Consider the following 112,160-nt stretch of genomic DNA (forward strand, 5'->3'; position numbering starts at 1 on the left):
CGGTGCCGGTGCGGATGCCGCGGCGGTCGACGAAGTCCACGGCCTTCTCGTAGTACTCCCGCTGCACCTCCAGCGCGGACGCCTCCCGGCCGCTGGCCAGGCGCACCTTGCGCCGCCCGGTGATGTCGTGGCTCACCTCGCGGATCGCCCGGATCGGGTTCTCCAGGGTGAGGTCGCGCATCACCGTGCCCGCCTCGATCATGCGCAGCACCAGGTCGGTGGCGCCGACCTTGAGCAGCATGGTCGTCTCGGACATGTTCGAGTCGCCCACGATGACGTGCAGGCGCCGGTAGCGCTCGGCGTCGGCGTGCGGCTCGTCGCGCGTGTTGATGATGGGCCGGGAGCGGGTGGTCGCCGAGGAGACGCCCTCCCAGATGTGCTCGGCCCGCTGACTGACGCAGTACACGGCACCGCGCGGCGTCTGCAGCACCTTTCCGGCGCCGCAGAGCAGCTGCCTGGTCACCAGGAACGGAATGAGGATGTCCGCGAGCCGCGAGAACTCCCCGTGCCGGGCCACGAGGTAATTCTCGTGACAGCCGTAGGAGTTGCCGGCGGAGTCGGTGTTGTTCTTGAAGAGGTAGACGTCGCCCGCGATTCCCTCCTCGTGCAGGCGTCGTTCGGCGTCCACCAGGAGTCCTTCGAGAATGCGCTCGCCCGCCTTGTCGTGGGTGACGAGTTCAGTCACGTTGTCACATTCGGGTGTCGCGTATTCCGGATGTGATCCCACGTCGAGATAGAGGCGGGCACCGTTGCGCAGAAAGACATTGCTGCTGCGGCCCCATGACACGACACGGCGGAAGAGGTACCGCGCCACCTCGTCAGGCGACAGGCGGCGCTGTCCCCTGAACGTGCACGTGACGCCGTACTCGTTCTCCAGCCCGAAAATGCGGCGGTCCATGACTGAACATTACGCCTGATGACCCGAACTGAAACGGGGTTCGACGGCACGGTTTGGATCATTTTCCGATGAAGCCGCAACCACCGCTCCCCGCGCGGGAGCTGCGAGGACCCGCCCGGTGCACGCCAGCACGAGCAGCGACACGCACCCCGCCGCCCCGGGCAGGGCGAAGCCCCACAAGGCCCCGCCGTGCTCCACGACGGGCCCCGCCAGGCCCGTGCCCACCGAGGCGCCCACGGTGAAGGTCGTCACCAGCCACGAGAACGCCTCCGTCACGGTGCCGCGCGGCGCGTGCACATCGACGAGGACGAACGCACAGGCGATGCAGGGCGCCAGGAAGACACCCGCGAGGACGGTGAGCAGCACCATCGCCACCGCACCCGGCATCAGCATCAGCGGCAGGTAACAGACCGCCAGCAGGGCCACCAGCACCCGCAGTCGCCGCGCCGGCTCACCACCCCACTGCCGCGCCCCGTAGACGGCTCCCCCCACCAGCGCGCCCAGCCCCAGGGCCGCCATCAGCCACCCGTAGACGGCGTCACCACCGTGTTCGTCGGCATACGGCACGGAGGCGACGGTGATGGACCCGAGCGCCATCCCGATGAACAGGAAGGCCCCCAGCAGCGCCAGCAGCCCGCCCGAACGCAGCGCACCGAGCCAGTGCGCCTCGCGCGGCGCCGACCGCCACGCGCGCGAGGGCGGCGACACGACCACGGACAGCGCGCCCAGCACCCCCACCGCGTTCAGCACGAGCAGCGCGGCCACCGGCGACCAGAGCGACACGCACACCGTCACGAGCAGCGGCCCGACGGTGAACATGACCTCCTGCGCCACGGCGTCCATCGCGTACGCCGTGTGCACCTGGTCCTCCTTGCCGAGCACACTGGGCCACAGCGCCCGCAGACCGCCCTCCAGCGGCGGTGTGAACAGCCCCGCGGCCCCGACCGCCGCGTACGCGAGCACGGCCGTCCCGGTACCGGCGAGGGCGAACACAGCCATGGCCAGCGCCGACAGCACCGCGGCCGGCAACTGCACCCGCGGCTGACCGTGCAGGTCCACGAGCCGCCCCAGCACCGGCTGCCCCACGGCGTTGGCGACGCCGTACACGGCGGCCAGCGCGCCCGCGAGGCTGTACGAGCCGCCCTCGGCCCGCACGAACAGCACGATCGCGATCGCCGCGGTGGCGTTGGGCAACCGTCCCACGAGCGTCCCGGCGAGCAGCCGTACGGCATGCCGCGCCCGGAGGATGTCCAGATACCCGGCGACCACGACGCACCCCCTTCTCTGGAACGACCCAAGACGTTGTACGTATAACTACCTGTGTCATACGTACCATGTCGCCTGTTCACGAGTCCAGACGAAAGCGCAGGCGAACGGTGGCACAAGGCAGCACCCGCCCCACGAGCCGGGACGTCGCCCAGGCCGCCGGCGTCTCCCAGGCGGCGGTCTCCCTGGTACTCGGCGACAAATGGCGCGGCCGCGTGTCGGAGCCCACGGCCCAACGCGTCCGCGAGGCCGCGCACGAGCTGGGCTACCGCCCCAACCTCGCCGCCCGCAACCTCCGCCTCGGCCGCACCCGCACCGTCCTGCTCGTCGTCCCCGCACTGACCACGGAATTCTTCGCGGAGGTCTACACGGGCGCCGCGCGCGTCGCCGCCGAGCACGGGTTCGGCGTGGTCCTCTACCCCTCACCCGAAGGCGTGGGCCCGGCCAGGGACCCCTTCGCCTCCGCACAGGCCGCCCTCGACGGCGTCATCGCCTCGTCCATGGCCGCCGACGCCCTCACGGCCATCCGGGGCGACCAGCTCCCCCTGGTCATGCTGGACAGCGACCCGGAGGGCAGCCTGGGCGCCGCGACGGTCAACCTGGACATCGCCGACGGCATCCGCCAGGTCACCGAACACCTGCTGACCCTGGGCCACCGCAGCTTCCTCCACCTCGCGGCGGACATCCCGTCCTGGACCTTCGAGGTACGCGCCCGCGAACTGGCCACCCGGCTGGCCGACGCCCCCGGCACCGACCTCCGCACCATCCGGGCCCCCATCTCCATCGAGGGCGCCCGCACGGCCACGCAAGCCGCCCTCGCCGCCCCGGGACCCCGGCCCACCGCACTCGTCTGCGACGACGACAAACTGGCCGCCGGCGCCTACAAAGCCATCCGCCGGGCCGGACTCCGCGTCCCCGACGACCTGTCCGTCACCGGCCTCGACGACCTCGGCCTCGCCACCGCCATCGACCCCGAACTGACCACCGTCCGGCTCGACGCCGAGGCCTTCGGCGAACGCGGCATGCGGGCCCTGCTGGCGGTACTCGACGGACAGCCCCCCGAGAAGGGGGACCTGCCGGTCGGCCTCGTGGTACGGGGATCCACAGCGCCGCCGCGCTGAGCCGCGCACAGGCGCAGGTGCTGCGGCGGCGGGCCCGCTCCTACTCCTCGTCTCCCTCGGCGTCCGACTCGTCCGCCCCGGACGTCTTGGTGGCATCGGCACCCGCACTCGCACCCGAGTCCAGGAGCCGCGACAGCTGACCGCCCACGATCCGCTTGAACTTCCGCTTCTGCGGACGCGTACGATCCAGCACCGCGACCTCCAGCCGCTCCGCCGGAATCTCCCGCTCACTGCCGTTCGTGTCCCGCGACAGCGCCTGCACCGCCAGCTTCAGCGCCTCGGCCAGCGTCATGCCGTCCCGGTGCCGCTGGTCCAGATACCCGCTGATCTGCTCCGCGTTGCCCCCCACCGCGACCGAGCCGTGCTCGTCCACGATCGAGCCGTCGTGCGGCAACCGGTAGATCTGATCACCATCAGCACTGTCGCCCACCTCGGCGACGACCAACTCCACCTCGTACGGCTTCTCGGCCTGGCTGGAGAAGATCGTGCCCAGCGTCTGGGCGTAGACGTTGGCCAGACCGCGCGCCGTCACGTCATCACGGTCGTAGGTGTAACCCCGCAGATCGGCGTAGCGCACCCCACCGATCCGCAGGTTCTCGTACTCGTTGTACTTGCCGGCGGCCGCGAAGCCGATCCGGTCGTAGATCTCGCTGAACTTGTGCAGCGCACGGGACGGGTTCTCGCCGACGAAGACGATGCCGTCGGTGTACTGCAGCACGACCAGGCTGCGACCACGCGCGATGCCCTTACGGGCGTACTCCGCCCGGTCCGCCATCGCCTGCTGAGGAGATACATAGAACGGCGTCGACACCGGTTATCCGTCCCTTTCTGTCGAAATCACTGGACCACCTGACAACACGACCACACCCGCTACAGCAGCGCGGCCCGCGGACCGTCCGGCTGCTCGAGCCGACGCTCCAGCACCGCGCGGGCCAGCTCCGCGGACTCGTCGTCGCCGAGCCGACGGAAGCCGTCCTCGGTGATCACAGTGATGATCGGGTAGATCCGGCGGGCGACATCGGGACCACCGGTCGCCGAGTCGTCGTCAGCCGCGTCGTACAGCGCCTGGACCACGAGCGTCGTGGCCTGCTCCTCGGTCAGTTCGTCATGGAAGAGCTTCTTCATCGCGCCACGCGCGAAGATCGACCCCGACCCGGTGGTCGCGTAGCTCCGCTCCTCCGACCGACCGCCCGTCACGTCGTACGAGAAGATGCGGCCCCTGCCCCGGTCCACGTCATACCCGGCGAACAGCGGCACCACGGCCAGACCCTGCATCGCCATGGCCAGGTTGGACCGGATCATGGTCGACAGGCGGTTCGCCTTGCCCTCCAGGGACAGCTGCGCACCCTCGACCTTCTCGAAGTGCTCCAGCTCGAGCTGGAACAGCTTCACCATCTCAACGGCCAGACCCGCCGTGCCGGCGATGCCCACCGCCGAGTACTCGTCGGCCGGGAAGACCTTCTCGATGTCCCGCTGCGCGATCATGTTGCCCATCGTCGCCCTCCGGTCACCCGCGAGAACGACACCACCGGGGAACGTGACCGCCACGATCGTGGTGCCGTGCGGTGCCTCGATGGCGCCCTGCACCGGCGGCAGCTGCCGGTTGCCCGGGAGCATCTCCGGCTGGTGCACACCGATGAAGTCCATGAAGGAAGAGGACCCGGGCGTCAGGAAGGCAGCTGGTAGACGCCCGGTGCTACGAGTGTTGGCTTCCACGCGATTCCCTCCACGTAAGCGGCAGCCCGCCTTATGGCATCGGGCCGGTCCTTGAACTGCCCCAGCGCAGCGTTGCAGCTGAAGCACAGTACGCCACGGACCCTACCCGTCTCGTGGCAGTGATCCACATGTGCGGCGGGAGCGGCAAGACATATACAGCAGACGCCGCCTTGACTTGCGATCAGGGCATCACGTTCCGCTTCGGTGATGCCGTACTGGCGCTTCAGGTGGCCTGCTCGGCCCTGCGCCGCCTTGCAGGACTTGCAGAGCGTCGCCAGACCATCAGAAGCTGTGCGATTCCGGGTCCACTCACTGTGTGGTTTGATCTCCCCGCACGTCCGGCAGAGCTTGTGCCCCTCGGGCACCTCCACTCGCGGGCGGACGTTGCGCCCCTTGGCCACCTGGCGTTCTTGGTGATAGGTCGCAGCGCACTCCCGACAGTAGGCCTGCAGCCCGTCACGCATCGCCTTGTTTCGTGCAAACGCTGCCCGCGGCTTGTGGTCCTTACACCGCGAGCAACGCCTACCAGTTCCTTCGATTGACAATCGAACCCCCCGCTGCAACCTTCATTTCGAAGGCTACTCGCCACCCTTTTGAACAAATGAGCGAACGAAATCCTCTGCGTTCTCCTCCAGGACATCGTCGATCTCGTCCAGGACGGAGTCCACGTCGTCGTTCAGCTTTTCCTGGCGTTCCTTGAGGTCCTCGGAGGCCTGCGCGTCCTGCGCCTGCTCCTCGACCTCCTCGGTGGACCGTGTGGCCTTCTGCTGTCCGCCGCCGGTGTCCTTGGTCGCCATAACCCTCACCCCGCTCGGTTCGCCCGACACAGTTGCTCGGTCAAGATCAGACCCTACAAGCCGGGTCCGACATCGGCCCCGCACTCTCCTCAACGTACGGGGGCCATCTCCATGATTCCCGGACCCGGGATTTTCCACCCTGTCCGGCCGTTTCCTCCCCGGTACCCGCTCGGTCCGCTCAGCCGCCGGACAGGACCCTGACCAGGTCTTCCGCGGTGCGGCAGCGGTCCAGGAGCTCCTTGACGTGATTACGCGTTCCGCGAAGCGGTTCCAGGGTTGGGACCCGCTGGAGCGAGTCCCGGCCCGGCAGATCGAAGATCACCGAGTCCCAGGAGGCCGCCGCGACGTCGTCCGCGTACTGCTCCAGACAGCGGCCGCGGAAGTACGCGCGGGTGTCCTCCGGCGGCTTCGTACGGGCGCGCTCGACCTCGTTCTCGTCCAGCAGCCGCTGGATGCGGCCGCGGTCCACCAGACGGTTGTACAGGCCCTTGTCGGGCCGTACGTCGGCGTACTGGAGGTCGACGAGGTGCAGCCGGGCGGCGTCCCAGTCGAGGTCGTCCCGGCGGCGGTAGCCCTCCATGAGCTCTCGCTTGGCGACCCAGTCCAGCTCGCCGGCGAGGCTCATCGGGTCGTTCTCGAGCCGGTTGAGGGTGTCCTCCCAGCGGCCGAGGACGTCCTTGGTCTGGTCGTCGGCGTCCGCGCCGTACCGTTCCTCGACGTATTTGCGGGCCAGCTCGTAGTACTCCATCTGGAGCTGTACGGCGGTCAGTGTGCGGCCGCTGCGCAGCGTGACCAGCTGCTTGAGGGTCGGGTCGTGCGAGACCTGGTGGAGGGTGCGCACGGGCTGGTCCACGGCCAGGTCGACGGCGATGAAGCCGTCCTCGATCATGGACAGGACCAGGGCCGTCGTCCCGAGCTTGAGGTAGGTCGAGATCTCGGACAGGTTCGCGTCGCCGATGATCACGTGCAGTCGGCGCCACTTCTCCGCGTCGGCGTGCGGTTCGTCGCGGGTGTTGATGATGGGCCGTTTCAGCGTCGTCTCCAGGCCCACCTCGACTTCGAAGTAGTCGGAGCGCTGGCTCAGCTGGAAGCCGTGTTCGTGTCCGTCCTGGCCGATGCCGACGCGGCCGGCGCCGGTGAAGACCTGGCGGGAGACGAAGAAGGGCGTCAGGTGGCGCACGATGTCCGAGAAGGCGGTCTCCCGCTTCATCAGGTAGTTCTCGTGTGTGCCGTAGGAGGCGCCCTTGTTGTCGGTGTTGTTCTTGTAGAGGTGGATGGGCTGGGCGCCGGGCAGCTGGGCGGCCCGCTCGGCGGCCTCGGCCATGATCCGTTCGCCGGCCTTGTCCCAGAGGACGGCGTCCCGCGGGTTGGTGACCTCGGGGGCGCTGTACTCGGGGTGGGCGTGGTCGACGTAGAGGCGTGCTCCGTTGGTGAGGATCACGTTGGCGAGGCCGATGTCCTCGTCGGTGAGCTGGCTGTTGTCGGCGGCCTCGCGGGCGAGGTCGAAGCCTCGCGCGTCCCGGAGCGGGTTCTCCTCCTCGAAGTCCCAGCGGGCCCGGCGGGCCCGGTGCATCGCCGCCGCGTAGGCGTTGACGATCTGGGACGAGGTGAGCATGGCATTGGCGTTCGGGTGGCCGGGGACGGAGATCCCGTACTCCGTCTCGATACCCATTACTCGCCGTACGGTCATGCGGCCCTCCTTGCCCGGCAGCGCCCGTCGTGGGCTCCGCTCAAGTACCGCTGGCGCTGCGATGCGTGTGCGGTGCCCGTCCCCGCACTGCGCGACTCGGCGGTAGGGAAGAGCCTAGAACGCCTTTGCGCTGGCGGGGAGATCATTTGCGTCATTGCCTTGCTCCAGCCGGGGCTCCGGAAAACAGTCGGCTGCGGGTACCCACTGAGGGCACCCGCAGCCGCCCCGCCTTTTACAGGTACTGACCGGTGTTCGCCACCGTGTCGATGGAGCGTCCGGTGTCCGCGCCCTGCTTTCCGGTGACGAGTGTACGGATGTACACGATCCGCTCGCCCTTCTTTCCGGAGATCCGGGCCCAGTCGTCCGGGTTGGTGGTGTTGGGCAGGTCCTCGTTCTCCTTGAACTCGTCCACGCAGGCCTGGAGGAGGTGGGAGACGCGAAGGCCCTTCTGGTTCGCTTCCAGGAAGTCCTTGATCGCCATCTTCTTGGCGCGGCCCACGATGTTCTCGATCATGGCACCGGAATTGAAGTCCTTGAAATAGAGGACTTCCTTGTCGCCATTGGCGTAGGTGACTTCCAGGAAGCGGTTTTCCTCGGATTCCGCGTACATCTGTTCCACCGCGGTCTGGATCATGCTCTGGACAGTGGCCGCCCTGTCCTTCTCGTGCTCGGTGAGGTCGTCCGCGTGGAGGGGGAGGCGTTCGGTGAGGTACTTGCCGAAGATGTCCTTGGCCGCCTCGGCGTCCGGACGTTCGATCTTGATCTTCACGTCGAGCCGGCCGGGCCGCAGGATCGCGGGGTCGATCATGTCCTCGCGGTTGGAGGCGCCGATGACGACCACGTTCTGGAGGCCTTCCACGCCGTCGATCTCGGCGAGCAGCTGCGGGACGATGGTGTTCTCCACGTCCGAGCTGACGCCGGAGCCGCGGGTGCGGAAGAGGGATTCCATCTCGTCGAAGAAGACGATGACGGGGGTGCCCTCGCTGGCCTTCTCCCGGGCCCGCTGGAAGACCAGGCGGATCTGCCGCTCGGTCTCGCCGACGTACTTGTTGAGCAGCTCGGGGCCCTTGATGTTGAGGAAGAAGCTCTTGCCGGCGGCCTGGCCGGTCACTTCGGCGACCTTCTTGGCCAGCGAGTTGGCGACGGCCTTGGCGATGAGCGTCTTGCCGCATCCGGGGGGCCCGTAGAGCAGGACGCCCTTGGGTGGACGCAGCTCGTGCTCCCGGAAGAGGTCGGGGTAGAGGTAGGGGAGCTCGACCGCGTCCCGGATGGCCTCGATCTGTCCGCCGAGGCCGCCGATCTGCTCGTAACCGATGTCGGGGACCTCTTCGAGGACGAGTTCCTCGACCTCGCTCTTGGGAACGACCTCGTAGACATAGCCGGAGCGGGGTTCGAGCAGGAGGGCGTCGCCGGGTCGGATGGTGAGGCCGCGCAGTGGTTCGGCGAGCCGTACCACCCGCTCCTCGTCGGTGTGCCCGAGCACCAGGGCGCGCTCGCCGTCCTCGAGGATCTCCTTGAGGGTGACGATGTCGCCGACGCTCTCGTACTCCATGGCCTCGACCACGTTGAGTGCTTCGTTGAGCATCATTTCCTGGCCGCGCCGGAGCTCGTCGAGCTCGACGCTCGGGCTGACGTTCACCCGGAGTTTGCGGCCGCCGGTGAAGATGTCGGCGGTGCCGTCCTCGTTGGCCTGCAGGAAGACGCCGAAGCCGGCCGGTGGCTGGGCCAGCCGGTCGACCTCCTCCTTGAGGGCCACGATCTGGTCGCGGGCCTCGCGGAGTGTGCCGGCGAGTCGCTCGTTCTGAGCGGACACGCCGGCCAGGTTGGTCTGCAGTTCGACGATCCGCTCTTCGAGAATTCTCGTGTGTCGCGGAGATTCGGCGAGCTTGCGTCGCAGGACGGCGATCTCCTGCTCAAGGTAGGCCACCTGCCCGGCCGGGTCCTCGGACCCGCGTCCCGGGCGGATGCCGCGGTTCATGTCGTCGTCGTGGGCTGCCACGGTCCTCACCTCCTCCATGGGGAGCTGGACGCTTCCAGACCCTACCTGGGTGGGTGTCGATTGAAACCCCTAGATCACAAAGACTGTCGGGGTGTGTCCGATCTTCACCCTTGCGCTCTCCCTCACGCCAGGGGAATACCCATCGAACGTGGATGGAACCCAGGCGGGGGTAGGGTCGAAGTGTTCAACACCCGTCAGAGCTGGCCGGATTCCCGGACGGCTCGGCGCAGGAAACGGCAGGAGACATGAGCGTGCAGCAGGAGGCCGGAGTCGGCGGCGAGGCTCTGGAGGTCTGGATCGACCAGGACCTGTGTACCGGCGACGGCATCTGCGCCCAGTACGCGCCGGAGGTGTTCGAGCTGGACATCGACGGTCTGGCCTACGTCAAGGGCGCGGACGACGAGCTTCTGCAGGCCCCGGGAGCGACAACACCCGTGCCGCTGCCGCTTCTCACGGACGTGGTCGACTCCGCGAAGGAGTGTCCGGGTGAGTGCATCCACGTGCGTCGTGTTTCGGACAGGGCCGAGGTCTACGGTCCGGACTCAGAGTGACCAAATTGTGACTTGGCGCATACGTTCCGTGACCGTTGCCTGTTGTGTCACAGCGTCTGGGGCGGGGTGGCCGGTCACACGGTGCGCGCTTGTGAGGGCGTGTCGCTGACGAACGCGCCGTTCTTCCACTGCCACTTCACGTGGTCCGTGACGTCGGGGCAGCAACTGGGCACGTCGGCCGTCGAGTAGCCGAGAAGCGTGGCGAGGACGACGCCGTCGCGCACCGAGAGTCCGGTGGCCGTGTGGCGGTCCTTCGGATCCACCAGGGTGGCCACGACGCGGGGCTTGCCGCCGTCGGCGTCCCGTGTGACGACGTACACCCCGTCGGGCGGCGTGCCCATGGGTGCGTCGCAGTGCACGGCGGCCACCGTTTCGGGCCGGCCGTCGCCGTCGAGGTCACCGGTCGCCTTCTTGCGCACCACGGTCTTGACCGGGCCGCACTCCAGGGGGAAGGCCACCGTCGCCGGGTCGGGCGGCGCGATGTGCTGGGCCGGCGCGCTCTTGGGTCCGGGGGCGGGGCTCTGGGCCGCCGTCGCGGCGTCGGGCTGGAGGACCGACGACAGGGCGACGACCGCGGCGACGGCCGTGGCGGTGGCGACCCAGTGGATCGGGCGGGTGTGCGTGTGCGAGAGGTCCGGAACGGCGGGGTGCTGCACGAGGAGTGTCTCCTGTGAGGGCTGTGCCGGTGGGGGTGGCCAGCATCGTGCCACACGTCACAGTGCGGGGGAACGGCGGGGTGGGTACTCGTTTCGATTCCCGCATCGCCGTCTGCGCCGCCGCCCGGATCGCCGCTCGTCCCGTCCGGTGGTGTCCGTCAACGCGACGACGCCGTGGTGGAGTTCCGGGCGCTGCCGGAACTCCACCACGGCGTCTGTACGTTGATCGCGGCACGGGGCCGCCTCAGCGGCCGGAGCCTCCGCCGGCGTTGGGGCCGTCGTAGTCCTCGCCGTAGGCGCCCTTGGCGGGGCGGCGGCGGCGCATGGGGGGCTCGACGCCGTCGGCGAGACGGCGGGCGGTGAGCAGGAAGCCGGTGTGGCCGATCATCCGGTGGTCGGGGCGGACGGCGAGGCCCTCGACGTGCCAGTTGCGGATCATCGACTCCCAGGAGGTCGGCTCGTTGAAGCAGCCGATCTCGCGGATGGACTCGACGGTGCGGGCGAGCTGGGTGGTGGTCGCGACGTAGCAGCACAGGATGCCGCCGGGCACGAGTGCCTTGGAGACGACCTCCAGACACTCCCAGGGGGCGAGCATGTCGAGGATGACGCGGTCGACGTCGGCGTCGGACAGGTTGTCCTGGAGGTCGCCGACGGTGAGCTGCCAGGCGGGGTGCGGGCCGCCGAAGTAGCGCTGCACGTTCTGCTGGGCGATCTCGGCGAAGTCCTCGCGGCGCTCGTAGGAGTGCAGCATGCCCTGGTCGCCGATGGCGCGCAGCAGGAAGCTGCTGAGGGAGCCGGAACCCACGCCGGCCTCCACGACGCGCGCGCCGGGGAAGATGTCGGCGAAGGCGAGGATCTGCCCCGCGTCCTTCGGGTAGACGACGGCTGCCCCGCGGGGCATGGACAGGACGTAGTCGGGGAGCAGGGGGCGCAGCGCGAGGTAGGCGACGTTCCCCGTGGTGCGGACAACGCTGCCCTCGGGAGCACCGATCAGTTCGTCGTGGGGGAAGGAACCCTTGTGGGTGTGGAAGTTCTTCCCGGCCTCGAGCGTGAACGTGTAGTGGCGGCCCTTGGGGTCGGTCAGCTGAACCTGGTCCCCGACCTTGAAGGGCCCGCGCCTGCGGGCGGCACCGGTCGGTTCGGACATGTGACCAGCCTACCGGCCCCGGGCGGGGCCGCCGACCACGCGGGCCGCTCCTGGGGGCGGCCGCGGCCTAGGAGGGGCGGGCCATGGCCTTGACGAAGGCGCGCTCCACGTCGGCCGCGGACAGGACGCCGTAGATCTCGCCGGTGTCCTCGACCACCAGGTATTCGGTCGCCGGGTTGGCGCGCAGGGCGTCGAGGAGTTCCTCGCCCGACAGTTCGGCGGAGACGCGCATGCCGTCGGTGAGGTCCTGGGCGAGGGTGCTGACCGGCACCCAGGGGCGACGGTGCTCGGGTACGCCGACGATGGCGGCCTCGCGGACCAGTGAGGCGGGCCTGCCGTCGGCGTCGACGACGACCAGGGCGCGGGCTCCGGAGGCGTTGGCGCGGCGCAGGGCCTCGGAGAGCGGGGTGTCGGCCGGGACGGGGACGGCACGCCGGGTGAGGGCGCGGGCGCGCAGCTCCGGGAGGTGTTCGCGCAGGCGGGCCATGCGCAGGCTGTTTCCGGCGCCGGTCCAGATGATCGCGGCGAGGATCGCGGCGAGCAGGGCGTCCATCACGGTGTCCATGCCGACGTCGTCCACGGAGTCGGAGCCGAGGACGCCGGACTGGGTGAGCAGGGGCAGTCCGATGAGGACGGAGAGGGCGAGGGCCCGGCCGACCCAGGCCGCGGCGATCGTGCCGTGCATGGGCTTGCCGGTGATCTTCCAGACGACGGCGCGGAGCATGCGGCCGCCGTCGAGGGGGAGGCCGGGCAGCAGGTTGAAGGCGGCCACGATGAGGTTGGAGATCATCAGGCCGGCCAGCAGCACGCCGGGTACGGTGCCGGGCTCGACGGGCAGCAGGGCGAGGTAGAAGACGCCGGAGAGGACGAGGGAGAGCAGGGGGCCGACGAAGGCCAGCACGAACTCGCGGCCGGGGGTCTCGGCCTCCTTCTCGATCTCGGAGACACCGCCGAAGAACTGGAGCTGGATGCGGCGCACCGGGAGCTTGAAGCGGAGAGCGGCGACGGTGTGGGCAAGCTCGTGGACGAGGACGGAGGCGTAGAAGGCGACGGCGAAGAAGAGGGAGACGAGGTAACGGGCGGCGCCCAGCTCGGGCAGCACGCGGTCGAGCTGGCCGCCGAACACCCAGGTGATCAGGGCGGCGACCAGGAACCAGCTGGGCGCGACGTACACGGGCACGCCGAAGGGCCGGCCCATCAGGAGTCCGCCTCCGGGTTCCGGCCGGCGCTGCGGCGGGCGCCCCGGTCCGCCCGCACCGTCGGTGTGGGCCTCGGTACGGTGCCGTGGGGCGCCGGTGGACGGGGCGGCCCCCGGGTCCGGGTTCGCGTCTGGGTTCGAGTCCGGGTCCGGCTTCGCAGTCGCGTCGCCCGGGGTGTTCGGGCGGGGATCCGGAGCCTCCGGTCCCGGCGTCGGGGAGCCCGACGACTCGGGGTGCGGCGTCTTCGGATCCGGTGTCGTCGGATCCGGTGTCGTCGGATCCGGTGTCTCGGAACCCGTGGGGTCCGCGGGGTCCGGCTGTGCGGGGTCGGGGGCCGGGGCCGTGGGATGCGCCTGGGGCCCGGCCGACTCGTCGTTGCCGGACCGCGGCTGCCCGCTCCCGCCGCTCACGTCCACGGTGTCCCCTCGTTCGAAGCGTCTCCCGCCTGCCGGACGGGAGGGTCTTCTGTCGATGGTATGCGTCCGTCCCCGCCCGTTCCGCCCCGGCACCCCTGTCCTTCCCTTCCGTCGCGGGGGTCACGACGTCGGACTGGGTCACTGTCAGTGGCGGGCCGTAAGGTCTGTGGGCATGGAGACGAGTATCGAGGATGTCGCGGACGGCGCCGGCGGACCCGCCCGACCGGCGGCGACGGTGGCGCAGGCGGACGCGGCGACGGCCACGACGGCGACGGCCACGGCCCCCTCCGCCGCGCCCGTGGCGACACCGCCCACCTCGCTCTCGCCCTCCAGGGCTGGTGACTTCATGCAGTGCCCGCTGCTGTACCGGTTCCGGGTCATCGACCGGCTGCCCGAGAAGCCCAGCGAGGCGGCGACCAGGGGCACTCTGGTGCACGCGGTGCTCGAGCGGCTCTTCGACGCCCCGGCGGCCGAGCGCACGGCACCGCGGGCGAAGTCGCTGGTCCCGGGCCAGTGGGACCGGCTGCGGGAGAGCAGGCCCGAGGTCGGCGAGCTGTTCGCGGACGATCCGGAGGGCGAGCGGCTGGCGCGGTGGCTCACCGAGGCGGAGCAGCTCGTCGAGCGGTGGTTCACCCTGGAGGACCCGAGCCGGCTGGAGCCCGCCGAGCGGGAGATGTTCGTCGAGGCCGAGCTGGAGTCGGGGCTGCGGCTGCGCGGCATCATCGACCGGGTCGACGTGGCTCCCACCGGCGAGGTGCGGATCGTCGACTACAAGACGGGCAAGGCGCCCCGGCCGCAGTACGCGGAGGGCGCGCTGTTCCAGATGAAGTTCTACGCCCTGGTGGTGTGGCGGCTGAGGAAGGTCGTCCCGCGCCGCCTTCAGCTGGTCTATCTCGGCAGCGGCGACGTGCTCACCTACGACCCCGTCCTGGCGGACCTGGAGCGGGTCGAGCGCAAGCTGCTGGCGCTGTGGGAGGCGATCCGGCTGGCGACCGAGACGGGTGACTGGCGGCCGCGGCCGACCAAGCTCTGCGGCTGGTGCGACCACCAGGCGCACTGTCCGGAGTTCGGTGGTACTCCCCCGCCCTATCCGCTCCAGGTGAGGGCGGCCGACTCCGGCGGCACCGAGCAGGGCAGAATGGGGCCGGACTAGCGAAGGAGACTTACGTGGCCATCCGCGTCCTACTGGTCGACGACCAGCCGCTGCTGCGCACAGGCTTCCGGATGATTCTGGAGGCGGAGCAGGACATCGCTGTCGTCGGCGAGGCCGGAGACGGCCTCCAGGCACTCGACCAGGTGCGGGCGCTCCAGCCCGATGTGGTGCTGATGGACATCCGCATGCCGCGGATGGACGGTGTGGAGTCGACCCGGCAGATCACCGGGCCCGATCGGGACGGCCCGGCGAAGGTGCTGGTCCTGACCACTTTCGACCTCGACGAGTACGTGGTGGAGGCGCTGAAGGCGGGCGCCAGCGGCTTCCTGCTCAAGGACGCCCCGGCCAACGAGTTGGTGCAGGCGATCCGCGTGGTGGCGAACGGCGAGGCGATGCTCGCGCCGAGCATCACCCGGCGGCTGCTCGACAAGTACGCCACGCATCTGCCGTCCGGCGACGAGCCGGTGCCGGACACCCTGCACACGCTGACGGACCGTGAGGTCGAGGTGCTCAAGCTGGTGGCCCGCGGGCTGTCCAACGCGGAGATCGCCGCCGACCTCTTCGTCAGCGAGACCACGGTCAAGACGCACGTGGGCCATGTGCTGACCAAGCTGGGCCTGCGGGACCGGGTACAGGCCGCGGTGTACGCGTACGAGAGCGGCCTGGTACGTCCCGGCGCGCAGTAGGCTGCTCGCCGCGGTGCCCGGCCGGCGCGCCGACGAACCCCGAAGGGCGCCCTCTTCCGATGGAGAAGAGGGCGCCCTTCGGGCTTGACCGGTGCGGGTGTCAGTCGCTCACGCCCCGGCCCAGCTCCCACAGCTGGATCGAGGAGGAAGAGTTGAGGAGGTAGGCCGTGCCCGTGACGTCGTCGCGGGTGGCGACGTACTGCTTGCCCTGCCACAGCGGGATCAGCGGCACGTCCTCGGCGGTGATGTCCTGGATGTCCGTGAGGATGTCCACCGCGGAGAGCCGGTCGGCCTCGGCGCGGGACTTGGGGATCAGGTCGTCGATGATCTTCGGGTTCGCGTACGGCGAGTTGAGGGTGTTCTTCTTGTCGAGGAACGGCGCGGTGAAGCTGTCTGCGTCCGGGAAGTCGGGGAACCAGCCCATGCCGTAGACGTCGTACTCGCCCTTGCGCTCGGCCAGGTTGAACGTCTTCCAGGGCGTGCCCTTGATGTCCACGTCGAACAGACCGCTGTCGTTCAGCTGCTTCTGGAGCTGCTCGAACTCCGGCTTGGTCGCGGAACCGTAGTGGTCCGTCGTGTAGTGCATCGTCAGCTTGATCGGCGTGGTGATGTCCGCGTCCTCCAGCATCTCCTTCGCCTTGTCGACGCTGGGGTCGCCGTACTTGTTGAAGAACGAGTTGGAGTGGCCGGTGATGCCGGCCGGAACCATCGAGTACAGCGGCTTGGCCTGCGAGCCGTACACGGCGGCGACGAGCTTGTCGCGGTTGATGAGCTGGGCCATCGCCTTGCGGACGGCCTTGTCCTTCACCGTCGGGGCGTCCGTCTTGAAGCCCAGGTAGCGGATCTCGAGGCCGGACACCTCGACCAGGTCGACTTCGCTGTCCGTGGCCTTGGAGAGCTGCTGGATCTGATCCGGAGTCATCGCGCGGGTCATCACGTCGATGTCGCCCTTTTCGATGGCTTTGCCCATCGCGTCGGCGTCGTCGAACGACACGATCTCGACCTTGTCGTTGTTCACCGTCAGACTCCCCTTGTAATTGGGGTTCTTGGTGAACACGGCCTTGGTCATCTCGTCGCCGTCGACCTCGGCCTTCATCGTGTACGGGCCGGAGCCGGACACCTCGAAGCCCTCGCGCACCTTGTCCTTGGCGTAGTCGTCCGGGTTGACGATGCCGGCGACCGGCGTCGTCAGCTTGAACGGGAAGGTGGCGTCCGCCGTGTTGAGGTGGAAGATGACCTCCCGGTCGCCCTTCGTCTCGATGGTGTCCACGGTGGAGAGCAGCGAGGCCACCTGTGTGTCGGCGTTGATTTTCACGGCCCGCTCGAAGGAGTACTTCACATCCTCCGCGGTGACGGGGTCGCCGTTGGCGAACTCCAGGCCGTCCCGCAGGGTGCAGGCGTAGCGCTCACTCCCGGTGTCGGTGAATCCGCACTTCTCGGCGGCCTCGGGCACGGGTTCACCGTCGCCGCGTGGCTGCACCATCAGGGTCTGCGAGGTCTGGCGCAGGATGTTCCAGGCGCCGACGTCGTAGGCGTACGCCGGGTCGAGGGGCGCGGGCGCCTCTTCCGTGGTGAACCGGTCCGTGGTGCCGACGACGATCGCGTCCCCGTCGCCGCTGCCGCTGTCGGACCCGCCGCAGGCGGCGAGCACCGGCGCGAGCAGGCCGACGACTGCCGGCAGCACCAAAGTCTTGCGGTTCATGCTCGAGTTTCTCCAGAGCTGTCGGTCCGTGTATCCGGCATGCAGGGGTGTCGCGGCGGATCACGGGGGTAGTGGCCGATGTTCTTGCGACGAGATTAGTCCGCGCCCGCACGGGCGCTCGCAGCCACCGGAGTTGAGTGCTCATCACGGAGCGAAACCGGGTGTGGACACACCGAAAACCCGACAGTGGAAGGATTAGTGCAGGGTCTCTCCAATCAGGACACAAGGACCCCTCGACAACGTTCGCCAAGCGGCGAGCAGCACACCTGTTCACCGCTGTCGACCCCTGGAAACGTGGGGAACATCACAGTTGGACTTCAGCCGCCCGTACCGGAATTCAGCCAGCCCGAGGCGGTGGAAATATCCCGTGGACACCCGTCGTGAGGCCTTGGGTGGCCCTTCTCGCAATTGCCGTCCCAACGCCGCCGCACGCTCGGTGAACGCCTAGCGCATTTGTGTCATCAGACCGCGCAGAAATGTCAGGTCGACCTCTTCGAGGGAGGCCACCACCGTGCGCCGGGCGGCCGCGGTGATGGGGGCGACCGAGGGCACCGCCACGACATGGCAGCCGGCGGACTCCGCGGCGGCCACCCCGGTCGCGGTGTCCTCGACGACGGCGCACCGGCCGGGATCCACTCCGAGTCCGGCCGCTGCGGCCAGGTACGGGTCGGGGTGGGGCTTGGTGCGGGGCACCTCGTCGCCGGCGACGGTGAGGGCGAAGTGCTGGGGGCCGAGCGAGGTGATCACGCGGTCGATGATGCGCCGGTGCGAGGCGGAGACCAGGGCCGTGGGGATCTCGTGTGCGGACAGCTCCGCGAGCAGCCGGGCGGCTCCCGGCATGAGCGGCAGGTCACGGCCGATGCGCTGCTCGAAGCCGTCGTTGAGCAGCACGCTGAGTTCGGCGAGCGTGATGTCGGCGCCGGTGGCCTCGATCAGGAAGCCCGCGCTGCGGGTCATGGGGCCGCCGACCACCACGTGGCGCCAGGAGTCGTCGAGGGTGCGGCCGAGGGAGGCGAAGACCTCCACCTCGACGTCCCACCAGAAGCCCTCCGTGTCCACCAGGGTGCCGTCCATGTCGAGGAGCACGGCCTGGAGGGCGGAGCCTTCGGCCGTACGGGTTCCGAGCGCGGGGACCGTACTGGTCATCCACGTACCTCCTTGAGGGACGATCAGGCCGGTTCCCACGAAGGGAACCGGCCTGCAGTGGACCGACAAGTCTACGTCGTGAGGGACGCGAACGCCTGGTGTGGCCAGTGGAGCGGGTACGCAGGGCCTAGCGGGCGTTGAAGTACTTCGCCTCCGGGTGGTGGATGACGATGGCGTCGGTGGACTGTTCGGGGTGGAGCTGGAACTCCTCCGACAGGTGGACGCCGATGCGCTCCGGCTCGAGCAGGGCGGCGATCTTCGCGCGGTCCTCCAGGTCGGGGCAGGCGCCGTAGCCGAGGGAGAAGCGGGCGCCCCGGTACTTCAGGGCGAACATGTCCTCCATCTGGGCCGGGTCCTCCCCCGCGAACCCGAGTTCGGAGCGCACGCGCGCGTGCCAGTACTCGGCGAGGGCCTCGGCCAGCTGCACGGACAGGCCGTGCAGTTCGAGGTAGTCCCGGTAGGCGTTGGCCTCGAACATCCGGGCCGTCTCCTCGCCGATCCGGGAGCCGACGGTGACGACCTGGAAGCCGACGACGTCGATCTCGCCGGACTCCTCCGGGCGGAAGAAGTCGGCCAGGCACAGGCGCCGGCCGCGTCGCTGGCGGGGGAAGGTGAACCGGGTGCGCTCGTTGCCGTCGTCGTCGAGGACGATCAGGTCGTCGTCCTTGGAGACGCAGGGGAAGTAGCCGTAGACCACGGCCGCCTCCAGCAGGTTGTCCGTCTGGAGCCGGTCGAGCAGGCCGCGCAGCCGCGGCCGGCCCTCGGACTCGACCAGTTCCTCGTAGGACGGCCCGTCGCCGGTGCGGGCCTGCTTGAGGCCCCACTGGCCCTTGAAGAGGGCGCCCTCGTCCAGCCAGGACGCGTACTCCTTGAGCTGGATGCCCTTGACGACGCGGGTGCCCCTGAAGGGCGGCTCGGGGAGGGGGTTGTCGGTGGCGACGTCGGAGCGGACGTGCCCCTCCTCGGGCCGCTCGTCGATCTCGACGGTGGCGGCCCGCACCCGGCGCTGCTTCAGCTCGGGCAGCTTCGCGCCGGGCACGCCCCGCTTGATGCCGATCAGGGCGTCCATGAGGCGCAGGCCCTCGAAGGCGTCGCGGGCGTAGCGGACCTCGCCGTCGTAGATCTCGTGCAGGTCCTGCTCGACGTAGGCCCTGGTGAGGGCCGCGCCGCCGAGGATGACGGGGTAGTCGGCGGCCAGCTTGCGCTGGTTGAGCTCCTCCAGGTTCTCCTTCATGATCAGGGTGGACTTGACCAGGAGGCCGGACATGCCGATGACGTCGGCCCGGTGCTCGTCGGCGGCCTCCAGGATCGCGGAGACCGGCTGCTTGATGCCGAGGTTGACGACGTTGTAGCCGTTGTTGGACAGGATGATGTCGACGAGGTTCTTGCCGATGTCGTGGACGTCGCCGCGGACGGTGGCGAGCACGATGGTGCCCTTGCCGTCGTCGTCGGTCTTCTCCATGTGCGGTTCCAGGTGGGCCACCGCGGTCTTCATGACCTCGGCGGACTGGAGCACGAACGGCAGCTGCATCTGGCCGGAGCCGAACAGTTCGCCGACGACCTTCATGCCGTCGAGCAGGGTCTCGTTGACGATGTCGAGGGCCGGTCGCTCCTGGAGGGCCTCGTCCAGGTCCTGCTCGAGGCCGTTCTTCTCGCCGTCGATGATGCGGCGCTTGAGCCGCTCGTCCAGGGGCAGGGCGGCCAGTTCCTCGGTCTTGGACGCCCGCAGCGACTTGGCGGTGGCGCCCTCGAAGAGGGCCATCAGCTTCTGCAGCGGGTCGTAGCCCTCACGGCGGCGGTCGTAGATCAGGTCGAGGGCGGTGGTGACCTGCTCGTCGTCGAAGCGGGCGATCGGCAGGATCTTGCTCGCGTGCACGATCGCCGAGTCCAGGCCGGCCTTGACGCACTCGTCCAGGAAGACGGAGTTCAGCAGGATGCGGGCGGCCGGGTTGAGGCCGAAGGAGATGTTCGACAGGCCCAGGGTGGTCTGCACGTCCGGGTGCCGCTTCTTCAGCTCGCGGATGCCCTCGATGGTGGCCACGCCGTCCCCGCGGGACTCCTCCTGGCCGGTGCAGATGGTGAAGGTCAGACAGTCGACGAGGATGTCCGACTCGTGGATGCCCCAGTTGCCGGTGAGGTCGTCGATCAGCCGTTCGGCGATCTCGACCTTCTTCTCGGCGGTGCGGGCCTGGCCCACCTCGTCGATGGTCAGCGCGATCAGCGCGGCGCCGTGCTCCCGCGCCAGCTTCGTGACGCGGGCGAACCGGGACTCGGGGCCGGCGCCGTCCTCGTAGTTCACCGAGTTGATCACGGCGCGGCCGCCGAGCTTCTCCAGGCCGGCCCGGATGACGTCGACCTCGGTGGAGTCCAGCACGATCGGCAGCGTCGAGGCGGTGGCGAAGCGTCCGGCCAGTTCCTCCATGTCGGCGACGCCGTCCCGGCCGACGTAGTCCACGCACAGGTCGAGCATGTGCGCGCCCTCGCGGATCTGGTCGCGGGCCATCTCCACGCAGTCGTCCCAGCGGGCGTCCAGCATGGCCTCGCGGAACTTCTTCGAGCCGTTGGCGTTGGTCCGCTCGCCGATGGCCAGGTAGGAGGTGTCCTGGCGGAAGGGCACGGTCTGGTACAGCGAGGCGGCGCCGGGCTCGGGCTGCGGCTGCCGCTCGGTGGGGGCGGTGCCCCGGACCCGCTCGACGACCTGGCGCAGGTGCTCGGGGGTGGTGCCGCAGCAGCCGCCGATCAGGGACAGGCCGTACTCGCGGACGAAGGTCTCCTGCGCGTCGGCCAGCTCGGGTGCGGTCAGCGGGTAGTGGGCGCCGTCCTTGCCGAGGACGGGCAGACCGGCGTTGGGCATGCAGGACAGCGGGACGCGGGAGTGGCGGGCGAGGTAGCGCAGGTGCTCGCTCATCTCGGCCGGGCCGGTGGCGCAGTTCAGGCCGATCATGTCGATGCCGAGCGGTTCCAGCGCGGTGAGCGCGGCGCCGATCTCCGAGCCCAGCAGCATGGTGCCGGTGGTCTCGACGGTGACGGAGACGACGACCGGCAGGTCCAGGCCCAGTGCCTCCAGGGCGCGCCGGGCGCCGAGCACGGAGGCCTTGGTCTGGAGCAGGTCCTGCGTGGTCTCCACCAGCAGCGCGTCGGCGCCGCCCGCGACCAGGCCCTCGGCGTTGCGCTGGTAGGCGTCGCGCAGGATGGTGTACGGGGCGTGACCGAGCGTGGGGAGTTTGGTGCCGGGGCCCATGGAGCCCAGCACCCAGCGCTGCCGGCCGTCCCGGGCGCCGAACTCGTCGGCGACCTCGCGGGCGACGCGTGCGCCGGCCTCGGACAGCTCGTGGACGCGCTCGGGGATGTCGTACTCGCCGAGGGCGGAGTGGTTGGCGCCGAAGGTGTTGGTCTCGACGCAGTCGACGCCGGCCGCGAAGTACTCCTCGTGCACCGAGCGGACGATGTCGGGGCGGGTCAGGTTCAGGACCTCGTTGCACCCCTCCAGCTGCTGGAAGTCCTCCAGCGTGGGGTTCTGCGCCTGGAGCATGGTGCCCATCGCGCCGTCGGCGACCACCACGCGGGTGGCGAGGGCCTCTCGGAGGGCGGACACACGGGTCCGGGTGTCGGCGGGCGGGGTGGATGGCGACGAGGCCATGAAAGGGCTCCCTAGGATGCGACGGCTGTCGGCTTTGCCTCTGCCCGGCACCGTCCGCTGTGGACGCCCCGGGGAGAACGCACGCCGCCAGGGTAGCCGGGACCGGGGGCCGATGGTCGGGGCGTCCACGAGACGGACGAGTATGGCGGGGCGAATACCCGCCGAACGGAGGAGCCCTCCCCTCCACCCGTGAGGGTGGCGTGCCTCGTTCCCGGCCCGCCCGCGGAGGGTGGCCGCGGTCACCGGGACTTGGCCGAAGTGCAACAGTTGCCCGCCGACCATTGGCGGGAGGTCGCCATGGACCGGTAGTGTTCGGCATTGCCGAACGACGTCAGCGACGCCGAGGTCGGCAGTCGAAGGGGACGGAGGCAGTACGTCGATGGCACGGAACATCCAGTCGCTCGAGCGGGCGGCAGCGATGCTGCGCCTGCTGGCGGGCGGCGAGCGGCGGCTCGGCCTGTCGGACATCGCCTCGTCGCTGGGTCTGGCCAAAGGCACCGCGCACGGCATCCTGCGCACCCTCCAGCACGAGGGCTTCGTCGAGCAGGACGACGCCTCCGGGCGCTACCAGCTGGGTGCGGAGCTGCTGCGTCTGGGCACGACGTACCTCGACGTGCACGAGCTGCGGGCACGCGCGCTGGTGTGGACGGACGACCTGGCCCGCTCCAGCGGGGAGAGCGTCCACCTCGGCGTCCTGCACCAGCAGGGCGTCCTGATCGTGCACCACGTCTTCCGGCCCGACGACAGCCGGCAGGTCCTGGAGATCGGTGCCATGCAGCCGCTGCACTCCACGGCGCTGGGCAAGGTGCTGTCGGCGTACGACCCGGTCGCGCACAGCGAGGCCGTGGAGGCCGACCGCAAGGCGTACACGGACCGGACCGTCTGCGAGCCGGACCGGTTCGAGCACATCCTGGACATCACGCGCGCGCGTGGGTACGCGGCCGACGTCGAGGAGACCTGGGAGGGCGTCGCCTCCATCGCCGCCCCCATCCACGACCGCAGACGCATGCCGGTCGGCGCGGTCGGCATCACCGGGGCCGTGGAGCGGCTGTGCCGGGACGGCGAGCTGCGGCCCGAGCTGGTCGCGGCGGTACGGGACTGCGCCCGCGCGGTGTCGCGGGACCTGGGCGCCGGACGGTTCTAGGGCACGCGGGTACGAGCGGGGTAGCCGAGGGCCGGGACGCCGAGCGCGTTCCGGCCCTCGGCGTTCTCCCGGCCGGGACGACCCGCGCACCGAAGATCGATAGCCCACGACGATCAATAACGATCGTGCTTTCGATAACACAGCTCTTGACGCACGCGTGACGTCGAACGAGACTCGCGTCCATCGGTCGGCATTGTCGAACACCTACCGGCAATACGCGTTAGAGTGTGACAGTGCCAAGGGCCGCCATCGCTCTCATACCGAGGGCGCCGGAACACCCGGAGGGACCCGGGGGTTCGGCTTCCCCTGGACGAAGGACAAAGGAGTCGCGGGTGTCCAGCTCCGACATCTTCATCGGCGAGACCATCGGTACCGCCCTGCTCATCCTGCTCGGCGGCGGCGTGTGTGCCGCCGTCACACTCAAGGCCTCCAAGGCGCGCAACGCCGGCTGGGTCGCCATCGCCCTCGGGTGGGGCTTCGCCGTCATGACGGCCGCGTACATATCGGGCCCGCTCTCCGGTGCCCACCTCAACCCGGCCGTGACGGTCGGCATCGCGATCAAGGACGGCGACTGGAACAACGTCCCGACCTATTTCGCGGGCCAGATACTCGGCGCCATGATCGGCGCGGTCCTGGTCTGGATCGCCTACTACGGCCAGTTCCAGGCGCACCTCACCGACCGCGAGATCGTCGGCGGTCCTGGCGCACAGGACACGACGGCCAAGTCCGTGGAGGCGCAGGAGAAGGGCGCCGGCCCCGTCCTGGGCGTCTTCTCCACCGGCCCCGAGATCCGGCACACGGTCCAGAACCTCGCCACCGAGATCATCGGCACCTTCGTCCTGCTGCTCGCGATCCTCACCCAGGGGCTGAACGACGAGGGCAACGGCCTCGGCGCCCTGGGCGCTCTGATCACCGGGTTCGTGGTGGTGTCCATCGGTCTGTCGCTCGGCGGTCCGACGGGGTACGCGATCAACCCGGTCCGCGACCTCGGCCCGCGCATCGTGCACGCCCTGCTGCCCCTGCCCAACAAGGGCGGTTCCGACTGGTCCTACGCCTGGATCCCGGTCGTCGGTCCGCTGATCGGCGGTGCGATCGCCGGAGGTGTCTACAACCTCGCGTTCGCCTGACCGGGCCTGCGCCCGGGTCATGATCGAGCCGCAGAACACGAGCCGTACGCACCGGCCCACCACACCAAGGAATCCCAGGAGCACACAGTGACCGACGCCCACACCACCGGCATCGCCTCCCACGGCCACGGGCCGTTCATCGCCGCGATCGACCAGGGCACGACCTCCTCTCGCTGCATCGTCTTCGACCGCGACGGGCGCATCGTCTCCGTCGACCAGAAGGAGCACGAGCAGATCTTCCCCAAGCCGGGCTGGGTCGAACACGACGCCACCGAGATCTGGACCAACGTCCAGGAGGTCGTCGCCGGAGCCGTCGAGAAGGCCGGCATCACCCGCGACGACATCAAGGCCATCGGCATCACCAACCAGCGCGAGACCACGCTGGTCTGGGACAAGAACACCGGTGAGCCCGTCCACAACGCCATCGTCTGGCAGGACACGCGCACCGACGCCCTGTGCCGCGAGCTCGGCCGCAACGTCGGCCAGGACCGCTTCCGCCGCGAGACCGGCCTTCCCCTCGCCTCCTACTTCGCCGGTCCCAAGGCCCGCTGGCTGCTCGACAACGTCGACGGTGTGCGCGAGCGCGCCGAGGCGGGCGACCTGCTCTTCGGCACCATGGACAGCTGGGTCATCTGGAACCTGACGGGCGGGGTGAACGGCGGCAAGCACGTCACCGACGTCACCAACGCCTCGCGCACCATGCTGATGAACCTGCACACCATGGCGTGGGACGAGAAGATCGCCGAGTCGATCGGCGTGCCGATGCAGATGCTCCCGGAGATCCGCTCCTCCGCCGAGGTGTACGGCGAGATCACGGGCGGCCGCCTCGGCGAGCTGCTCGGCGGCATCCCGGTCGCCTCCGCGCTCGGCGACCAGCAGGCGGCCCTGTTCGGCCAGACCTGCTTCTCCGAGGGCGAGACCAAGTCGACCTACGGCACCGGCACCTTCATGGTGATGAACACCGGTGACAAGCTGATCAACTCCTACTCGGGCCTGCTGACCACGGTCGGCTACAAGATCGGCGACCAGGACACGGTCTACGCCCTCGAGGGCTCGATCGCCGTCACCGGCTCGCTGGTGCAGTGGATGCGGGACCAGATGGGCCTGATCTCCACCGCCGCCGAGATCGAGACCCTCGCCCTGACGGTCGAGGACAACGGCGGCGCCTACTTCGTGCCGGCCTTCTCCGGCCTGTTCGCCCCGTACTGGCGCTCCGACGCCCGCGGTGTGATCGCCGGCCTGACCCGGTACGTCACCAAGGCGCACCTCGCGCGCGCCGTCCTGGAGGCCACCGCCTGGCAGACGCGGGAGATCGCGGACGCCATGACGAAGGACTCCGGCGTGGAGCTGACCGCCCTCAAGGTCGACGGCGGCATGACCTCCAACAACCTGCTGATGCAGACGCTCGCCGACTTCGTGGACGCCCCCGTGGTGCGCCCGATGGTCGCGGAGACCACCTGTCTCGGCGCCGCCTACGCCGCCGGCCTGGCCGTCGGCTTCTGGAACAGCACCGACGACCTGCGCGCCAACTGGCGGCGGGCCGCCGAGTGGACCCCCCGCATGGACGCGGACATCCGCGACCGTGAGTACAAGAGCTGGCTCAAGGCCGTCGAGCGGACCATGGGCTGGCTCGAGGACGAGGAGTAAGAACCACCATGACCACTCAGTCCACCCTGCAGTCCGTACCTGCCCTGGGTACGCACCCGGCCTCCGGCTCGAACCCGAGCCGGGCCGAGACCCGGGAGCAGCTCTCCAAGGCGTCGTACGACCTTCTCGTGATCGGCGGCGGCATCCTGGGCATCTCCACCGCCTGGCACGCCGCGCAGTCCGGCCTCAGGGTGGCCGTGGTCGACGCCGGCGACTTCGCCGGCGCCACCTCCTCCGCCTCCTCCAAGCTCCTCCACGGCGGGCTGCGCTACCTGCAGACCGGCGCGGTGAAGCTGGTGGCGGAGAACCACTTCGAGCGCCGTGCGGTCTCCCGCCAGGTGGCCCCCCACCTGGCGAACCCGCTCACCTTCTACCTCCCCGTGTACAAGGGCGGGCCGCACGGCGCGGCGAAGCTGGGGGCCGGTGTCTTCGCGTACTCGGCGCTCTCCGCCTTCGGCGACGGCGTCGGTCACCTGCTCTCCCCGGCCAAGGCCGCGCAGGACGTGCCGGAGCTGCGCACCGACAACCTCAAGGCCGTGGCCGTGTACGGCGACGACCAGATGAACGACGCCCGCATGGCCCTGATGACGGTGCGCGCGGCGGTCGACTCCGGTGCGGTCGTCCTCAACCACGCCGAGGTCACCGGCCTGCGCTTCACGAAGGGCCGGGTGACCGGTGCCGAACTGAAGGACCGGCTGAGCGGCGACGAGTTCGGGGTGAACGCCCGGCTGGTGCTCAACGCCACCGGTCCCTGGGTCGACCACCTGCGTCGCATGGAGAACCCGGACGCGGCTCCGTCCATCCGCCTGTCGAAGGGCGCGCACCTGGTGCTCAAGCGCACCGCGCCCTGGAAGGCGGCGCTGGCCACGCCGATCGACAAGTACCGGATCACCTTCGCCCTCCCCTGGGAGGACATGCTGCTGCTCGGCACGACCGACGAGGAGTTCGAGGGCGACCCCGCGGACGTCGCGGTGGGCGAGAAGGACATAGCGCAGATCCTCGACGAGGCCGCGTTCTCCATCCGCGACCAGCAGCTCGACCGGGACCTGATCACGTACTCCTTCGCGGGTCTGCGTGTGCTGCCGGGCGGCCCCGGTGACACCTCCAAGGCCAAGCGCGAGACGGTCGTCACCGAGGGCCGGGGCGGCATGCTCTCCGTCGCGGGCGGCAAGTGGACGACCTTCCGCCACATCGGCCGCACCGTCATGAAGAAGCTGGAGGCGCTGCCGGGCCACCCGCTGGGCGACGACTTCGAGCCGATCGCGTCGCTGCCGAAGAAGCTGCCGCTGCCCGGCGTCGCCAACCCGCGCGCGGTGGCCCACCGGCTGCTGGTGGACGGGCCGGCGCCCGGCCCGCGCATGGCGGCGGACACCGCCAGGCACCTGGCCACGCACTACGGCTCGCTGGCCTTCGACATCGCCCGGCTCGCGAACGAGAGCCCGGCACTGGCCCAGCGCGTCCACCCGGACGCCCCGGAGATCTGGGCGCAGGTCGTGTGGGCCAGGGACAACGAGTGGGCCGAGACGGCCGACGACGTGCTGCGCCGGCGTACGACGCTGACGATCCGCGGCCTGGCCACGGACGACGTCCGCGCGCAGGTCCAGGACGTGCTCGACAAGAAGTAGGCCCGGCCCGGCCCGGGCGGGCGGCGGCTCCACGCCGATGGAGCCGCCGCCCGCCGCGTGTGTTCGGTGTGGCGCGACCCGCATAATGTCGTGAGACATCGGATGTCTCGGCCGCGTCGTGAAGCACGGTCGCGTCGTGAAGCACGAGCGTTGTGAAGCACAGGGAGGTCGGCCGTGGCGGTCACCGACGAGGCGATCGAGAAGATCAAGGGCATGATCGTCTCCGGCGCGCTGCGGCCCGGCGACCGGCTGCCCAGGGAGAGCGAGCTCGCCGCCGGGCTCGGGCTCTCCCGCAACTCGCTGCGCGAGGCCGTGCGGGCCCTGTCGCTGATCCGGATCCTGGACGTGCGGCAGGGCGACGGCACGTACGTCACCAGTCTGGATCCGCAACTGCTCCTCGAGGCCATCGGCTTCGTCGTCGACTTCCACCGCGACGACACGGTGCTGGAGTTCCTGGCCGTGCGCCGCATCCTGGAGCCGGCGGCGACCGCGATGGCGGCCGCCCGGATCACCGACGCGGAACTGGACGCGCTGGAGACCGGGTTGGCGGTGCTCGGTGCCGAACCGTCGGTGGAGGAGCTGGTCGCGGGCGACCTGGAGTTCCACCGGGGCATCGTGGGGGCCGCGGGCAACTCGGTGCTCTGCTCGCTCCTGGACGGTCTGTCCGGTCCGACCACGCGGGCCCGGGTCTGGCGCGGGCTGACCCAGGAGGACGCGGTCGGCCGGACCCTGCGCGAGCACCGGGCGATCCTCGCCGCGCTGCGCGACCGGGACGCGGAGGCGGCGCGTTCCTGGGCGACGGTGCACATCGCGTCCGTGGAGCAGTGGCTGCGTTCCACCCTCTGATCCGGCCGCCGATCCGGCACCGGCGGCGGGTGTCCGGACGCCGGGGACGGGGCAGTGATCCGTGCATCCCCGTGCAAGGGGGCTGCGGGCGGCCCCTCGGCACGCCGTAAGGTTGGGGGGTACGCGAGGGCACGTCGGAAGGAGGCGCTGGGTGATCGAGCTCGAGGGGGTTCCCGAGCTGGTCGACCCGGTCATGGTGGCCGCGTTCGAGGGCTGGAACGATGCCGGTGACGCCGCCTCCACCGCGGTCGCGCATCTCGACAAGGAGTGGAAGGGCGAGGTGTTCGCGGCGCTGGACGCCGAGGACTACTACGACTTCCAGGTCAACCGTCCCACGGTGTTCATGGAGGACGGCGTCCGCAAGATCACCTGGCCGACGACCAGGCTGTCGGTGGTCCGGGTCGGCGGCGACAAACCGCGCGACCTCGTCCTCGTCCGTGGCATCGAACCGTCCATGCGCTGGCGCTCGTTCTGCAACGAGCTGCTCGGCTTCGCCCACGAGCTGGGGGTCGAGCTGGTGGTCGTCCTGGGCGCTCTGCTGGGCGACACTCCGCACACCCGTCCGGTCCCGATCAGCGGGACCACGTCGGACGCCGACCTGGCCCGGCGCATGGACCTGGAGGAGACCAAGTACGAGGGGCCCACGGGCATCGTCGGCATCCTCCAGGAGGCGTGCACGCACGCGGGCGTACCGGCCGTGTCCCTGTGGGCCGCGGTGCCGCACTACGTGTCGCAGCCGCCGAACCCGAAGGCCACGCTGGCCCTGCTGAACCGGCTGGAGGACCTGATCGGGGTGCGTGTCCCGCTGGGTGAGCTGCCCGAGGACGCGCGTGCCTGGCAGGTGGGGGTGGACCAGCTGGCCGCCGAGGACACCGAGGTCGCCGAGTACGTCCAGTCGCTGGAGGAGGCCCGGGACACCGCGGAGCTGCCGGAGGCCTCGGGAGAGGCGATCGCCCGCGAGTTCGAGCGGTATCTGCGGCGCCGGGACGGCTCCGGGCCGGGCGGACACGCCACGGCGGACGGCGGCGACGGGCCGTCCGGCACGCCGTTCCTGCGGGACAACCCGAGTGGCCGGACCCGCCCGCCGAGGCCGCCGAAGCCCAGCGGGGACGACGAGGAGTCGTCGGAGGACTGAACCAACGAGACAGGGGGCGCTTCCCGGCGGGAAGCGCCCCCTGTCTTCGTCTGCGCGCCCTCTTACAGCGCCACGCCCAGCAGCGCGTCCACCGTGCGGGAGACGACGCCCGGTGCGCCGATGTCCGTGCCGCCGCTCTCCTGCTGGCGTGCGGCCCAGCGGTCGACGGCGTCGAGTGCGGCCGGGGAGTCCAGGTCGTCGGCGAGGGCCTCGCGGATCTCCTCGACGAGCGCCTCGGCGGACGGGCCGTCGGGCCGGGAGACGGCGGCGCGCCAGCGCTCCAGCCGGGCGAGGGCGTCCTCAAGCACCTGGTCGGTCCACTCCCAGTCGGAGCGGTAGTGGTGGGCGAGCAGCGTGAGCCGGATGGCGGCCGGGTCGACACCCTCGCGGCGCAGCTGCGACACGAAGACCAGGTTGCCCTTGGACTTGGACATCTTCTCGCCGTCGAGACCGACCATGCCGGCGTGGACGTACGCCTTGGCCATGGGGAACTCGCCGGTGAGCGCCTGGGCGTGCGAGGCGCCCATCTCGTGGTGCGGGAAGGCGAGGTCGGAGCCGCCGCCCTGGACGTCGAAGCCCATGCCGAGGTGGTCGAGGGCGATGGCCACGCACTCGATGTGCCAGCCGGGGCGCCCGCGGCCGAGGGAGCCGCCGTCCCAGCTGGGTTCGCCCTCGCGGGCGGCCATCCACAGCATCGGGTCGAGGGGGTTCTTCTTGCCGGGCCTGTCGGGGTCGCCGCCCCGCTCGGCGGAGAGCAGCCGCATCGCCGTGGCGTCGAGGTGCGAGACGCCGCCGAAGTGGGGGTCCGCCTCGACGGAGAAGTAGGTGTCGCCCTCGAGTTCGTAGGCGGCGCCGGCGTCGCGCAGCCGCTCGACGAGCGGGACGATGCCGGGTATGGCCTCGACGGCGCCTATGTAGTGCCGCGGCGGCAGCATCCGCAGCGCCGTCATGTCCTCGCGGAAGAGGGCGGTCTCCTGCTCGGCCAGGGCGGTCCAGTCGACGCCGTCGCGCACGGCCCGCTCCAGGAGCGGGTCGTCGACGTCGGTGACGTTCTGGACGTAGTGGACCTGGCGCTTGGTGTCGAGCCACACGCGCTGCACGAGGTCGAACGCGTTGTAGGTCGCCGCGTGCCCCATATGGGTGGCGTCGTACGGCGTGATGCCGCAGACATAGATACGGGCGACGGGACCGGGGTCGAGGGAGACCGGGCCGCCGGTCGCGGTGTCGTGGATCCTCAGGTCGCGACCCTGACCAGGCAGGGCGGGGACCTCGGAAGCGGGCCAGGCATGCATGTCATGAGCCTAACCGGACGGATGTTCCGTACACGAACCGGACCGGGCCGGATGGCCGGTAAGGCGCTCTTGCGCGGAAGCGGCCCGCCGTGCTGATCGGAGGCGGGCCGGGCGGCGGGGCGGTTAGAGGGGCAGGGCGGTTAGAGGGGCGGCCAGGGAATGGCCGGCCACTCGCCGCTCGGTTCGGGGTGCTTCCCGGAGCTCAGCAGGGCGTCGACCCGCGCGCGCGTGGCGTCGAGTTCGGCGGGCGTGATGAGTGCGCCGAGCCGGACCGCCAGGGGCCCGCCGTCCTTCAGGGCCGTCCTGAGGGCGTCGAGGACCGCCAGGGCCTCCCCGGTGAGCGGGTCGCCCGCCCAGCCCCACAGGAGGGTGCGCAGCTTGTTCTCGGTGTTGAAGGTGACCCCGTGGTCGATGCCGTACAGGCGCTCCCCGTCCGCGGGCAGCAGGTGGCCGCCCTTGCGGTCGGCGTTGTTGATCACGGCGTCGAGGACGGCGAGCCGACGCAGCCGCTCGTCGTCGGCGTGCACGAGCAGGGCGGTGCGGCCCTCGCCCACCTCGGCGAGGGCGATCGCCTTCCAGCCGGCGCCCGGTTCCTCCTCGTCGACCAGGGCGAGCAGTTCCGTTTCCGGCACGGTCTCGATCCACAGCTGGACCATGCCCTCGCCGTACGGCCCGTCGCGCAGCACGGTGGGCGGGACCAGGCCCCAGCCGGTCGCCTCGGACACCTCGTAGGCGGCGACCTCGCGCTGGGCGAGGGTGCCGTCGGGGAAGTCCCACAGCGGCCGCTCCCCGGCGACCGGCTTGTAGACGCAGGCCGCCTCGCGCCCCTCGTGGGTCACCGTGCAGTACAGGGCCGCGTTGGACGCGTCACGGATGCGTCCGCGCACGCTCAGCTCGCCCAGTGCGAGCAACTCGGCCGCCGCCGCGTCGGTGGTCACGCTCCGCGGCGGTATCCGTTCTGGCGCGGACATACGTGTCCTTCCGGGTCGAGCGGGAGGCTGCACAGCGGGCACGGCGGCCGCCCGGCGTTGACGACGTCGAGGGCACGCTTGGCGAAGGCCCTGGCCTGCGCGCCGGTGAGGCGGACCCGCAGCATCGGGGGGCCGTTCTCCTCGTCCTGGAGGAGCTTCTCCTCGGCCTCCGCCAGGTCCTCCTCGGACTCGGCGTCCAGCTCGACGAGGGCCTGCGCCTCGACGATCATGCGCTGGTCCTCGCCGTCCCAGGCCAGCGCCATGGTGCCGACCCTGAACTCCTCCTCCACGGGGGTGTCCAGCGGCGCCGTGTCGGCGGGCCCGGTGGGTGCCGTGGCGGGGACGACGGTGCTGCCGCCGCTGCGCCGTACGACTTCGTCCAGAAGCTCGTCCATGCGCTCGGCGAGAGCGGCCACCTGGGTCTTCTCCAGGGCCACGCTGGTCACCCGGGAGCCTGCGGTGGCCTGGAGGAAGAACGTACGGCGCCCGGGAAGCCCGACCGTACCGGCCACAAAACGTTCCGGTTGGTCGTAGAGGAACACCTGACGGGACACGTCCTGTCTCCATGGAAGTCGGGGAAAGCGGAAGATCGGGATCGGGGGCACTGCCGCGACCGGTTCACCCTACTGCGGCGGACGATCACGGTGCGCCCGCACCACCCCCGACCGGCGCTTGGTCGGCGGGCGGCTCCTCCCGCGGGGCCAGGGACGCGAAGTCACCGGTGTCGCCGAGGCGGACGAGGAACGGGCGCAACCGGGTGTAACGGATCGCGGTGACGGAGCAGGGCTCGACGGAGACCCGCTGGAAGAGGTCGAGATGCAGGCCCAGTGCCTCGGCCACGAGGGACTTGATGATGTCGCCGTGGGAGCACATGAGGTAGACGGCGTCGGCCCCGTGGTCGCGCTCCACGCGCGCGTTCCACTCGCGTACCGCCTCGGCGGCGCGGGTCTGCATCGCGCGCATCGACTCGCCGCCGGGGAAGGCCGCGGCGGAGGGGTGCGCCTGCACCACCTCCATCAGGGGCTCGTCCTTGAGTTCGGCGAGCTTGCGGCCGGACCAGTCGCCGTAGTGGCACTCCCCGATCCGTTCGTCGGTGTGCGCCCGCAGCTCGGGCCGGGCGTCGAGCAGCGGCCGGAGGGTCTCCTGGCAGCGCTGCAGGGGGCTGGTGACGATCTCGGAGAGCGGTAGGCCGGCGAGCCGCCCGGGCAGCGCGGCGGCCTGTGCGGCGCCGCGCTCGTCGAGGGCGACGCCGGGCGTCCAGCCGGCGAGCAGCCCCTCGGTGTTGGCGGTGGAACGTCCGTGCCTAACCAGGATCAGCGTGGGCATGCGGCCAGGGTAGGCGTACGGCGCTGTGCGGGGGCGCCGAGGCGAGGGGAGAATGCGTTCGGTGATCGTCGACTGTGCCATCTACCGCGACGGGCACCGCACGGACGGGCCCGAGGACTTCTCCGACGCGCTCGACGAGGCGCGGGCGGCGGGCGGATTCGTCTGGATCGGGCTGCACGAGCCGGCCGAGGCCGAGTTCGAGCTGGTCAGCCAGGAGTTCGGGCTGCACCCGCTGGCGGTGGAGGACGCCCTCAAAGCGCACCAGCGGCCCAAGCTGGAGGTGTACGACGACTCGATCTTCGCCGTCCTCAAGCCGGTGGTGTACGAGCCGGACAGCGACGCCGTCTCCACCGGCGAACTCATGATCTTCCTCGGTGACGCGTTCGTGGTCGTCGTCCGGCACGGCGAGGGCTCACCGCTGAAGGCCGTACGACAGCGCCTGGAGCACGAGCCCGAACTGCTCGGCAAGGGTCCCACCGCCGTGCTGTACGCGATCGCGGACGCCACCGTCGACCACTACCTGGACGTGGCGGTCGAGCTCCAGACCGACCTGGAGGAGCTGGAGGCCGAGGTGTTCTCGCCGGACGGCGGCGGCACCCGGCACACCGCGTCCCGGATCTACACCTTCAAGCGGCAGGTGCTGGAGTTCCGCCGGGCGACCGGTCCACTGGCGCCGCCGCTGGCCCGGCTGGCCGGGACCGGGGGGTACGGCGGCGGAGTGCGGTTCGTGAACGACAGGGCGCGGCCGTTCTTCCGCGACGTGAGCGACCACCTCACACGCGTGAACGAGTCGGTGGAGGGCCTGGACCGGCTGGTCTCGGACATCCTGTCGGCGCATCTGGCGCAGACGAGCGTCCGGCAGAACGACGACATGCGGAAGATCTCCGCGTGGGCGGCCATGGCGGCCGTGCCCACGATGCTCGCGGGGATCTACGGCATGAACTTCGACCACATGCCGGAGCTGCACTGGCTGTGGGGCTACCCGGCGGTGATCGCGCTGATGGCCGTGCTGGAGGTGCTGCTGTTCCGGCAGTTCAAGCGCCGGGGCTGGCTGTAGGGGCCGGCGGCGGGGGCCTGGTGCGTCAGGCGATTTCGGGGGCCGCGGCTCCGGCTCCGCCGAGCGCGTCGCGCCGTTCGGGCGTCCGCAGCGTCACCATGCGACGCCAGCCCGCCAGCCGTTCCCCGGCGTACGTCGCGTGGATGCCCGCCGCGAGCAGCGCCGACCTGGCGCGCGACCAGCCGAGGAGACGCCCCATGCGGGCCATCACGGCGAGGCTGACGTCCCGGTGGACGCGGATCTCGGCGAGCGCGCACTCGCGCAGCGTCGCCCGGATGTACGGGCCGTGTCCTGCGTCGGCGTAGCGCAGCAGTTCCTCGTGGGAGTAGGCGAGGTGGTTGTCCTCGTCGGCGGAGATCATCCGGACCGCGCGGCCCAGGTCCGGATGGTCCGCGAAGTGCTTGAGGAGCATCGCCATCTGCTCGGCCGCGCGCTGCTCGGTGACCCTGCTGTGCGCGAGGTAGGTGATGACGTCCCGCACGGTGAGGGGCTGGTCGGCCTTGAGCTTCTCGTGGGCGAGGCCGATGCCGTGCCGCTCGAGGAGCATCGTGTAGTCGGTCTCGGCCGGCACCTCGACGGGTTCGAGGCCGCGCTTCTTGAGCAGGGCGTTGAAGATCCGGCCGTGCTTGTCCTCGTCCGCGCCGTGCCGGGTGATCTTGGGGGCGAGGGCGCGCTCGCTCTCGGGCACCAGCGCGGCGATGCGGGCGTTCTCCCAGCCGCCCTGGGACTCGCCGCTGGCCGCGATGGAGCAGAAGAGACGGAAGGACTCGTCGTCGTCGACGATCTCCTGGAAAAGGCTCTTGGCCGACAGCATCGGTGGCACCTCTCTGCCGCAGCGTGGTTCCGCGGGTTCCGCACACTCCGCAAAGGACGAGTCAAGTGCGGGAGAGGGGGCGGGGCAACAGGTGCGGCGGACAACTCCGCCAGAAGAAGGACGGCGGGAGCACCAGGAGGCGTAACCCCGCGCGCGTGGGCGCGTTGTTCCTCGTGACGGCCGTGGCGGGGAAGACCCCCGAGCCCCCACCACGGCCGCAGAAACTTCCCTGTGCCGTCGGCCGGGTCCCTAGCCCAGTCCGGCGCGTTCCAGGGCCTCGGTGCCGGCGCGGAGGGCGGCGAGTCGCTCGTCCAGGGTGAAGCCCGCGGGGGCGAGGGTCAGGGTGGTGACGCCGGCCGCGGCGTAGGCCTTCATCCGGTCCGCGACGCGGTCGACGGAGCCGAGCAGCGTCGTCTGGTCGATCAGCTCGTGCGGTACGGCATCGGCGGCGCCCTGCTTGTCGCCGGAGAGGTACTTGTCCTGGATCTCGGCGGCCTCGCGCTCGTAACCCATGCGCTGGGCGAGCTGGTTGTAGAAGTTCTGCTTGCGGCTGCCCATGCCGCCGACGTAGAGCGCGGTGTAGGGGCGGAAGGTGTCGGCGAGCGTGGTGACGTCCTTGTCGTCGCCCAGGGCGAGCGGCACGGTCGGGCAGATGTCGAACCCGTCGAGGGTCCTGCCGGCCTTCTTGCGCCCGGCGCGCAGGTGCTTGACGGCGGTCTCCTCCAGGTGGTCGGCGGAGGGGAAGATGAGCAGGGCGCCGTCGGCGATCTCGCCGGTCTGCTCCAGGTTCTTCGGGCCGATCGCCGCGATGTACAGCGGGATGTGCTCGCGCTGCGGGTGCACGGTCAGCTTGATCGGCTTGCCGGGGCCGCCGGGCAGCGGCAGCGTCCAGTGCTGCCCCTCGTAGGAGAGCCGTTCCCGGGTCATCGCCTTGCGGACGATCTCGACGTACTCGCGGGTGCGGGCGAGGGGCTTGTCGAACTTGACGCCGTACCAGCCCTCGGAGACCTGCGGTCCCGAGACGCCGAGGCCGAGGCGGAAGCGGCCCTGGGAGAGGGAGTCCAGGGTGGCGGCCGTCATCGCGGTCATCGCCGGCTGACGGGCCGGGATCTGGAAGATGGCCGAGCCGACGTCGATGCGTTCGGTCTGGGCGGCGACCCAGGTCAGCACGGTGGCCGCGTCCGACCCGTAGGCCTCGGCGGCCCAGCACACGGCGTATCCGAGCCGGTCGGCCTCCTGGGCCACGGCCAGATTGTCCGCGTCCATTCCGGCACCCCAGTAGCCGAGGTTGATACCGAGCTGCATGGCCGATTCCCCTTACCGATCAGTAACGTGGCTGGTGCCACGACCTTAGCGCGCGGAAATCGGTTGTCCACAGGCCCCCACAGCGCAAGCCGTGGCCAGTAATGTCGGCGTTCATGGAGCAGAGGCATCTCGGCCGCACGGGCCTGCGCGTGTCCCGCATCGGTCTTGGCACCCTGACCTGGGGCCGGGACACCGACGAGCATGACGCCGCGGACCTCTTGAAGACCTTCTGGGAAGCGGGCGGGACCCTCGTCGACACGGCGGACGTGTACGGCGACGGGGAGTCCGAGTATCTGCTCGGGCGGCTCATGGAGGGCCTGGTGCCGCGCCGGGACCTGGTGATCTCGACCAAGGCCGGCAGCGTGCCGGACCCCGACCGCCGCTTCGACGGGTCGCGGGCCCATCTGCTGTCCGCGCTGGACGCCTCCCTCGCCCGCCTGGGCACCGACCACGTCGACGTGTGGCACCTGCACGCCTTCGACCCCCACACGCCGCTGGAGGAGACGCTGCACGCCCTCGACGTGGCGGTGAGCAGCGGCCGGGCCCGTTACGCGGGGGTCTCCAACTTCTGCGGCTGGCAGCTGGCCAAGGCGGCGACCTGGCAGCTGGCGGCGCCGGGCGCCCGGAACCGGGTGGCGAGCACCCAGATGGAGTACTCGCTGCTCCAACGGGGTGTCGAGCGGGAGGTCCTGCCGGCCGCGCTGGACCTGGGTGTCGGTCTGCTGCCGTCCTCGCCGCTGGGCCGCGGGGTGCTCACGGGCAAGTACCGCAAGGACGCGACGCCGCCGGACTCGAGGGGCGCCTCGGACCATCTGGCGCCGTTCGTCGAGCCCTACCTCGACGAGACGGCCGGGCACATCGTGGACGCGGTCGCGACGGCGGCGGACGGGCTGGCGGTGACCCCGCTCCAGGTGGCCCTGGCCTGGGTCCGCGACCGGCCCGGGGTGGTCGCCCCGATCATCGGCCCGCGCAACGCGCAGCAGCTCACGGCGGCGTTGTCAGTGGAGACCCTTAGTCTTCCTGACGAGATCTGCCGGGCGCTCGACGATGTGTCGGCGCCCGTGCACCGCTATCCCGATCACGACTGGAGCACGCTGTGAGCACGGAGCCCGAGCCCGCCGCCGAGGACGCCACGGACACCGTGGACACCGGGCCGGAGCGCCCGGGCACGTCGGACACGTCCACACCGGACGTCGCCGTTCACCCGCACGAGTCCGCCGGGGGCGAGGCGGTCGCCGGGGAGCCGGGCGGTGAGGCCGGTGAGGCCGGGGCCGGGGCTGCCGCGCAGGTGTCCGAGGTCGAGGCCGAGCTGGCCGCCCAGCGGCTGGAGCGGGAGCGGATCGAGCGGCGCAAGGCCGAGAAGCAGGGGCCGGTCGAGGCCGGGGGCAAGCTCAGCGGCACGGCGGCCGATCTGCTCGCCGCGGTACGGGCCGTGGAGAGCGGCGAGAAGCCGGCGGCGGCGGTCTTCGGCGCCCCCGAGCCCGCGCGCCGGCCCGCCCCGGAGCCGGTACGACAGCCCCGGCCGGCGCCCGTCGTGCCGACGGCCACGCCCTCGGGCCCCGCGCCGGAGGCCGTGCAGACCGTGCGGCGCGTGCTGGCCGAGGGCGGCGCGCCCGAGACGCTCGCGCCGCAGACCGCCGCGCTCCTCGGCGAGGGCGCGGAGGACGCGTTGCGCGCGGACCCCTGGCAGCTGCTCCGGGTTAGCGGGGTGCGGCCGGAGCAGGCGGACGGGTTCGCCCGCGCGCTGCTCGGCGCGGAGTGCGGCCCGGACGACGAGCGTCGCGGCCGCGCCGTCACCGTGTGGCTTCTGGAGCAGGCGGCCCTGGCCGGGCACACCGCGCTGGAGCTGCCGCGGCTCACGGCCACGCTGGCGCAGCGGGGCGTGCCGGATCCCGAGGCCGCCGTGCAGAGCACGCTCGCCGAGGGCGAGGCGCTGGCCTTCCAGGACGCCCTGGAGGAGACCGGCGCCCGTCCGGAGAAGACGGCGGGCGCCGACGAGGGCACGGACGAGGAGGGCGAGCAGCGTCCGGTCCGGGTGCTGATCGGTCTGGAGCGGTATGCGCTCGCCGAGGAAAGCCTCGCCGACGGTCTGGCGCGGCTGGTCAACTCGGCACCGAAGCAGGACGGTTCCGCCGCGGACTGGGAGCAGGCCGCCGCCTCCGCACCGGGTTCCGCGGCCGACCTGATCCGTGCCGTCGCGGCCCACGGGCTGGTCCTGCACACCGGCGGCGAGGCGGCCCTGGCCGAGCCCGCCGCCCTGCTGCACGCCGCGCACGCCCTGGGGCTGCGTTGCTGGGCCGCCGCGCCCGGCCCGCTCGGCCGCGACCGCTTCGCCACCCTGCTGGGCGACGTCTCGCCCGAGCCGTCCCCCTCTGGGGCGACGGTTCCCGAGGGCTCCGTCCCGGGCACTCCCGCCGCCGTCACCGTGGCCGAGCTGCTGACGGGGGCCGAGGGGCCCGGACGGGACGCCGACGGTGCGCTGGACCTCGATCTGCTCGTCGTGCTCGACGCGCCGCAGCTCGACGTCGAGGCGGGCGCCCTGCTGGCGGAGTCGCTGCCCGACGGGGCCCGGCTGGTGCTGGCCGGGGACCCGGCGGTGCTCTGGTCCGTGGGCCCCGGCCGGGTCTTCGCGGATCTGCTGGCGGCGCGGGCCTGTCCCCAGATCGCCTCGCGGCGTCCGGACCCGGGCCCGCTCGGCGAACTGGTCTCCGGCGTCGGCATCGGCGAGCTGGGCCAGGTGGAGGCCCCCGGCAAGGAGGTCGTGATCGTGCCGGTGCGGGACCCGGGCGAGGCCGTGCACCGCACCGTCCAGCTCGTCGCGGACTCGGTGCCGCGCGCGATCGGCGTCCCCGCCGAGGAGACCCAGGTGATCACGCCGGGCCACGGCGGCGCCGCGGGCACGCGAGCACTCAACGCGGCACTCAAGGAACGCCTGAACCCTGGCCCCGGCCGCTTCGGCGGCTTCGACCCCGGCGACCGGGTCGTCCACTCCCCCGCGCCGGGCCGTACGCTGCCGGGCCTGGTGGTGGACGCCGACGCCGACGGCCTGCACCTGTCGTGCGCCGACGGGGCGGTGGTCGTCCCCAGGGACCAGGTGGAGCGGACCGTACGGCACGGATGGGCGCTCACCGCCCACCAGGCGCTGGGCGGCCGGTGGCCCGCGGTGGTCGTGGTCCTGCCCGGCGATGCCGCGCAGGCCCTCAGCCGCCCCTGGGTCTACACGGCCTTCGGCCGCGCCGCCCGGCATCTGTCCGTGGTCCACGGCGTCGAACAGGCACTCCCCCACGCCGTGGCCGAGACCCCGGCCAAGCCCCGGACAACCCGCCTACCAGCGCTGCTCGCACCCCACATCCCGGCAACGGACTGACCCCGGGCACCCGCGCCCCGCACCTGTCGCCCGGCCCGATCGTCCCGTGCGGCTCGACATGCCTGCCGGGCCACCACCCCCGAGCCGGGGCCGACGCCGAGGCCCTGGCCGGCCTTCTGCCGGCGCTGCTCGCACCGCAGGCCGCCCCGGCAGCCGGCTAACCTCGGGCACCCCCCGTCCCGTCGCCCGGCCCGGTCGCCCCGGGCAGACCCGGCGGGGCACCGCCCCACGCCGAGGCCGACGTCAAGGTCTTGGCCGACCGGCTGCCGGAACTGCTCGCACCGCAGGCCGCCCCGGTGACGGACTGACCCCAGGCGCCCTCGCCCGACCGCTCGGCCCGGCCATTCCCGGCGGACCCAGCACAGCACCGTCCCCCATGCCAAGGCCGAGGCCGACGTCAAGGCCTTCGCCGACCGGCTGCCGAAACTCCTCGCACCGCAGGCCGCCCCAGTGACGGACTGACCCCAGGCGCCCTCGCCCGACCGCTCGGCCCGGCCATTCCCGGCGGGCCCAGCACAGCACCGTCCCCCATGCCAAGGCCGAGGCCGACGTCAAGGTCTTCGCCGACCGGCTGCCGAAACTCCTCGCACCGCAGGCCGCCCAGGTGGACGGCAGAGCCCGGGCACCCCCGCCTGGCCGCCCTGTCGGCCGGCCCAGCCCGGTCGTCCCGGGCCGGGACGGCGGCTGCGGCGGTCGCCGGGGCATCCCCGGGAGCGCCGCTGTCATGCCTGGGCCCCACGTCCTGCCGGGCGACCGGCGGGACGTGGAGGGCCGCTGGTCAGCGATCCGCCTCCAGCCGTGTCGGCTCGCCGTCCGTGTCCAATTCCGTGTCCAGGTCCGTGTCGAGGTCCTCGTCCAGCTCAGCCATGTCGCCGTCGCTGCCCTCGTCGTCGTCATCGATGCCGTCGTCGAACTCCTCGTCGAAGACCGCGCTGACGTCGAAGCGGCAGACGACCCGCTGCGGGTCGACCTGTTCGAACGGGGCCTCCAGCCACTCGCCCGGGTCGGCGGTCTCGTCCGCGGCCGTCACCCAGAGCGTGGAGTCGCCCTCCTCCAGCCCGAACTCCTTGTGCCGGGAGGCGATCTCGTCCGGCTCGAACTCGCCGAAGAGGAGGCCGAGCGCGCCGTGCACCGTGCCCGAGGCCTCCGCGCCCGGCCCCTCCTCGTCCGCCTCCTCGACCCGCCGCGCCTGGGCCATCAGCCGCTGCGGTTCGGCCACCGCGTAGTCACGGCGGATCAGGACGCTCAGCGCGCTGGGCTCCTCGGGGCCCGTGTACGGCGGCAACGTGTCGTCGGCGCCGGGGATCTCGAAGGGAGTGACCTCGTCGTACCGGTCGTAGAGCAGTTCGTCGTACGCCTCCGCGGCCGCGGCCAGCTCGTTGAACGCGTCGTAGACGGCCGGGTCGTCCTCTCCCGACCGGCGTTCGACCGCGGCAAGGTGGCGGTCGAGCGCGGTCTTGACCGCCTCGGCGGCGGCGCGTACATCGGCAGCGGTGGGCTGCGCAGCATCAGACATAGTGCAGACGCTATCCGTACCGGGCCCCAGCCCGCACAATAGATTCGATGCCGGAATACGAATTTGTCGATGTGTACCTACCGCGCGGGGTCACCCGCAAGGAGGCGGCACGTCAGCTGACGGACCATGCCGAGTACGGACACTGGGAGTTGTACCGCCTGACCCTGCTGCGCGACGGCAGCCGCAAGGTGCGTCTGCGGCGGCGGATCATCCGCCAGGTGCGCGCCACCTGGTGAGCCGGTGATCGGGCCGGGGCGGGCACGGGAGACGGAAACGGAGCGGGCCCCGCCGGTGCGGAGCCCGCTGCGTGTCCCGGTCTGCCCGGCTCACGCCGAGGCGCGCGCCTTGCGGTAGAGCACCGTGCCCGCGAGCAGCGCGCCGGCGCCCACCGGCAGGGCGAGGCCCAGCGGCAGTTCGCTGCCGGTCTCGGCGAGCCGGGCGTCGCCACGGGGCTGGGCGACGGTCTGGGCGTCCGGCCGGTTGTCGGGCGAGGAGCCTTCCGGCGTCCCGCCGTCCGGGCCGTCCGGGGTCTCGGGGGTGCCGGGATTCCCCGGCGGCGTCTCGTGGTCGCCGGGCGGCGTGGAGTGATCCCCGCCGCCCCCGTTGCCGCAGCCGTTGCCGGTGGTCGGGTTGAGGGCACCGACGATGTCGACGCTGTTGCCGCAGACGTTCACCGGCACGTCGATCGGCACCTCGACGTGGTTGCCGGAGGCGACGCCCGGCGAGTCCGAGGCGTGACCGCCGGCGTGCGAGCCCCCGTGCGAGCCTCCCCGGCCGCCGGAGTCCCCGTATCCGCCGTGTCCGCCGTGTCCGCCGGAGGCACCGCCGCCCTGGTTGGCGCAGGCGTTGCCCATCGCCGGGTTGAGGATGCCGACGACGTCGACCGTGTTGCCGCAGACGTTCACCGGCACGTGGACCGGAGCCTGCACCGTGTTGCCGGACAGTACGCCGGGCGAACCCGAACTCGAGCCGTGCGCCCCCGAGTCGGCGTGGGCGGTACCGCCCGCGGCGGCGATCACGCCGGTGGCCGCCGCCATCGTCATCAGGCCCTTGCGGGTGACCTGTCGCATTTCCTGGATCCCTGCCTTGTCCTGGTCCCGTGGTACCGAGCATGCCGGGAATTCCGGCCTTGCCGTCGTTCCCCCGCCCCGAGGGTCCCTCGAAAGGCCGTCGGCCCCGGAGCGCATGGCGTGCGCTCCGGGGCCGGCGGACTCAGACCCTCATGGGGCGAGGCACAACGTCACTTGTTGACGCAGGCGTTGCCGAAGGCGGGGTTCAGCAGACCGATCACGGAGATCGTGTTGCCGCAGACGTTCACCGGCACGTGCACGGGAACCTGAACGACGTTGCCGGAAAGGACGCCGGGCGAGTGCACGGCGGCACCCTGTGCACCGGAGTCGGCGACGGCCATGCCCGCGCCCGCGAGAACCAGACCACCGGTGGCAGCCGCGGCGGCGACGACCTTCTTGAGCATTGTTCCTCCTAGTTGGCAAACGCGATCCCAAATTGCCGATCGCATCACCTGTAACGAGGAGGGAGTAATGAGGCTACGAGCTTATGAGCGCATTCACTCTTCCCGGCCCCCTTCCGCACGCGCGGTCGATTACCGTCGCGTGCGGAAGTCGCGTTTCTCCGGGGCGAATCAGGACGCGTCGATGAAACGGTCGAGCACCCGTACACCGAACCGCAGTCCGTCCACCGGCACCCGCTCGTCGACGCCGTGGAACATGCCCGCGAAGTCCAGCTCGGGCGGCAGCTTGAGCGGCGCGAAGCCGAAGCCCCGGATGCCCAGGTCGTCGAAGGACTTGGCGTCCGTGCCGCCGGAGAGCATGTACGGGATCGCCTTCGCGGCCGGGTCCTCGGCGACCAGGGCGGACTGCATCGCGTCGACCAGCGCGCCGTCGAAGGTGGTCTCGACGGCCTTGTCGGCGTGCACGTCCTCGCGCCGCACCTTCGGCCCCAGGATCCGGTCGAGGTCGGCGAGGAACTCCTCCTCGTGCCCGGGCAGGAAACGTCCGTCGACGTTCGCGGTGGCCTCGCCGGGGATCACGTTCACCTTGTAACCCGCGTTCAGCTGGGTCGGGTTGGCGGTGTTGCTCAGGGTGGCGCCGATGAGCTTGGCGATGCCGCCCAGCCTGGCGAGCGTCCCCTCCATGTTCTCCGGGTCCAGCTCGGTGCCGAGCGCGTCGCCCAGTTCGTCGAGGAAGGCCCGGGTGGTCTTGGTGACGCGGACGGGGAACTTGTGCCGGCCCAGGCGCGCGACGGCTTCCGACAGTTCGGTGATGGCGTTGTCGCGGTGGATCATCGAGCCGTGCCCGGCGGTACCGGCCACGGTCAGCTTCATCCAGTGCATGCCCTTCTCGGCCGTCTGGATCAGGTACAGGCGGCGCTGCTCGCTCACGGTGAAGGAGAAGCCGCCCACCTCGCTGATCGCCTCGGTGACGCCCTCGAAGAGGTCGGGATGGTTGTCGACCAGGTGACGGGCGCCGAACGTGCCGCCGGCCTCCTCGTCGGCGAGGAACGCCAGCACGATGTCCCGCGGCGGCCTGCGCCCGCTGCGCAGCCGGTCGCGGACGACCGCGAGGGTCATCGCGTCCATGTCCTTCATGTCGACCGCGCCGCGCCCCCACACGCACCCGTCGGCGATCTCCCCGGAGAAGGGGTGATGGGTCCAGTCGTCCGCGTTGGCCGGGACGACGTCGGTGTGGCCGTGGATGAGCAGCGCGGGCCGGGACGGGTCCTCGCCCTCGATCCGGGCCACCGTGGAGGCGCGTCCGGGGTGGGACTCGAAGATCTTCGGTTCGAGTCCCACCTCGGCGAGCTTCTCGGCGACGTACTCGGCGGCCTTGCGCTCGCCCGGCCCCGAGTGGTCGCCGTAGTTGCTGGTGTCGATCCGGATCAGCTCGCGGCAGAGGTCGACGACCTCGTCCTCGCCGGTGACGCTCCTGGCCGTGCCCGAGTCGCTCACGTGGTTCCTCCCGCTGTCACTGCTGGTGGGTCCCCCTCATACTCTCCCGCCCGGCGTCCGTCCCCAAGAAGGGGGTGATCGGCCACCCCGGAAAGCCTGGTAATGTTTACGTCGTCGCCGCGGGGAGAGACCCGCACGACACACACCTTGTCCGGGTGGCGGAATGGCAGACGCGCTAGCTTGAGGTGCTAGTGCCCTTTATCGGGCGTGGGGGTTCAAGTCCCCCCTCGGACACCAGTCGAGACCCCTGCCGAGCAGGGGTCTTCTGCTTTTCCCGAGACAGTTCGGCGAGCGGGCACAATGGCCGCCATGACGACGCGTTCCTGCCCCTGCGGACTGTCCGGCCCGTACGAGAAGTGCTGCGGCCGTTTCCACTCGGGGGCGGCCTCGGCGCCGAGTGCCGAGGCCCTGATGCGCTCGCGCTACAGCGCCTTCGTGCGCCTGGACGCGGGGTACCTGCTGCGGACCTGGCACCCCGGGACGCGACCCGCGCGCCTCGACCTCGACCCGGGCACGCGGTGGACCGGGCTTGAGATCCTGGGCGCGAGCGACGGGTCCGCCTTCCACTCCGCCGGGACCGTGACGTTCCGGGCGTCCTACCGGGGTGGCTCGCTGCACGAGCGGAGCCGGTTCGCGCGGGTGGACGGGGCGTGGGTGTACGTGGACGGGGACTTCCTCGACTGACGCTTCCCCGGCGCTCAGGGCGCCAGGATGTCCAGCTCCTGGAGTGCCCCCACGGTGATCTCCCGGGTCAGCTCCTCCGCGCGTTCGGCGTCCCGCGCGCGGACCGCCTCGGCCACCTGGACGTGCAGGGTGACGGCGGCCGGGTCGGGGTCCTCGAACATCACGTCGTGGTGCGTGCGGCCGGCCAGGACCTCGGCGACGACGCCGCCGAGCCGGGCGAACATCTCGTTGCCGGAGGCAGTCAGGATGACGCGGTGGAAGGCCACGTCGTGGAAGAGGTACTCCTCGAGCCGGTGACCGCGTGAGTTGGCGACCATGCCGAGCGCGCACTCGGTCAGCTCGGCGCACTGCTCCGCCGTGGCGAGGCGTGCCGCCAGGCCCGCCGCCACGGGTTCGATCGCCGATCTCAGCACGGTGAGGGAGCGCAGCTGCCGGGGGCGTTCGGTGCCGGCCAGGCGCCAGCGGATGACCTGCGGGTCGTAGACGTTCCACTCGCACTCGGGCAGGACGGTGACGCCGACGCGGCGGCGCGACTCGACGAGGTGCATGGACTCCAGCACCCGGACCGCCTCGCGCATCACGGAGCGCGACACCTCGAAACGCTGGGCGAGTTCGTCCGTGCGCAAAACGCTGCCCGCGGGGTATTCGCCCGCTGTGATGGCGGGGCCGAGGGTGTCAAGTACGCGGCCGTGCAGGCCCCGGCCCGGTGTGCTCATGCACTCAGCGTACGGGGCAGGTCACGGGAATAAAAAGTCAGACTTATATGTCACAGACTCTTGAAGTCGTCGTACCTAATGGGTTTCAGTTACGTCGACATCATGTGTCGACGAAGACAGCAGACAGCGAGAGTGCGATGCAGCGACTGCACACCCCCCACGTCGTCGTGGTCATGGGCGTAGCGGGCACCGGGAAGACCACCATCGGCCCCCTGCTCGCGGCCCGGCTCGGCGTTCCCTACGCCGAGGGCGACGACTTCCACCCACCGGCCAACGTCGCCAAGATGACGGCCGGCACCCCGCTCACCGACGAGGACCGCCGGCCCTGGCTGGACGCCATCGGCGGCTGGGCTCACGGGCGTGCCGGGCTGGGTGGGGTGGTGAGCAGTTCGGCACTGAAGCGGTCGTACCGCGACCGGCTGCGGGCCGCCGCTCCCGGTGTCGTCTTCGTGCATCTCACGGGCAGCCGTGAACTGATCGAGGACCGGATGTCGCACCGGAAGGGCCACTTCATGCCGACGGCCCTGCTGGACTCCCAGTTCGCCACGCTCCAGCCCCTCCAGCCGGACGAGGCGGGAGTCGCGGTGGACGTCGCCGGCACCCCCGAGGAGATCACCGAACGGGCGATGAACGCCCTGAAGGGTCTTCCCGAGCCGGTCCAGTAACCCCCTGCACCCTCCCCCGGGGTCGTGCCGCCTCCCGCGCGCACGGCCCCGATCTCCCCCGAATCCCCATCACCGCAAGGGAACCACCGTGACCAGACTCAGCGTCGAGATGCTGGCAGCGGACACCGTCGAGCCGATCACCTCGGCCGGTCATGCCCAGTTGGGCATCGCCGTGCTCCTGGGCATCGCCGTCATCGTCCTGCTGATCACCAAGTTCAAGCTGCATGCCTTCCTGTCGCTGACCATCGGGTCACTGGCGCTCGGCGCGTTCGCCGGGGCGCCGCTGGACAAGGTCATCACCAGCTTCACCGCCGGGCTCGGCTCCACCGTCGCGGGCGTCGGCGTCCTGATCGCCCTCGGCGCGATCCTCGGCAAGATGCTCGCCGACTCCGGCGGCGCCGACCAGATCGTGGACACCATCCTCGCCAAGGCGACCCCGCGTTCCATGCCGTGGACGATGGTGCTGATCGCCTCCGTCATCGGACTGCCGCTGTTCTTCGAGGTCGGCATCGTCCTGCTGATCCCGGTCGTGCTGATGGTCGCCAAGCGCGGCAACTACTCCCTGATGCGGATCGGCATCCCGGCGCTCGCCGGTCTGTCCGTGATGCACGGCCTGGTCCCGCCGCACCCCGGCCCGCTGGTCGCCATCGACGCGGTGGACGCCAACCTCGGCGTGACCCTCGCGCTGGGCGTGCTGATCGCCATCCCGACGGTGATCATCGCCGGTCCGCTGTTCTCGAAGTACGCGGCCCGCTGGGTGGACGTCCCGGCCCCCGACCGCATGACCCCGCAGCGCGCCTCCGAGGAGTTGGAGAAGCGTCCCGGCTTCGGTGCCACGCTGGCCACGATCCTGCTGCCGGTCGTGCTGATGCTGCTCAAGGCCCTCGTCGACATCATCATCGACGACCCCGAGAACGTGGTGCAGCGCACCTTCGACGTCATCGGCAACCCGCTGATCGCCCTGCTGGTCTCCGTGATCGTCGGCATCTTCACGCTGCTGCGGCCCGCCGGGTTCGGCAAGGACCGGCTGTCGGGCCTGGTGGAGAAGGGCCTCGCGCCCATCGCCGGCATCCTTCTGATCGTCGGCGCGGGCGGCGGCTTCAAGCAGACGCTGATCGACTCGGGCGTGGGCCAGATGATCCTGGAGATCTCCAAGGACTGGTCGATCCCGGCGCTGCTGCTGGCCTGGCTGATCGCGGTGGTGATCCGGCTGGCGACCGGTTCGGCGACCGTGGCGACCGTCTCGGCGGCCGGTCTGGTCGCGCCGCTCGCGGCCGACATGTCGACCACGCACGCCGCCCTGCTGGTCCTGGCCATCGGCGCGGGCTCGCTCTTCTTCAGCCACGTCAACGACGCCGGCTTCTGGCTGGTGAAGGAGTACTTCGGCCTGAACGTCGGTCAGACCATCAAGACCTGGTCCGTCATGGAGACGATCATCTCGGTGGTCGCCGGTGGCCTGGTCCTGCTGTTGTCCCTGGTCATATAGCCGCCCGGCCGGCGGGACACTACGGGACACAGAGGAGTACGACGATGACGGCTCACCCCCTCTTCGACATCGGCGGGCGCACCGCCCTGGTGACCGGTTCCAGCCGGGGCATCGGACTGGCCCTGGCCCGGGGCCTCGCGGAGGCCGGCTGCCGGGTGGTCCTGAACGGACGGGACGGCGACCGCCTCACCAAGGCCGCCGCCGACCTGCCCGGCGAGGTCCACACGGCGGTGTTCGACGTGACCGACGGTCCGTCCGTGGCGGCCGGGATCGCGGAGGTCGAGGAGCGGGTGGGTCCGCTCGACATCCTGGTCAACAACGCCGGCATGCAACTGCGAGCGCCCCTGCTGGAGTTCGCGGACGCCGACTGGCACCGCATCCTGGACACCAACCTCACCAGCGCCTTCCTGGTGGGCCGGGAGGCCGCGCGCCGGATGACGGAGCGCGGCCACGGCAAGATCGTCAACATCTGCTCGCTGCAGAGCGAGGTGGTCCGCCCGGGCATCGCGCCCTACGCGGCCACCAAGGGCGCGCTGAAGATGCTCACCAAGGGCATGTGCGCGGACTGGGGCCCGTACGGCGTCCAGGTCAACGGACTCGGTCCCGGCTACATCGAGACCGAGCTGACCCGGCCCCTCGTCGAGGACGAGGAGTTCAGCGGGTGGGTTCGCCGGCGCACTCCGGCGGGCCGCTGGGGCCGTACGGAGGACCTGGTGGGCGGGCTGCTGTTCCTCGCCTCGCCCGCCGCGGACTTCGTCGGCGGACAGATCCTGTACGTCGACGGCGGAATGACGAGCGTCCTGTGAGCGCCGGGGAGGCTTCCGCGCAGGCCTGTGTGATCCACGGCGCGGGCGATCTGCGGGTCGAGGACGTTCCCGTCCCCCTTCCGGGTCCGGGCCAGGCGCTGGTCGCCGTCCGCTACGGCGGCGTGTGCGGCTCCGACCTGCACTACTGGCGGCACGGCGGCGTCGGCGACTTCCACCTGAGGGAGCCGATGCTGCTCGGGCACGAGGTGGTCGGAACGGTCCTGGCGTACGGCTCTTTGAAGCCGGACCCGGACCGGCCGGACGCGGACCCGTCGGACACGGACCCGCCGGGCCCGGCCCCCGGTACGTTCGTCGCGGTGCACCCGGCGACCCCGTGCGGGGTGTGCCCGGAGTGCGTGGACGGGCGGCGCAACGTCTGCCGGGACACCCGATACCTGGGCAGCGCGGCCCGCTTTCCGCACGTCCAGGGCGGCTTCGCGGCGCGGATCGTGGTCCCCGCCGAACAGCTGCGCCCCCTCCCGGCCGGCCTCGAACCCCGCCGTGCCGCCCTCGCCGAACCCCTCTCCGTCGCCCTGCACGCCGTGCGCCGGGCCGGTGACCTGAGCGGCCGGCACGTGCTGGTCACCGGCGCCGGGCCGATCGGCTGCCTGGTGGTCGCGGCGGCGAAGGCGGCGGGCGCGGCGCACGTGACGGTGACGGACCTGCTGCCCGCGGCCCTGGAGTACGCGCGTGCCGCCGGCGCCGGCACCCTCGTACGGGCCGACGACCCGGCCGACTCCGGTTGGCCGGTGGAAGTGGACGCGGCGATCGAGGCGTCCGGGGTGGCCGCGGGTCTCGACACCTGTCTGCGCCTGGTCCGGCGCGGTGGCGTGGTCGTCCAGCTCGGCATGCTGCCGCCCGGGCAGAGCCCCTTCGCGGGGAACCTGGTGGTGAGCCGGGAGATCGAGCTGCGCGGGGCGTTCCGCTTCGACGGCGAGTTCGACGAGGCGCTGCGGCTGCTCGCGGCCGAGCCCGCGTTCGACGCGCTGGTCAGCGCGGTGGTGCCGGTGCGGGACGCGGAGTCGGCGTTCGAACTGGCCGCGGACCGCAGCCGCTCCTGCAAGGTGCTGCTGGACTTCGACGCGGAGCCCGCCGCCTGACCGTCACCGGGGGAGGCGGTCCGGGAGGGCGCTGTCGTCCGCGCCGCCCCGGACCCGCTCACACCACCTGCGTGCGCGCCCCCGTCCGGCTCAGGAGGACGCGGCCTTGTCCAGCTGGAACGCCTCGTTGCCCTGGCCGATACGGGCGTGCCGCTCGGGTGCGCGCGAGCGCAGGACGAGGCCCTGGACCACGCCGGCGACCGCGGCGAGGCCGATGATGCCGGGCAGCACCCAGCTCAGGGCGGAGCCGGGTCCCGCGCCGACGAGGACGTCGAAGTCCTTGACGGTGTAACCGGCGATCACCAGCAGGGCGACGCCCGCGACGGCGGAGGTGACCAGGCGCACGCCCTGGGCTCCCGCGGCGCCGCGCCGGACGAAGAAGGCGACGACGGAGAACGAGGCCGCGGCCATCAGCACGATCACGCCGAGGGCACCGATGTTGCCGCCCCAGGTGAACAGGTGCAGCACGGGCTGCGTCGGGTCGCCGTGCGGTTTGTCGTCGGCGACGGCGAACCCGACGACCACGACCGCGGACACGGCGGTCTGGAGCAGCGAACCGGTGCCCGGGGCTCCGCTGGACCCGCTGGTCCGTCCGAAGGCGGCGGGCAGAAGGCCCTCGCGTCCCATGGCGAAGGCGTACCGGGCGACGACGTTGTGGAAGCTGAGCAGGGCGGCGAACATGCCGGTGACGAACAGCACGTGCAGCACGTCGGTGAAGGTGCCGCCGAGCCGTGACTCGGTCAGGAAGAACAGCAGCCCGGCGCTCTGCTCCTGCGCGGTGCCGACGATCTGGTCCGGCCCGGTGGCCACGGTCAGGGCCCAGCTGCTGAGCGCGAAGAAGACCGCGACCCCGCCCACCGCCAGGAACATGACACGCGGGACGAGCACGTGCGGGCGGCTGGTCTCCTCGGCGTACACGGGCGCCTGTTCGAAGCCGAGGAAGGCGGCGATGCAGAAGCAGAGAGCGGTCCCGACCCCGGCACCGGTCAGCGTGTCCGGGTTGAAGGCGTGCAGCGACAGCCCCTGCGCCCCCGGGTCGGCGACGGCGGCGATGTCGAAGACGACCACCAGGACGACCTCGATGAGCAGCAGCACGCCCAGCACGCGCGCGTTGACGTCGATCTTCAGCCAGCCCAGCGCGCCGACCGCGAGCACGGCCAGCAGGGCCGGAATCCACCAGGCTACATCGAGGTCGGCGTAGGTGGACAGCAGCCCGGACACCTCGAAGCCGAAGATGCCGTAGATGCCGACCTGGAGGGCGTTGTAGGCGACCAGCGCGACCAGCGCGGCGCCCGCGCCCGCGGTGCCGCCCAGTCCGCGGGAGATGTACGCGTAGAAGGCGCCCGCGTTGTGGACGTGCCGGCTCATCTCGGCGTAGCCGACGCTGAACAGGATCAGCACCACACCGAGCACCACGAAGAGCAGGGGCTGCCCGACGATGCCCATGACCGCGAAGGTGGTGGGCATGACGCCCGCGACCACCATCAGCGGGGCGGTGGCGGCGAGCACGGACAGGAGCAGTCCTCCCGTGCCCAGCCGGTCGGCGCGCAGCGCGCGCTCCTCGCCCTTGAAGGTGCTGATGGCGCCACCGCTCGCGGATCTGCTCGTTTTCGAACTGCCCGTTGTCATCGCAGGACGTCCTTCTTTCCGTGTGCGTCGTGTCGTCGGGGCGGTCAGACCGTGCCGAGCGCGCCGGCGCGGGCGGCACGGAAGGCGGAGAACGGGTCGCGGTCCGGGTACGACCACGGGGCGGGCGTGGCATGCTCGCCGATGCGGTGGAAGAGGGCGGCGGCCTCGGCGCCGCGGCCCTCGCAGGACTTGGCGTGGGCGAGGAAGTTCAGGTCGATCAGCCGGCGCGGGTGGCCGTCCTGCTCCCACTCCAGCCACCAGTCGAAGGCCGCCTTCATCACCAGCCGGGCGCGCCGGCCGACCCAGTGGCCGGAGGCGGCGGGGTCGGGGGACTCCTGCCCGGCGGCGGCCAGCACGCGGTAGCGCTCGGCGTGCGCGACGACCGGGAGGATGGCCAGCGGGGAGTCGGCGGGGGCCTGCTCGGCGGCCCAGTTGGCGAAGTCGTACACCTCGTGCAGCGGGTCGGGGCCGCCGTCGCCGCCGCGCTCGGCGAGCCGGGCCACCATCAGGTGATGGGCGTGGTGGTGGTCGGCGTACCGTGCTCGCACCTCGTCGAAGACGCGGACGACTTCGTCGTCGGCGCCCAGGGAACGCTCCAGCATGAGCAGGCCGAGCCAGGGCGTGGGATCGTGCGGCACGAGGGCGGCGGCGGCCCGGCACGCCTCGCGGACCCGCGCGGGCTTCTCCTTGCCCCGCAGGGCGCGGTGGACCAGAGCGAGGGCGAGCAGGACCGACGCGTCGGCGGAGTCGGGTTCGGCGAGCAGCCACTCGCGGGCCCAGGGAGCACAGTGGGGCTCCTTGGCGAGTACGGCCACCCGGTGCCCGCGGCGGTCCCAGTCGTCACCCGTGTGGACCAGCAGGGAGCGGACGGACTGCCATCGCCCCTGGGCCAACGCGGCACGGGCGGCGACGAGTTCGGCGTCGTCGAGGGCCTCGTCGAAGGCCTGGGCCGCGCGTTTGCGGCCGCGGCCGAGGGAGGGCGGGGGTGGGGACACCGCGGGAAACTTCCTCACGCGACGCGGTAGGTCGTCGTAGCCGGATTGCCATGAACTGGTCACGCACAGCAAACCGGCAGCCAAGGCTTGACGTCAAGTGGCATCGCTGCGTTACACGCGTCAACTCGTGCGACACCAGGGGAACTTGTGGCCGCACTCGACCTCTCCTCCACCCCGAATGCGCCACTCGCCCGGCACCCGGCACCCGCCCGCACTAGAGTCGTGCCCGACGCACCCCGTGACCCGACTGACGATCGAGGTACGCAGCGTGTCGGTTCTGGTTCTGGTTCTCGCCGTGAGCGCCGCATGCTGTCTGGGCTTCGGTTTCGTCCTCCAGCAGAACGCGGCCCAGCGCGCTCCGCTGGGCGACTTCCTCTCGCCCCGCCTCCTGCTCGACCTGGTGCGGGTGCCGCGCTGGCTGGCCGGCATGGGGCTGATGGTGGCCGGCATGGTGCTGGGCGCGATCGCCCTGGGCGGCGGTGAACTGACCCTCGTCGAGCCGCTCCTGGCGACGAACCTCCTCTTCGCCCTCGCCCTCTCCCGCATACAGACCAGGCAGCCACTGGGTCGCCAGGGCTGGGCCGGCCTCGCGCTGCTCGCGGGCGGGGTGAGCGCGTTCATCCTGGCCGGCGAGCCGCTCGGCGGCAGCGCGGTGACCGACCCGGTGCGGCACTGGCTGATCGTCGGCGTGATGCTGGGCCTGTCCCTCCTGCTCACGCTGTGCGCCGGCCGCTTCCGGCTGACCTGGGGCCCGATGCTGCTGGCCCTGGCCGCCGGGCTGCTGTACGGGGTGCAGGACGCGCTGACCCGGGTCAGCGGCCGGCGCTTCTCCGCGGGTGGCTTCGCCGAGCTCCTGACGGGCTGGCAGCCGTACGCCGTGGTGGTGCTCGGCGTCACCGGCCTGGTCCTGGTCCAGAGCGCCTTCGAGACGGCGCCCCTGCGCAGGTCGCTGCCCGCCCTGACGGCGGCCCAGCCGCTCGCGGGCATCGCCTGCGGGGTCGGTTTCCTCGGCGACCGGCTGCGCACCGACACCGGGGCCCTCGCGTGGGAGGCGGGCGGTCTCGCGGCCGTCGTGGCGGGCATCGTCCTGCTGGGCATGCACCCGGCGATGCCGCAGGGCACGGGCGAGAGCGGGCGCGAGCGGGCCCTGCAACGGCGCTGAGGGGCCGGACGCTGCTTGGATGGCGGGCATGAGCGCTGCTGACGAGATCCTCGACATCGTCGACGAGAACGACCGCGTCGTCGGCCGGGCCCCACGGGGCGACGTGTACGCACGGGGGCTGCGCCACCGCTGCGCGTTCGTGTGGGCCCGGGACCCCGAGGGGCGCGTCTTCGTCCACCGCCGCACGGCGACGAAGCTGGTGTTTCCCTCCCTGTACGACATGTTCGTCGGCGGGGTGGTGGGCGCGGGCGAGTCCTACGACGACGCGGCGCTGCGGGAGGCGGAGGAGGAACTGGGGGTGAGCGGGCTGCCGCGGCCGCGGTTCCTCTTCAAGTTCCTGTACGACGACGGCGCCGGGCGGACCTGGTGGTCGGCGGTGTACGAGGTGTGCTGCGAGGGGCCGGTAGCTCCGCAGGTGGAGGAGGTGGCCTGGCACGGGTTCCTGCCGGAGGCGGAGCTGGAGCGACGGCTCGGGGAGTGGGAGTTCGTGCCGGACGGTTTGTCGGCGTATGCGCGGCTGCGGGCTTGGCGGGGGTGAGTGGTCCGGCGTCTTGCTCGCACCCGGCGTGGGTGCGGGCCGGGGGTGGGTGACGCGGACCGGCGCTTGCCGGGTGCCGCTGCGCCCACCCGTGCCGCCCCAGCGGCACGACTGCCCGCAGTTGCGGGGGGGGGGTGCCTCTATGTCTTTCGTCAAGCGAGGCGTGGGGTTCGGTGTTCGTAGAAAGTGCCGTCTCGGAGCATCGCGAACAGCACGCTGATCCGCTGTCGGGCGAGGCGGAGAAGAGCCTGCGTGTGGGTCTTTCCTCTGGCTCGGCATCGGTCGTAGTAGGTCCGGGAGGCGGGATCGTGCAGGGCGGCGAACGCGGATAAGAACATCGCGCGTTTGAGCTGCCGGTTGCCGCCTCGTGGTGCGTGTTCGCCGTGGATCGAGGTTCCCGACGACTTTGTCGCGGGTGCGAGGCCGGCGTAGGAGGCCAGGTGGGCGGCGGTGGGGAAGCTGGTGCCGTCGCCGACGGTGACCAGCAAGGTGGCAGCGGTCCTGATCGCGATCCCCGGCATCGAGATCAGGACCTGGGAAAGAGGGTGCTTCTCCAACAGCTGCCCGATCTGTGCTTCCAGAGCTCGGCGCTGTTCGTGAACAGCCGCGAGCGAGCGGGCCAGCGACGGGACGACGATGTCGAGCGTGCCGGTGCCGGGAACGACGACGGTCTGCTCGTCGAGCGCGTCGAAGATCTCGTCGATCAGCCGCTGGGCCATGCGCGGGGCCTTGGGCCGGACTCCGTCAACGAGCCTGCGGCGTCCGGCTTTTCGCAGTGCGGCGGGGGAGCCGTAGCGTTCCAGCAGCCAGGTGACGGCCTGGTGGTCCAGGCGTGGGCCGAGGGCGCGTTCCAGGCTGGGGTGGAATTGGGTGAGCAGACCGCGTATGCGGTTGGAGGTGCGGGTGGCCTCGGCCGCGAGGTCCTGGTCGAAGCCGACGAGGACGGTCAGCTCGGCGGTGATCTCGTCGGTGAGTTCCAGGGACCGCAGGGTGTGGGGCATGGTGCGGGCGGCGTCCGCGATGACCGCGGCGTCCTTCGCGTCGGTCTTGGCCTCGCCCGGGTAGAGGTCGGCGATCCGCCGCATCGCCAGGCCCGGCAGGTAGGCGACCTTGCAGCCCGCGTCTCTTGCGACGGTCAGCGGCAGGGCTCCGATAGAGGCGGGCTGGTCCACGACCAGCAGGACGGTGCCGAACTTCGCGGCCAGCTTGTCGAAGACGGCCCGCAGCTTCGGCTCGCTGTTGGGCAGGGGCTTGTCGAAGACCTTCTTGCCGGCCGGGGTCAGTCCATGGCCGTGATGGGCGGTCTTGCCGACGTCCAGGCCGAGGAAGACGTCCACGTCGCCGGTGTCGAACATCGTGCTCTCCACTTCCTTTGGCACGGCTGGCCTGGGCATCGGTGTCGTACGCGCGCATCCACGTTATGCAGACCTGCCGCCCGTGAACTGCCCGGTATTGCACCGGACCGGACGGTGGCCGGACCTCTCATCAGCGTCTCCGACGGCACCTCTCGGGCCCGGTGAACACCACCCCCCAGGTCATACGGTTCAACAGGGGGACACAGTCATGCCGGGCTCGGAGGCCAGCGGCCCTCTTGCAGGACCGCGGAAAACATAACGGGGGCGACTGCCCGCGGCTACGGCGGAGAGCCGCGGACGGCGGACGGGCGCGGGCGGCGGGAGGCGGGCGGAGAGCCGCGTACGGCGGGAAGGGGTCGTGTCGGGGGGTGTCCGCCCGCAGCGGTTGGCGCGTCAACGCGTCCCGCATCTGTGGCCGACCGATTCCGCGCCGTTCCGAGGACGGACACCCCCCGGCGCGGCACCGACCCACCCACAACGCACCGCGCTACGCGCACCCCCACCCACCCCCCACAGGCCGCCGCAGGCACCCCGCACCCCCACCGAACCCGCACAGGCCGCCGCAGGCATCCGCGGGGAGCGACGGATAGGGTCCCCAGGTGATCGAATTTGTGCGGAACGTCCGGCTGTGGTTCGCGCCCGAGGAGGTCCGGCAGGAGGGCGGCACCCCCGACTACCGGTTCTCGCTGGCGAACGAGCGCACGTTCCTGGCCTGGCTGCGCACCGCCCTCGCCCTGATCGGCGGCGGGTTCGCGGTGGATCAGTTCCTGCCCGACCTGCGCTCGGGCTGGCGCGTGGCGCTGGCGCTGGCGCTGCTCGCCGCCGGTGTGCTGTGCTCGCTGCGCGCCGTGAACCACTGGGTGCGCTGCGAACGCGCCATGCGCCGGGGCGAGAACCTCCCCGTCTCCCGCTTCCCGGCCCTGCTCAGCCTGGTCGTCGCCGTGGTCGCCGTCGTGATGGTCATCGTCGTCCTCACCGGCTGGGAGGGCTGAGCGTGAGCGGCGCCGCCGACCCGGCACCCGCGGACCGCGATCCCGGGCTCCAGCCCGAGCGCACCCGGCTCGCCTGGCGCCGTACGACCCTGTCCGGCACGGTCGTCGCCGTACTCGCCGCGAAGACCGCGCTGCACGGCGGTGCGACGCCCGCCTCGGTGCTCGCGGCCGCCCTGTGCTGCGCCCTCTGGCTGGCCTTCCTCCGCATCGCCCACGGCCGCATCCGCACCCTCGCCTCGGCGAACCGCCCCCGCGCCCTCACCCCGCCGCATGCCACGGCGGCAGCCCTGTGCACCGTGGCCCTCGCGCTCTGCGGGGCGTTCCTCGTCCTGTGAGGCCGGGCGGGCGAGCCACGCGGACCGCCCGTAACACCGATCACGTTCCGCCGACCCACTGGACGGCATACCGACCGGTCGGCATCATAAGTCGGGTACTGTTCACCCGCCGTAGGGAGCGACGATGAGCCCCGACCACCCGCCCGGACTCGATCTCGACCGGTTGCGCGCCCTGCTCGACCGCGAGCGGCCCGGCCTGGTGACCGGCGCGCTGTCCGGCCGGCTGATCGAGGGCGGCCGGTCGAACCTCACCTACGCGGTCTCGGACGGCACCGCCCGCTGGGTCGTACGACGCCCCCCGCTCGGCCACGTCCTGGCCACCGCGCACGACATGAGGCGCGAGCACCGGGTCATCAGCGCCCTGCACCCCACCGACGTACCGGTCCCGCGCCCGGTGCTCCTCTGCGAGGACGAGGAGGTCCTCGGCGCGCCCTTCTACGTCATGGAGTTCGTCGAGGGCACCCCGTACCGCACCGCCGAACAGCTCGCCCCCCTCGGCCCCGAGCGCACCCGCGCCGCCGTGCTGAACCTCGTCGACACCCTCGTCGGCCTGCACGCGGTGGACCCCGCGGAGGTCGGCCTCGCGGACTTCGGCCGCCCCGAGGGCTTCCTGGACCGCCAGCTCCGCCGCTGGGCCAAGCAGCTCGACGCATCCCGCGACCGCGACCTCGCCGGCATCGACGAGCTGCACGCCACCCTCGGCCGTCAGCTGCCCCCCTCCCCCGCCGCGACGGTCGTGCACGGCGACTACCGGCTCGACAACGTCCTGATCGGCGGCGAGAACGACGACATCAGGGCGATCCTCGACTGGGAGATGTCGACCCTCGGCGATCCGCTGACCGACCTCGGCCTGCTGGTGATGTACAGCATGCCGCTGGGTCTGCCCGACTCCCCCGTCTCCACCACCGCCCGGGCCCCCGGCCACCCCGCCCCCGCCGAGCTGATCGAGCGGTACGCCGCCCGCTCGGGCCGCGACGTGTCCGCCGTCGCCTGGTACACGGCGTTCGCGTGGTTCAAGCTCGCCGTGATCCTGGAGGGCATCCACTACCGCTACACGCTGGGCCAGACGGTCGGCCCCGGCTTCGACCGCATCGGCGACCTCGTCCCCGTCTTCATCGAGCACGGCCTGACCACCCTTCAGAAGGGCTGAACCGCCATGGACTTCGCGTACGACGCACGCACCGAGGAACTCCGCGCCAGGCTGCTCGCCTTCATGGACGAGCACGTCCACCCGGCCGAGCAGACCGCGCACGAACAGCGGGCCCTCCTCGCCTCCCCCTGGGACACCCCGCAGGTCGTGGAGGACCTGAAGGCCGAGGCCCGCCGCCAGGGCCTGTGGAACCTGTTCCTGCCCGATCTCGACCACGGCGCGGGCCTCACCAACCTGCAGTACGCCCCGCTCGCCGAGATCACCGGCCGCAGCCCGCAGCTCGCGCCCACGGCGACGAACTGCGCCGCGCCGGACACCGGGAACATGGAGGTGCTGGCCCAGTTCGCCGACGAGGCGCAGAAGAAGCAGTGGCTGCAGCCGCTGCTCGCCGGGGAGATCCGCTCGGCCTTCGCGATGACCGAGCCGGACGTGGCCTCCTCGGACGCCACGAACATCACCACGCACATCGAGCGCGAGGGCGACGAGTACGTCATCACGGGTCGCAAGTGGTACATCTCGGGGGCGATGAACCCGGACTGCCGGATCTTCATCGTGATGGGCAAGACCGACCCGGAGGGCGAGGACATCCGCCGCCAGCAGTCGATGGTGCTGGTCCCGCGCGACACGCCCGGCGTCACCGTGAACCGGGCCATGCAGGTCTTCGGATACGAGGACCACTACCACGGCGGCCACGCCGAGGTGACCTTCGACCACGCGCGCGTGCCGGTGTCGAACCTGATCGGCGAGGAGGGCGGCGGCTTCGCCATCGCCCAGGCCCGGCTCGGTCCCGGCCGGATCCACCACTGCATGCGGCTGATCGGCATGGCGGAGCGGGCGATCGAGCTGATGTGCCGCCGCGCGGTCTCCCGCGACGCCTTCGGCAAGTCGCTGGCCCAGCAGGGCGTCGTCCACAACTGGATCGCGGACGCCCGGGTCACCGTCGAGCAGCTGCGACTGCTGGTGCTGAAGACCGCGTGGCTGATGGACACGGTCGGCAACCGGGGCGCGCACACCGAGATCCAGGCCATCAAGATCGCCACGCCGCGCGCGGTGGTCGACATCATCGACCGGGCGATCCAGTTGCACGGGGCGGGCGGCGTGAGCCAGGACTTCCCGCTGGCCGAGCTGTACGCCGGCGCCCGGACGCTGATGATCGCCGACGGTCCGGACGAGGTCCACCAGCGCTCGCTGGCCCGTCGGGAGATCAAGAAGTACCTCTGAGCGAGGCGGCGCCCCCGGGGTCCTCCGCGGCTCCGGGGGCCCGTCACCTCACGGGCGCGTCACCTCACGGGCCCGTCACCTCACGGGCGCGTCACGGGCGCAGCGCTCGCAGCAGCAGGTCGGCGAGGTGGTCGGCGACCTCCTGCGGGCTGAGCGGACCGTCGGGGCGGTACCAGGTCGACAGGTGGTGGATGGAACCGAAGTGGTAGTCCACCACCAGGTCGGCCGGGGTCTCCTTGGTGAAGACACCGGCCCGCTGGCCCTCCTCGATGAGCGCGCGGAAGCGTTCGTGGTAGCGCCGGCGCTCCGCGCGCACCTGCTTGTTCTTCTCCGGGCTCAGCTGGTGCATGGAGCGGAAGAAGATCGACGCGTCGTCGAGGTTGTCGATGGTGGTGACGACGACGTCGGCCGCCGCGTCCCGCACCCGCTTCTCGACCGGCTCGTCGGAGTCCGCGAAGGCGTCCAGGCGCTCCTGCTGGAGGCGCAGCACGCGCGCGTACACCTCGTGCAGGAGGTCGTCCTTGGAGCCGAAGTAGTGGTACAGCGCCCCCTTGGTGACGCCGGCCGCCTCCACGATCTCCTGTACCGAGGTGCGGTCGTAGCCCTGCTCCGCGAAGAGCCGGGTGGCGGCGGCCAGGAGCCGCTGCGGCACCGGAGTGCCGTCCCCGTCCGTGGTCCTGGGCACTGCCGTCACCTGCCTTTCCGTTTCAGTTTCCGTTCACTGTCCGTCCTGCTGCGTACGGGAACGCAGTTCCCGACGGAGGATCTTCCCACTCGCCGTCTTCGGCAGCTCGGGCAGGATCTCCACCTGGCGCGGGTACTTGTAGGCGGCCAGTCTCTCCTCGCAGTACGCGGCGAGTGCGTCCGGGTCCGCCCCGGCGCCCGGCCGGAGGCTGATGTACGCCTTGACGGTCTCCCCGCGGTACCCGTCGGGCACGCCGACGACGGCCGCTTCGCGCACCGCCGGGTGGGTGTAGAGCACATCCTCCACCTCGCGCGGCCAGACCTTGAAACCGGAGGCGTTGATCATGTCCTTCTTGCGGTCGACGACGTAGAGCCACCCCTGGGCGTCCATGAAGCCGATGTCGCCGGTGCGCAGCTCGCCGCCGGGGAAGGTCTCGGCGGTGGCGTCGGGGCGGCGCCAGTAGCCGGGGACGACCTGCGGGCCGCTGACGACGATCTCGCCCTGCTCCCCGAAGGGCACCTCGGCGCCCTCCTCGTCGACGATCCGGACGACGCTCTCGGGTCCTGGCACGCCGACGGCGAGGGTCCCGGAGACCGGGTCGACCGGGGCCTCCAGGTGGGGCGGGACGGAGGCGCACGGCGCGGTGCACTCGGTGAGTCCGTAGCCGTTGCGGATGTACGGGCCGAAGCCCGCGCGGAACTTCTCCACCAGGGCGGGCGGCAGCGGGGCGCCGCCCGAGGAGATGTTCGCGAAGGAGGCGAAGTGCTCCCGGGTGGCGGCGGGGTGGGCGGCGAGGGCCATGAAGGCGGTGGACGGGCCGACCGTGTAGTGCGGCCGGTGCTCGGCGAACGCGTCGAGGACGACGCCCGCCTCGAAGCGGTACGCCAGGACGAGCGTCCCCACGCTGTTCAGACAGGCGCCCAGCTCGCAGACCATGCCGGTGATGTGGAACAGCGGCGCCAGCGCGAAGTAGACCGGCGCCTCGGGCAGGCCGAGCCCGGTGCGCTGCCGTTCGGCGTTGTACATGATGTTGCGGTGGGTGTTGGTGGCGCCCTTGGGTGTGCCGCTGGTGCCCGAGGTGTAGCTGATGAGCGCGGTGTCGCCGGGCTCCGGATCACGTCCGCGAGGAGCCTCGTGACCGGCGCGGGCCGCCTCCGTGAGGTCGTCGGCGTCGGTGGCGCCCGGCACCCGCTCGAACGTCAGCACGCGCGCGTCCCCATGGGTTTGGAAGTCCAACTCGCACCCCGTGAGCACGATCCGCACCGGCGAGTCGGCGGCCGTGTCGCGCAGGTACGACTCCCAGGCCCGGTCGGAGCAGATCAGCGCGGCCACCTCGCCGTCGCGCAGGACGTGGCCGACCTCGCCCGACTTGTACATGGGGTTGACCGGTACGACGACCGCGCCCGCCTTCCAGGCGCCCAGCAGCGCGAGCACGAAGTGCGGGGAGTTCTGGAGCAGGACCGCGACCCGCTCACCGCGCTCCAGGCCGCGTGCGGCGAGGTGCCCGGCGACGGAGTCGCTCAGCTCATCCACCTCGCGGTAGGTGAGGCGGCCGTCGAAGTAGGCGAGGAAGGCGCGGTCGGGCGCCTCGGCGGCGGCCCGGCGCAGCGCGTGCACCAGGGAGGCGTCCGGGTCGAGCGGCGCCTTCTGGACGTCGGTCAGCAGGCCCAGCCAGGGCTTTTCGGCGTAACGGGAGCCGGTCACCGGGCCGTCGCCTCCTCCCACTGCCGCTGGAGCCGGTTCATGCCGTGCAGCCAGCGGTCGGGCTCGGCGGCCCGCGCCTGGTAGTACTCGGCGACCTCGGGGTGCGGCAGGATCAGGAAGCGGTCCTCCTCGATGCCCTTGAAAAGGGCGTCGGCCACGTCCGCCGGCTCGATCGCGGTGGGCTGGAGCACCAGTTCACCCGCGCTGCCGCTCGCGGTGAGCATGTCGGTGCGCACCCCCTGCGGGCAGATGGCGTGCACCTTGATCCCGCGGTGGCGGTAGGTCAGGGACAGCCACTCGGCGAAGGCGTACGCGCCGTGCTTGGTGACGCTGTAGGGCGCGGCGCCGATCATGGTGAGCAGTCCGGCGGCCGAGACGGTGGAGACGAAGCGGCCGCTGCCGCCCTCCAGCCAGTCGGGGATCAGTTCGTGGGCCGCCCGCACATGGGCCATGACGTTGACGTCCCAGGCCAGCGCCCAGACGGACTCGTCAGCGGCCTCCGACCCCCCGGAGCCGACGCCCGCGTTGGCGCAGTACACGTCGACCGTGCCGCCAAGAGCCTCGCGGGCCTCGCCGACGATCGTCGAGGCGTCGCCGGGGACCGCGATGCCGCCGATCTCGTCGGCGACGGCCTTGGCCCGGCCGGCGTCCAGGTCGTTGACGACGACGCGGGCGCCCTCGGCGGCGAAGCGGCGGGCCAGCGCGGCGCCGATACCGCCTCCCGCCCCGGTGACGACGACTCCGGCATCCTGCACGGCTTCCACCATCGGTCTCCTTCGACGCGGCTCGGGCACTGCTCACTCCCCGTTGCAGCGCCAGACTAACCAGTCGGTATGTGCGACGGAAGGGGCGAACCGCGGTCTACTCCATTCCGCCCGGCCCGGGACGCGGGTTAGCGTGCGTGCACATGACACCCGCCGCGATCACGGAGGTCACCGCATGACGCTGTCCAGACGGAACCTGCTCGCCACGACGGCCGCGGTGGCGGCCGGCACCACCGCCGCCGCGGGCCCGGCCCAGGCGGCGCCCGCGGGGCACGGCGGCCGCAGACTGCGTACCGGCTTCGAGCGCCTCGCCGACGACGGCTACGCCCGGCTCGACGGGCAGAAGGTCGGCGTCGTCACCAATCCGACCGGCATCACCCGCGACGTACGCCACATCGTCGACGTCATGCACGCCGACGACCGCGTGAACCTGACCGCCGTCTTCGGCCCCGAGCACGGCTTCCGCGGCACCGCGCAGGCGGGCGGCTCCGAGGGCCGCTACGACGACCCGGCGACGGGGCTCCCCGTCTACGACACGTACCTGAAGAGCGGGCAGCCGCTCGCGGACGTCTTCACGGCGTCCGGCGTCGACACGGTCGTCTTCGACATCCAGGACGCCGGCGCGCGCTTCTACACGTACATCTGGACGCTGTTCGACTGCATGGAGGCGGCCGGGCTCGCGGGCAAGCGCTTCGTGGTCCTGGACCGGCCGAACCCGGTGAGCGGGCGGGCGGCCCTCGGCCCGATCCTGCACAAGGAGTTCGCGACCTTCGTCGGCCGGCAGCCGATCGCGCAGGCGCACGGCATGACGGTCGCAGAGCTGGCGCTGCTCTTCAACGGCGAGTTCCTTCAGTCCCCGGTGCCGCTGGAGACGGTGACGATGACGGGCTGGAAGCGCTCGGAGTTCTACGACGCCTCCGGACTGCCCTGGGTGCCGCCGAGCCCGAACATGCCGACACCTCAGTGTGCGCTGGTCTACTCGGGGACCTGCCTCTTCGAGGGCACGAACCTCTCCGAGGGCCGTGGCACCACCCGTCCGTTCGAACTGCTCGGCGCCGAGGGCGTCGACGGGAGCTGGGCCGCCGCCGCGAACGAACTCGGCCTGCCGGGTGTGCGCTTCAGGGAGGCGTATTTCGCGCCCACCTTCTCCAAGTTCCAGGGCAAGACCGTCGGCGGTGTGCAGCTCCATGTGCACGACCGGGAGGCCTTCGACCCGGTACGCACCGGAATCGCCCTCCTGGTGACCGCGAAACGGACCTGGGACGGCTTCGCCTGGCGCTCGGACAACTGGATCGACAAGCTCACCGGCTCCACGCAGGTGCGCACGATGATCGACGCGGGCGCGGACACCGACGCGGTGGTGGACGGCTGGGAGACGGAACTGGCGGCGTTCCGAAGGACACGCCGCCAGTACCTGCTCTACAGGTGACCGTGGTGCCGGCCGGTCACCGGTGGGAGTTGAACTCCACGACCTGCTGGTAGGTCGGCCGGTTCTGCCAGCTGATGCCGCCGTGTTTGATGCCGCCGAGGGTGCGGTGGATGACCGAGTCGGCGCACCACTGGTCGCCCGCCGAGCAGTTGTCGTCGCCGGGATAGACCTGGGCGGCCGTGCGGCCCGCCGCCTCCTTCAGGGTGGAGACCAGGGTGTCCCGGCAGGCGGCGAGGTTACCGTCGCCGCAGTACGTGTGCGCCGGCGGGCCCTTGACGGACTCGCCGAGCACCGCCCGGATGTCCTTGTCGACATAGCTCCACCAGCCGTACTGGAAGGCGCTGCCGGCGTGGGCGCCGGTCGGGCCGTGGGCGGCGGACGGTGACTCGTCGACGGGCAGGTTGCGGGCGAAGGCGGTGTACAGGTCGCTTCCGAGACCGGGTTCGAACTCGGCCTTCACCAGCAGCGGCCACCAGGCGTCCAGGGTGCGGATCGCATCGGCGTGGGCGTACTTCTTGGAACCCGCCGAGGTCTCCGTGCGCAGGCCGCCCGCGGACAGCCACGCCTTGAGCCCGTCCACGGCCTCCTTGGCGGCCGGGTCGGTCACCGGCGCGGACTCGACCACCTTCAGCAGGTCGGGGACGACGTCCTCGGCCCGCAGGTCGGCGAGGGCGGCCTCGGCCATGGCCTTCACCAGCGCGGTGCGGGTGACGCCGCCGTCGGCGACCAGCTTCTTCACGCGGTCGTCGAGGAGGTTGCCGCGGTGGACGGAGCCGTTGCCCCAGGACGCGGCCGGGTAGTCCTTGGCCTGCTTGTTGTTCCAGGAGACGTAGTAGTCCTGGTCGACCGACTGCGGGTGGGCGGACGCGGCGGTGTACCGGGCGGTGTTGTCGGCCGGGTCCCAGCCCTGCCACTCGTACGCCTGCCGTGCCCAGACCGGGAACTCGGCGTCGACGTCGTTCGCCCGTACCGGGTTGTCGCCGCTGTTGTAGTACGCGGTGTGTTCGGAGTCGGCGTAGAACCAGTTGAAGGTGTAGTTGATGTGCTGGACGGCGCCCTGGAAGCGCTCGGGGCCGTTGAGGTAGTCCGGGTCGTTGAGCATCTGGAAGCCGATGATGGAGTCGGCCTCGTGCAGGTAGGAGGAGCGCAGGGTGGTGTAGGCGACCTTCTTGCCGCCGACCGTGGCGCGGTACTCGACCGGGCCGTACTTGGTGCGCCACACGCGCATCGTGTAGGAGCCGGCCGCGGTGGAGTCGGCGACGGTCGGCTTCCAGGAGTTCTGGCGCTCGACCTTCTCCATCGGCGTGCAGGTGCCGCGGTAGAGGTAGTGGTGGTCGTCCTGGCACAGTTCGACCGCGTAGGTGTCGATGATGTCCTGGCCGGAAGTGGTGGCGCTCCACGCGTAGTCCTGGCCGCGGCCGAGTTCGACGTACATGCTCAGGCCCGCGAAGGAGGCGCCGCGGGCGCTGATGCCGGGGCCCTGGATCTCCTGGAGCATGAGGAGCTGCGGCGCGAAGTAGCCGGTCTGCGGGCCGAAGACGGCGACCGGGTGGCCGCTCGCGGTGTGTTCGCCGCTGACGACGAGGGCGTTGGACATGCCGCGTCGCGCCGAGGTCATGGCCGTGTCCGCCGCCTTGGTGGAGGCGCCGGTCGCGCTCGCCGCGCCCGCGCTGCCCGTACGGTCGTACACCAGCGGCTCCGCCTCGACGGACCCGGCGTTGGGCAGGGCGCGGCCCTGCGGGTCGTCCGGCGTGGGCAGGTACGGGAAGCTGCCGTCGTGCTGGGTGAGGACGGCCTCGGGGTCGTTGCGCTGGCGGAAGGACTCCCAGACCTTCGTGCCCTCGGCGACGCCGTACTTCTCCTGGGCGGCGAGGAGGGAGAGGGCGTTGTTGACCTCGCCGCCGCCCCCGGCGCCGAAGAGGGAGCCGATGACGGAGGCCAGCGCGATCAGGTCGGCGCGCTTGAAGCGCTCGATGGTGCCGGCGTTGGTGATGGCGTCCTTGTGGCCGGTCAGGACGTACTCGCCGGGGAAGTAGCGGCCCTTGTCGGAGGCGTCGATGTAGGCGTTGACGCCGGCGACGTAGGCGTCCACGTCGGCCAGGGCCAGCTCGCCGCGCTCACCGGCCTTGGCGGCGGCGCTCTCGATCTGCGCCTCGAGGTCGTCCTCGGTGTACGGGGCGCTGCGCCAGAACTGCTGTTCCAGTCCCTGGTTCGCGGGGGCGCCGCCGGCGAAGGGGGTCAACTGACCTCGTCCGACGTGCCGGAAGAGGTCCATCAGCCACAGCCGGTCCTGGGCCGCCGCGTAGCCGGCGCCGAACTCGGTGCCGTAGCGGGTGGTGCCGGTGATGTGCGGCACACCGGTCTTCTTGTCGCGGACGATGGTCACGTCGTCGCGTCCTGCGGGGCGGACGGTGGAGGCGACCTGGCCGGCGGGGACGCCGAAGGACGCGTCGTTGAAGAAGTCGTTGATCTTGTCGTTGCTGAGGCCGGAGTAGCCGGTGGCGAGGTTCGCGTAGGGGCCGAGCTGGTCCTCGGCGTGCGCGGGCTGGGTGCCGAAGGCCTGGTTGAGGAGGATCTGGGCGAGGGTGGCGTTGCCGTTCTGGCCGGGCGGCAGGATGTCGGAACACTGCCCGCCGCAATGGTCGTTGGCGACGGTTTGTGAGGCCGTGACCTCTGCGGTCTCGTTCCCGGCGGCCATCGCCGGGGAAAGCGGTGACAAAAGTCCGGCAATGAGGGCGCATACGGATGCGGTCTTCAGGAACCCGTGGAAGCCGCGGGGAGTTCTCAGTCTGTCGAGGGCGTTGCGTGGGGTGCGCCGTGGCATGGCAGCTCCTCCCGACGGGGGTGTGGCGGGACGTTACCGCCGGTATCCCCGAGTTGGAAGATGAACATGCGTCACTTTTTGGAACGGGTGGATCTGCTTATGGCGGGCATCGGAAATCGGATGGAGCCGAATCGCCTGTCGATACGTCTATTCGGCGACGTCTGTACGACGACGCCGAAGTGACCCGAGTACAGGTGCAGGTGTGACGGAGGTGCAGGGCGATGGCCGGTTTCCGAAGTCTGGCGAGACAGGTCCGCGATCCACGGTGCGACCTGGCGCTGCGGCGCTATTCGCTGCGCAAGTGCCTTGAGCGTTTTGCCCCTTATGGGCACAGGGCGACCTGGGACCATCTCTGCTCCCGGGCCGGATTCGGTCCCGAGGACCGCTCCCCCGACCCAGCGCGGCTCGTGGCCGCACTGGAGGAGCTGGAGGAGGCGCGTTCGGTGTGGCTGGCCTACGAGGTCGAGTTCGCCGAGCGCCGCAGGAAGGAGAAGCACGACGGGCTGCGCAGTCCGGGCAGTGTGGACGACTGGCACCGGCTGACCTGGGGCGGTTTCGGTGTGGCCTGGTGCGACGACCCCCGGGTCCACCCCGACGGACCGCTGGCGGAGGTGCTGCGCCGGCTGATCTCGGCGCTCGAGCGTGAACCGGGGTCGGTGTGCCCGGTGTGCGACGGGGAGCGCCTCGTCTGGACGTACGACCTGGACCACGAACCCTCGACGGGCCCCGTCTGCGCGGACTGCGGAATCCTCGTGCCGCGGCCCGTCCTCACCCCCGACGCGCCGGTGGACGCCCGGCGGAGCCGGTTGCTGATGTCGGCGTAGCCGACCGCGGGGGTGCGCCGGGGATGCCGTACCCCCGACGGCCACGGGCCGGCGGGCGTTGTCAGTGGGGCACGGCACCATGGGGGGATGGTGCAACTGTGTGCGAACGGGGCCCGCGGGGCCGCCGACGGTGCGGTGGTGCCGCTGTCGCCGGAGGCGCTCGCCGACTCCGTGGCCGCGGCGGTCGCCGCCGGAGCCACGGACGTCCACGTCCACCCGAAGACGCCGTGCGGACAGGACACGTTGTCGCCGCGCGTGCTCGCCGCCACGCTGGAGGCGATACGGGCACGGGTGCCGGCGTCGGTGCCGGTCGGCGTCACGACGGGTGCCTGGGCCGAGCCCGACCCGGCCGCCCGGGTGGCCCGGGTCCGGAGCTGGTCGGTGCTCCCCGACCACGCGTCGGTCAACTGGCACGAGCCCGGCGCCGAGGAGATCGCCGCCGCGCTGCTGGAGCGCGGGGTGGGTGTCGAGGCCGGCATCTGGTCCGGCACGGACGGGGCGGACCTGTTCCTGCGCTCACCGCTCGGGCCCCGGGTGCTGCGGGTCCTGGCGGAGGTCACGGACACCGGCCCGGCGACCGCTCCCGACTCGGCGCGCACCCTGCTCACCGCTCTCGGCACGGCCCACGGCCGCCCCGTCCTGCTCCACGGCGAGGATGCCGGCGCCTGGCCGGTCCTGCGCCTGGCCGGCCGGCTGTGCCTGGCGACCCGCATCGGCCTGGAGGACACCCTGCTCCTCCCGGACGACCGCCACGCCGCCTCCAACGCCGACCTGGTCGGCGCGGGGGTGCAGGAGTGGACGTCGGCACGACGGGAGGCGGGGCGTGATCGGATGGGGGGTTGAGCGAGTGGCCCTCGACAGGGCGGGACGGGCCTCGGCGCGGCACGACGGGGTGTGACTCGACGGAGCAGGGTCGGGCGGGACCGGCAGGCAGGACGGCACCCGACCGACGCGGGCACGACGAAGCAAGACCCTGCAGCGGCACGACGGGTGTGACCCGGGAGGGGCACGACGGAGCGCGGTCGGGCGGGGCAACGACCGGGCGAGACCCAGCAGGAGCAGGACGGCACCCGCCCCGACACCGGCACGACGAAACGCGACCCGGGAGGAACACGACGAGCGTGACCCGGAAGAGCACAACGGGCGTGACCCGGGAGGGGCGCGGCGGAGGGTGGTCGGGGTCGGGGCACCGAGACGTCAGTCGCAGCACTCCGTCTCACGGTCGCGGGTGGGGCTCGGTCGCTTGGGGCGGGTGGTGGGCTCACGGCGCTCGACCATCAGGCGCGAGCCCGCGCGGCGTTCGCCGAAGGCGTCGTCGGGGTTGGACAGGACGCAGGTGTCCAGGGACAGGCAGCCGCAGCCGATGCAGTCGGTGAGGTGGTCGCGGAGCCGGTTGAGCTGCTTGATGCGCTCGTCCAGTTCGGAGCGCCAGGACTCGGAGAGCCGGGCCCAGTCGTCGCGGGTGGGCGTGCGCCCCTCCGGCAGTTCGGCGAGGGCCTCGCGGATCGTGGCCAGCGGGATGCCGACCCGCTGCGCCGCACGGACGAAGGCGACCCGGCGCAGCGCGTCACGGCTGAAGCGGCGCTGGTTGCCCGAGGTGCGGCGACTGCTGATCAGGCCCTTGGACTCGTAGAAGTGCAGGGCGGAGACGGCGGCGCCGCTGCGTGCGGCGAGCTGGCCGACGGTGAGCTCGTGAATCTTCTCGGGAATCTGAGGCACCTCTCGAACCCTACCGATCCGCCCCGGTCACTCGTCCGGTCCGTTGACACGGGCCTCGCGGGCCACCATGCTAAGCAGTCGCTTAGGGTAGTTCGACATGGGAGGCCGGGACATGGCAGAGCCGAGGATCTTCACGTCCGCCGACGAGGTGAAGGCGGCGGTGGGCGAGCAGCTGGGGTACACCGACTGGCTGGAGGTCGACCAGAAGCGGATCGACCTGTTCGCCGAGGCGACCGGCGACCACCAGTGGATCCACGTGGACCCGGAGAAGGCCGCCGCGGGCCCGTTCGGCACCACGATCGCGCACGGCTATCTGACGCTGTCGCTGCTCCCGCTCTTCGGGCCGCAGCTGATCCGGGTCGAGGGCGTGAAGATGGGCGTCAACTACGGGACCAACAAGGTCCGTTTCCCCTCCCCCGTCCCGGTCGGCTCGCGGCTGCGCGCCACGGCGGCGATCACCGGCGTCGAGGACGTCACGGGAGGCATCCAGGTGAGCGTCGCCTTCGTCGTGGAACGTGAGGGCGGCGACAAGCCGGTGTGCGTCGCCGAGTCCGTCTCGCGCTACTACGTCTGAGCCGCGCCGGTCCGGTCCCCGGCCCCCACCATCCTCAGGACGAGGTCGGCGTAGAGCGCGCCGACCTCCTCGGGCGTCCGAGGGCCGTTCACGTTGAACCAGCGGGCCACGTCGATGCAGAGCGACAGCACGGCGAGCGTCGTGCCCTGGAGGTCCACGACCTCGAACTCGCCCGCGGCCACGCCGTCCTCGATGATGCCGCGCACCTCGGCGTCGCACTGCCGGCGCAGCGCGACGATCTCGGCACGGGCGTCGGGCCCGAGCGCGTCCAGCTCGTACTGCACCACCCGCGCGGTGGTGCGCCGCCCGGCGTGCCACCGTACGAAGGAACTCACCGCGTCGGCGAGCCGCTCCGCGGCGGTGCCCTCGCCCCGGGCCGCGGTGCGCAGGATGGCGAGCGCCCGGTCGTGGCCGATGCGGCTGATGCGGTGGAGCAGCTCTTCCTTGGTCTTGTAGTGGATGTAGAGCGCGGCCGGGCTCATGCCGGCCCGTCCGGCGATGTCGCGGGTCGTGGTCGCGTGGTACCCGCGCTCGGCGAACGCCTCCACGGCGGCGACCAGGAGTCGCCGGGCCGCGTCAGGCGTGACCTCTTCCCACGGCTCGATGTCGCCGCCCGTCGTCTCGGCCGCCGTACTCATCGCTTGTTCGCCCCTCTCGGTGACAGGAGCACCACCATACCGCCGAAGCTGAGCGGGCGCTTAGCGTGGGGCGTGCGGCCCGGCGGGCGCGCCACCGCGCTTTTCGAACGGGTCGTGTTCGACGAGGAGCTTGTCCAGTCTGGCCTGGTCGACGCGGCTCACGATCTGGACGACCTCCTGCCGGTCCCGGATGATCTTGGCCAGGGTGAAGGCCGAGGTGACGAGGTACAGGACGGCGATGGCGAGGAAGGCACGCACCCAGGCGTCGGCCTGGAGGCGGTAGATGCCGATGGCGGTGGCGGCCATGGCCACCGAGAAGGAGGCGACGGCCTGCCCGTAGAAGGCGGCGGTGTTCTGCTGCTTGACCGGTGTGTCACTCATGGGGACAAGGGTCGGCGGATGTGGCCGAGGCCACATCCGCCCGGATACTCAGTCGGGGTACTCAGAACGCCGAGACGCCGGTCAGCGCACGCCCGATGACCAGCTTCTGGATCTGGCTGGTGCCCTCGTAGAGGGTCATCACGCGCGCATCGCGCAGCAGTTTGCCGGCCGGGTACTCGTCGATGTAGCCGTAGCCGCCGAAGACCTGGAGGGCGTTGTTGGCCGCGCGGACGGCGGCCTCCGAGGCGAACAGCTTGGCCTTGGAGGACTCGACGGTGAAGGGCTGCCCGCGGTCGATCAGGTCGGCGACCCGCCAGGTCAGCAGGCGGGCCGCGTCCACGTCGAGGGCGATGTCGCTGATCAGCTCCTGCACCAGCTGGTGGTGGGCGATGGTCTTCCCGAACTGCTCGCGCTCGCCCGCGTACCGCACGGCGGCGTCCAGGGCGGCCTGGGCTATGCCGACGCAGCCCGCCGCGACCGACATCCGCCCCTTGGCGAGGGCCGACATGGCCACCGAGAAGCCCTTGCCCTCGGGGGCCAGCATCGCGGAGGCGGGGACGCGGACGTCCTCGAGGACCAGTTCCGCGGTGGCCTGGCCGCGCAGCCCGAGCTTGCCGTGGATGGTGCGGCGGGTGAGGCCGGGGGTGTCGGTGGGCACGAGGAAGGCGGAGACGCCCTTGTGGCCGGGCGCGTCGGTGGAGCGGGCGAAGAGCAGCACGACGTCGGCCCAGGTGCCGTTGGTGATGAACATCTTGGTGCCGTTGACGACGTACTCGTCGCCGTCACGCACGGCGCGAGTGGACAGGTTCCCCGCGTCCGACCCGGTGCCGGGCTCGGTGAGGCCGAAGCAGCCGACGTACTCGCCGGAGGTGAGTCCAGGCAGCCAGCGCCGCTTCTGCTCCTCGTCGCCCCAGGCGGCGATGGTCTTGGCGACCAGACCGAGGGAGACGGACACGATCCCGCGCACGGAGCTGTCGCCGCGGCCCAGTTCCTCGGTGACCAGGCAGTACGCGAGGTGGTCGCCGCCACTGCCGCCGTACTGCTCGTCGACGGTGAGCCCGAGGAAGCCGACCTCGCCGAGCTTCTTCACCACGGACCGGTCCACCTCCTCGGCGCGGTCCCAGGCGATGACGTGCGGGGCGATCTCGCGCTCCACGAAGTCCCGCGCGAGCTGCCGGACGGCGCTCTGCTCCTCGCTGAGCTCCAGATTCATGCCGAGTCACCCCACAGAAGACGGATCTTGAACGGCGCACCTTTAAATTAGCACTGCTAGTTTAAAGTCGCAGCCCTACTATGTGCGCCATGGCCCGACCGCGCAAGCCCCTGCTCAGCACCGACCGGATCGTCCAGACGGCCCGCGCGCTGGTGGACGCGGAGGGCCTCGCGGCCGTCTCCACGCGCCGGTTGGCGGCGGAGCTGGGGGTCAGCGGGCCCTCGCTCTACAACCACTTCCGTACGAAGGACGAGATCCTGGAGGCGGTCGCCGACTCGGTGAGCGCGCAGGTCGACCTGTCGATGTTCGAGGACGGCCGGGAGTGGCGGACCGCGCTGCACGACTGGGCCGTCTCCTACCGGGCGGCCCTGCGCGACCACCCCAACATCGTCCCGGTGCTGGCCCACGGCCCCGGCCGCCGCCCGGCCGCGCTGCACCTCGCGGACGCCGTCTACGGCGCGATGGTCGCGGCGGGCTGGCCGCCGCCCCAGGCCACGTCCATCGGCGCGCTGATGCGGTACTTCATCATGGGCTCGGCGCTCGGTTCCTTCGCCGGGGGCTTCGTGGACGACGCGGGCGCCTACGACCCCGCCGACTACCCGCACCTCCAGCAGGCGCACCTCCTGGCCGAACAGCAGGAGAAGATCGACGAGCGGGCCTTCGAGACCGGCCTGACGGCGCTGCTGGACGGGCTGGCGCAGCAGTACGCGCAGGTGGCGCAGGGCGCCTGAGGACACTTCGGCGGCCACCGAACGATGCGTGGCGCATCCTGGGAGGCATGACCGAGAGGGACGCCGAAGCGCCCGGGCTCGCACGGCTGGCCGGGCTGATCGCGGACGAGACGCGCGCCGCCTGCCTGCTCGCGCTGCTGGACGGGCGGGCGTGGACCGCCGGTGAGCTGGCCCGGCACGCCGGGGTCGCCGCGTCGACGCTGAGCGAGCACCTGGGCAAGCTCGTCGCGGGCGGGCTGCTCACCGAGGAACGGCAGGGGCGGCACCGGTACGTGCGGCTGGCCGACGAACGGGTCGCGCAGCTGGTCGAGGACCTGGCCGCGCAGGTCGCGCCCCAGGCCGCGGCGCGGCGCCCGCGTACGCTGCGGGCGTCGAGCGCCGGGTCGGCGATGGCCCGGGGGCGCACCTGCTACGACCACCTGGCCGGACGGCTCGGCATCGCGGTCACCGACGCGCTGACCGGGCGCGGGCTGCTGCGCCAGGACACCGGCTTCGCGCTCACGGACGCGGGTCTCGGCTGGTTCGACGCCGCCGGAATCGCGCTGAAGCCCACCGGGCGCAGGCCGCTGGCCCGGGCCTGCCTCGACTGGACCGAACGCCGCCCCCATCTCGCGGGCGTCGCGGGCGCGGCCCTGTGCCGGCACGCCCTGGACACGGGCTGGTGCGTGCGCATCGGCTCGGAGCGGGCGGTGAAGGTGACACCCGCCGGCGAGCGGGCGCTGTCCGAACTGCTGGGCATCGATGCGGCGGTGCTGCGCTGAACACCGCTTCCAGCACGGGATCCCGGTCCGAAATCCGCCAGCGCGAGCACCCGCGCGCTGCCTAGCCTCTGGAGCATGATGAGCACCGCCCGCACGCCCCGTCCCGCCCCCACGCGCCGTCCGGAACTGCTCGCGGCCGGTGCGGCCACGGTCACCGTCGTCCTGTGGGCCTCCGCCTTCGTCTCGATCCGCAGCGCGGGCGAGGCGTACTCGCCGGGCGCGCTGGCGCTCGGGCGGCTTCTGTCGGGCGCCCTGACGCTCGGGGTGATCTGTCTGCTGCGCCGGGAGGGGCTGCCACCGCGGCCGGCCTGGCGGGGGATCGCGATATCGGGGCTGCTGTGGTTCGGCTTCTACATGGTCGTCCTGAACTGGGGCGAGCAGCAGGTGGACGCCGGCACGGCCGCCCTCGTGGTGAACGTCGGCCCGATCCTCATCGCGCTGCTCGGCGCCCGGCTGCTGGGCGACGCACTGCCGCCCAGGCTGCTGGCGGGGATGGCGGTGTCGTTCGCCGGTGCGGTGACCGTGGGGCTGTCGATGTCCGGCGAGGGCGGGTCCTCGCTGTTCGGGGTGGTGCTGTGTCTGCTGGCCGCCGTGGCGTACGCGGGCGGCGTGGTCGCGCAGAAGCCCGCGCTGGGGCACGCGAGCGCCCTTCAGGTGACGACGTTCGGGTGCCTGGTCGGGGCGGTGCTCTGCCTGCCGTTCACGGGGCAGTTGGTGCACGAGGTGGCCGGAGCGCCCGCCTCGGCCACGCTCAACATGGTGTACCTGGGCGTGTTCCCGACCGCGCTGGCCTTCACGACGTGGGCGTACGCCCTGGCGCGTACGACCGCCGGTCGCATGGGCGCGACGACGTACGCCGTGCCCGCCCTGGTCGTCCTGATGTCCTGGCTGGCCCTGGGCGAGGTGCCGGGGCTGCTCACCCTGGCGGGCGGCGCGCTGTGCCTGGCGGGCGTGGCGGTGTCGCGGTCCAGGAGGCGCGCGGACCCCGCGGTACGGGAGCGGGTTGGGCCCGCCCCGGAACCGCGGCGCGAGGACGCCGGGCAGGCCTAGGAGCCGCCCGCCCCGCCGCCACCACACGCCCGGGAGGCGACGAACGCCCGGACGGTATGACGGACGGCGCCCCGCCGGGCGGGGGAGCCCCCGCCGAACCCGACACAGGACCAACGCCCCCCACCCGGCGTTGCGGATGACGGGAGCCGCCCGACGGGCCGGGTCCTAGAACACCACCAGCGCGCGTCCTCCCTTGCCCGCCAGCATGTTCTCGAAGGCCGCCGGGATGCCGTCCAGGGCGATGCGCTCGGTCACCAGGGCGCCGAGGTCGAGGCGGCCGGCGCGGACGTGTTCGGCGAGGACCGGGAGGTCGCGGGCGGGGTCGGCGTTGCCGTAGACGCAGCCGGTCAGGGTGCGGCCCCAGTGGAAGATCTCCAGGGCGTTGAAGGTGACCTGCTGGTCCTTGCCGCCGATGCCGACGACCGTGGTGCGGCCGCCGCGCCGGGTGGATTCCCAGGCCGTGCGGATGGTGACCGCGCGGCCGACGCACTCCACGGCGACGTCGACGCCCTGTTTGCCGGTGAGGGCGCGGATCTCGCGGGCGGTGGTGTCGGAGGCGACGACGTAGTCGGTGGCGCCGGCCGCGCGGGCCAGTTCCTCCTTCTCGGGGGACACGTCGACCGCGACGATCTTCGAGGCGCCCGCGATCCGGGCGGCCTGGAGAGTGGCGAGGCCCACTCCCCCGACCCCGAAGACCGCGACGGTCTCGCCCTCGCGGACCTTCGCCGAGTGGTGCACGGCGCCGTAGCCGGTGAGGACGGCGCAGCCGAGCAGCGCGGCGTCGGCGAGCGGGATGCCGTCCGGGACGGGCAGGACGCAGTCGGCGTGCACGACCGTCTCCTCGGCGAACGCGGCGACGTTCAGCCCGGGGTGCAGGTCGGTGCCGTCGTCGGCGCGGCGGGCGTGCACGTTGGCCGCGCCGGTCAGGGCGTTCGCGCACAGCCACACCTCGCCCAGCGAGCAGGCGTGGCAGGCGCCGCAGGACGGGGCCCAGTTGAGGACGACGTCGGCGCCGGGCGCGACGTGGGTGACGCCCTCGCCGACGGCGACGACGGTGCCGGCGCCCTCGTGGCCGAGGACTGCGGGCAGCGGCACGCGCATGGTGCCGTTGGACAGGGACAGGTCGGAGTGGCAGACCCCGGCGGCGGCGAGCCTCACCCGGACCTGGCCGGGGCCGGGCTCGGGCAGCTCGACCTCGGTGATCTCCAGCGGGGCGCCTACGGCGGGTACGACGGCGGCGCGGACAGCGGTACGGACGGCCATGACGTGGCAACTCCCCTGGCTAGAACTGGAGGGACTTGGTCTGGAGGTACTCGGCGAGGCCGTGCGCGCCCAGCTCGCGGCCCACGCCCGACTGCTTGTAGCCGCCGAAGGGCGCCAGCGGGTTGAAGCGGCCCCCGTTGATGTCGACCTGCCCGGTGTCCATCCGGCGGGCGAAGGCGACCGCCTCGGCCTCCTCGCCGGCCCAGACGGCGCCCGCGAGGCCGTAGACCGTGCCGTTGGCGATCCGCAGGGCCTCGTCCTCGTCCTCGTAGCGGAGGATGGACAGGACCGGCCCGAAGATCTCCTCCTGGGCGATGGTCATCCCCTCCGTCACCTCGGCGAAGACCGTCGGGCTGACGAAGTACCCCTGCTCGCGCGGGGCTTCGGGACCGCCCGCGACTAGGCGCGCGCCCTCGGCGACGCCCTTCTCGACGTACCCGCGCACCCGCTCCTGCTGCTTGGCGTTGACGACGGGGCCGATCCGGTCGCCGTACTTGGCGGCGGCCGCGGCGGCCAGCTCCACCGCTTCGTCGTACTGGTCGCGGTGGACCAGCATGCGGGTCCAGGCGCTGCACGTCTGACCGGAGTTGGACATGACGTTGGCGACGCCGACGTTGACCGCCTTGGCGAGGTCGGCGCTCGGGAGGATCACGTTGGCGGACTTGCCGCCGAGTTCGAGGGCGACCCGCTTGACGGCCGCGCCCGCGGTGGCGCCGATCCGGCGGCCCACGGCGGTGGAGCCGGTGAAGGAGACCAGGTCGATGCCGGGGTGTTCGGCGAGGGCCTGGCCGGCGACCGGGCCGAGACCGGTGACCAGGTTGAAGACGCCCGCGGGAACTCCTGCCTCGTGCACCGCCTCGGCGAAGAGCTGCGCGACGAGCGGGGTGTCCTCGGCGGGCTTGAGCACGATCGTGCAACCGGCCGCGAGCGCCGGGGCGACCTTGGCGACGATCTGGTGGAGCGGATAGTTCCAGGGGGTGATGGCGCCGACCACGCCGACCGGCTCGTGGTGGACGACGGAGTTGCCGACCTTATCCTCGAACGCGTACGTCGCCGCCAGCTCGGCGTAGGAACCGGCGACCGCGATGGGGGCCCCGGCGTGCACGGCCTGCGAGAACTTCAGCGGGGAGCCCAGCTCGGCGGTGACCGTCTCGGCGATCTCGTCCTTGCGCGCCACCAGTACGTCCCGCAGGGCGGCCAGCCGCGCGGCGCGCTCGGCGGGCGGGGTGGCGGCCCAGCCCGGCAGGGCGGCGCGGGCGGCCCGTACGGCGGTGTCGACGTCCAGGGCGGTGCCTGCGGGGACCTTGCCGATCACCTGCTCGTCGGCCGGGTTCACGACGTCGATCGTGTCCCGGCCGTCGGCGGGGCGCCAGGCTCCGTCGATGTACATGCCGTCGTGTGCCTTCATCGCGTTCCTTCCGGGCAGGCCTCGTCGTCCGGCCCCAAACTAGCGCCGATAGTTTTACGGCACCAGGGGCTCCCACGATGGTGGCGCGGCTCACCCTCCCGGAGAGCGGGAATCCCGGCGGGATCACTCCTCCAGGTCGGGCAGCCGGGCCGGGGCGGGGCAGATGCGGTCGCCGTGCTGGTCGAAGACGAACAGGTGGGCGAGGTCGACGAGGAGGGGCACCTGCATGCCCTGGCGCAGGTCGATGTCGGGGGTGGTGCGGACGATCAGGTCGCCGGGGAGACGGCCGTCGGGGGCGGCCACCACGGGCTCGGGCTCCTCCGGTTCGTCCATGACCACGACCGGGCCGGCGCGCAGGGCGCCCGCCCGCTCCTTCAGCCGGTCCAGGACCGTGCCGTCGCGGCGGCGGCGCCGGACCGGGCGGGTGACGGGGCGCGGTGCCTCCAGGTCGGGCACGACGGCTGGCCCGGAGCCGGTGTTGAAGTGCACGAGCACCTCGTGGCCCTGGAACTCGACGTGCTCCACCAGCCCGGTGAGCAGCACCTCGCCGGGGCGGGCGGAGGCGGGTTTCGCGATCCGGACGGCCTCCGAGCGCAGGCCCACGATCACCTCGCGCCCCTGCTGGACGCGGAGCAACTGGTGGTCGAGGGACAGCGGTTCGGGCAGCCGCAGGAACTGTTTGCCCAGGCTGATGGTCATCGCCCCGTCCAGCGGGGCGCGCACCAGGCCGCGCAGCAGGTTGATGCGCGGGGTGCCGATGAAGGCGGCGACGAAGACGTTGCGCGGCAGGGCGTACACGGCGCGCGGGGTGTCCACCTGCTGGAGCACGCCGCCGCGCAGGACGGCGACCCGGTCGCCGAGGGACATGGCCTCGGACTGGTCGTGGGTGACGTAGATCGTGGTGACGCCCAGTTCCCGGGTGAGTCTGGTGATCTCGGCGCGCAGATGGTTGCGGAGCTTGGCGTCGAGGTTGGACAGCGGCTCGTCCATGAGGAAGGCGGTGGGGTGACGGGCGATGGCCCGGCCCATCGCGACGCGCTGGCGTTCGCCGCCGGAGAGCTGGGCGGGGAGGCGGTCGAGCAGGTCCTCGATGCCCAGCATGCGGGCGGTGGCGTCCACGCGGGGGGTGTGGTCGGTCTGCGGGTCCTCGACGCGCAGCGGGAAGCCGATGTTCCCGCGGGTCGTCATGTTGGGGTACAGGGCGAAGTTCTGGAAGACCATCGCCATGCGCCGCTCGGCGGGGAGCAGGTCGTTGGCGTACGCGCCGTCCAGTGTCAGCTCGCCCTCGGTGATCTCCTCCAGGCCGGCGATCATGCGCAGCACGGTCGACTTGCCGCAGCCGGAGGGGCCGAGCAGGACGAGGAACTCGCCCGGCGCGATGTCCAGCGACAGCCGGTCCACCACGCGGACGCCTCGCGCGTAGGTCTTGCTCACGTCGTGCAGGGAGATGGCGCGTGTCATGGAGGTGCCCCCGGGGGCTCACTGAGCGATGGTGCTCCGCGGTCGGACGCCCTCGTGCGGGTCGTACGGGGCGTGTGAGTCACGGAAGTTAACGGACAGTGCCCGGCCGGGGGAAGACACCGGACGACATCTCGACGCGACCGTCCATCTGGTGAGAAAGCGGACGGCCGGATTCCCTCAGTCGTCCCCGCTGCTGCCCCGGTTCGCGCCCCCACGGGAACGGCCGGACGCGCGCACCAGTTCGCCCGCCAGCAGGGTCGCCCTCGCCACCCCCCGCGTCCAGCGCGGGCCGCCCCGGGCCGCCCACACGACGCACGCACAGCCGCCGAGGACGAGGAGCAGGACTGCGGACAGAACGATGAGAATCATGCTCATCCCTTCGTTTCCCGACACGGACGGCCGCTGCCGACCCGGTCCGTGCCATCCTGCCCCACCGCCGCACGCGGCCTGTCGGCCGCACCCGCCGCACTCGCCGCCGGGGAGCGCAGGGCGACGCCCGAGGAGAGCAGCAGCAGCGCCCCGAGCATCACGAACGGCGCGGCCACGCCCGCGAATCCGGCGACCAGTCCCGCGGCGGCGGGTGCGGCGACCTGGCCGAGGCGGTTGCCGGTCAGGCGCAGGGCGAGGGCCGTGGAGCGCGCCTCGTCGGGAGCCGCCTGGACGACGGTCGTCATGGACAGCGGCTGGCCCACGCCGAGGCAGAAGCCGAGGACGACCAGCATCAGGGCGAGCACCCACACCGGCACCGGCAGCGCGACCCCGGCACACAGCAGCGCGGCCAGCAGACATGTGACCGTGAGCAGCACCGTGCGGCCGAGCAGCCGCAACAGGGGGGTGAGCACGAGCCGGCAGGCGATCGTGGCGGCGGCCCGCAGGCTGAGCAGTACGCCGATCACGGCCGGGGAGATCCCCCGGTGCTCGCCGACCACCGGCAGGTAGGCGGTGAGGACGTCGGTCGCGGACAGCACGGACAGGCTGATCAGGATGCCCGCGGGAACGCCCCGGGCCCGAAGGATGCTCCCGACCGGGACGGGCGTGCCCTGCTCCTTGCGGGACTCCGCCGCCGCCGGGTGCTCTATGCGCCACAGGGAGGTGAAGGCGACCGCGGCGACCGCGCCCGCCACCACCAGGGCGAGGGCGCTGCTGCCGGCCATGTCGGGGCCGCCGATCAGCGCGCCGGCCGCGATGGGGCCGACCAGTTGGCCGAGCGAGGCGCCGATGGTGAAGTGGCCGAAGTTGCGGTCCTGTTCGTGCGGCGCGGACTGGCGGGCGACCAGCGACTGGGCGCCGATGACGAAGCAGAGGTGCCCGAGGCCCATGACGCCGCTCCACAGGGCCATCGTCCACAGGGACCCGGCGACGCCGCTCAGCGCACAGCCCCCGGCGATGAGCACCACGCCGACGGGCAGCAGCGGCGCACAGCGGCCGTGGTCGGTGCGGCGGCCCAGCGGGACGGCGGCGAACAGCGGCAGCAGGGCGTACACGCCGGCGATGACGCCGACCGCCCGTTCGTCGGCGCCGAGCGCGAGGGCCCGGTAGGAGACGGCGGGCCTCGCCATCGACACCGCGGCCTGCGCGAAACCGAAGGCGATGACGAGGCGGAGCAGCCAGCCGCGGTTCCCACCGGGCGCCATGATCGTGTCCTTCCCTGATTTCCGGGGCCGCGTGGCCCGCGACCCGACGATCGGTCAGATGATGCCGAACACGATGCCCGCCGCGAGAATCACCAGGCTCGTCAGGACCGCCCACTTCACCACGAACCGCGTGTGGTCGCCGAACTCGACCTTGGCCATGCCGACCAGGACGTACACGGCCGGGACGAGCGGGCTGGACATGTGCAGCGGCTGGCCGACGATCGAGGCGCGGGCGATCTCCAGCGACGACACGCCGTGCGCCTGCCCGGCCTCGGCGAGCACCGGCAGGACGCCGAAGTAGAAGCCGTCGTTCGACATGAAGTAGGTGAGGGGCAGGCTCAGCAGGCCGGTGACCAGGCCCATCTGCGGACCCATGCCGTCGGGGATGGTGTCCACCAGCCAGTTGGCCATGTGGTCGACCATTCCGGTGCCGGTGAGCACGCCGGTGAAGACGGCGGCGGCGAAGACCATGCCGGAGACGTTGAGGACGTTGTCGGCGTGCGCCGCGATGCGGGCCTTCTGGTCGGGGAGGTGCGGGAAGTTGACGCTGAGCGCGAGCGCGGCGCCGATCAGGAAGAGCACCGGGATCGGCAGCAGCTCCATGATCATGGCGGTGAGCAGCGCGACCGTGAGCAGCGCGTTGAACCAGTACAGCTTGGGGCGCAGGGTGGGCCGGTTCGGGTCGAGGCCCTGGAAGTCGTCGTCGGACTCGTCGGACTCGTCGGCCGGCGCGGCGGGGTCGCCCGAGCCGCCGGAGCCCGTGGCGGACGCGGTGGACGCGGACGCCTTGCCCGCACCGGCACCGGCACCGGACCGGGACCCAGGCCCAGACCCGGAACCCGCACCCGCACCCGCACCCGCACCCGCACCCGCACCGACCAGCACCGTCTCGCTCTCCGGCTCCCGCACCAGCGCCTCGTCCAGCGACAGCGTGCCCAGCCGCCTGCGCTCACGCAGACCGAGCACGTAGGCCAGGACGACGACCGCGAGGAGACCGACGGCCAGGGCCGGGATCATCGGGACGAAGATGTCGGTGGCGTCGACCTTCAGCGCGGTGGCGGCGCGGGCGGTGGGGCCGCCCCAGGGCAGCGTGTTCATCACACCGTTGGCCATCGCGGCGACGCCGGTCATCACGACCAGGCTCATCTTCAGCCGCTTGTACAGCGGGTACATCGCCGAGACCGTGATCATGAAGGTGGTGGAGCCGTCGCCGTCCAGCGAGACGATCGCGGCGAGCAGCGCCGTACCGACGACGATGCGCATCGGGTCGGCCTTGCAGAACTTCAGGATGGCCCGGACGATCGGGTCGAAGAGCCCGACGTCGATCATCACCCCGAAGTAGACGATCGCGAACATGAGCATCGCCGCGGTGGGGGCGAGGCTGGACACGCCGTCGATGACGTAGTCGCCGAGATGGGCGCCCTTGCCGACGATCACGCAGAACAGCGCGGGAATCAGCACGAGCGCCGCGATCGGCGACATCTTCTTCATCATGATCAGGACCAGGAAGGTCGCGATCATGGCGAAGCCGAGGATGGTCAGCATGAGTGAGTACCTAACGTTCGCCCTTGAACATCCCACCGGGGCAGGCGGTGCGAGCGACGTTAGGGGCCGTCAAGCCGCGTTAACAAGACGTTGACATGCGAGCAATAAGCGCAAAACTCCAGGTCACAGCTGTGCGCCGGTGAGCGGGGCCAGCGGGGTCAGCGCGGTCAGCTCGACGGGTACGCCGTTGAGGACGGCGTTGCCCGAGAGCGGGTCGAGCATACTGCCGTCGAGGAGCTGGTTGACGTTGACGCCGGGATCGGTGGCGGCGTGGCTCATGCGGGTGCCGGGCCGGTCGTGGCCCCAGCCGTGCGGGAGGCTGACCACGCCGGGCCGGACGGCGTCGGTGACCTCCGCGGGCGCGGTCACCTCTCCCCCGGCGCCCTTCACGCGGACGGGCTGCCCGCTTTCCACGCCGAGCCGTGCGGCGTCCTCGGGGTGGAGGTGCAGGGTGCAGCGGTTGGAGCCGCCGGTGAGGGCCGGGACGTTGTGCATCCAGCTGTTGTTGGACCTGAGGTGGCGGCGGCCGACGAGGACGAGCCCGGCGGGGCGCCGCTCCAGGGCCTGCGCGAGGCGGGGCAGGTCGTCGGCGATCGGCCCCGGCAGCAGCTCCACCTTGCCGCTGCGGGTCTTCAGCGGCTGGGGCAGGCGGGGGCGCAACGGGCCGAGGTCGATGCCGTGCGGGTGGGCGAGGAGACGCTCGAGGGTCAGTCCGTCGGGGCGTACGCCGAAACCGTCGCCGTAGGGGCCGAGGCGCAGCATCAGGTCGAGGCGGCGCTCGGGGCCGTTCTCGCCGGTGAGCCGGTCGGCGAGTTCGCCGGGGTCGCGGCCGTGGACGGGTGAGTGCGGCTCCTTCACGGCCTTGGCGAGGGTCTGCTCGATCACCATGGCGTCGACGGCGGCGGGGTCGGCGCCGTGCGTGCCGGCGACGGCCAGGGTCAGCCGGGCCAGGATCTCCGTCTCGGCCATCCGGCCGGGCTCCAGCGGGACGGCGGGGCGGGTGTAGCGGACCTGGTTGCGTACGGCGAGGGTGTTGAAGGCGAAGTCGTGGTGCGGACTCTGGGCCGGCGGGGGCGGCGGCAGGACGACGTGGGCGTGGCGCGAGGTCTCGTTGAGGTAGGGGTCGACGCTCACCATGAAGTCGAGCGAGTCCAGCGCCTTGTCGAGGCGGTCGCCGTCGGGCGCGGACAGGACGGGATTGGCGGCGACGGTGAGCAGCGCGCGGACGGGCTCGCCCGCGTCGGTGGCGGTGTCGATCTCCTCGGCGAGGACGGACAGGGGCAGTTCGCCCTTTGCCTCGGGGTGCCCGCCCACCCGGGAGTGCCAGCGGCCGAGCGCGAACCCGCGCCCGGGTCCGGCGGGGCGCGGGGTCCGGTCGGTGGCGGCCTGCGGGAAGAGCGCGCCGCCGGGCCGGTCGAGGTTGCCGGTGAGGATGTTGAGGACGTCCACGAGCCAGCTGGCGAGGGTGCCGTGCGGGACGGTGCAGCTGCCGATGCGGCCGTAGACGGCGGCGGTGGGGGCGGCGGCGAGTTCGCGGGCGAGGGCGCGGGTCACCTCGGCGTCCACGTCGCAGGCGGCGGCGACGGACTCGGGGGTGAAGTCGCGTACCGCGTCCTCGGCTTCGCCGGCCCCCTCGACGTGCGGGGCGAGTGCGCCGAGGTCCACCAGGTCCTCTTCGTACAGGACGTGGACCATCGCGGCCAGCAGCAGCGCGTCGGTGCCGGGGCGGATCGCCACGTGCCGGTCGGCGAGCTTGGCGGTGCGGGTGCCGCGCGGGTCGATGACGGTGAGGGTGCCGCCGCGGGCCCTGAGCGCCTTGAGCCGGCCGGGGAAGTCGGGGGCGGTGCACAGACTGCCGTTGGACTCCAGCGGGTTGGCGCCGATGAGGAGCAGGTGGTCGGTGCGGTCGAGGTCGGGCACCGGGATGGCGTTCGCGTCGCCGAAGAGCAGCCCGCTGGAGACGTGCTTGGGCATCTGGTCGAGCGTGGACGCCGTGAAGAGGCTGCGGGTGCCGAGGGCACCGAGCAGGACGTTCGGGTAGAGGGCGCCGGCCATGGTGTGCACGTTGGGGTTGCCGAGGACGACGCCGACCGCGTGCGGCCCGTGCCGTTCGACGACGGGCCGGACACCGGCGGCGACCGCGTCGAAGGCCTCCTCCCAGGTGGCCTCGCGCAGTTCGCCGTCCCTGCGCACCAGGGGCGTGCGCAGCCGGTCGGGGTCGGAGTCGACGGCTCCGAAGGAGGCGCCCTTGGGGCAGACGAAGCCGCGGCTGAAGACGTCGTCGCGGTCGCCGCGGGCGGCGGTGACCGTGGTGCCGTCGATGGTGAGGGCCAGGCCGCAGGTGGCCTCGCACAGGGGGCAGATACGCAGGGCGGTGCGGGACACGGGTCCTCCCGGAAGGCGGCGGTGGCGCTCGTCCCGGGCGAGCATACCGACCGGTATGCATGGTGGGGAGGGGTTTTCGGGATCAGTCGAAGAGGATCGGCCCGTTGCGCGTACCGACGGCCAGTTCGCCGTGCGGACCGGTGGCGAGGGCGGTGCAGGGAGACGGCAGTTCCAGGGCGCGGTGCACGGTGCCGGTGCGTGTGCCGACGACGGCCAGCTCGCGGTGGGAGGCGAGGGCGTAGGCGTGTCCGCCGGGCAGGAGGGCGGCGAAGTCGCCGCCCCACAGCGGGGTCTCGTGCTCGTGGGTGACCGGCGGCGGGGGGACGGGGCGCCGCAGCGGCGAACGCGAGTCGGCCGGGTGATGCGGGGCGGGGCTCTCGCCGAACGACGCGAAGCGGGCCGAGAACGCCTCCCACGGCACGATCCTGGTGTGCGCCCAGCCCACCACCAGCAACGCGTCCCCGTCCTGTCCGGTCAGCGCGAACACGTCGACCAGCCCCTCGTCGGGCAGTCGCAGGAGCGCCCAGCGCCGGGTGCTCGTGTCCAGGACCCGCACCACGTCATCCGCCAGTGGCACGAAGACGAGCAGCCGTCCGGCGCAGCGCACCGCGCGGAGCGGGCCCCCGAGGCGGGTCTTCCCGTCGCTGTAGGCGGAACAGGGCTGATGCGGGAGCGGTCCCCGGGCGACGTCGTGGACGGACACCCGCCCGTCCGCGAAGGAGTCGGCGGCCCAGGGGTCCGCCGCGTCCCACGGCACGAGCGACAGCAGGGACTGCGCGCCGGTGTCGTCCGGCACCACCGCCAGCCTCGCCTCTTCCCGCTGGTGGGGCACGGGTGTCACCAGTGGACGGCCTGCCGAGCGTATGGCGTCTCCCGTGCCGAAGTCCCAGTATTCCAGCAGGCCGTTGCCGCTGCGGGCGAAGAGCAGGGGGCGCGGTTCCCGTCCGGGCGACCGCCAGGAGACCGCGGCCAGTTGCTCCACGTCGGCGCCGTCGACCGGCCGCAGCCGGCGGACCACCTCGCCGTGTTCCGCCTCGCGCACCTGGAGCGACCCGTCGGCGCCCCCGACCACGACCACGGGCGCTCCGTCCCGCGCCACCACCGCCACGGCGGACACCGACCGTCCCGCGTCCAGAGCCTCCCCGACCCACCGTCCGCCGGGCGCGTCCCGCACCCGCCAGACGTTCCCGGTCTCGTCCCCGCACAGCAGGCCGTCGTCCGTCGCGTGCAGCGAGGTGCCGCTCTGCGGCATCCGGCGCTCCCAGCCGTCCTCGTACGACACCAGCCGGGCGTCGGTGCCGAACCCGAACAACCGGGTCCCGAGGTGGGCGAGGGCGGTGACGGCCGCGCGGTGCGCCCGACGCGGCGGACCGAGAGGCCGGCAGGTGGGCAGCGACCATTCCCGCACGGACCCGTCGTGTGCTCCTGCCGCCAGCCGTCCCGAACCGTCCGGAGACAGGGCGAGGGCCGTGATCCACGCCGGCCGGTCCGGGACGGGGCCGCACGCCCAGCTCCGCCCGGCGCCGGCGTCCCAGCAGACGAGCCGACCCGAATCGGTGCCGGCGACGATGACGTCCCGGTCCATGACGCGTCCGGCGGTGAGCGCGGTGACGATGCCGGGGACGGTGAACTCCTGTTCGGCGGCGGGCAGTCCGTCGCGCACAACGAGCACGCGGACCCGGCCCCCGTACTCGCCGGTGGCGACGAGGTCACGGCCGTCGGCGGTGTGTCCGACCGTGGCACAGCTGATCAGCGGGATCTGCCAGAGCCCCGGGTCGACCACCCGGCGGCGCCACAGTTCGTGCGGGCGCACCGGGTCCCAGCAGCGGATCTCGTGGTCCTTGCCGACACTCACGAGAGCGGGGGCGCCGGACGGCCCCCGGATCTCCCCGAGGGCCAGCACCCCGCCGTGGTGGGCGGTGATACGGGTGGAGTCCGCCGCGTACGCGGTGGGCCAGAACCGCACGATGCCGTCGGAGCCGCCGACGCAGACCGTGGTGCCCGCCCGGCACACCGCGTCGGCCGAGTGCCGCAGCTCCTGGCCTCCGACCCGGTCTCCCGTGAGGAGATCGTAGAGCTGGAGCCCGCGGGCCCCGCCCTCGACCGACACGCAGGCGACCGGTCCGAGGTCGAAGGCGGCCACCCTGACCCGCGCGCCCAGATCGACCCGCAGCGGCAGGCCGACCGGACGGCCGCTGTCGAGGTCGAGCCGGTGCAGTTGCCCGTCGCCGGTCACCGCGGCGACGATCCACTGCCGCCCGACACGGTGCACCGCGGTCGAAACGATGGCGTACGGGCTGGTCAGGAGCGTGCGGAGGGGCGCGCCGCGGGAGAGCGAGGAGAGCCGTACGGTGCCGTCTTCGCCGGTGGTCACCACGAGCCGCTGCGGATGGCCGGGCACCAGGTCGACGGAGGTGACCGGACCGTCGTGGCCGGTGCGCACCACGGAGTGGGTCGTCCGGTCGTCGGTCCCGCGCAGCACGACACGACCGTCCTCGCAGCCCAGCAGCACGGTCAGCGGGGGAAGCCCGGACGGGGCGGCGCACGCCGTGACGCGGGCCCCCACGTCGGCGGGCAGGACGGTGGCGGAGAGGGTGGCCCTGCGCCAGTGCGCCCGCTCCGTCCACTCGCGGATCTGGAAATCGAAGAGCGAGCGGCGCTGTCCGCGGGTCAGCGGCGGGTAGGACGGCGCGGAGCTGAGCTGGTAGACGCGGACCTGTCCGTCGGCCAGGTGCAGTACCGCCACGGCGGGCTCGTCGGGCGTGCGCCGGCCGGGAAGCAGCACCAGCCGGTCCACGTACCGCAGGGGCCGCCCTTCGTAGCCTTCCTCGCCCTCCTCGTCCGCCGGCAGCATCCAGACGGTGCTCTCCCGGCCGCGCCAGACGTGCAGCAGATGCGCGGATCGCCACCTCGGCTCGTTGCGCCGAGGCCGCTCGAGGTAGTGGTCGCGGTACAACGCCGCGGCGAGGCCGGGGAGCTGCGGGGGCGCGGTGAGGCCGAAGAAGTACCCGTGCCCCTCCACCTGCCGCTGATGGGCACGCTGCCTGTCTCCTTCGTCCAGGTCGTACCACCACGGCCCGCGCGTCGACTCCAGTTCCAGGTACCGGGGCCCCTGGGGCCCGCCGGGCACCACCACCCCCGTTTCCCAGATGTACATCCCGGGATACCGCCGCCCGCCCCCGTGCGGATCCCAGGCCGCCCACCGGGCCCGCCAGGGCAGCTCGCCCTCCCCGGTGTCGCAGGAGTCCGCCAGCCGCCCCGCCCGGCGGCACACCGCGGCCAGCCGCAGCCGGGCCCGCGCCGACGGGTCGGCCCCGCTCCCGGCCCGCGCGCGCAGCTCCGTCTCCATGTCGCGCACCGCCTGTCCGGCCCGCCGCCCCGCCGCGGTGCGCAGCGCGGGCAGGGCGGCCAGCAGCTGCCCCGGGTCGGCGGACAGGACGAACTCCGCGTCCTGCACCAGCGGGTCGAGCACTCCGCCCTCCGCGGCGTGCAGCGCGAGGTACTGCCGCACGTACGGGTGCTCGACCGTGCGCAGGGCCTCGGTCATCGTGCGCTGCACGCGGGCCGCGTCCCGGCCCTCGCGCAGGTACTCGATGAGCGCCCGGTGGTAGACGCGGTACACCGATCCGCCGCTCTCCACGCTCTCCACCACGTAGGAACCGGCCTCCTGGCGCAGCCACACGAGGTGTTCGTCGCCGTACGCGGTGCCGGTGATCGCGCTGGCCAGGCGTGGCCACACCCCAGCCCAGGGCAGTCCGGCACCCTGGGCGTAGGCGAGCGGGAGGAGCAGGTCCCGGGCCTGCGCGGCGCGGGGGCCGAGGCGTTGTTCCAGATCGCGTTCCATGGCCTCGCCGGGCAGCCGGGGCAGTTCCTCGCGCCACCGCCGGTCGCCGGGGTCGGGCGGGCGGGACTCGCGGGCGATGGTGCGGGCGGTGATGCGGGCCACGAGGAAGGAGCGGCCCGCGGCCTCGGCGACGGCTTCGGCGACCGCGTCCACCAGGTCGTTCCCGGCGGCGCCCAGCACGGAGCCGGGCGTGCGCAGCAGCTTGCGGGTGTAGGCGCGGACGGCGCCGGGGTCGGCGTAGCGCTCGGAGTCCAGGTCGATGCGGGGCGCGTCGTCGGGCAGCCGGGCGGCGATGTGCGGGCGGGCGCCGACCAGCAGGCGCAGTGGCAGTCTGCGTTCGGGGTCGGTGAGCGGGACGACGAGTTCGGCGACGGTCTCGTGGGGTGCGAGTGCCTCGTCGAGGGAGTCGACGAGGACGACGAGGGGTGCCTTCCTGGTCTGGAGGTGGGCGGTGAGCGCGCCGAGGGAGGCGGCGGCGCAGCCCGCGGCCGCGGCCAGGGCGTCGAGCACCTGCCGGGTGGAGAGGTGGCTCGCGTTGACGCGCACGTCGACGTCGCCGGGGCGGGGCAGGAGCGGCGGCAGGCCCGCGCGGGGCACGGCCGCGGCGCGTTCCGGGTCGGTGAGTACGGCGACCATGCCGAGCAGGGAGGACTTCCCGGAGCCCGGGTCCCCGGTGACGACGCACAGCCGTTCGTCGGTCCGGCGCGGGTCGAGCCAGGTGCTGATGTCGCCGAGTGCCGCGTGCCGGCCGGTGAAGTCCCAGACGTCGTCGGTCGCCACGTCGGTGCCGCGGGCCCGGGGCAGGAAGAAGGAGCGCATGTCCTGGTCGCGGGCTTCGCGTTCCCGGGCCGCGAGGGCGACGATGCGGTCGATCTCGTCCAGTTTGAGTCCGTCGGAGTCCGGGACGTGCCGGGGGTTGGGCAGGAAGGCGGGGATGCCGCCGGTGGCGTGGGAAAGGGACCAGCCGGGGCGCTGGGCCACCGGGACCTCCGGGTCGCTGCGGATGGCCGCCATGACGTGCTCGACGCTGATGTGGGCGGGGGCGTTGCCCGCGGTGGCGCGGGCGCGGACGGCCCGGTCGAAGGCGGTCGACAGGGCACCGGTGTACGTCTCCTCCTTGCGGCGGGAGGAGGAGACGAGGACCAGGCCGGTGGTGCCGTGCTCGGTGACCGGTTCGCGGAAGCGGCGGGCGTCCAGGGCGCCGTGGAGCGCCTTGTCCGCGCCCTCCTCGGCGTAGCAGGCGTCGATCAGGACGAGCAGCCGCTCGACGGCCGTCCCGTTCCAGACGCCGCCGACCAGGTCCTCGGTGGGCAGGGCGGTGCCGTAGGGGTCGGCGGCGTCGCTGTCGTGCAGGAGGAGATAGTGGCGTCCGCTGTCCTCGTCGGTGATGCCGTGGGCGGCGAAGTAGAGGACGACGTAGTCGTCGGGGCGGCGGTCGGGGTCGGTGGCGAAGGAGCGCAGGGCCTCGGTGAGCTGCCCCCGGGTCGGGTGGGGGCCGAGGTCCATGGCGGTCCGGTAGCCGAGTTCGCCGACGAAGAGGTCGGTGATCCGTCGGACGTCCTCGGTGAGTTCCGGACGGGCGGCCTCGGGGTGCGCGCGTACGTCGGTGACGGCGGCGGCGATGAGGAAACGGCGGGCGGCGGGCGCGGGCGTCTCCCCGTCGGCCGGCGCTCCCGTGTCCGCGCCGCGTGTCCCCGGTGCCGTGACCTCGCCCGACATCGTCTCTCAGTCCGCGAGGCCGCAGCCGTCGGCGACCGCCCGGCCGGCTTCCGGGGTGTTGAGGTAGCGGGTGGCGTCGTGGGCGCGGGCACCGTTGTGCACGAGGTGGCAGCGGACGCGGTCGCCGAACAGCGGTCGCAGATCCTTCACCAGGGCGACCACGTCGCCCTCGTCCGCGATGTTCGTCCAGTGCTCGACGCTTCCGGGCCAGGCGCCGGGCCGGCCCGCCGCACCGGTGCGCAGCCGGTCGTGGACGAGGGGGCGGATGCCCAGCGGCGACCCCACCGTCAGCAGCGAGCGCACCGGCCAGTCGGGGCGCGCGCACAGCGCCTCGTAGGCGACGACGCTGCCCAGGGAGTGGCCCACGACGACCCGGGTGCGGTCGGTCACCGCGTCGGCGACCCGCCGCTGCACCGCCTCGTGGACGGCCGGGTCGCACAGGTAGGCCCGGACCTGCTTGAGGTCGAGGACCATGGCGCGCAGCGCGATCCCGGCGAAGAACCGGGAGCGTCCCAGTGCGTTGAGGGCCCGCTGGACGGTGCGCGGGGTGCGGGCCAGGGTGCGGGCGTCGGGCGGGAGTACCGCCTCGTCGGTGCGGGCCGCCTCCGCCCACAGGGCCAGCAGCAGGTCCGTCTCCAGTCCCTCCGCGACGTCCGGGGCGCCGAGCGGGGGGTCGGCCAGCGCGAGGGTGCGGCCGGGCGGGCGGAAGAGGTCGCCGTAGAAGACGCAGCGCACGTCGTCCTCGCCGAGCGGGAAGGGGGCGTCGGCGCGCAGCAGTCCGTCGCTGATCGCGGGGTGCCAGGACCGGTGCAACTCTCGCTCGCCCGTGTGCTGTTGGCCGATCCCGTGGATGCAGACCACTCGAGCCATCGCGTCCCCCCAGCCCCGACCCAAACGCGTGATCACTCTAGCAACGGGAGGGCGTGCGCGGTGAGTTCAGTGGGCGGTGGGTTCAGTGGGCGGTGCGTACGTTCCGCCGTCAGTCGAGCACGCGCCCCAGGTAGGCCCGCAGCAGTTGCCGGGCCTCCTCGATGATCTTCTCGTCCCCGTTCGGCGCGACCCGGAAGGCGAGCTGCACGAGGGTGTCGGCGGTCTCCACGGCGACCAGGAACACGCGACGCAGATCGTCGTCGGGGCGGCGGCCGAGGTAGCCGGAGAGCAGTTCGGTGAGCCGCTCGGCGACGCGGTGGTTGGGAACGGCGTGGCGGTAGCCGACCGGTATCTGGTTGCCGAAGTCGATCAGGGAGAAGCCGGGCGCGGTCCGCTTCATCGCCAGGTACTCGTCGAGCACCGCGTCCAGCGCGCCGCGCCAGCCGCCGTCGCCCGCCTCCGTCAGCCGTTCGGTCACGCGCTCCGCGTAGCGCTCCAGGTTGCGCTGGGCCAGGGCGTCGGCCATCTGCCGCTTGTTGCCGAAGAAGCGGTACACCGACCCGATGGGGACGCCCGCGCGCAGCGCCACGGCCCGGGTACTCAGGGCGTCGTAGCCGACCTCGTCGAGGAGGTCGGCGCAGGCGTCGAGGATCCGGGTCAGCCGTTCGGCGCTGCGTCGCTGCACGGGGGCACGGCGGAGCGGGGTCGCGTGGGACACGGTGCTCATGATGCCCTCTTGCCGCGGCCGGGTGAACCGTGACCTCCGGTACGGCCCGGGGCGCCTGCCGGGCCCGCGGCACGGTGCCTGCAGCGCGGGGAGCGGGCGGCGGGCGTACTCACCGGTCCGCCGGGGTCTCGGTGACCGTCCGGCCCCCGATCTGCTCGGGCCGGGTCGCCCCGGTGGGCTCCGCGTCCGATGCCGTGATGTCCGCCGTGCTCTCGACGGGCTCGCCGTCGACGGCCCAGACGGTGTCGTCGTCGGCGTACAGCCGGACGGTGACCTGGTGCGTGCCGCGCGGGACCAGGTCGGCGGCGAGGTGGTACTCGGGGCCGCGCAGGCGGGTGAGGAGGTCGCCGTCGAGGAAGAGGTGGGCGACGCCGCGCCCGGGCACCGCCTTCGCGTCCGTGCCGGCCGGCGAGAACCTGAAGTCGCGGACGGTCAGGCGTACGTCCCAGCTCTCGTCGGTCTCGGGCTGCACCTCGATCCCGACCTCGGGCGCTCGCTCGGCGTCCACCTCCCGATAGCGCCGGCCCTCCTCGTCGGTGGCGTCGAGCAGTCTGCCGACCGGCGTGGCCGAATCCCCGGCCTCCGGTTCACCTCCGCCACCGGAGCCGCAGCCCGCCGATCCGGTCAACAGCAGGACACAGACCGCGAGCACGGCGAGCACTCCCCGCGTCCACGACATGACGCGAGAGTAGAACACCGGTCCGACGGTCCGGATCCCCCGGGGGTCCGGTTCCGGTCATCCTCCCGGGGGATGACCAAGAAAGAGCGGAACGAGCAGGGAGAACCGGGGCGGAGCGGGGAAGTCCTCTTACGGCCTCTTGCGCACGGGAAACCGCAATCCTACGGTGTGCCATAGGAATCGGGTTGCGAGGGAGCGATCAATGAGCAGGGACGCGCGGAAGACCGCGGAGGGGCTGGCCTACCTGTCCGGTTTCGGCAACGAGCACAGCTCGGAGGCCGTAGCGGGCGCACTGCCCGAAGGCCGGAACTCGCCGCAGCGGGCGCCGCTCGGCCTGTACGCGGAGCAGCTGAGCGGCACGGCGTTCACGGAGCCGAGGGCGCACAACCGGCGCTCGTGGCTGTACCGGATCCGCCCGTCGGCCGCGCACCCGGCGTTCACCCGCACGGGCAACGGCGCGATCCGCACGGCACCGTTCACCCAGTCCGTGCCCGACCCGAACCGGCTGCGGTGGGACCCGCTTCCCGGGCCGGAGTCCGGCACGGACTTCGTCGCGGGCCTGTGGACGCTCGGCGGCAACGGCGACGTCACCCAGCGCACCGGCATGGCCGTGCACCTGTATCACGCGACGGCCTCCATGGAGCGCGTCTTCAGCGACGCCGACGGCGAGCTGCTGATCGTCCCGGAGCGCGGCGGCCTGCTCCTGCGCACCGAGTTCGGTCTGCTGCACGCCGAGCCGGGTCACGTGGCGCTGATCCCGCGCGGGGTCCGCTTCCGCGTGGAGCTGCTGGACGAGGACGCCCGCGGATACGTCTGCGAGAACTACGGGGCTCCCTTCCAGCTCCCCGACCTCGGCCCGATCGGCGCCAACGGCCTGGCCAACGCCCGTGACTTCCGCGCCCCGGTCGCGGCGTACGAAGAGGACGAGGGCCGCGTGGAGGTGGTCAACAAGTTCTGCGGCAACCTCTGGACGGCCGAGTACGACCACTCCCCGCTGGATGTGGTCGCCTGGCACGGCAACCATGTGCCGTACGTCTACGACCTGCGCCGTTTCAACGTCATCGGCACCATCTCGTACGACCACCCGGACCCGTCGATCTTCACGGTGCTGACCTCGCCGTCGGACACCCCGGGGCTCGCGGGCGTGGACTTCGTCGTCTTCGCGCCGCGCTGGCTGGTGGGCGAGGACACCTTCCGGCCGCCGTACTTCCACCGGAACGTGATGAGCGAGTACATGGGCCTGATCGAGGGCGCCTACGACGCCAAGGCTGCCGGTTCGGGGGGCTTCGTGCCGGGCGGCGGCTCGCTGCACAACATGATGTCGGCGCACGGCCCGGACCGGGCGACCTTCGACCGGGCGAGCGCGGCCGAGCTGAGGCCGCAGCGGATCGACGACGGGCTGGCGTTCATGTTCGAGACGCGGTGGCCGGTGACCCTCACCCCCCAGGCGGCCCGCGCGGAGCACCTGCAACCGCGCTACGACGACGTCTGGCAGGGCCTGGAGCGTCACTTCCGCCCCTTGCACTGAGGATTCCCTACCGGTACGGATGGCCCGTGACCTCCTTCGCCCCGGACTCCATCGTCCTGAACCGCAAGCTGCCGCTCTGGTACCAGGTGTCGCAGTCGCTGCGCGCCTCGATACTCGGCCGCTCGCCCCGGGACCCGCTGCGCCTGCCCACGGAGGAGCAGCTGGCCGGTCACTACGGGGTGAGCGTGCTGACGATGCGGCAGGCGCTGAAGGAGCTGGAGGACGAGGGGCTGATCACCCGCCACCGCCGGCGGGGCACGTTCATCGAGCCGCACGCCCGGCGGGGCGCCCCGGTGCGGCTGCTGGGCTCGGTGGACGCGATCGTGGCGCAGCAGTCCGGGATGAAGGCGCAGCTGCTGGGCCACGGCAGGGGCCCGGTGCCGTCCGAACTCGCCGAGCACTTCCCGCATTTGCCGGAGGTGGGGACCTATCACCGGTTGCGCTGCGACGAGAAGACGGGCGAGCCGACCAACCACGCCCGCAACTACGTCCGTCCCGAACTGGCCGAGCGCATCGACGTGGACGACCTCGCGCGGTGGCCGATGACGAAGGTGCTGCGGGACGTGGTGGGCATGGACATCGGCCGGATCACGGACACCGTCGAGGCCCGGCTCGCGGACCCGGAGACGGCGCGGCTGCTCGAAGTCCCGCTGCTGAGCCCGATCCTGCACTACACGGGCATCACCCACGACACCGCGGGCCGGGTGCTCGACGTGGCGGTCATCCACTACCGGGGCGACCGCTTCTCCTTCACCGTCACCCTGGACGCCACGTGAGGCCCGGGTGCCCCGTCGTACGATGCCAGGCGTGACGCACGACGACGCTCCGCCGCTGGCGGACCTCATGCCGTGGTCCGTCGCACCGCCGCGGCTCGGCCGGGGGTGGCCGGCGGCTCCCGACGCGGCGACCCTGAAGGCCCGCTGGGACGCCCTGGTGAAGGCCGAGGGGCCCGACCGCGAGGCCCTGTTCGAGCCGACCCGCTCGCGCACGCCGTACTCGGCGGTCGGGCGGCTGCCGGGCGGCGGCGGGGGCACCGAGCGGCTGGCGCGCGCCTCGGGGCCGTGTCCGGAGCCGGTCCGGGTGCTGCGGGCGCCGTTCGACGAGCAGTGGCTGATTCCCGACCACCGGCTGATCGACGCGGCCCGTCCGGAGCTGTGGCGGGTGGCCGACGAGCGGCAGGTGTTCGTCGTGGAGGCGCCCGACGCCGCGGGTCCTCCGCTGCTCCTCGCGAGCTCGCGGCTGCCGCTGTTCGGCCCCGCCCGGGTCCGCCCGCTGCACCGCCGCCCCGGTGGCGCGGAGCCCAATCTGGCCCCGGGCCTCCTGGACCACCTGGCCGTCCGGCTCGGCCGGCGTCCCGGCGCGGTGGACGTGCTCGCCTGGGCGGTGGCGGCCGTACGGCCCGGCTCGCTGGTCCCGCTCACCGCGGACCCCGCGCTGTGGGAGCGCGGGGTCGAACTGGGCCGGCGCGCCCTGTGGCTGATGCGCCGCGACGGTGAGCGCCCCAAGCTGCCCGGCGGCCGGCGCCCGTACGTCCGCGCCCCGCTGCCCCCGCGTCCGCTGACCGTGAGTTACGACCGGGACGAGGAGGCCCTTCACCTGGACGAGGGCCGGGTCTCTCCCGTGCCGCCCGGTGCCTGGGACTTCGAGGTGGGCGGGGTCCGGGTGCTCGAGCAGTGGTTCGCGGCCCGCACGGCCGAGGGCGAGGCGGGCACGCTGACCGCGATCCGGCCGGCCGGCTGGCCGCAGACCTGGACGTCCGAGCTGCTGGAGCTGATCACGGTCCTCGCCCTGCTCGCCGAAGTGCGGGAGCGGTTCCGGGAGTTGGCGGTCACGTCCGGGATCGGCGCGGCCGAGCTGCACGAGGCGGGCGTACTGCCGGTGTCCCCGTCGGCCCGCCGGCCGGCCTCGGTCCTGGACGGCCGGGAGGAGGGGCCGGAGGGGCAGCTGGCGCTGCTGTAACCCGGATCGCTCCGGCCGAGGGGCCGAGCCCGGGCTCAGACGAACCCGTCCAGCACCCGCGTCAGCGCCCGCTCGAAGACCCCCTCGAGGTCGATCGGTCCCGCGTCCTCGGCGAAGGCCGCCGCCAGCCGCGGATAGTCGCCGCTCGCGAGCTGCCGGCCCAGGTAGGCGATGCGCGTCGCGTTCTCCTGCTCCTCGGACCAGGGCAGCGAGCGGGTGCGCTCGACGGTGGAGATCTCGTTGGTGACGTACGTCGTCACGACGCCGTTCACCATCGCGACCAGCTCCATCTTCGTGCCGTGGGGCGCCTCGAAGGGGTCGAGGCAGGCCATGCAGTGCTCCAGGAAGCGCAGGGCGTTGGGGCTGAAGCCGTAGACCGGGGACATCAGGCGGGGCAGCCAGGTGTGGCGGTGCATCAGCGCCCGGGTCTGGTGGGCCACCCGGATCATGTCGGCGCGCCAGTCGCCGCTCGGGTCCCACAGTTCGTGTTCGCCGCTGACCGCGTCCATCATCAGCTCGTACAGGTCCTCCTTGCGGGGGACGTAGTTGTAGAGCGACATGGTGCCGCAGCCCAGTTCGCCGGCGACGCGGCGCATCGAGACCGCGTCCAGCCCCTCGGCGTCGGCGATCCGCACCGCGGCGGCGGCGATGTCGGCGCGGGTGTACGCCGGCCTCGGACCGCGGCCGGTGCGCTCGGGGCGCGACCAGATCACTTCGGGTACGGCCGCTCGGCCCGCCATCGTGCATCACCTCGGCCACCATCCTAGTTACGTACAGCGTACGTAGTGCGCTATGGTCGACCCATGACTACTACGTACGCTGTACTTAGTGAGGGTCTGGAGAAGCGCTTCGGCGCCGTGCACGCGCTGCGCGGCCTGGATCTCGCGGTGGCCGAGGGCACCGTGTGCGGGCTGCTGGGGCCGAACGGGGCGGGCAAGACCACGGCGGTGCGGCTGCTGACGACGCTGCTGCGGCCGGACGCAGGATCGGCGCGGATCGCCGGGCACGACCTGGTCCGCGAGGCGGCCGCGGTCCGCCGCCGGATCGGGGTGACCGGGCAGTACGCGTCGGTGGACGGCGACCTCACCGGACGGCAGAACCTGCGGCTGTTCGCCCGCCTGCACCGGGTGCGGGACGTCTCGGCACGGACCGGCGAGCTGCTCGACCGCTTCGGTCTGACCGACGCCGCCGACCGGCCCGCGTCCACCCTGTCCGGTGGCATGCGACGCCGCCTGGACCTGGCCGCGAGCCTGGTGCGGCGCCCCGACGTGCTGTTCCTGGACGAACCGACGACCGGGCTCGACCCGGCCAGCCGCAACCGCATCTGGGACGCCGTGCGCGCCCTGAAGGCCGAGGGCACGACCGTGCTGCTCACCACGCAGTATCTGGAGGAGGCCGACCGGCTGGCCGACGACATCGCGCTGGTGGACCGCGGCCGGGTCGCGCACACCGGTTCGCCGGCCGAACTCAAGGCGCTGGTGGGTTCGTACGCGCAGGCCGTCGTCGCGGACGCGGACGCCCTGGCGCGGGCCGCGGCGGTCCTGGACCGCATCACCGGCGCCGAGCCCGCGCTGGACCACGACCGGCGCACCGTCGGCGCCGTCAGCACCGATCCGACGCTGACCCTGCCGCGGCTGGTGCGTGAACTCGACGCGGCGGGCGTGCCGCTGGTGGACGCGAGCCTGCGGCCACCGACCCTCGACGACGTCTTCCTCCGCCTGACCGGCGACGACACGGGTGACAGCAAGGAGCTTGTGGCATGAGCACGATGGCCTACGACCTCGCGTACGACGGCACGGCGATGCTGGGACGGCAGCTGCGGCGGCTGCGGAACAACCCGGGGCTGCTGATCCTCACCCAGACGATGCCGATCACAATGCTGCTGTTCTTCGGCTACGTCTTCGGCAGCGCGCTCGCGATGCCCGGCGAGGAGTACCGGGCCTTCCTGGTGCCGGGCCTGCTGGTCGCGACCGCCGCGAACGGCATCATGACGGGCATGTTCCAGGCCGCCCAGGACACGCACCGGGGCGTGACGGACCGCCTGCGTACGCTGCCGGTGAGCCGGGCGGCGGTGCCGCTGGGGCAGTCGGTCGCCGACGTGCTCGTCACGGCTGCCGGGACCGTGCCGCTGCTGCTCGTCGGGCTCGCGGTGGGCTGGCGGGTGGAAGGCGGCGCGCTCGGCGCGGTGGGTGCCGTGGGGCTGTTGCTGCTGTTCCGGTTCGCGACGACCTGGGTCGGGATCTTCCTGGGGCTGCTCACCCGGAACGAGGAGGCCGCCGGTCAACTGGGCGGTGCGACCTTCATCCTCCCGCTGCTGTCCAACGCGTACATCCCGACCGGGGGACTGCCGGGCTGGCTGCGCACGGTCGCGGAGTGGAATCCGATCAGCGCGGTGACCACGGCGCTGCGGGACCTGTTCGGCAACGCGCCCGTGCCGGAGGGTGCCGCCTGGCCGGTGGCGCATCCGGTCGCCGGGTCGCTGGCCTGGTGCGCGGTGCTGCTGGCGGTGTTCGTCCCGCTCGCCGTACGCCGGTACGCGCACGGGGACCGCTGAGTGGGCCGGAGTGCGTCACCGCCGGACGGGGAGGGCGGGACGGGAACGTGGGAACGGGTGCCGGAGGGGCGTACGGGGTCGGGCGTACGGGAGTTACCCGCGCTCGGGAGCACACCGGGGCGCCGCTGCGTGCCGTGGGGATGACGGACGAGTGCCGCGGCGCCGCGCCGGGTCGGTGTGAGCGCCGGAGCGCGGGCCTCAGTTGCCGCCGAACAGCGAGCGGCGCAGTCGACGCAGTGGCGCGAACAGCGAGACCCGGCGCATCCGGACGCCCCTGCTGCTGCGCTTGTGCGCGGGCTCACGCGCGGTCAGCTCACGCATCAGCGACGTCGCCTCCACGGTCTCCCGCTGCGGGAGGGCAGGCCCTCCGAGCACCGCGAGATGACGGTCGAGGCGCGAGCTGGTCGCGCTGCTTCCGCAGGTGATCGCAGGGACCCTTGCCCTGCTGCGCACCGTTATCTGTTCCATGTCACTCCCCACCCGTACGAGTCCACCCGGCCCGGGCAGGGTAACCCTATCGCCCCGGTACGGCATGCGTGTATCGCGGTCACAGGATTCACCTTCCCCGTAAGGGGGTTGACGATTACTCTCCGAATCCGACAGATTCCAGGGTGAGTTGGACAACGGGCCTGCTGGTCGGCCGCACCGACCCCCCGTCGGGCTCGACCGTCACCGCCAGTGATGTGGCGGAGCGGCTGAGGCCGGACGCGATCAGGGGCGTGTCGCCGTCGAAGAGCCCCAGGGAGCGCGGCGCGGCGCCGGGGCGCATCAGCCACAGTTGGTGCACGCGGTCGCCGGAGGGCTCGCGGTACCCGCTCAGGGTGACCACCGCGCGCCCCTCGGATGCGGAAGCGACCACTCCGATACTGCGACCCCGGTCGTCCTCGCCGCTCGTCGCGCGGGCGTCCGGAGCAGCGAGAACGTGGGCGATCTCACGTGCCCTGCCCCGCGCGGTGTCCAGCTCGTCCTGGGTGCGGTCCGCCTGCACGGCGAAGAGGGAGGCGACCACGAGTGCCGCGGCGGCCGTCACCGTGGCGAAGGGCACGAGCAGGGGGCGCGGCCGGGACGCGCGGGAGCGCTCGGCCGGCGGCCGGCCGCCCCACACGTGGTCCGGCAGCCGAAGGGCGGGCCCGCGGGCGGGCGCCGGCTCCTGCGCGGTGGTGCGTACGGCGGCCAGCACCCGCTCGCGCAGGGCGGGCGGCGGCGGGGCGGCCGTGGACCAGGCCAGCCGGACGGCGTCCTCGGACAGCGCCCGCACCTCGGCGGCGCAGCGGGCGCAGCCCTCCAGGTGCCGTTCGAAGCGGACCCGTTCGGCACCTTCGAGGGCGTCCAGGGCGTAGGGGGCGGCGAGCGAGTGCAGGGCGCCGCGGCGCGGCAGCCGGCCGAAGAGGCTCATGCGACACCTCCCAGGCAGTCGCGCAGGCGGTTGAGTCCGTCCCTCATTCTCGTCTTCACCGTGCCCAGCGGAAGGGAGAGGCGCTCGGCCACCTCCCGGTAGGTGTAGCCGTCGTAGTAGGCGAGGGTGACCGACTGGCGCTGAAGGGCGGTCAGGCGGTCCAGGCAGCGGCGCACCCACTCGCGTTCGAGTCCCGCCTCGACCTCCTCCGAGACCTGGTCGAAGGCGGGGTGGTGGGCGCGGCGGGCCTCGCGCTGTTCGCGTTCGCCGGCCGCGCGGGCGCTGCGCACCCGGTCGACGGCACGGCGGTGGGCGACGGTGAGGATCCACGACAGGGCGCTCCCCCGGCGGGGGTCGAACCGCGCCGCGGACCGCCAGAGTTCGAGCAGCACCTCCTGCGCCACCTCCTCCGACTGGGCGGGGTCGCGCACCACGCGCCGTACGAGTCCGAACACCGGTCCCGACACCAGCCCGTACAACTGCTCGAAGGCCTTCTGGTCCCCGTCCGCCACGAGCATCAGCAGCTCGTCCGCCTCCACCCGGTCCCCCCTCTTCCCGCGGGCCGCGCCCGGCCCCTCGACGTCACCGCCGGGCGCGCGCGAGGCACGCCCTCCGCAGGAGTTACGGATGGGCGGGGCGAAAACGCCAGTCGGCCGGGCACGGAATCGGATTGCGGGTCCGACCAATCCGGGCCGGGGAGCGCTCCGAATGCCGGTGCGTCAGGGAAGTCGGCACATCGGCACAGAGGACGGACGGCATGACGGACGGCATGACACCACCCATCTCCGGAAGCGGTGGCGCGGGGCGCCGGCGCGTCGCCACGCTGGTCTGCGGCGCGCTGGCCGCCGGAGGGCTCGCGGCCGCCGGCGTGACCGCGCTGGAACCGGGGGCGGCGTCCGCCTCCAGCCACCGGGAGGCCCCGCTGATATCGGGGACCCCGCAGTACGACAACACGGATCTGTACGCCTTCGTGAGCCCGGACCGGCCGGACACCACCACGCTGGTCGCCAACTGGATCCCGTTCGAGGAGCCGGCCGGCGGGCCGAACTTCTTCACGTTCGCCGAGGACGCCCAGTACGACCTGCACATCGACAACGACGGCGACGCGCAGGGCGACCTGCTGTTCCGGTACACGTTCACCACGCACACGAAGAACGACAAGACGTTCCTCTACAACACGGGCCCCGTCACCAGCCTCGACGACCCGGACCTCAACATCACGCAGACCTACGACCTCGAGCAGATCGAGCTGCACGAGGGCGAGGAGTCGTCCCGGACGACGATCGCCCACGACGTGCCGGTGGCGCCGTCGAACGTCGGCAAGGCGTCGATGCCCGACTACGGGACGCTGCGCGACCAGGCGGTCCACCAACTGGCCGGCGGGGCACAGACGTTCGCCGGTCAGGCCGACGACCCGTTCTTCCTGGACCTACGCGTCTTCGACCTGCTGTACGGCGGGAACCTGTCCGAGGTCGGCAACGACACCCTCAAGGGCTACAACGTCAACTCGATCGCCCTCCAGGTCCCCACCCACATGATCGCGGAGTCGGCCGAGCAGCCGGTCGTCGGCATCTGGTCGACGACGCAGCGGAAGAACGCGCAAGGGGAGTTCTCCCAGGTCTCGCGGCTCGGCAACCCGCTGGTGAACGAGGTCGTCAACCCGCTGAAGGACAAGGACACGTTCAACGCGTCAAAGCCGGCGGACGACGCACAGTTCCTGCAGAACGTCACCAACCCGGAGCTGCCGAAGCTCATCGAGGCGATCTACAAGATCAAGGCGCCCGCCGAGCCGCGCGACGACCTGGTCGACGTGTTCCTCAAGGGCGTCAAGGACCTCAACCAGCCGCCCCACGTGACGCCCTCGGAACAGCTGCGCCTGAACACCTCGGTCGAACCGGCCGCCGAGCCGAAGCGCCTAGGCGTCCTCGACGGGGACAACGCGGGCTTCCCCAACGGGCGCCGGCTCACCGACGACGTGATCGACGCCGCGCTCCAGGTCGTCGAGGGCGAACTGGTCGGTGCCGCGAACGATCTGGGCGACGCGGTCGACGCCAACGACAAGGAGTTCGGGCAGGCCTTCCCGTACGTGGCGAACCCGACGGAGGGCTCGCGCGGCCCGCTGGCCGACGGTACGGGCGACGGCAACGACGTGCGCAACCAACTGGGCGACGCGCTGCGTCCGGCCGGCTCCGACGACACGACCCTCATCGCCGCCTCCGTCGGCGCCGGGGCCGTCGGCATCCTGCTGATCGGCGGCGCGGTCGCGTGGTGGCGGCGCATGCGGGGCCGCGCGTACTGACGGCCCCCACCGACCGGCGCGGCCCGCTCCCTTCCCCTCCCCCCACGGCGGGCCGCGCCGCCCGTGCGCTTGCGCGCACGTTTCCCGTACGCCGATCGACACCCGCTTGAGGACTTGAGGAGAGGCATGTTCGCGCGCAGCAACGACACCGGGTCGCGGCACGAGCCACCCGCCCCGGCCCACACACCACCGCCCGCCGCGGGGCGCCGACGGTGGCCGCACGTGGTCGCATGCGCCGTACTGCTGGCCGTGGCCGTCAGTGCGGGGGCCGTCGCGGTCGACGGGGCGCGGGAGGGCGGTGGCGTCCCGGCGGCCGGTGTGCCGCGGGGCCGGCCGGGGATGCCGGACGGCGCCGGTCCGGATGCGGGGGTACCGGCGTTGCAGGCCCGGCTCCGGGCGCAGCCGCGGGACTTCGGCGGCTGGGCGACCCTCGGGCTGGCCTACGTCGAACAGGCCCGCACCGACGGCGACCCCTCGCGCTACCCGCGGGCCGAGCGTGCGCTGGAACGCTCCCTCGAGCTGAAACCCGGCAACGACCAGGCCCTCGCCGGCCGCGCCGCCCTCGCCGCCGCCCGGCACGACTTCGCACCCGCCCTGGCGTACGCCGACCGCGCCCTGGCGGCGAACCCGTACAACGAGCGCGCCCTGTGCTCCCGTGTCGACGCCCTCGTCGAACTCGGCCGCTACGAGGACGCGGCACGGGCCGCCGACACCGCCGACAGCCGGCGTCCCGGCGTCCCGGTCTTCACGCGGTACGCGTACGTCCGGGAACTGCGCGGCGAGGTGGACACCGCGCGCCGGGTGCTCGAGCAGGCGCTCGCCGGCACGTCCGCCCCCGCCGACGTGGCGTACGTCGCCACCCAGCTGGGCCGGCTCGCCTGGAACCAGGGGGACTACCCCGCCGCCCTGCGCCACTACGCGCGGGCCCTCGCCGCCGACGACGCGTATCTGCCCGCCCTGGAGGGGCGCGGCCGCGCCAGGGCGGCGAGCGGCGACCGGGGCGGTGCGGTCAGGGACCTGGAGGAGGTCGTCGCCCGCGCCCCGCTGCCCGGCCCCCTCGTCGCGCTCGGGGAGCTGTACGAGGCGGAGGGAGAGGCCGCGAAGGCCCGCGAGCAGTACGTCCTCGTCGACGCGTGGACGGCGCTCGCCCGGGCCGGCGGCGTCAACGCCGACCTGGACACGGCCCTGGCCGCCGCCGACCACGGCGACAAGGAGGCGGCGCTGCGTGCGGCCCGCGCCGAGTGGGACCGCCGCCGTACGGTGCACACCGCGGCCGCCCTCGCCTGGGCGCTGCACGTGAACGGCCGCGACGAGCAGGCCCTGCCGTACGCCCGCCGGGCCACGGCCACGGGGTACCGCGACGCCGCGTTCCTCCACCACCTGGGCATGATCGAGCGGGCCGTAGGACGGGAGCCGGACGCGCGCCGCCACCTCGCGGCGGCGCTGGACCTCAACCCCGGCTTCTCCCCCGTCGGCGCCCGCGAGGCCCGTGCGGCGCTGAGGGATCTGGCGGCGTCCCGTTGAGCGCGCGCCGTCTCCTTGCGCGGTGCGCCGCCGTCCTCACCGCCGCCTGCGCCCTCGTCCTGCTGCCCACGGCCGGCGCGGGCGCGCATCCGCTCGGCAACTTCACCGTCAACCGCTACGACGGTCTGGTCGCCGCCCCCGGCGAACTGCGCGTCGACCACGTCGAGGACCTCGCCGAGATACCGGCGACCCAGGCCGGCCCCGACCTCGAACGGCTGGGCCCGGCGCGGTGGGCCCGGCAGCGCTGCGAGCAGGCCGCACGGGACAGCCGGCTCACCGTCGACGGCCGCGGGGTCGCCCTCACCGCGGGGCACAGCCACGCACGTGTGCGGCCCGGGCAGGCCGGACTCGACACCCTGCGCCTGGAGTGCCGGCTCACGGCGCCGCTGCCCGAGTCGGGCCCGGCGACGGTCGGTTTCCGGGCCGCCGGTGCCTCGTCGGGACCCGGCTGGCGGGAGATCACCGCGCGCGGCGACCGTACGACGCTCACCGCTTCGGACGTGCCGACGCAATCGGCCTCGCGCGAACTGACCCGCTACCCGCAGGAGTTGCTCTCCTCTCCGGCCGACACGGCGAGCGCGGCCCTGCGGGTGCGGCCCGGCGGTCCCGCCCTGGGGCAGGAGCGGCAGGAGGCTCCCGGCGCCTCCGTCCTGCCCCGCGGCGCTGACCGCTGGACCCGTGCCCTGGACTCCCTGGTGGCCCGGCACGACCTCACCCCCGGCTTCGCCGGTCTGGCCCTCCTCGTCGCGGTCGCCCTCGGCGCGATGCACGCGCTCGCGCCGGGCCACGGCAAGACGCTGATGGCCGCGACGGCGGCCGCCCGGGGCGGCAGGGCCGGGCTGAAGGACGTCCTGCCGCTGGCGGCCTCGGTCACGGTCACGCACACCCTGGGCGTGGTCGCCCTCGGCCTCCTGGTCACCGCGGGTTCGGCGGCCGCACCCTCGGTCGTCGCCTGGCTCGGCGTCGCCAGCGGCATCCTCGTGACGCTGGCCGGCGCGAGCCTCGTACGCCGCGCACTCCGCAACCGGGGCCGCGCGCACGCCCATCCCCATCCCCATCCCCATCATCACGACCACGACCACGACCACCATCACGACCACGGCCCGCACACCCACACCCACACCACCGCCCCCACCCTGCGCGGCACGATCCTCCTCGGCTTCGCCGGCGGGCTCGTTCCCAGTCCGTCCGCCGTGGTGGTGCTCGTCGGCGCGGCGGCCCTCGGGCAGGCGTGGTTCGGACTGCTCCTCGTGGTCGCGTACGGCGTCGGTCTCGCCCTCACCCTCACCGCCGCCGGTGTCGCGGTCGTCCGGCTCGGCGGTGGTGTGAGCCGTCTGCTCCGGCGGCGCCCCCGGTGGACGTCCGGCCCGCTGGCGGCTCTGGTGCGCCGGGCCACTCCGCTCGGTTCGGCGTTCGTGGTCGTGGTCCTCGGGGCCGGATTGGTGTTCAGGGGGGCCGCATCCGCACTCGGCTGAGCTACTTTTGGGAGGAATGCGGGAGCGATACGGGCCCGTTCCCGTGGAATGTCCGCGCGAGACGTCATAGGGGGCGCCGGTGTCCGGAGAACCCGACGGTGAGCGCGTGATCGCCGGCCGCTACCGTCTGCTGTCCCCGCTCGGTGAGGGCGGCATGGGCACCGTGTGGCGCGCCCGCGACGAGGTGCTGCACCGCGAGGTCGCCGTCAAGGAGGTGCGCGCCCCCGCCGGGTTGGCGGAGGCCGACGTCCGGCGGATGTACGCCCGCCTGGAGCGCGAGGCGTGGGCCGCCGCCCGGATCTCCCACCACAACGTGGTCACGGTGTACGACGTGGCCACCGACGGCGACCGGCCCTGGATCGTGATGGAGCTGGTCCGCGGGCTGTCCCTGGCCGATCTGCTGGACGCGGAGGGCCCGTTGGAGCCGAGGCGCGCCGCGCTGATCGGTGCCGAGGTGCTGGCGGCGCTGCGCGCGGCACACGAGGCCGGCGTGCTGCACCGGGACGTGAAGCCGGCCAACGTGCTGCTGGCCAACGACGGGCGGGTGGTGCTCACCGACTTCGGGATCGCCCGGGTCGAGGGCAGCGAGGCGCTGACCATGACCGGCGAGGTGATCGGCTCGCCCGAGTTCCTCGCCCCGGAGCGGGCGCTCGGCCGTACGCCCGGTCCCGAGTCGGACCTGTGGTCGCTGGGCGTGCTGCTGTACGCGGCGGTCGAGGGCGTCTCGCCGTTCCGCCAGGACACGCCGCTGAGCACCCTGCGGGCCATCGTCGACGAGGAGTTGCCGCCGCCGTACCGGGCCGGTGCGCTCGCGCCGGTCGTGGCGGGCCTGCTGCGCAAGGACCCGGCCGAGCGGACACCGGCGGAGCAGGCGGAACGGGATCTGCGGCTCGTGGGCGCCGGGGGCACCCCTTCCGCCGGAGACCCGGCCGCGCACGCGGCACCCTCCGGCGGGTACGGAGCGTACGGCGCGTACGACCCGACGGCCGCGGGCCACCCGGCGCCGGCCACCGCGCCGACGCCGCCGATGCCCGTACCGACGACCGCCGGCACGTCCGCGCCCCGCGCGCCCGAGGGCCGGGACCGGCGGGCGCGTGCCGTGCTGATCCTGGGTCTTGCCGTGCTCGTACTGGCGCTGGCCGGACTGACGTACGCGCTGCTGAACCGGTCCGACGGCGGTGGCGGGACGGCGGGTTCGGGCGCAAGCCGGGACCCGGGGGCCGGTTCCACGGCGCCGGGCGCGACCGGGAGCGGGGCTGAGCCGAGCCCCACGGCCCCGTCCGGGAGCCACGGCGGGCAGAGCAGCCCTGAGCCTCAGTCGGTGAGGGTGTCCGTGGTGGGCTCGCGCACCGACTACGCGGGCGCCTGTCCCCCGCCGCACGACCGGGCGCCCGCCTTCACGGCGACGTTCACGGTGGGGCGGCTGCCTGCGGAGGTCGGCTACCGCTGGGTGACGGCGGACGGATCGGTCTCCGACCCGGGCTGGCGGACGCTGTCCTTCCCGTCGGGCGGTGACCGCTCGCGCCAGGCCGGCGTGGTGGTGACGACGCACGACGACGGTGGCGCGTTCGAGAGCGCCGTCCGTGTGGAGGTGCGGGCTCCGGTGGAGGCCACGTCGAACGCGGTGGCGTTCTCGGTGACCTGCGAGACCGGGACGGAGACGGAGACCCCGACGGGCGGGGCCTCCGCCTCCTCTGCTCCTTCTTCCCCTTCTCCTTCCGCTTCGGGTCAGGCGGCGCCGTTGAGGACGGGCAGGTAGCCGCCGGACTGACCGGCCGCGGTGGGGTGGTACGACTCGCCGATGTTCAGCCAGTTGACGCTGTGCAGCCAGGCGCTGCCGGAGCACAGCTCGTGGCCCGTGAAGGTGGTGCGTACGTCGCCGAAGGTGAAGCCGTGGGCGGCGACGCGCTGGGCGATCACGGTGTTGAGGTGGTCGGAGGCGTTGTTGATCGCCTTCCGCTTGGTCTCGGAGAGGCCGAGGCAGGTGGCGCCGAGCTTGTAGAAGCGCGGGTAGCCGATGACGACGACGTGGGCGTTCGGGGCCTTGCTGCGGATCGCCGAGTAGACGCCGTCGAGGTTGCCGGGGAGCGTCGAATCGACGTACGCCTCCGCGGTGGCGATCCGCGAGAGGCAGGAGCTGTCGGACTGGAGCACACAGGTCGTCATGACGTCGGCGAAGCCCGCGTCGTTGCCCCCGATGCTGAGGGAGACGAGGCCGGTGGCGGAGCCGAGCGGGCCGAGCTGTCCGGCGAGAACATCACCCGTACGGGCGCCGGAGCAGGCGGTGAAGTCGAACGTGGAGGGTGAGTGGGCGGCCGCCCACAGGTACGGGTGGGACTTCGTGCTGCGCTTGCAGTCGCCGCTCGAGCTGATGTAGCTGCCCGCTCCGACCCCGGAGGAGTAGGAGTCGCCGAGGGCCACATAGCCGTCGGCTGCGGCGGGTTGGGCCGCCTGCGCGGTCGCGGCCCCGGTGAGGGCGGCGCCGGCGGCGAGGAGGACTGAACTCAGGAAGCCGACAAGTCGGAAACGTCTCATGGAACCTCCTTTAGCAGGATCTCTGCCACAACCGTGGTAGCAGCTACGCGCGTTGACTGGAAGTGTCCATGCCAAGGAATGGCTGACACTCGTTCAAATTCGGACGAAAGTCAGTGGGAACGTCAGTGCGCCCTTGACGCTCCGATGCGCGCTGCGTCACATTGAGGCCCGGTCAAACCCACAAAAAGGTGAGACCTGCTTTCAGGTCTTGCCATACGGGTTCAATCGTCAATACCGTCATACATCTCCCGCATTGGTACGTCGGCAAGCGGCTCAGGGGAGGGCTCGAGGCCGCGGCGCACCGGGGCGGGACGCGCGGTAGGGGGGTGCCGTGCTCGGTGACCGCATGCGGTGACCGGGCCGCGCCGCGCGGTCGGCTGCCGTTTTCTCCTTGGCGCCGACAGGCTTTGCCGACTCACCTGGCACGTACGGAGATTCGTCGCGTCATGCCGTGGGTGAGAACCCCCCTTTCGAACCGGATACAGAGCCGGACCGCCCCTGGGGCGGGCGGTCCGCCGGACGAGAGGGACCAGAGTCATGAGCTCAGTTCTGCAGCCGGCGTCGACGGGCAACGATCCGTCACCCGCCGGCAAGTACCGGCCCGTCTCCTCTCACCTGGCGATAGCACCGCCGGTGAGCGTGGTGATACCCGCCATGAACGAGGCGGAGAACCTTCCCTACGTCTTCAAGACGCTGCCCGACTGGGTCCACGAGGTCGTCCTCGTGGACGGCGACTCCACCGACGACACCGTCGAGGTCGCCCGGGCGCTGCGGCCGGACGTCAAGGTGGTCGAGCAGCGCGGCAAGGGCAAGGGGGACGCGCTGATCACCGGCTTCAAGGAGTGCACCGGGGACATCATCGTGATGGTCGACGCCGACGGCTCGGCGGACGGCCAGGAGATCGTGTCGTACGTATCCGCCCTCGTCTCGGGCGCGGACTTCGCCAAGGGCTCCCGCTTCGCCAACGGCGGCGGCACCGACGACATGACCTTCGTCCGCAAGCTCGGCAACCGCGCCCTGTGCGCGGTGGTCAACCGGAAGTTCGGCGCCCGCTACACCGACCTGTGCTACGGCTACAACGCGTTCTGGCGGCACTGCCTGGACAAGATCGACCTCGACTGCACCGGGTTCGAGGTGGAGACCCTGATGAACATCCGGGTCGTGAAGGCCGGTCTGAAGGTCCAGGAGATTCCCAGCCACGAGTACCTGCGCATCCACGGCGTCAGCAATCTGCGCGCCGTGCGGGACGGGTTGCGGGTGCTCAGAGTCATCCTCGACGAGCGCTCCAACCGGCGTGCCCTGCGCAGCCGTACGCACTCCCCGACGCTGGTCGCGGCCGGCTCGGCCCGGGGAGAGGCGTCTTGAGCGGTGCCGGCGCCGCACTCACGGTCTCCGTCGTGATCTGCGTCTACACCGAGGACCGCTGGGAGGACATCCTCGCGGCGGTCTCCTCGGTGCGGGCGCAGTCCCACCCGGCCCGGGAGACGCTGCTGGTCGTCGACCACAACGACGCGCTGGGGAAGCGGCTGCTGAAGGAGTACCAGGAGAGCCGGGACGGGTGCGACCTGCGGGGCGGGCAGTACGGGCGGGACGGGGAGTACGGGCGGGACGGGCAGGGCGTGCGGGGCGGGCAGGGCGTGCGGGTGCTCGCCAACGCGGGTCCCCGCGGCCTGTCCGCCGGCCGCAACACCGGCATCGCCGCCTCGCGCGGCGAGGTGATCGCCTTCCTCGACGACGACGCCGTGGCCGAGCGCGACTGGCTGCGGCACCTCGCCGAGGGGTACGCCGACCCGGCGGTCGTCGCCGTCGGCGGGCGCACGGTGCCCGTCTGGGCGTCGGGGCGCCGGCCCGACTGGTTCCCGGAGGAGTTCGACTGGGTGGTGGGCTGCACGTACCGCGGCCTGCCGCCCGGCCGGATCCGGGTGCGCAACGTGCTCGGCGGCAACGCCTCCTTCCGGCGCGAGGCGTTCGACGCGGCGGGCGGCTTCGCCACCGGCATCGGACGCGACGGCGACAAGCGACCACTGGGCTGCGAGGAGACCGAGCTGTGCATCCGGCTCTCCCGCGCCCGGCCCGACGCCGTCCTGCTGATCGACGACCGCGCGGTGATCCACCACCGGGTGCCCGCGGCGCGCGAGCACTTCGGCTACTTCCGCACCCGCGCCTACGCCGAGGGCCTGTCCAAGGCCCTGGTGGCACGCAGCGTCGGCGCCGGGAAGGGCCTCGAGTCCGAACGCCGGTACGCCACCCGCGTGCTGCCGTACGGCGTGGTGCGCGGACTGCGCGACGCCGTGCTGGCCCGGCCGGGGGGCGCGGGCCGGGCGGGTGCGATCGTCGCCGGGGTACTCACGGCGGCGGGCGGCTACGTCGTGGGGAGCGTACGGGCGCGGCGCGGCGGCCCCACGTTCTCGGTGGCACCCGTCTCGGTGGCTCCCGTCATGGCGCCCGTCGAGGAGGGCGCGCATGGCTGAGGAGGTCCACGAGGCCGACGCACGCGTGCCGATCCTCATGTACCACGCGGTCGCGGCCGACCCGAACGACGCGACCCGTGCCCTGTCGGTGACCCCGGAGGCGTTCGCCGAGCAGATGGCGGCGATCGCCGACCTGGGCCACACCCCGATCGGTACGGCGGACCTGGCCGCGGCCTGGCGCTCGGGCCGCCCGCTGCCCGGGCGGCCGGTCCTCGTCACCTTCGACGACGGCTACGCGGGCGTGCACCGCCACGCCCTGCCCGCCCTCGTCAAGCACGGCTTCCCGGCCACCCTCTTCGTCTCGACCGGCTGGCTGCGCGGCCCGTACGACACCGGGGGCGCCCTGGACACCATGCTCGACTGGGACCAGGTGCGCGAACTGGCCGCCGCGGGCGTGGAGATCGGCGGGCACAGCCACACCCATCCACAGCTCGACCGGCTCGACGAGGAGCGGCTGCGGTTCGAGCTGATCCACTGCAAGGAGATCGTCGCCGACCAACTGGGCTCCGTACCCGCCTCGTTCGCTTATCCCTACGGATACTCGGACCGCCGGGTGCGGCGGGCGGTGCGCGAGACGGGGTACGCGCAGGCGCTCGCCGTCGGCAACGGCCTGGCACGCCGCGCCCAGGGCCCGTACGCGCTGCGGCGGGTCACGGTGCGCCGGAGTACGGGGCTCGACCAGTTCGCCCGGCTGGTGGAAGGCCGTGCGATCGCCCGCGCCTTCGCCCGGGACCGGGCCCTCACCAAGGGGTACGCCGTACTCCGCAGGACGCGGCAGGCGCGTGGGCGGGTGCCTGGACGGGAACGGGGGCCGGGGACCGGTGCCTGAACCACCGGCCACCGGCCATCGGCCGCCGACCGCGACCACCGGCCACCGGCTTCGGGCCCGTCGGCCGTCCGTGCCCACCCGCCGCGTGTGCCCGGGAAAGCGGGTGCACCCGGCGGCCGGGTGCCGGATCATGGCGGCATGTCCGTGAACCCGCACGAAGCCCTGCCGATCCGGCTCAACGTCGACGACAGCGACTCCCCGTCCGATGTCGTGGACGCGCTGTTCCTCGGCCGCTTCGCCACGGGCGAGCAGCCGTACTCGCACGCGGCGAACATCGACCGGGTACGGTCCGGCGCCACGCTGCTGCCGCCCGGCGCGCGCGTGCTGCGGATCGCCCGCGACGACGACCGCAGCGCGACGCTGGCGGAGGGCGACGGCTGGACGCTGCTGATCTCGCGCTGGAACCGGGGCGCCGACGTCACGGTGACGGCGACCAGCGCCGACCTCGCCGAGAAGGTGCTCGGCGACGCGACGGACGGCGCGACGGACGAGCCCGAACCGCAGCCGGAGAACGTGACGATGGGCTTCTGGTACGTCTCCCCGCGGCGCGGCCCGCACCGCACCACCCGGCAGATCGCCGCGGGCACCTGGGACGAGGTCCGGACCAACTACACGGCGCCGGTCGCGGACGCGATGGACGGCCTGATGAAGACGACGCCCGAGAACATCGCGGGCCGGCTGCTGCTCCTGCACGGCCCGCCGGGCACCGGCAAGACCTCGGCGCTGCGCACCCTCGCCCGCTCCTGGCGGGACTGGTGCCAGGTGGACTGCGTCCTCGACCCGGAGCGGCTCTTCTCCGACGTCGGCTACCTGATGGACATCGCCATCGGCGAGGAGGACGCGGCGGGCAAGGGCCGCTGGCGGCTGCTGTTGCTGGAGGACTGCGACGAACTGATCCGCGGCGAGGCCAAGCACACGGCGGGGCAGGCCCTCTCCCGGCTGCTGAACCTCACGGACGGGCTCCTCGGCCAGGGCCGCAACGTCCTGGTGGGCGTCACGACCAACGAGGACCTGGAGCGCCTGCACCCCGCCGTCGTCCGCCCCGGCCGCTGCCTGGCCCGCATCGAGGTCGGCCCGCTCACCCGCCGCGAGGCGGTGGACTGGCTCGGCACCGAGGAAGGCGTGGGCCGCGAGGGCGCCACGCTGGCGGAGCTGTACGCGCTGCGCCGGGGCACCTCCCCGACCGCGCTGCCGGAGCCGCGGGCGGGCCGGGAGGCCGGGCTGTACCTGTAGCCCGGCACCCGCTCCCGGGTGTTTTGATGGGGGTATGACCCTGTTCGTCGGCACGTCGGGCTGGCAGTACCGGGACTGGCGGGAGGCCTTCTACCCGCCCGGTCTGCCCGTCCGCCTCTGGCTGGAGCGGTACGCGGACGCCTTCGCGACGGTCGAGATCAACAACGCCTTCTACCGGCTGCCGACGCGCGAGACGTTCGAGGCGTGGCGGGAGCGGGTGCCGCCGGACTTCGTGGTCGCGGTCAAGGCGAGCCGCTACCTCACCCACATCAGACGTCTGCGCGACCCGGCGGAGCCGGTGGACCGCCTGATGACCCACGCGGCCGGCCTGGGCGACCGGCTCGGTCCGGTCCTGCTGCAACTCCCGCCGACCCTGCGGGCCGACCCGGCCCTGCTGGACTCCTGCCTCGCCTGCTTCCCGCCCGGCACGCGGGTCGCGGTGGAACCCCGGCACGCGTCCTGGTGGACGCCCGAGGTCCGGGAGGTCCTGACGTCCCGGGGCGCGGCCCTGTGCTGGGCGGACGTCCGGGCCCGCCCGGTCACCCCGCTGTGGCGCACCGCGGACTGGGGCTACGTCCGCTTCCACGAGGGCCGCGCCACGGCATGGCCACGCTACGGCCGCCGTTCCCTGTCGACCTGGGCCGACCGCATCGCGACCACCTGGCCGAACACGAGCGACGTGTACGCCTACTTCAACAACGACCCGAACGCGGCAGCGGTGAGCGACGCACAGGTCTTCGCCGGACTGGCGCGGAGGTGTGGCCCAAC

General features: G+C 72.2%; 98 protein-coding genes and 1 tRNA gene (2 of these 99 running past the window's edge). 47 read left to right on the forward strand and 52 right to left on the reverse strand.

Annotated features, from left to right (window positions below; all coding sequences use genetic code 11):
* Window positions 1-898, reverse strand: partial view of a Pup--protein ligase gene (pafA, locus tag ACGH7X_RS08155; protein WP_217170756.1) — the 5' portion only. 464 nt of this gene lie to the left of the window's left edge; the window shows 898 of its 1,362 coding nt (coding positions 1-898); its start codon is at window positions 896-898; its stop codon lies beyond the left edge, outside the window.
* A gap of 9 nt (window positions 899-907) precedes the next feature.
* A complete protein-coding gene (locus ACGH7X_RS08160; RefSeq protein WP_399883068.1) occupies window positions 908-2,167 on the reverse strand; it encodes an MFS transporter in 1,260 nt (419 codons plus the stop codon).
* 107 nt (window positions 2,168-2,274) lie between these two features.
* Between ACGH7X_RS08160 and ACGH7X_RS08165 the strand changes: the two genes are divergently transcribed.
* Complete coding sequence (locus tag ACGH7X_RS08165) at window positions 2,275-3,285, forward strand: LacI family DNA-binding transcriptional regulator (RefSeq protein ID WP_399883070.1); 1,011 nt, start codon at window positions 2,275-2,277, stop codon at window positions 3,283-3,285.
* A gap of 40 nt (window positions 3,286-3,325) precedes the next feature.
* Here ACGH7X_RS08165 and prcA read toward each other — a convergent pair whose 3' ends face one another.
* The 6 genes from prcA to arc form a co-directional block, all read right to left on the reverse strand.
* Window positions 3,326-4,096, reverse strand: a complete 771-nt coding sequence (prcA, locus tag ACGH7X_RS08170; protein ID WP_399883072.1) for a proteasome subunit alpha — start codon at window positions 4,094-4,096, stop codon at window positions 3,326-3,328.
* Window positions 4,097-4,155: 59 nt separating this feature from the next.
* Window positions 4,156-5,001, reverse strand: coding sequence for a proteasome subunit beta (gene prcB, locus ACGH7X_RS08175; protein WP_399883074.1), 846 nt, complete (start codon window positions 4,999-5,001; stop codon window positions 4,156-4,158).
* Window positions 4,953-5,465 carry an endonuclease VII domain-containing protein gene (locus tag ACGH7X_RS08180; RefSeq protein WP_399883076.1) on the reverse strand — a complete coding sequence of 171 codons (513 nt, stop codon included), beginning with the start codon at window positions 5,463-5,465 and terminating at the stop codon, window positions 4,953-4,955. The genes prcB and ACGH7X_RS08180 overlap by 49 nt, the downstream gene beginning before the upstream one ends.
* Window positions 5,466-5,579: 114 nt before the next feature.
* Window positions 5,580-5,798, reverse strand: coding sequence for a ubiquitin-like protein Pup (locus ACGH7X_RS08185; RefSeq protein ID WP_043374843.1), 219 nt, complete (start codon window positions 5,796-5,798; stop codon window positions 5,580-5,582).
* Between the two features lie 178 nt (window positions 5,799-5,976).
* Window positions 5,977-7,488: a depupylase/deamidase Dop gene (dop, locus tag ACGH7X_RS08190; protein ID WP_399883078.1), complete on the reverse strand. Its 1,512-nt coding sequence runs from the start codon at window positions 7,486-7,488 to the stop codon at window positions 5,977-5,979.
* Window positions 7,489-7,720: 232 nt separating this feature from the next.
* Entirely contained in the window at window positions 7,721-9,487 is a 1,767-nt protein-coding gene (gene arc / locus ACGH7X_RS08195; protein ID WP_399883080.1) for a proteasome ATPase, read from the reverse strand.
* Window positions 9,488-9,732: 245 nt separating this feature from the next.
* On the opposite strand from arc, the gene ACGH7X_RS08200 reads away from it, so the two are divergent.
* Window positions 9,733-10,038: a ferredoxin gene (locus ACGH7X_RS08200; RefSeq protein ID WP_399883082.1), complete on the forward strand. Its 306-nt coding sequence runs from the start codon at window positions 9,733-9,735 to the stop codon at window positions 10,036-10,038.
* A 74-nt stretch (window positions 10,039-10,112) separates the two neighbouring features.
* On the opposite strand, the gene ACGH7X_RS08205 is transcribed toward ACGH7X_RS08200, so the two are convergent.
* The 3 genes from ACGH7X_RS08205 to ACGH7X_RS08215 form a co-directional block, all read right to left on the reverse strand.
* A complete protein-coding gene (locus ACGH7X_RS08205) occupies window positions 10,113-10,694 on the reverse strand; it encodes a hypothetical protein (protein WP_399883084.1) in 582 nt (193 codons plus the stop codon).
* Between the two features lie 244 nt (window positions 10,695-10,938).
* Window positions 10,939-11,841: a tRNA (adenine-N1)-methyltransferase gene (locus ACGH7X_RS08210; RefSeq protein ID WP_399883086.1), complete on the reverse strand. Its 903-nt coding sequence runs from the start codon at window positions 11,839-11,841 to the stop codon at window positions 10,939-10,941.
* Between the two features lie 67 nt (window positions 11,842-11,908).
* The gene (locus tag ACGH7X_RS08215) at window positions 11,909-13,456 is read right to left on the reverse strand and encodes a site-2 protease family protein (RefSeq protein WP_399883088.1); all 1,548 of its coding nucleotides are present in this window, start codon (window positions 13,454-13,456) and stop codon (window positions 11,909-11,911) included.
* Window positions 13,457-13,628: 172 nt separating this feature from the next.
* Between ACGH7X_RS08215 and ACGH7X_RS08220 the strand changes: the two genes are divergently transcribed.
* Together ACGH7X_RS08220 and ACGH7X_RS08225 are read left to right on the forward strand one after the other, a co-directional pair.
* Complete coding sequence (locus ACGH7X_RS08220; protein WP_399883090.1) at window positions 13,629-14,609, forward strand: RecB family exonuclease; 981 nt, start codon at window positions 13,629-13,631, stop codon at window positions 14,607-14,609.
* Window positions 14,610-14,623: 14 nt separating this feature from the next.
* A complete protein-coding gene (locus ACGH7X_RS08225; protein WP_399883093.1) occupies window positions 14,624-15,295 on the forward strand; it encodes a response regulator in 672 nt (223 codons plus the stop codon).
* Window positions 15,296-15,395: 100 nt separating this feature from the next.
* On the opposite strand, the gene ACGH7X_RS08230 is transcribed toward ACGH7X_RS08225, so the two are convergent.
* The 3 genes from ACGH7X_RS08230 to metH all read right to left on the reverse strand — a co-directional run bounded on the left by ACGH7X_RS08230 (window position 15,396) and on the right by metH (window position 21,783).
* On the reverse strand, window positions 15,396-16,997 hold the full coding sequence (locus ACGH7X_RS08230) for an ABC transporter substrate-binding protein (protein ID WP_399883095.1): 1,602 nt from the start codon (window positions 16,995-16,997) through the stop codon (window positions 15,396-15,398).
* Between the two features lie 444 nt (window positions 16,998-17,441).
* The gene (locus tag ACGH7X_RS08235) at window positions 17,442-18,143 is read right to left on the reverse strand and encodes an HAD family hydrolase (protein ID WP_399883097.1); all 702 of its coding nucleotides are present in this window, start codon (window positions 18,141-18,143) and stop codon (window positions 17,442-17,444) included.
* A gap of 127 nt (window positions 18,144-18,270) precedes the next feature.
* Window positions 18,271-21,783: a methionine synthase gene (gene metH, locus ACGH7X_RS08240; protein ID WP_399883099.1), complete on the reverse strand. Its 3,513-nt coding sequence runs from the start codon at window positions 21,781-21,783 to the stop codon at window positions 18,271-18,273.
* 379 nt (window positions 21,784-22,162) lie between these two features.
* On the opposite strand from metH, the gene ACGH7X_RS08245 reads away from it, so the two are divergent.
* The 6 genes from ACGH7X_RS08245 to parJ all read left to right on the forward strand — a co-directional run bounded on the left by ACGH7X_RS08245 (window position 22,163) and on the right by parJ (window position 29,307).
* Window positions 22,163-22,927 (forward strand): IclR family transcriptional regulator, encoded by a 765-nt coding sequence (locus ACGH7X_RS08245; protein ID WP_399883101.1) that lies wholly within the window; start codon window positions 22,163-22,165, stop codon window positions 22,925-22,927.
* 332 nt (window positions 22,928-23,259) lie between these two features.
* A complete protein-coding gene (locus tag ACGH7X_RS08250; RefSeq protein WP_399883103.1) occupies window positions 23,260-24,054 on the forward strand; it encodes an MIP/aquaporin family protein in 795 nt (264 codons plus the stop codon).
* Between the two features lie 87 nt (window positions 24,055-24,141).
* Complete coding sequence (glpK, locus tag ACGH7X_RS08255; RefSeq protein WP_399883105.1) at window positions 24,142-25,701, forward strand: glycerol kinase GlpK; 1,560 nt, start codon at window positions 24,142-24,144, stop codon at window positions 25,699-25,701.
* A gap of 8 nt (window positions 25,702-25,709) precedes the next feature.
* A complete protein-coding gene (locus ACGH7X_RS08260) occupies window positions 25,710-27,326 on the forward strand; it encodes an FAD-dependent oxidoreductase (RefSeq protein WP_399883107.1) in 1,617 nt (538 codons plus the stop codon).
* 174 nt (window positions 27,327-27,500) lie between these two features.
* The gene (locus ACGH7X_RS08265) at window positions 27,501-28,172 is read left to right on the forward strand and encodes a FadR/GntR family transcriptional regulator (RefSeq protein ID WP_399883109.1); all 672 of its coding nucleotides are present in this window, start codon (window positions 27,501-27,503) and stop codon (window positions 28,170-28,172) included.
* Window positions 28,173-28,323: 151 nt separating this feature from the next.
* Window positions 28,324-29,307, forward strand: a complete 984-nt coding sequence (gene parJ / locus ACGH7X_RS08270; RefSeq protein ID WP_399883111.1) for a filament polymerization regulator ParJ — start codon at window positions 28,324-28,326, stop codon at window positions 29,305-29,307.
* A gap of 62 nt (window positions 29,308-29,369) precedes the next feature.
* Here the strand turns inward: parJ and mshC are convergent, their stop codons facing one another.
* The 4 genes from mshC to ACGH7X_RS08290 form a co-directional block, all read right to left on the reverse strand.
* The gene (gene mshC, locus ACGH7X_RS08275; RefSeq protein ID WP_399883113.1) at window positions 29,370-30,599 is read right to left on the reverse strand and encodes a cysteine--1-D-myo-inosityl 2-amino-2-deoxy-alpha-D-glucopyranoside ligase; all 1,230 of its coding nucleotides are present in this window, start codon (window positions 30,597-30,599) and stop codon (window positions 29,370-29,372) included.
* A 140-nt stretch (window positions 30,600-30,739) separates the two neighbouring features.
* On the reverse strand, window positions 30,740-31,570 hold the full coding sequence (locus ACGH7X_RS08280; protein WP_399883115.1) for an SCO1664 family protein: 831 nt from the start codon (window positions 31,568-31,570) through the stop codon (window positions 30,740-30,742).
* A complete protein-coding gene (locus ACGH7X_RS08285; protein WP_381585962.1) occupies window positions 31,534-32,124 on the reverse strand; it encodes a DUF3090 domain-containing protein in 591 nt (196 codons plus the stop codon). Before ACGH7X_RS08285 ends, ACGH7X_RS08280 begins: the two co-directional genes overlap by 37 nt.
* 85 nt (window positions 32,125-32,209) lie before the next feature.
* Complete coding sequence (locus tag ACGH7X_RS08290; RefSeq protein ID WP_399883117.1) at window positions 32,210-32,896, reverse strand: histidine phosphatase family protein; 687 nt, start codon at window positions 32,894-32,896, stop codon at window positions 32,210-32,212.
* Between the two features lie 61 nt (window positions 32,897-32,957).
* On the opposite strand from ACGH7X_RS08290, the gene corA reads away from it, so the two are divergent.
* Entirely contained in the window at window positions 32,958-33,953 is a 996-nt protein-coding gene (gene corA, locus ACGH7X_RS08295; protein WP_399883119.1) for a magnesium/cobalt transporter CorA, read from the forward strand.
* Between the two features lie 25 nt (window positions 33,954-33,978).
* On the opposite strand, the gene ACGH7X_RS08300 is transcribed toward corA, so the two are convergent.
* Both ACGH7X_RS08300 and ACGH7X_RS08305 read right to left on the reverse strand, forming a co-directional pair.
* The gene (locus tag ACGH7X_RS08300) at window positions 33,979-34,767 is read right to left on the reverse strand and encodes a ferritin-like domain-containing protein (protein ID WP_399883121.1); all 789 of its coding nucleotides are present in this window, start codon (window positions 34,765-34,767) and stop codon (window positions 33,979-33,981) included.
* Window positions 34,768-35,016: 249 nt separating this feature from the next.
* Window positions 35,017-36,072, reverse strand: a complete 1,056-nt coding sequence (locus ACGH7X_RS08305; RefSeq protein ID WP_399883123.1) for an LLM class F420-dependent oxidoreductase — start codon at window positions 36,070-36,072, stop codon at window positions 35,017-35,019.
* Window positions 36,073-36,185: 113 nt separating this feature from the next.
* Between ACGH7X_RS08305 and ACGH7X_RS08310 the strand changes: the two genes are divergently transcribed.
* Window positions 36,186-37,172, forward strand: coding sequence for an aldo/keto reductase (locus ACGH7X_RS08310; protein ID WP_399883125.1), 987 nt, complete (start codon window positions 36,186-36,188; stop codon window positions 37,170-37,172).
* Window positions 37,169-39,439, forward strand: coding sequence for a helix-hairpin-helix domain-containing protein (locus ACGH7X_RS08315; RefSeq protein ID WP_399883127.1), 2,271 nt, complete (start codon window positions 37,169-37,171; stop codon window positions 39,437-39,439). Before ACGH7X_RS08310 ends, ACGH7X_RS08315 begins: the two co-directional genes overlap by 4 nt.
* Window positions 39,440-40,217: 778 nt before the next feature.
* On the opposite strand, the gene ACGH7X_RS08320 is transcribed toward ACGH7X_RS08315, so the two are convergent.
* Entirely contained in the window at window positions 40,218-40,955 is a 738-nt protein-coding gene (locus ACGH7X_RS08320) for a hypothetical protein (protein ID WP_399883129.1), read from the reverse strand.
* 47 nt (window positions 40,956-41,002) lie between these two features.
* Here ACGH7X_RS08320 and ACGH7X_RS08325 point away from each other — a divergent pair, with 47 nt between their 5' ends.
* Window positions 41,003-41,191: a DUF5703 family protein gene (locus ACGH7X_RS08325; protein ID WP_003977152.1), complete on the forward strand. Its 189-nt coding sequence runs from the start codon at window positions 41,003-41,005 to the stop codon at window positions 41,189-41,191.
* Between the two features lie 90 nt (window positions 41,192-41,281).
* Here ACGH7X_RS08325 and chpC read toward each other — a convergent pair whose 3' ends face one another.
* From chpC to ACGH7X_RS08340, 3 genes are all read right to left on the reverse strand, one after another.
* Complete coding sequence (gene chpC, locus ACGH7X_RS08330) at window positions 41,282-42,025, reverse strand: LAXTG-anchored chaplin ChpC (protein WP_399883131.1); 744 nt, start codon at window positions 42,023-42,025, stop codon at window positions 41,282-41,284.
* A 170-nt stretch (window positions 42,026-42,195) separates the two neighbouring features.
* The gene (chpH, locus tag ACGH7X_RS08335; RefSeq protein WP_064727063.1) at window positions 42,196-42,429 is read right to left on the reverse strand and encodes a chaplin ChpH; all 234 of its coding nucleotides are present in this window, start codon (window positions 42,427-42,429) and stop codon (window positions 42,196-42,198) included.
* A gap of 168 nt (window positions 42,430-42,597) precedes the next feature.
* On the reverse strand, window positions 42,598-43,923 hold the full coding sequence (locus tag ACGH7X_RS08340; RefSeq protein WP_399883133.1) for a M20/M25/M40 family metallo-hydrolase: 1,326 nt from the start codon (window positions 43,921-43,923) through the stop codon (window positions 42,598-42,600).
* 149 nt (window positions 43,924-44,072) lie between these two features.
* Here ACGH7X_RS08340 and ACGH7X_RS08345 point away from each other — a divergent pair.
* A tRNA-Leu gene (locus ACGH7X_RS08345) sits at window positions 44,073-44,160 on the forward strand.
* Window positions 44,161-44,232: 72 nt separating this feature from the next.
* Window positions 44,233-44,607: a YchJ family protein gene (locus ACGH7X_RS08350; RefSeq protein ID WP_399883135.1), complete on the forward strand. Its 375-nt coding sequence runs from the start codon at window positions 44,233-44,235 to the stop codon at window positions 44,605-44,607.
* Between the two features lie 14 nt (window positions 44,608-44,621).
* Here ACGH7X_RS08350 and ACGH7X_RS08355 read toward each other — a convergent pair whose 3' ends face one another.
* Complete coding sequence (locus tag ACGH7X_RS08355; protein ID WP_399883137.1) at window positions 44,622-45,323, reverse strand: FadR/GntR family transcriptional regulator; 702 nt, start codon at window positions 45,321-45,323, stop codon at window positions 44,622-44,624.
* Window positions 45,324-45,460: 137 nt separating this feature from the next.
* On the opposite strand from ACGH7X_RS08355, the gene ACGH7X_RS08360 reads away from it, so the two are divergent.
* The 4 genes from ACGH7X_RS08360 to ACGH7X_RS08375 all read left to right on the forward strand — a co-directional run bounded on the left by ACGH7X_RS08360 (window position 45,461) and on the right by ACGH7X_RS08375 (window position 49,380).
* A complete protein-coding gene (locus tag ACGH7X_RS08360; RefSeq protein WP_399883139.1) occupies window positions 45,461-45,988 on the forward strand; it encodes a gluconokinase in 528 nt (175 codons plus the stop codon).
* 88 nt (window positions 45,989-46,076) lie between these two features.
* Window positions 46,077-47,474, forward strand: a complete 1,398-nt coding sequence (locus tag ACGH7X_RS08365) for a GntP family permease (protein ID WP_399883141.1) — start codon at window positions 46,077-46,079, stop codon at window positions 47,472-47,474.
* A gap of 44 nt (window positions 47,475-47,518) precedes the next feature.
* Window positions 47,519-48,280: an SDR family oxidoreductase gene (locus ACGH7X_RS08370; protein WP_399883143.1), complete on the forward strand. Its 762-nt coding sequence runs from the start codon at window positions 47,519-47,521 to the stop codon at window positions 48,278-48,280.
* Window positions 48,277-49,380 (forward strand): L-idonate 5-dehydrogenase, encoded by a 1,104-nt coding sequence (locus ACGH7X_RS08375; RefSeq protein ID WP_399883145.1) that lies wholly within the window; start codon window positions 48,277-48,279, stop codon window positions 49,378-49,380. The genes ACGH7X_RS08370 and ACGH7X_RS08375 overlap by 4 nt, the downstream gene beginning before the upstream one ends.
* 90 nt (window positions 49,381-49,470) lie before the next feature.
* Here the strand turns inward: ACGH7X_RS08375 and ACGH7X_RS08380 are convergent, their stop codons facing one another.
* Together ACGH7X_RS08380 and ACGH7X_RS08385 are read right to left on the reverse strand one after the other, a co-directional pair.
* On the reverse strand, window positions 49,471-51,009 hold the full coding sequence (locus ACGH7X_RS08380; RefSeq protein WP_399883147.1) for an APC family permease: 1,539 nt from the start codon (window positions 51,007-51,009) through the stop codon (window positions 49,471-49,473).
* A 44-nt stretch (window positions 51,010-51,053) separates the two neighbouring features.
* The gene (locus tag ACGH7X_RS08385) at window positions 51,054-52,004 is read right to left on the reverse strand and encodes a hypothetical protein (protein WP_399883149.1); all 951 of its coding nucleotides are present in this window, start codon (window positions 52,002-52,004) and stop codon (window positions 51,054-51,056) included.
* A 268-nt stretch (window positions 52,005-52,272) separates the two neighbouring features.
* On the opposite strand from ACGH7X_RS08385, the gene ACGH7X_RS08390 reads away from it, so the two are divergent.
* Together ACGH7X_RS08390 and ACGH7X_RS08395 are read left to right on the forward strand one after the other, a co-directional pair.
* Window positions 52,273-53,166 carry a DMT family transporter gene (locus ACGH7X_RS08390; RefSeq protein ID WP_399883151.1) on the forward strand — a complete coding sequence of 298 codons (894 nt, stop codon included), beginning with the start codon at window positions 52,273-52,275 and terminating at the stop codon, window positions 53,164-53,166.
* A 28-nt stretch (window positions 53,167-53,194) separates the two neighbouring features.
* Entirely contained in the window at window positions 53,195-53,704 is a 510-nt protein-coding gene (locus tag ACGH7X_RS08395; RefSeq protein WP_399883152.1) for an NUDIX hydrolase, read from the forward strand.
* 152 nt (window positions 53,705-53,856) lie between these two features.
* Here ACGH7X_RS08395 and ACGH7X_RS08400 read toward each other — a convergent pair whose 3' ends face one another.
* The gene (locus ACGH7X_RS08400; RefSeq protein WP_399883154.1) at window positions 53,857-55,059 is read right to left on the reverse strand and encodes an IS110 family transposase; all 1,203 of its coding nucleotides are present in this window, start codon (window positions 55,057-55,059) and stop codon (window positions 53,857-53,859) included.
* Between the two features lie 599 nt (window positions 55,060-55,658).
* Between ACGH7X_RS08400 and ACGH7X_RS08405 the strand changes: the two genes are divergently transcribed.
* The 4 genes from ACGH7X_RS08405 to ACGH7X_RS08420 all read left to right on the forward strand — a co-directional run bounded on the left by ACGH7X_RS08405 (window position 55,659) and on the right by ACGH7X_RS08420 (window position 58,757).
* The gene (locus tag ACGH7X_RS08405; protein WP_399883156.1) at window positions 55,659-56,051 is read left to right on the forward strand and encodes a YidH family protein; all 393 of its coding nucleotides are present in this window, start codon (window positions 55,659-55,661) and stop codon (window positions 56,049-56,051) included.
* A 2-nt stretch (window positions 56,052-56,053) separates the two neighbouring features.
* Window positions 56,054-56,386 (forward strand): DUF202 domain-containing protein, encoded by a 333-nt coding sequence (locus ACGH7X_RS08410; protein ID WP_399883158.1) that lies wholly within the window; start codon window positions 56,054-56,056, stop codon window positions 56,384-56,386.
* Window positions 56,387-56,510: 124 nt separating this feature from the next.
* Entirely contained in the window at window positions 56,511-57,536 is a 1,026-nt protein-coding gene (locus ACGH7X_RS08415) for a phosphotransferase family protein (protein ID WP_399883160.1), read from the forward strand.
* 6 nt (window positions 57,537-57,542) lie between these two features.
* A complete protein-coding gene (locus ACGH7X_RS08420; protein ID WP_399883161.1) occupies window positions 57,543-58,757 on the forward strand; it encodes an acyl-CoA dehydrogenase family protein in 1,215 nt (404 codons plus the stop codon).
* Window positions 58,758-58,848: 91 nt separating this feature from the next.
* Here the strand turns inward: ACGH7X_RS08420 and ACGH7X_RS08425 are convergent, their stop codons facing one another.
* Genes ACGH7X_RS08425 through ACGH7X_RS08435 form a run of 3 tightly spaced genes read right to left on the reverse strand, consistent with a single transcriptional unit; the run spans window position 58,849 to window position 61,913 of the window.
* Complete coding sequence (locus ACGH7X_RS08425) at window positions 58,849-59,442, reverse strand: TetR/AcrR family transcriptional regulator (RefSeq protein WP_217170801.1); 594 nt, start codon at window positions 59,440-59,442, stop codon at window positions 58,849-58,851.
* Window positions 59,443-59,475: 33 nt separating this feature from the next.
* Window positions 59,476-61,146, reverse strand: a complete 1,671-nt coding sequence (locus tag ACGH7X_RS08430) for a class I adenylate-forming enzyme family protein (RefSeq protein ID WP_399883164.1) — start codon at window positions 61,144-61,146, stop codon at window positions 59,476-59,478.
* Window positions 61,143-61,913: an SDR family oxidoreductase gene (locus ACGH7X_RS08435; RefSeq protein WP_399883166.1), complete on the reverse strand. Its 771-nt coding sequence runs from the start codon at window positions 61,911-61,913 to the stop codon at window positions 61,143-61,145. Before ACGH7X_RS08435 ends, ACGH7X_RS08430 begins: the two co-directional genes overlap by 4 nt.
* Before the next feature lie 172 nt (window positions 61,914-62,085).
* Here ACGH7X_RS08435 and ACGH7X_RS08440 point away from each other — a divergent pair, with 172 nt between their 5' ends.
* Complete coding sequence (locus ACGH7X_RS08440) at window positions 62,086-63,339, forward strand: exo-beta-N-acetylmuramidase NamZ domain-containing protein (RefSeq protein WP_399883167.1); 1,254 nt, start codon at window positions 62,086-62,088, stop codon at window positions 63,337-63,339.
* A gap of 16 nt (window positions 63,340-63,355) precedes the next feature.
* Here ACGH7X_RS08440 and ACGH7X_RS08445 read toward each other — a convergent pair whose 3' ends face one another.
* On the reverse strand, window positions 63,356-66,163 hold the full coding sequence (locus ACGH7X_RS08445) for a penicillin acylase family protein (RefSeq protein ID WP_399883168.1): 2,808 nt from the start codon (window positions 66,161-66,163) through the stop codon (window positions 63,356-63,358).
* A 221-nt stretch (window positions 66,164-66,384) separates the two neighbouring features.
* On the opposite strand from ACGH7X_RS08445, the gene ACGH7X_RS08450 reads away from it, so the two are divergent.
* Both ACGH7X_RS08450 and ACGH7X_RS08455 read left to right on the forward strand, forming a co-directional pair.
* Window positions 66,385-66,987, forward strand: a complete 603-nt coding sequence (locus ACGH7X_RS08450) for a hypothetical protein (RefSeq protein ID WP_399883170.1) — start codon at window positions 66,385-66,387, stop codon at window positions 66,985-66,987.
* 87 nt (window positions 66,988-67,074) lie between these two features.
* Complete coding sequence (locus ACGH7X_RS08455; protein ID WP_399883172.1) at window positions 67,075-67,830, forward strand: 3-keto-5-aminohexanoate cleavage protein; 756 nt, start codon at window positions 67,075-67,077, stop codon at window positions 67,828-67,830.
* 354 nt (window positions 67,831-68,184) lie between these two features.
* Here the strand turns inward: ACGH7X_RS08455 and soxR are convergent, their stop codons facing one another.
* The gene (gene soxR / locus ACGH7X_RS08460; protein WP_399883174.1) at window positions 68,185-68,706 is read right to left on the reverse strand and encodes a redox-sensitive transcriptional activator SoxR; all 522 of its coding nucleotides are present in this window, start codon (window positions 68,704-68,706) and stop codon (window positions 68,185-68,187) included.
* 112 nt (window positions 68,707-68,818) lie between these two features.
* Between soxR and ACGH7X_RS08465 the strand changes: the two genes are divergently transcribed.
* A complete protein-coding gene (locus tag ACGH7X_RS08465; RefSeq protein WP_399883176.1) occupies window positions 68,819-69,280 on the forward strand; it encodes a MaoC family dehydratase in 462 nt (153 codons plus the stop codon).
* Here ACGH7X_RS08465 and ACGH7X_RS08470 read toward each other — a convergent pair.
* The 3 genes from ACGH7X_RS08470 to ACGH7X_RS08480 all read right to left on the reverse strand — a co-directional run bounded on the left by ACGH7X_RS08470 (window position 69,271) and on the right by ACGH7X_RS08480 (window position 71,512).
* The gene (locus ACGH7X_RS08470) at window positions 69,271-69,918 is read right to left on the reverse strand and encodes a TetR/AcrR family transcriptional regulator (RefSeq protein WP_399883178.1); all 648 of its coding nucleotides are present in this window, start codon (window positions 69,916-69,918) and stop codon (window positions 69,271-69,273) included. The genes ACGH7X_RS08465 and ACGH7X_RS08470 overlap by 10 nt on opposite strands.
* A gap of 60 nt (window positions 69,919-69,978) precedes the next feature.
* Window positions 69,979-70,299, reverse strand: a complete 321-nt coding sequence (locus tag ACGH7X_RS08475; RefSeq protein ID WP_399883180.1) for a YiaA/YiaB family inner membrane protein — start codon at window positions 70,297-70,299, stop codon at window positions 69,979-69,981.
* Window positions 70,300-70,360: 61 nt separating this feature from the next.
* The gene (locus ACGH7X_RS08480) at window positions 70,361-71,512 is read right to left on the reverse strand and encodes an acyl-CoA dehydrogenase family protein (RefSeq protein ID WP_399883182.1); all 1,152 of its coding nucleotides are present in this window, start codon (window positions 71,510-71,512) and stop codon (window positions 70,361-70,363) included.
* Window positions 71,513-71,601: 89 nt separating this feature from the next.
* On the opposite strand from ACGH7X_RS08480, the gene ACGH7X_RS08485 reads away from it, so the two are divergent.
* The 3 genes from ACGH7X_RS08485 to ACGH7X_RS08495 all read left to right on the forward strand — a co-directional run bounded on the left by ACGH7X_RS08485 (window position 71,602) and on the right by ACGH7X_RS08495 (window position 74,054).
* Complete coding sequence (locus ACGH7X_RS08485; protein ID WP_399883184.1) at window positions 71,602-72,243, forward strand: TetR/AcrR family transcriptional regulator; 642 nt, start codon at window positions 71,602-71,604, stop codon at window positions 72,241-72,243.
* 47 nt (window positions 72,244-72,290) lie between these two features.
* Entirely contained in the window at window positions 72,291-73,004 is a 714-nt protein-coding gene (locus ACGH7X_RS08490) for an ArsR/SmtB family transcription factor (protein ID WP_399883186.1), read from the forward strand.
* Between the two features lie 75 nt (window positions 73,005-73,079).
* Complete coding sequence (locus ACGH7X_RS08495) at window positions 73,080-74,054, forward strand: DMT family transporter (RefSeq protein ID WP_399883188.1); 975 nt, start codon at window positions 73,080-73,082, stop codon at window positions 74,052-74,054.
* A gap of 165 nt (window positions 74,055-74,219) precedes the next feature.
* On the opposite strand, the gene ACGH7X_RS08500 is transcribed toward ACGH7X_RS08495, so the two are convergent.
* From ACGH7X_RS08500 to ACGH7X_RS08550, 11 genes are all read right to left on the reverse strand, one after another.
* Window positions 74,220-75,317 carry a Zn-dependent alcohol dehydrogenase gene (locus ACGH7X_RS08500; RefSeq protein ID WP_399883190.1) on the reverse strand — a complete coding sequence of 366 codons (1,098 nt, stop codon included), beginning with the start codon at window positions 75,315-75,317 and terminating at the stop codon, window positions 74,220-74,222.
* 19 nt (window positions 75,318-75,336) lie between these two features.
* Window positions 75,337-76,725 carry an aldehyde dehydrogenase family protein gene (locus ACGH7X_RS08505; protein WP_399883192.1) on the reverse strand — a complete coding sequence of 463 codons (1,389 nt, stop codon included), beginning with the start codon at window positions 76,723-76,725 and terminating at the stop codon, window positions 75,337-75,339.
* A 123-nt stretch (window positions 76,726-76,848) separates the two neighbouring features.
* Window positions 76,849-78,186, reverse strand: coding sequence for an ABC transporter ATP-binding protein (locus ACGH7X_RS08510; RefSeq protein ID WP_399883194.1), 1,338 nt, complete (start codon window positions 78,184-78,186; stop codon window positions 76,849-76,851).
* A gap of 177 nt (window positions 78,187-78,363) precedes the next feature.
* Entirely contained in the window at window positions 78,364-78,555 is a 192-nt protein-coding gene (locus ACGH7X_RS08515) for a hypothetical protein (protein WP_399883196.1), read from the reverse strand.
* A gap of 2 nt (window positions 78,556-78,557) precedes the next feature.
* Window positions 78,558-79,820 (reverse strand): MFS transporter, encoded by a 1,263-nt coding sequence (locus tag ACGH7X_RS08520; protein ID WP_399883198.1) that lies wholly within the window; start codon window positions 79,818-79,820, stop codon window positions 78,558-78,560.
* 54 nt (window positions 79,821-79,874) lie between these two features.
* Window positions 79,875-81,365, reverse strand: a complete 1,491-nt coding sequence (locus ACGH7X_RS08525) for a CitMHS family transporter (protein WP_399883200.1) — start codon at window positions 81,363-81,365, stop codon at window positions 79,875-79,877.
* 123 nt (window positions 81,366-81,488) lie between these two features.
* Entirely contained in the window at window positions 81,489-83,750 is a 2,262-nt protein-coding gene (locus ACGH7X_RS08530) for a molybdopterin oxidoreductase family protein (RefSeq protein ID WP_399883202.1), read from the reverse strand.
* Window positions 83,751-83,832: 82 nt separating this feature from the next.
* Window positions 83,833-89,313, reverse strand: a complete 5,481-nt coding sequence (locus tag ACGH7X_RS08535) for a caspase family protein (protein WP_399883204.1) — start codon at window positions 89,311-89,313, stop codon at window positions 83,833-83,835.
* A 6-nt stretch (window positions 89,314-89,319) separates the two neighbouring features.
* Window positions 89,320-90,183 carry a hypothetical protein gene (locus ACGH7X_RS08540; RefSeq protein ID WP_399883206.1) on the reverse strand — a complete coding sequence of 288 codons (864 nt, stop codon included), beginning with the start codon at window positions 90,181-90,183 and terminating at the stop codon, window positions 89,320-89,322.
* 109 nt (window positions 90,184-90,292) lie between these two features.
* The gene (locus ACGH7X_RS08545; RefSeq protein WP_399883208.1) at window positions 90,293-90,910 is read right to left on the reverse strand and encodes a TetR family transcriptional regulator; all 618 of its coding nucleotides are present in this window, start codon (window positions 90,908-90,910) and stop codon (window positions 90,293-90,295) included.
* A gap of 109 nt (window positions 90,911-91,019) precedes the next feature.
* The gene (locus ACGH7X_RS08550) at window positions 91,020-91,589 is read right to left on the reverse strand and encodes a hypothetical protein (protein ID WP_399883210.1); all 570 of its coding nucleotides are present in this window, start codon (window positions 91,587-91,589) and stop codon (window positions 91,020-91,022) included.
* 202 nt (window positions 91,590-91,791) lie between these two features.
* On the opposite strand from ACGH7X_RS08550, the gene hmgA reads away from it, so the two are divergent.
* From hmgA to ACGH7X_RS08565, 3 genes are read left to right on the forward strand one after another with little or no spacing between them, the layout of a single operon-like run.
* Complete coding sequence (gene hmgA / locus ACGH7X_RS08555; RefSeq protein ID WP_399883213.1) at window positions 91,792-93,117, forward strand: homogentisate 1,2-dioxygenase; 1,326 nt, start codon at window positions 91,792-91,794, stop codon at window positions 93,115-93,117.
* A 26-nt stretch (window positions 93,118-93,143) separates the two neighbouring features.
* Window positions 93,144-93,893, forward strand: coding sequence for a GntR family transcriptional regulator (locus ACGH7X_RS08560; RefSeq protein WP_399883215.1), 750 nt, complete (start codon window positions 93,144-93,146; stop codon window positions 93,891-93,893).
* 22 nt (window positions 93,894-93,915) lie between these two features.
* Complete coding sequence (locus ACGH7X_RS08565) at window positions 93,916-95,076, forward strand: type ISP restriction/modification enzyme (RefSeq protein ID WP_399883217.1); 1,161 nt, start codon at window positions 93,916-93,918, stop codon at window positions 95,074-95,076.
* A 35-nt stretch (window positions 95,077-95,111) separates the two neighbouring features.
* Here the strand turns inward: ACGH7X_RS08565 and ACGH7X_RS08570 are convergent, their stop codons facing one another.
* The gene (locus tag ACGH7X_RS08570) at window positions 95,112-95,816 is read right to left on the reverse strand and encodes a TetR/AcrR family transcriptional regulator C-terminal domain-containing protein (protein WP_399883219.1); all 705 of its coding nucleotides are present in this window, start codon (window positions 95,814-95,816) and stop codon (window positions 95,112-95,114) included.
* A gap of 63 nt (window positions 95,817-95,879) precedes the next feature.
* On the opposite strand from ACGH7X_RS08570, the gene ACGH7X_RS08575 reads away from it, so the two are divergent.
* Complete coding sequence (locus tag ACGH7X_RS08575) at window positions 95,880-96,839, forward strand: ATP-binding cassette domain-containing protein (protein WP_399883221.1); 960 nt, start codon at window positions 95,880-95,882, stop codon at window positions 96,837-96,839.
* Window positions 96,836-97,630, forward strand: a complete 795-nt coding sequence (locus tag ACGH7X_RS08580) for an ABC transporter permease (RefSeq protein WP_399883223.1) — start codon at window positions 96,836-96,838, stop codon at window positions 97,628-97,630. The genes ACGH7X_RS08575 and ACGH7X_RS08580 overlap by 4 nt, the downstream gene beginning before the upstream one ends.
* 198 nt (window positions 97,631-97,828) lie before the next feature.
* On the opposite strand, the gene ACGH7X_RS08585 is transcribed toward ACGH7X_RS08580, so the two are convergent.
* From ACGH7X_RS08585 to ACGH7X_RS08595, 3 genes are all read right to left on the reverse strand, one after another.
* Window positions 97,829-98,098: a hypothetical protein gene (locus ACGH7X_RS08585; protein ID WP_399883225.1), complete on the reverse strand. Its 270-nt coding sequence runs from the start codon at window positions 98,096-98,098 to the stop codon at window positions 97,829-97,831.
* A gap of 115 nt (window positions 98,099-98,213) precedes the next feature.
* On the reverse strand, window positions 98,214-99,026 hold the full coding sequence (locus tag ACGH7X_RS08590) for an anti-sigma factor domain-containing protein (RefSeq protein ID WP_399883227.1): 813 nt from the start codon (window positions 99,024-99,026) through the stop codon (window positions 98,214-98,216).
* Complete coding sequence (locus ACGH7X_RS08595) at window positions 99,023-99,565, reverse strand: sigma-70 family RNA polymerase sigma factor (protein WP_399883229.1); 543 nt, start codon at window positions 99,563-99,565, stop codon at window positions 99,023-99,025. Before ACGH7X_RS08595 ends, ACGH7X_RS08590 begins: the two co-directional genes overlap by 4 nt.
* Window positions 99,566-99,795: 230 nt before the next feature.
* Between ACGH7X_RS08595 and ACGH7X_RS08600 the strand changes: the two genes are divergently transcribed.
* The 4 genes from ACGH7X_RS08600 (at window position 99,796) to ACGH7X_RS08615 (ending at window position 106,083) form a co-directional block, all read left to right on the forward strand.
* Window positions 99,796-101,325 carry a DUF4331 domain-containing protein gene (locus tag ACGH7X_RS08600; RefSeq protein ID WP_399896855.1) on the forward strand — a complete coding sequence of 510 codons (1,530 nt, stop codon included), beginning with the start codon at window positions 99,796-99,798 and terminating at the stop codon, window positions 101,323-101,325.
* Between the two features lie 126 nt (window positions 101,326-101,451).
* Window positions 101,452-102,849, forward strand: a complete 1,398-nt coding sequence (locus ACGH7X_RS08605) for a tetratricopeptide repeat protein (RefSeq protein WP_399883231.1) — start codon at window positions 101,452-101,454, stop codon at window positions 102,847-102,849.
* Complete coding sequence (locus ACGH7X_RS08610) at window positions 102,846-104,324, forward strand: nickel transporter (protein ID WP_399883233.1); 1,479 nt, start codon at window positions 102,846-102,848, stop codon at window positions 104,322-104,324. Before ACGH7X_RS08605 ends, ACGH7X_RS08610 begins: the two co-directional genes overlap by 4 nt.
* Window positions 104,325-104,403: 79 nt before the next feature.
* Complete coding sequence (locus ACGH7X_RS08615) at window positions 104,404-106,083, forward strand: serine/threonine-protein kinase (RefSeq protein ID WP_399883235.1); 1,680 nt, start codon at window positions 104,404-104,406, stop codon at window positions 106,081-106,083.
* On the opposite strand, the gene ACGH7X_RS08620 is transcribed toward ACGH7X_RS08615, so the two are convergent.
* Window positions 106,053-106,859 (reverse strand): SGNH/GDSL hydrolase family protein, encoded by an 807-nt coding sequence (locus tag ACGH7X_RS08620; RefSeq protein WP_399883237.1) that lies wholly within the window; start codon window positions 106,857-106,859, stop codon window positions 106,053-106,055. The two genes, ACGH7X_RS08615 and ACGH7X_RS08620, sit on opposite strands and share 31 nt — an antisense overlap.
* Window positions 106,860-107,396: 537 nt before the next feature.
* Here ACGH7X_RS08620 and ACGH7X_RS08625 point away from each other — a divergent pair.
* The 5 genes from ACGH7X_RS08625 to ACGH7X_RS08645 all read left to right on the forward strand — a co-directional run.
* Complete coding sequence (locus ACGH7X_RS08625; RefSeq protein WP_399883239.1) at window positions 107,397-108,224, forward strand: glycosyltransferase family 2 protein; 828 nt, start codon at window positions 107,397-107,399, stop codon at window positions 108,222-108,224.
* Window positions 108,221-109,330 (forward strand): glycosyltransferase family 2 protein, encoded by a 1,110-nt coding sequence (locus ACGH7X_RS08630; protein WP_399883241.1) that lies wholly within the window; start codon window positions 108,221-108,223, stop codon window positions 109,328-109,330. The genes ACGH7X_RS08625 and ACGH7X_RS08630 overlap by 4 nt, the downstream gene beginning before the upstream one ends.
* Complete coding sequence (locus tag ACGH7X_RS08635) at window positions 109,323-110,159, forward strand: polysaccharide deacetylase family protein (RefSeq protein ID WP_399883243.1); 837 nt, start codon at window positions 109,323-109,325, stop codon at window positions 110,157-110,159. The genes ACGH7X_RS08630 and ACGH7X_RS08635 overlap by 8 nt, the downstream gene beginning before the upstream one ends.
* A gap of 138 nt (window positions 110,160-110,297) precedes the next feature.
* Window positions 110,298-111,392 (forward strand): DUF5925 domain-containing protein, encoded by a 1,095-nt coding sequence (locus ACGH7X_RS08640; protein ID WP_399883245.1) that lies wholly within the window; start codon window positions 110,298-110,300, stop codon window positions 111,390-111,392.
* 34 nt (window positions 111,393-111,426) lie between these two features.
* Window positions 111,427-112,160 carry the 5' portion of a DUF72 domain-containing protein gene (locus ACGH7X_RS08645; protein ID WP_399883247.1) on the forward strand. 37 nt of this gene lie beyond the right edge of the window, so only the first 734 of its 771 coding nucleotides appear in the window; the start codon lies at window positions 111,427-111,429; the stop codon falls past the right edge of the window.

This window comes from Streptomyces sp. BBFR51 (genome assembly GCF_044591655.1).
Taxonomy (GTDB): Bacteria; Actinomycetota; Actinomycetes; order Streptomycetales; family Streptomycetaceae; genus Streptomyces.

What these genes read in the sequence shown, in the direction of transcription:
- ACGH7X_RS08180 (WP_399883076.1), bottom strand. Translation starts at nt 5,465, where the DNA reads ATGCGTGACGGGCTGCAGGCCTACTGTCGGGAGTGCGCTGCGACCTAT.
- ACGH7X_RS08185 (WP_043374843.1), bottom strand. Translation starts at nt 5,798, where the DNA reads ATGGCGACCAAGGACACCGGCGGCGGACAGCAGAAGGCCACACGGTCC.
- dop (WP_399883078.1), bottom strand. Translation starts at nt 7,488, where the DNA reads ATGACCGTACGGCGAGTAATGGGTATCGAGACGGAGTACGGGATCTCC.
- ACGH7X_RS08200 (WP_399883082.1), top strand. Translation starts at nt 9,733, where the DNA reads ATGAGCGTGCAGCAGGAGGCCGGAGTCGGCGGCGAGGCTCTGGAGGTC.
- ACGH7X_RS08210 (WP_399883086.1), bottom strand. Translation starts at nt 11,841, where the DNA reads ATGTCCGAACCGACCGGTGCCGCCCGCAGGCGCGGGCCCTTCAAGGTC.
- ACGH7X_RS08220 (WP_399883090.1), top strand. Translation starts at nt 13,629, where the DNA reads ATGGAGACGAGTATCGAGGATGTCGCGGACGGCGCCGGCGGACCCGCC.
- ACGH7X_RS08230 (WP_399883095.1), bottom strand. Translation starts at nt 16,997, where the DNA reads ATGAACCGCAAGACTTTGGTGCTGCCGGCAGTCGTCGGCCTGCTCGCG.
- ACGH7X_RS08235 (WP_399883097.1), bottom strand. Translation starts at nt 18,143, where the DNA reads ATGACCAGTACGGTCCCCGCGCTCGGAACCCGTACGGCCGAAGGCTCC.
- metH (WP_399883099.1), bottom strand. Translation starts at nt 21,783, where the DNA reads ATGGCCTCGTCGCCATCCACCCCGCCCGCCGACACCCGGACCCGTGTG.
- ACGH7X_RS08245 (WP_399883101.1), top strand. Translation starts at nt 22,163, where the DNA reads ATGGCACGGAACATCCAGTCGCTCGAGCGGGCGGCAGCGATGCTGCGC.
- ACGH7X_RS08260 (WP_399883107.1), top strand. Translation starts at nt 25,710, where the DNA reads ATGACCACTCAGTCCACCCTGCAGTCCGTACCTGCCCTGGGTACGCAC.
- mshC (WP_399883113.1), bottom strand. Translation starts at nt 30,599, where the DNA reads ATGCATGCCTGGCCCGCTTCCGAGGTCCCCGCCCTGCCTGGTCAGGGT.
- ACGH7X_RS08280 (WP_399883115.1), bottom strand. Translation starts at nt 31,570, where the DNA reads ATGTCCGCGCCAGAACGGATACCGCCGCGGAGCGTGACCACCGACGCG.
- ACGH7X_RS08290 (WP_399883117.1), bottom strand. Translation starts at nt 32,896, where the DNA reads ATGCCCACGCTGATCCTGGTTAGGCACGGACGTTCCACCGCCAACACC.
- ACGH7X_RS08300 (WP_399883121.1), bottom strand. Translation starts at nt 34,767, where the DNA reads ATGCTGTCGGCCAAGAGCCTTTTCCAGGAGATCGTCGACGACGACGAG.
- ACGH7X_RS08305 (WP_399883123.1), bottom strand. Translation starts at nt 36,072, where the DNA reads ATGCAGCTCGGTATCAACCTCGGCTACTGGGGTGCCGGAATGGACGCG.
- ACGH7X_RS08310 (WP_399883125.1), top strand. Translation starts at nt 36,186, where the DNA reads ATGGAGCAGAGGCATCTCGGCCGCACGGGCCTGCGCGTGTCCCGCATC.
- ACGH7X_RS08320 (WP_399883129.1), bottom strand. Translation starts at nt 40,955, where the DNA reads ATGTCTGATGCTGCGCAGCCCACCGCTGCCGATGTACGCGCCGCCGCC.
- ACGH7X_RS08325 (WP_003977152.1), top strand. Translation starts at nt 41,003, where the DNA reads ATGCCGGAATACGAATTTGTCGATGTGTACCTACCGCGCGGGGTCACC.
- chpC (WP_399883131.1), bottom strand. Translation starts at nt 42,025, where the DNA reads ATGCGACAGGTCACCCGCAAGGGCCTGATGACGATGGCGGCGGCCACC.
- chpH (WP_064727063.1), bottom strand. Translation starts at nt 42,429, where the DNA reads ATGCTCAAGAAGGTCGTCGCCGCCGCGGCTGCCACCGGTGGTCTGGTT.
- ACGH7X_RS08350 (WP_399883135.1), top strand. Translation starts at nt 44,233, where the DNA reads ATGACGACGCGTTCCTGCCCCTGCGGACTGTCCGGCCCGTACGAGAAG.
- ACGH7X_RS08355 (WP_399883137.1), bottom strand. Translation starts at nt 45,323, where the DNA reads ATGAGCACACCGGGCCGGGGCCTGCACGGCCGCGTACTTGACACCCTC.
- ACGH7X_RS08360 (WP_399883139.1), top strand. Translation starts at nt 45,461, where the DNA reads ATGCAGCGACTGCACACCCCCCACGTCGTCGTGGTCATGGGCGTAGCG.
- ACGH7X_RS08370 (WP_399883143.1), top strand. Translation starts at nt 47,519, where the DNA reads ATGACGGCTCACCCCCTCTTCGACATCGGCGGGCGCACCGCCCTGGTG.
- ACGH7X_RS08380 (WP_399883147.1), bottom strand. Translation starts at nt 51,009, where the DNA reads ATGACAACGGGCAGTTCGAAAACGAGCAGATCCGCGAGCGGTGGCGCC.
- ACGH7X_RS08395 (WP_399883152.1), top strand. Translation starts at nt 53,195, where the DNA reads ATGAGCGCTGCTGACGAGATCCTCGACATCGTCGACGAGAACGACCGC.
- ACGH7X_RS08400 (WP_399883154.1), bottom strand. Translation starts at nt 55,059, where the DNA reads ATGTTCGACACCGGCGACGTGGACGTCTTCCTCGGCCTGGACGTCGGC.
- ACGH7X_RS08415 (WP_399883160.1), top strand. Translation starts at nt 56,511, where the DNA reads ATGAGCCCCGACCACCCGCCCGGACTCGATCTCGACCGGTTGCGCGCC.
- ACGH7X_RS08420 (WP_399883161.1), top strand. Translation starts at nt 57,543, where the DNA reads ATGGACTTCGCGTACGACGCACGCACCGAGGAACTCCGCGCCAGGCTG.
- ACGH7X_RS08435 (WP_399883166.1), bottom strand. Translation starts at nt 61,913, where the DNA reads ATGGTGGAAGCCGTGCAGGATGCCGGAGTCGTCGTCACCGGGGCGGGA.
- ACGH7X_RS08440 (WP_399883167.1), top strand. Translation starts at nt 62,086, where the DNA reads ATGACGCTGTCCAGACGGAACCTGCTCGCCACGACGGCCGCGGTGGCG.
- ACGH7X_RS08445 (WP_399883168.1), bottom strand. Translation starts at nt 66,163, where the DNA reads ATGCCACGGCGCACCCCACGCAACGCCCTCGACAGACTGAGAACTCCC.
- ACGH7X_RS08450 (WP_399883170.1), top strand. Translation starts at nt 66,385, where the DNA reads ATGGCCGGTTTCCGAAGTCTGGCGAGACAGGTCCGCGATCCACGGTGC.
- ACGH7X_RS08455 (WP_399883172.1), top strand. Translation starts at nt 67,075, where the DNA reads ATGGTGCAACTGTGTGCGAACGGGGCCCGCGGGGCCGCCGACGGTGCG.
- ACGH7X_RS08465 (WP_399883176.1), top strand. Translation starts at nt 68,819, where the DNA reads ATGGCAGAGCCGAGGATCTTCACGTCCGCCGACGAGGTGAAGGCGGCG.
- ACGH7X_RS08470 (WP_399883178.1), bottom strand. Translation starts at nt 69,918, where the DNA reads ATGAGTACGGCGGCCGAGACGACGGGCGGCGACATCGAGCCGTGGGAA.
- ACGH7X_RS08475 (WP_399883180.1), bottom strand. Translation starts at nt 70,299, where the DNA reads ATGAGTGACACACCGGTCAAGCAGCAGAACACCGCCGCCTTCTACGGG.
- ACGH7X_RS08480 (WP_399883182.1), bottom strand. Translation starts at nt 71,512, where the DNA reads ATGAATCTGGAGCTCAGCGAGGAGCAGAGCGCCGTCCGGCAGCTCGCG.
- ACGH7X_RS08485 (WP_399883184.1), top strand. Translation starts at nt 71,602, where the DNA reads ATGGCCCGACCGCGCAAGCCCCTGCTCAGCACCGACCGGATCGTCCAG.
- ACGH7X_RS08490 (WP_399883186.1), top strand. Translation starts at nt 72,291, where the DNA reads ATGACCGAGAGGGACGCCGAAGCGCCCGGGCTCGCACGGCTGGCCGGG.
- ACGH7X_RS08495 (WP_399883188.1), top strand. Translation starts at nt 73,080, where the DNA reads ATGATGAGCACCGCCCGCACGCCCCGTCCCGCCCCCACGCGCCGTCCG.
- ACGH7X_RS08500 (WP_399883190.1), bottom strand. Translation starts at nt 75,317, where the DNA reads ATGGCCGTCCGTACCGCTGTCCGCGCCGCCGTCGTACCCGCCGTAGGC.
- ACGH7X_RS08505 (WP_399883192.1), bottom strand. Translation starts at nt 76,725, where the DNA reads ATGAAGGCACACGACGGCATGTACATCGACGGAGCCTGGCGCCCCGCC.
- ACGH7X_RS08510 (WP_399883194.1), bottom strand. Translation starts at nt 78,186, where the DNA reads ATGACACGCGCCATCTCCCTGCACGACGTGAGCAAGACCTACGCGCGA.
- ACGH7X_RS08515 (WP_399883196.1), bottom strand. Translation starts at nt 78,555, where the DNA reads ATGATTCTCATCGTTCTGTCCGCAGTCCTGCTCCTCGTCCTCGGCGGC.
- ACGH7X_RS08520 (WP_399883198.1), bottom strand. Translation starts at nt 79,820, where the DNA reads ATGGCGCCCGGTGGGAACCGCGGCTGGCTGCTCCGCCTCGTCATCGCC.
- ACGH7X_RS08525 (WP_399883200.1), bottom strand. Translation starts at nt 81,365, where the DNA reads ATGCTGACCATCCTCGGCTTCGCCATGATCGCGACCTTCCTGGTCCTG.
- ACGH7X_RS08535 (WP_399883204.1), bottom strand. Translation starts at nt 89,313, where the DNA reads ATGTCGGGCGAGGTCACGGCACCGGGGACACGCGGCGCGGACACGGGA.
- ACGH7X_RS08540 (WP_399883206.1), bottom strand. Translation starts at nt 90,183, where the DNA reads ATGGCTCGAGTGGTCTGCATCCACGGGATCGGCCAACAGCACACGGGC.
- ACGH7X_RS08545 (WP_399883208.1), bottom strand. Translation starts at nt 90,910, where the DNA reads ATGAGCACCGTGTCCCACGCGACCCCGCTCCGCCGTGCCCCCGTGCAG.
- ACGH7X_RS08550 (WP_399883210.1), bottom strand. Translation starts at nt 91,589, where the DNA reads ATGTCGTGGACGCGGGGAGTGCTCGCCGTGCTCGCGGTCTGTGTCCTG.
- hmgA (WP_399883213.1), top strand. Translation starts at nt 91,792, where the DNA reads ATGAGCAGGGACGCGCGGAAGACCGCGGAGGGGCTGGCCTACCTGTCC.
- ACGH7X_RS08565 (WP_399883217.1), top strand. Translation starts at nt 93,916, where the DNA reads ATGCCAGGCGTGACGCACGACGACGCTCCGCCGCTGGCGGACCTCATG.
- ACGH7X_RS08570 (WP_399883219.1), bottom strand. Translation starts at nt 95,816, where the DNA reads ATGGCGGGCCGAGCGGCCGTACCCGAAGTGATCTGGTCGCGCCCCGAG.
- ACGH7X_RS08575 (WP_399883221.1), top strand. Translation starts at nt 95,880, where the DNA reads ATGACTACTACGTACGCTGTACTTAGTGAGGGTCTGGAGAAGCGCTTC.
- ACGH7X_RS08580 (WP_399883223.1), top strand. Translation starts at nt 96,836, where the DNA reads ATGAGCACGATGGCCTACGACCTCGCGTACGACGGCACGGCGATGCTG.
- ACGH7X_RS08585 (WP_399883225.1), bottom strand. Translation starts at nt 98,098, where the DNA reads ATGGAACAGATAACGGTGCGCAGCAGGGCAAGGGTCCCTGCGATCACC.
- ACGH7X_RS08590 (WP_399883227.1), bottom strand. Translation starts at nt 99,026, where the DNA reads ATGAGCCTCTTCGGCCGGCTGCCGCGCCGCGGCGCCCTGCACTCGCTC.
- ACGH7X_RS08600 (WP_399896855.1), top strand. Translation starts at nt 99,796, where the DNA reads ATGACACCACCCATCTCCGGAAGCGGTGGCGCGGGGCGCCGGCGCGTC.
- ACGH7X_RS08605 (WP_399883231.1), top strand. Translation starts at nt 101,452, where the DNA reads ATGTTCGCGCGCAGCAACGACACCGGGTCGCGGCACGAGCCACCCGCC.
- ACGH7X_RS08620 (WP_399883237.1), bottom strand. Translation starts at nt 106,859, where the DNA reads ATGAGACGTTTCCGACTTGTCGGCTTCCTGAGTTCAGTCCTCCTCGCC.
- ACGH7X_RS08625 (WP_399883239.1), top strand. Translation starts at nt 107,397, where the DNA reads ATGAGCTCAGTTCTGCAGCCGGCGTCGACGGGCAACGATCCGTCACCC.
- ACGH7X_RS08635 (WP_399883243.1), top strand. Translation starts at nt 109,323, where the DNA reads ATGGCTGAGGAGGTCCACGAGGCCGACGCACGCGTGCCGATCCTCATG.
- ACGH7X_RS08640 (WP_399883245.1), top strand. Translation starts at nt 110,298, where the DNA reads ATGTCCGTGAACCCGCACGAAGCCCTGCCGATCCGGCTCAACGTCGAC.